Raw genomic sequence first — 115,343 nt, 5'->3', positions numbered from 1 at the left:
TCCTGTGTGTTCTTACACCCGTGATTTTTTAAGTTTGATCAAGGGAGGAGATCGAAATGCGTGTAGCAACAGATATCGGTGGAACCTTTACGGATCTTGTGCTGGTGGATGAAAAGGGGCGTACCACCATTGCCAAAGGAGATACGACCCCTCCCCATTTTGAAAAAGGTGTTTTAAACCTTCTGAACGGTCTGGAACGTCCGGTTGAAGAAATGGACGTATTTATTCACGGAACAACCGTGGTCATCAATGCTTTAACCGAGCGGACCGGGGTTAAGACCGGTCTGATTACGACCCGGGGCTTTCGGGATGTTCTGGAGATTGCCCGGGGGAATCGTCCGGACCTGTTTAACGTGCGATATCAAAAGCCGGCTCCGTTTGTTCCGCGTTACCTTCGGCGTGAAGTGGATGAACGCCTGAACTATAAGGGGGAAGTCCTGACGCCCCTGGATTTGGATCAATTGAAGAGACATCTGGATGATTTCAAGGAGCAGGGGGTGGAAGGGGTCGCGATTTGTTTCCTTCATGCTTACACCAACCCCTCTCATGAACAATCGGCTGTTCATTTTATCCGGGAGTATTGGCCGGAGGTCGCAGTCACCGCCTCCCATGAAATCACAAAGGAATGGCGAGAGTATGAACGGACCAACACGGCTGTACTGAATGCGTATGTAAAGCCGGTGGCTGCCCGTTATATTAACCAGCTGGAAAAGGGGTTGGAGGAAGCGGGAGCTGACGCTCAGACCTACATCATGCAATCCAACGGGGGGACTACCACGTTTACGCAATCCAAAAAAACTCCGATCCACATGGTGGAGTCCGGTCCGGTTGCGGGGGTGTACGGGACGGCGATTTTGGGAGAACTCATCGGGGAGAAAAACCTGATCGCGTTTGATGTTGGGGGAACGACGGCCAAATGCTCCCTGATCGACGAGGGGGAAGTAAGGATCACCACCGATTATCACATTGAGCGGACCGATCGCTCGGCCGGATATCCGATTAAAACCCCCGTTGTCGATATTGTGGAGATTGGAAATGGAGGCGGTTCCATTGCCTGGCTGGATGAGGCCGGATCGTTAAAGGTGGGGCCGAAATCTGCCGGTGCCGTTCCGGGTCCCATCGCTTATGGACAAGGGGGGACGGAGCCGACAACCACGGATGCCAACCTGGTGACGGGACGCCTGTCCCCGGAAAATTTTGATTACCCCGTTAACATGGAAGCCGTCAAAACCATCTTGGAAGAAAAAATCGGACGTCCGTTTTCGATGACGGCAGAGGATGCGGCTTTGGGTATTCTCCGAATCGCGAATTCCAACATGCTGAACGCGTTGAAGCTGATCTCCGTGCGGAAAGGGTACGATCCCCGGAAATTCGCGCTGGTTGCTTTTGGTGGCGGCGGTCCTCTCCATGCGACGGCACTGGCGAAAGCCCTGGGTGTGAAAAAAGTGATTGTCCCGGTTGCTTCATCAGTGTTTGCCGCATGGGGGATGTTGATGTCGGATCTTCGTCACGACTATATTCAGACCTACATTCACCGCCTTAATCAATTGGATTTGACCTCTTTTAACGAGGATTGGAACCAAATGGAACAGCAGGCGGTCGAGCAATTTGAAACCGAAGGGATTGCCGAGGATCGGGTTCATTTTGAACGTTTCCTCGATATGCGGTATCTGGGGCAGGAGCATACGGTTAAGGTTCCGATTCCCGAAGGGCGTCTGACTGCTGACCATCTTCAGGAGATCATCCGTCGGTTTCACGAAGCCCATGAACAACACTATACCTTCCGTTTGGAAGAAGCGGAAACGGAAATCGTCAACATGCACCTCACAGCCTTTGGCAAGGTCCGGAAACCGGCTCTTCCTCCTTTGGAAAGGACCGGAAAAGACGTGGACGTGGAAGAAGCCTTAAAGGAAAAAAGACAGGTGTTGTATGAAGAAGAAGGCTGGCTGGAGGTCCCCGTTTATGATCGGATTCAGATGGAGCCGGAGATGGAAGTGGTAGGTCCAGCCATCATTGAAGAAAAGACAGCAACTTGTGTCCTTTATCCCGAACAAAAGCTGACTGTGGATGCGTTTGGTAACCTCATTATTGAAACGGGAGTGTGAGAATCATGAATAAAACCCGTATCTCCGTTAACCCGTTTACGCTTGAAATTGTGAAAGATTCGCTGTTGGCCATTGGAGATGAAATGTTTTACGCCTTGGCCCGTACATCGATGAGCCCCATTATTTATGAGGTGCTCGACTATGCCAGCGGCCTCACCGACGCAAAAGGTCAGCTGTTGACCCAGGGAAATGGCGTTACCGGGTTTATCGGGATGCTGTCATCGATGGTGAAGGATGCGCTGGACAAGTTCGGGCCGGATCAATTGGAGCCGGGGGATATCCTGATCATGAATGATCCCTATGGGGGAGGGGGTTCCCACCTTTCCGATGTCGGGCTCCTGATGCCGATCTTTTATCAAGGGGAACTGGTGGCCTTTTCGGTGAATAAAGCCCACTGGACCGAAGTGGGAGGGAAGGATCCGGGTTCCTGGACGACGGATTCGACCGAGATCTACCAGGAAGGGTTGCAATTTCCCTGTGTGAAGCTGTATGAAGCCGGTGTTCTCAATCAGGCCTTGGTGGATCTCATCCGTGTCAACGTTCGTTTTCCGGAAAGTTCATTGGGAGATATGTGGGCGCAGGTGGCCGCACTGAAAACGGGAGAAAGACGGTTTACTGAGTTGTGTGAGCAGTATGGGATCGATGTCGTCAAAGCTTCCATTGAGCATTTGTTAAATCATGGGGAAGAGATCTCCCGACAACAGTTACGGCAGCTGCCCAAGGGTACGTTTGACGCGGTGGACTACATCGATGACGACGGATTGGGAAGCGGTCCTTTCAAGGTTCAGGTCAAAGTGACCATCACCGATGAGGAGTTTATTTGCGATTTCAGGGGGAGCCATCCGCAAGTCCTGGGGCCGGTTAATTGTTCCTATACCGGGCTGTTATCGGCTGTCCGTGCCATCTTCCTGGCAGTGACCAACCCCTCGCAGGATGTCAATGACGGGGTATTCCGTCCTCTGAAGGTGATCACCGACCCCCGTTCGATCTTCAGCGCCGAACGCCCCGCTGCCGTCTCGACCTATTGGGAAACCATGCTGTATGGTTGTGATCTCATCTGGAAAGCGCTGGCCCCGGTAGTTCCGCACCGTTTAACCGCCGGGCATCTGTTGTCTGTCTGCGGAGTGGTATTGGCGGGTCAGCATCCGGACACTGACGAACCCTTCCTGATTGTTGAGCCCCTGGTGGGCGGCTGGGGAGCGGCACAAGGAAAAGACGGAGAAAACGGGCAGTTCTGTATCGGGGACGGAGAGACCTATAATGTCCCGGTGGAAGTGGCGGAAACCCGTTACGGCGTGATGGTGGACGAATACAGTTTCCGTGCCGATGGAGCGGGAGCCGGGGAGTATCGGGGCGGATCAGGTGTCATTCGTTCCTACCGAGCACTGACCGACGGGCAGACATTCACCGGAACCTTCGGCCGACATAAATACCTTCCCTGGGGAGCCCATGGCGGCAAAGAGGGTTCGGAAAACGGGTTCGAAATCGTGAAAACGGATGGAACGGTGGAAGGTCCCTTCGGTAAATATGCCCGCCATCCATTAAACAAGGGGGATGTGGTTCGGCTGATCACCGCCACCGGAGGGGGGTATGGGGATCCGTTCCAACGCGATCCCGAAAAAGTAGCCCAGGATGTCCGCAATGGTTGGATCACAGTGGAACAGGCCGAGGCAGACTATGGTGTTCGGGTCGATCCCGTTCATTATGACATCATCGGGTTTACCCCGGAGCGCGAAAAACGACAGAAGTGAGTAAAAAATCCCCATCATCTTGATGATGGGGCTATCCATATCCGGAAGGGTTGAAAAAGAATGGAAAAACAAAACCTGGGACAGGCAGTCCGGAACGATGAGGCCCTGGCTGAAGTAACAGAGTCCCAACGGCAATCCTGGGTGACGCCGGCTATCATTTTTGGCGGATTGGAATTTACCATTCCCGTTCTGATGGTGGGAGCCACATTGGCGGGCAGTTTCGGAATGATACAAATTTTGGGATTGCTGGCCGTGGCTTTGATGGTGCAATGGGTGGGAAACAGCATTCAAGGTTATATGGGGGCCAAGTCCGGTCGGTCCTCCTCCGTGATCGCACGTTCCGGATTTGGTGCGACACAGGCACGGTGGATTATCGGGTTGACCATCTTTCTGATTTCCATGGGGTGGTGGGCGGTTCAAACGGCGGTTGCAGCCAATGCGATCTCAGTCATGATCGGCATTGATTATGAAAAGCAGTGGGTTGCATGGGCGGTAATTACAGTCATCACCGGGTTGCTTTTTGCGCTGCCGTCCATTATCGGTTATTCCACCATGAAGTGGACGGATTATCTGGCGGTGCCCGCCGGGCTTGTCTTGATTATCAGCGGGATCATTTTTGCTTTGCAGAACACAGGATGGGAAAAGATTGTCACCTGGTCACCGGAACCGAAGATGACGTGGTTGGCAGCCATCAGTCTGATCATTGGTGTCAATGTTTCACAATGGGTGATTGCATCGGATTACACCCGTTACAGTCGCCCGAAAATCAAGGATCAGTTACTCATTCCCATTGGAATCGTAGGGGTGGGCCTTCCGCTGTTCTGGGTGGGTGCCATGATGTCCGTGGGTGTGGGGGATGCGGATATCGTGAAAGTGATGCAGCAATTGGGTTTTTCCTTCTGGGGCTTTTTGATCCTGTGGCTGGCGACCTGGACCAGTCAGCTGGTCAATAACTACAGCATGGGACTGGCTCTGTCCAATCTTTTCAATGTGAACTCCGGTAAGGGGCGTGCCTGGCTCACATTCGGGGGAACCATTGCCGCCATCCTCGTGGCGTTGGCCGGTTTTTTAAATTACTTTATGGATTTCTTATATATGACGGCGTTGGTGTATCCGGCGATAGCAGGTGTCATGTTCGTCGATTTCTTCTGGCTTCGCCGACAGGACTGGGTGGACTTGAAGGGATGGAACGGAGTGGCCTCTCTCGCTTTGATATTGGGGACGATAGTGGGCTATTACACACAATATGTTAAGCCATTTGGCATCCCCAGCGTGTTGTCCCTTCTGGTTACCGGGTTGGCTTACTACTGTGGAATGCGACTAAAAGCCCGTCTACAGCCTGACGCATTTACACCCCGACATTGGATTCATCCAGAGAAGTCCAGAGATCATGTTTCGGCCGGATAGTCCTATCACTTGCATGAATCGGGGTGGCCACGAGTTTAATGGTCGGGAAATCACCCAATTAAATGAAGAGACATTAGAAGCGTTGTATTTATGGTTAGGCTCAGAAGAAGGGAAGCGTTTACCCGAAATAGCGACTTTGCTGTCCTGCCCAGCGGAGAATCAGCTTGCAAGGGCGTTCAGGGGCAAAAGCTTCCCTGTGTTGCATCCGAAGGCGTTTTGCCCCTGCCCGCAGCAGGATGATTCGGAGCGGACAGTGCAACCATCTCTGCAGGACAGCATAGCGAGACCGGGGAGTGAAGCGACCCCAGGCGAGACTTGTGCTCTGTGAGTGCAGCCGGAGCGGCTTCGGGTAAATGCCGCCGTTCACTTTTTCACAATACTAAGGGTTTTTTTATTTTTTTCTTACCATTAAGAAGGAATGAGTCTTTGCTTGTTGACCTCTCCAATCTTGGCTCCAGGATAATTCTTGGGTAAATAAGGGATCGTCTTTTGTTTGTGTGAAAGTGCATGGAAAAAAGGCAAGCACCTGGTTTTCGATGGTGAAAAACCCCATGAAAAAAACCAAACCTTTTATCATCACGGAACAAAGATTTTTCAGGAATAAAAATCGAAATTGCCAAAAAATATGGAGGGGAGGTCCATTCGTGACGATTTCCTTGCCCATGAACATATGGAAGCGTTTTGTCAGGGAAGGGACCCTGGACGAAAACCGGATCGAGAAGGTTATCCGGGAATCGTGGATCCGCAGTAAAGAATATGCCATCGATCCCCACCGGGACCGGGGGAATGTGCTTCTGACCAAAGGAGAGCTGTTTGAGAGAAGGGAACATTTGTCCTGGATGTGGGAGGAAGCCGAAAAATATGTGAAACAGTTGCAACAACTTTTGCATCAACATCGGATGATTGTTTTGTTGACCGATGAAGAAGGTCACCTTTTGGCCGGGGATGGTCACCCCGCAACAAAGGCAGCTGCCGAAAAGATCCGTTTTGTACCGGGGGCGCGGTGGTCTGAGAGAGATGTGGGAACCAATGCGATCGGGACGGCTCTGGAGACCCGGCAGCCTGTTTATGTGGAGGGATATCAGCATTATACGGTTGCTACCCACCCCTGGTGCTGTGCCGCTGCACCAGTCAGAACCAAAACGGGCAACGTGCTGTGTGTGCTCAATGTCTCCGGCCCGCTGGAACAGGCCCATCCCTATTTGTTGACGATCGTATCCACCATGGCTATGTCGCTGGAGGAGCGCATCCAGAGAATCGAACCCGGCACGGTGGCCGGTTTTCAGGGAGTGATCGGGAACAGCCGCGCCTTCCAGCAGACGATTGAAATGGCGGAACAGGCTGCCCTCGTCGATCATCCTGTATGTCTGACAGGAGAGAGCGGGACGGGGAAAGAGCTTTTGGCCCGCTATATCCATGACCGGAGCACCCGGGCCCGGGAGCCTTTCGTGGCACTGAATTGCGGGGCTCTATCCCCCCAGTTGCTGGAGAGCGAACTGTTTGGATATGCCCCGGGTGCTTTTACCGGGGCGCAACCCAAAGGAAACCCGGGGAAACTGCGTCTGGCCCACCGCGGCACCGTGTTTTTGGATGAAGTCGGCGAGATGAACGAAAGAATGCAGGTGGCTCTTCTCCGGTTCCTTCAGGAAAAGACGATCCGCCCTCTCGGGAGCAGTCGGGAAATTCATATTGATGCCCGTGTGATCACGGCGACCCATCGGAGCTTGCCCGAACGGATCCGGGAAGGGAAATTTCGCGAAGATCTGTTCTATCGGCTGTATGTGCTTCCGATTGAGCTGCCGCCTTTGCGGGAGCGTTTGGAAGATCTGCCGGCACTGGTGGACCATCTGTCGAAGGAGCTGGACCTTCCCCGTCCGCTTTCGACGGCGGCTTTTCGAGTGCTTCAACGATACGGTTGGCCCGGTAATATCCGGGAGTTGAAAAACGTGTTGCTGTCCAGCAGCCTGTTCAGCAAACATGAAACGATCCAAGAGGAGGAGGTCCGGCGGATCCTTTCCAAGGGAGAGCTGAGAAAAACGGTGGAAACCGAACGGAGCCGGACCCAGGCGGTGAAAAGAGCTTTAAAGGAATCCTCGGGTAACATTTCGAAGGCCGCCCGGTTGTTGGGGGTATCCCGGAGCACATTGTACCGGTGGATGAAACAGAGTGAGACAAGTTTCCGCGACACTGTGAAACAGTGAAGAGGTGGAAATCACCCGTCCATCCAATTGGCATTCTTTTTGCTTTGAGAGGGGAATGACCCATTTCAAAGGAGGGCGTCAGATGTCAGAGCATTCGGTACCTTTGGAAAGGCAAAAGTGGATGTATGAAACCATGGTCAAGATCCGCCATTACGAAGAGACCATGGTCCAGGTGTACACGGAAGGGAAAACTCCGGTGTTCAATATCGGTGCCGGAACGGTTCCCGGAGAGATGCATCTGGCTTCGGGACAGGAACCGGCGGCAGTGGGAATATGTGCCCACCTGACCCCGGAGGACACGGTCACCGCCCCTCATCGTCCCCATCATATTGCGATTGCCAAAGGGGTTCATCTGGATCGGATGACGGCGGAAATCTTCGGTAAAGTCTCCGGATTGGGTAAAGGAAAAGGAGGGCACATGCACCTCTTTGATCCCGGTGTCAAGTTTTCCTGCAGCGGGATCGTGGGAGCAGGGATCCCCCAGGCGGCCGGTGCCGCCTTGGCCTGTAAAATGAAAAAGCAAAATCAAGTGGCGGTGGCATTTGCCGGGGAAGGGGCAGCCAATTCGGGAGCGTTTCATGAAGCGTTGAACCTGGCGGCACTGTGGAAATTACCGCTGATCCTTGTGATTGAGGACAATCGCTATGGTATTTCGGTGCCAAAAGAGGTCTCCACTGCTGTCAAAAGCAACGCCGTTCGCGGAAGCGCCTACGATATCCCGGGATATCACGTGGAAGAGAACGATCCGCTGGAAATGTACCGGGTGTCGGAGGAAGCGGTTGACCGGGCCCGGAAAGGGAAAGGCCCTTGTCTGATTGAGATCGAGACCTATCGTCTGTTGGGTCATTTCCAAGGGGATCCGGAGCTCTACCGGGAAAAGGATGAAGTTGCCGGGTTGAAGGAAAAGGATCCGATTATGCGGCTGAGACAGCATCTTCTGAATCAGGGGGTGCAATCCAACGTCCTCGATACGATGGAGACCCGGGTCCGGCAAGCAGTGGATCAGGCTTACGATTTTGCACGGGACAGCGAGTATCCCGACGCGGAAGCCGCCTTGGAGGATGTTTTTGCTCCGTCGATTCAATAACAGGAGGGTTTGCACATGGTAACCACGAAAGACCGCGTACTGACCGGGAACAAGGCGCTTTCCGAAGCCATTGCTCAGGAGATGGAGCGGGATTCCCGTGTTTTCTTGCTGGGGGAGGATGTGGGCAAGTACGGCGGGATCTTCGGTTCCGCAGAAAAATTGCTGGATCGTTTCGGGGCGGAACGGGTCATGGACACCCCCATTTCAGAAACCGGGTTCATCGGGGCTGCCATCGGTGCTGCAACAGAAGGGATGCGCCCCATTGCGGAATTAATGTTCGTCGATTTCTTCGGGGTCTGCATGGATCAGATTTACAACCACATGGCAAAGATTCATTATATGTCCGGCGGTGCCGTCAAGGTTCCGATGGTGCTGATGACCGCCGTGGGCGGCGGGTATAACGATGCCGCACAGCATTCGCAGACGCTCTACGCCACCTTTGCCCACCTGCCGGGCATGAAGGTGGTGGCGCCGTCCACTCCGTACGATATCAAGGGGATGATGATTTCCGCGATCCAAGATGACAACCCGGTGGTCTTCATGTTTCACAAATCCCTGCAAGGGCTGGGTTGGATGACGCCGATTGACGCCTCCCAGGGAGTGGTGCCTGAAGATCCCTACACCGTCCCCCTCGGTAAGGCGAAAGTGGTTCGCGAAGGACGGGACCTCACGATCGTAGGCATCCAGATGATGACGCATCATGCCTTGGAGGCCGCCGACCGGTTGGCAAAAGACGGGATCGAAGCCGAAGTGATCGACTTGCGCTCTCTCGTCCCCCTGGACCGGGAGACCATCATCCGGTCGGTGAAAAAGACCCATCGCCTGTTGGTGGTGGACGAGGATTACCGGTCCTGTGGGATGACGTCGGAAATCGCGGCCACGGTGGCGGAAGAGGCCCTTTATGATCTGGAATCACCCGTCCGGCGGCTGGCGGTCCCGGATGTTCCCATTCCCTACAGTCGCCCGCTGGAAAACCGTGTGATCCCCGGGGTGGAGTCGATTGAAAAAGCCGTTCAAACCATGATGAAGGAAGTCTAAACAGACATAAGGGATGATGGAGATTGGAAGTAAAAGTTCCCAAAACGACAGATGAAGGGTTGGACAGTGTCGTCGTCTTTTGGCACAAAAGGGAAGGGGACCCCATTGAAGCCGGGGAAGTGTTGTTGGAAATCCAGACGGAAAAAACGGAGTTTGAGGTGGAATCACCGGCGAGTGGACGGGTGAGTCGGATCCTGAAGGACCGGGGAGACGTGGTGTCGGTGGGGGAAGTGGTGGCGCTGATAGAAGACGTTTCTGATGCCTCAGAGTCCACGGGCGACGCGGTACAAGAAGTTGGCGCCACGGTGGAGACACCGGCTCCCAAACCTTTTGTGGCGGCTTCCCCCCGGGTTCGCAAGTTGGCGAAGGAGTTGGGTGTCGATCTGACCGACATCAAGGGAACGGGTCCGGGGGGAAGGCCGACCGAGGAAGATGTGCGAAAGGCGGTGCAGGCTGATCGATCGGAGACCGTTCGCTTCACCGGAATCCGGCGGACCATTGCGAACAGGATGATGAAAAGCCTGCGGGAATCCGCCCAACTCACCGAAACCGCCTGGGCCGACATCACATCACTCCAGCAAATCCGTAAATCAGAGCCGGAGATCTCTCTTAACACCTGGGTTCTGCTTGCGGTGGCCGATGCCCTGAAACATCATCCGGACATGAACGCCACCTGGACGGGGGACGGCGTCGTGCAACATGGGCAGGTTCACCTGGGCGTGGCTGTGGATACCGGTGAGGGGTTATGGGTGCCCGTGGTGAGGGAAGCCGATGCACGTTCTCCGAAAGAGCTGCAGGAAGAAGTGGACCGGCTTTCCCACAATGCCCGGGAGGGACGGTTGTCCCAGGAGGAGATGATGGGCGGAACCTTCACCGTCAGCAACCTGGGCGGTTACGGGATCCAGTTTTTCACCCCCATTCTCAACCCTCCGGAATCCGGAATTCTGGGGGTGGGAAAAGCCGAGCCCAAACTGGAACTCCACGATGGCGAGGTGGTGGAAAGGCTGCGGTTACCCCTGAGCCTCACCTTTGATCACCGGGTGGTGGACGGTGCGCCGGCAGCCCGGTTCCTGCAGCATGTAATCGGATTACTCGGTGACCCCGAGTCGTTGAAGCCCCTGTCATAATGGAATGGTGGCAATCCCCTTCCTGATGGAGGGGGGATCTTTTTTTACAGAAGACGTGATTTTCACGGGCGCATCGGCTTTACCGAATTCGTAGTGGGTGTGTCTGATTATGAACAGTCCGGAGCAGATTTGTCACGTGGTTTCCGTCTTCGCGCCTTTTGCCCTCCCAATGAAGAATCACTGTCCGCTCCGTTTCCGCCGGACCGAACCAGCATTTATATTTATAAGGCAAGGTCTCCGGTCGATCTTTTTCAGGAGCGCTTTTTTGGAAAAGGGTTGTGAACATTTGTTGTCGAAGCCTGTTTATCAAACTGCAGGGACGTCAGGGGGGTGAGAAGCATGTCCCGTGGTTTTATGGAGCAAGTGAAAACGGTTCAGGAGAAGGGGAGTGCTGAAGAGCGGGTCGGTGCCTGGATGACTGACGCCCCGCACGCGGTCACGCCGGAGGAGTCCCTGCGGGAAGCGGCCGAAATTTTGGTTGCTTGCGGGATCGACGGCTTGCCCGTCGTGGACGCGGACCGGCATGTCGTCGGTCTGATCACCCAATCCGATTTGACGAGGTGCTATGTTCGGGGAGTTTCCCCTGATTCCGCTGTCGGACAAGTGATGCGCCGCCCGGTGGACATGATCGGTGCCGACCGGTCGATCACCGAAGCTTTTCGGTTGAAAGTCAGCCCCCTGCCCGTCGTTGATAGTCGGGGAGTTCTCGTCGGCATGTTGACCCGGGCCCACATTCTTCAGGCTTACTCCCACAACCTGGTCCGGCTACGGAAGACGGAATACACCGCCGAAACATTGAGCGCGGTTCTCGAAAGCGCTTATGAAGGGGTCGTTGTCTGCGACGCGAAGGGGATTATCCGCGAATTCAACGATGCCTACAGCCGTTTTTTAGGAAAAAAGCGGGGGGATGTGCTTGGAAAGCATGTGACGAAGGTGATCGAGAACACGCGGCTGCACATTGTTGTCAAGACCGGCATCCCGGAAATCGGGTACATTCAACGCATCCAAGGCCAGGACATGGTCGTTCACCGCATCCCGATCTGGAAAGAAGGAGAAATCGTCGGCGCGGTGGGCATGCTCATCTTTGAGGGGGTGACCGAGCTTTACAGGATTCTCGAGCGGAAGCAGGAGTTGTCGCGGCAGGTGAATGAGAAAGCGGGATTCGTGCCTCAGCCGGGTGGTCGGCGCGAGGAGGGCACCTTCGAGCAGATTATCGGGCAGAGCGAAGAAATGGCTTCCGTCAAAAGGATGGCTCGCCGGGCGGCGGCCGTGCCCGCGACTGTGCTGATCACCGGGGAGAGCGGGACGGGTAAAGAGATGTTCGCCAAAGCCATCCACCATGCCAGCCCCTTTGCCGACGGGCCTTTTGTCAGCATCAATTGCGCCGCCATACCGGAACACCTTCTGGAAGCGGAATTGTTCGGCTATGAAGGGGGAGCGTTCACCGGAGCACGAAAAGGCGGAAAACCGGGCAAGTTCGAACTGGCGCACAAAGGCACGCTCTTTTTGGACGAGATCGGCGACATGCCCCTGCCGATGCAGGCGAAAATCCTGCGGGTCCTGCAGGATCGGGAAGTGGAGCGGGTGGGCGGCGTCTCCAAACACCGTGTCGATGTGCGGATCATCGCGGCGACCAATCAGGATTTGGAACAACTGTTCAAGCAGGGGCGGTTCCGCAAGGATCTATATTACCGGCTTAACATCATTCATCTTTACATTCCGCCGTTGCGGGAACGGAAAAAGGATATACCCTTCTTGTTGTCTCGCCACCTGCAGAGGTTTTGCCAACGCTACAACCTGCCGCCGAAGCAGCTGGCTCGGGAGACGATGACCGTCCTGATGGATTACGACTGGCCGGGAAATGTAAGGGAACTGGCCAATACCGTAGAAAGGCTGGTTTGCATGGCGGAAGGGGAAGAGATCCGTCCGCAGGACCTGCCTCCGAACTTTTGGGGAGGGGGGAACGCTTCCCGGCCCGATCAAGCGGCACCGCCTTCCCCGATGGACCTTGTGGACGACGGCTCCGACCTGTTGACCAAAGTGAAGCGGGTTGCCATGGAACGGGAACGGGCATCCATCTTGCGGACCCTCGCCGAGGTCGGAGGGAACAAAGCGGCAGCGGCGCGGCAACTGGGGATCCATCGCTCGACACTGTACGAAAAGTTGAAAAAATACGGGCTCGATTGAAGCGTATGTCTGGATAACCAGACACATACCCGACTTAGATCCGACGCATGTCGAATATAAAAGACAAATCCTTCGCATTTTTGGGACCCGTTCCGTGCAAATCCTTGGTACGGTTTTTGCTCTGTATACTGGCAGCGCGAAAAATGACGACCAGGGGGGATGAGGCATGAAGGGATCGGCCGAGTTACGTATGCCGCCTGCCGTGTTTTACGGACGCGGTTCCTTCGCGAAGGTCGGGGAGCAGGCGGTCTGCCTCGGCAAAAAAGCGCTTTTGATCAGTGACCGGGTCATGGAACGGAACGGACATGTCGCCCGTTGCCGGCAATACCTGGATCGAGCCGGGGTCTCCCACGTCTCGTATCTCGACATCCATTCGGAACCGACGGATCGATACGTCGGGGAAGCGCTGAAACGCCTTCAGGAGGAACAGTGCGATGTGATCGTCGCCCTCGGCGGCGGCAGCTGTCTCGACACCGCCAAAGCGGTGGCGGTCGTGGCCGCCAACGGCGGGTACATCGGTGATTACACAGGGGGCAAAAAACGGATCGAACGGGATCCGATCCCGCTGATCGCCGTCCCGACCACAGCGGGGACGGGTTCGGAAGTCACCAGTGTGACGGTGATCACCAACACGAAAGACGATGTAAAAATGATGATCAAGCATCCCGCATTCGTTCCGGCCGTCGCCATCGTCGATCCGGTGCTCACCGTCTCCTGCCCACCGAAAGTGACGGCCGCGACGGGGTTGGATGCGCTGTGTCACGCCGTCGAGGCTTACATCTCCCGCCGTTCTCATCCGTTGACGGACACGCTGGCTCTTTCTGCCGTGGAACGAATCGTTCCAAACATCCGCAAAGCTTATGAAAACAGGGAGAATCTCGACGCCCGGGAGAACATGGCGTTGGCCGCGATGCAGGCGGGGGTGGCTTTCTCCAACGCCTCCGTCTGTCTGGTGCACGGGATGTCCCGACCGATCGGTGCTCTTTTCCATGTCCCCCACGGGGTGTCCAACGCGATGCTGCTTCCGGCGGTACTGGAATTCACCCGACCGGCATGCGTGCCGCGGCTGGCCGTTATCGGCCGTATTATCGACAGGTGTCTGGAAGGGCGTTCTGACGAAGAGGCGGCGGAAGGAGCGATCTCCAAGATCAAAGGGCTCTGTTCAGCTCTGGACATCCCCAATATGAAGGCGTGGGGTATCAAGCGGGAGAAATTGGAGAATGCGTTGGATAAAATGGCTGCCGATGCTCTCGACAGCGGCAGTCCTGAAATGAATCCCCGCATTCCGACACACGGGGAGATCGTCGAGCTTTACCGTTACTGCTACGATTACTCTTTTTCCAATATGGAGTGTACCCATTAAAAACGAAATATTTATAAAACTGCAACTGATATTGAGCAGGGCTGAGACAACGATCACCCTTCTCAAGCTGCGTCGGTGGAGACCGGATTCCTGCCAACGGGAAAAGGGGCTTGAATTTTCACCCGGAGAAAGGTGGTGATGACCTGCTGGTTCAGACTTATGGAGGATCTCTATCAGACGATTTGAAAATCCACGGGGGGTGATTTGTGATGGCCCAAAAAAATCAGGTGTTCAAAGCTGCTTTCTCCAGTTTCATCGGGACGGCGATCGAATGGTATGATTTCTTCTTGTACGGAACGGCCGCCGCTTTGATTTTCCCGCAGTTGTTTTTCCCGGAATCAGAGCCTTTGATCGGGACGCTTCAGTCCTTCGGAACCTTTGCTCTCGGTTTTGTCGCCCGGCCGGTCGGCGGGATCATCTTCGGGAACTACGGCGACAAGATTGGGCGCAAGTCTATGCTCATCCTCACCCTGTCGATCATGGGTATCGCCACGTTCCTGATCGGTTTGTTGCCCACTTACGAATCAATTGGGATTTGGGCCCCCATCCTTCTGGTCGTCTTACGTCTACTGCAAGGGGTCGGCGTTGGAGGCGAATGGGGCGGAGCTGCGCTGATCGCCGTGGAACACGCTCCAAAAGGAAAACGCGGCTTTTACGGCAGTTGGACCCAGATGGGTGTGCCGGGAGGGCTGCTTCTGTCCACGGCCATTTTCGCCATCTTTTCGGCGCTGCCCAAGGAGCAGTTTATGACCTGGGGATGGCGCGTCCCCTTCTTATTCAGCATTGTCTTGATCGGAGTGGGGATGTTCATCCGCTTGCGCGTAATGGAAACCCCTGCGTTTGAAAAGGTGAAGGAGTCGAAGTCGGAATCTCGGCTTCCGATCTTGGAAGTGCTCCGCACCTATCCGAAACAGGTTCTGCTGGCGATGGGAGCACGCTTTGCCGAAAACGGTTCCTTCTATATCTTCAGTGTGTTCGTGCTCTCATATGCGACGGAGCAGCTGGGACTCCCGCGAAGCATGATCCTCAACGGGGTGTTGATCGCCACCGCAGTCGAGTTTTTCACCATTCCCGCTTTTGCCGCCCTCTCCGACCGCATTGGCCGGCGTCCTGTCTACATGGGCGGCGCGGCATTCTCGGCGCTGTTCGCCTTTCCCTTCTTTTGGATGGTCGATACGAAGCATACCATCCTGATTTGGCTGGGCATCGTCTTGTCGATGGCGATCGGACACGCCGCGATGTACGGGCCTCAGGCGGCTTTCTTCTCGGAACTCTTCGGGACGCGTGTCCGCTACAGCGGTGTTTCGATCGGTTATCAGCTGGCATCCGTCTTTGCGGGCGGTCTCTCACCGCTGATCGCGACCACGCTGCTCGCTTGGACGGGCGGGGATCCGTGGGCCGTCGCCTTGTATATGGCTGCTATGGCGATCCTGACGTTCGTTTCCGTCTACCTTGCCTCGGAAACCTTCCAAGGAGACGTCCTGGAGGAGAAACCCGGGACGACGGTGTCCGGAAGAGAGACGGTCTCTTCTTAAGGGGATGGGGTCGAAACGGCGGTCCCGGTTCCCCGGGCCTGTCCCGCGGCGCCCCGGTCGGATTCTTCGTCTCCTTCCAGTCAATGGAGGAGGCGTTGACCAACTCCGAAAAGAAGTGGTGCCTTGATCAGAAAACGCGTGCTTGCGGTATTGTATGAGATGGGGCCTCCTCGCTGTATTCCTGGACGGGGCTTCCCGCGGATCGGTTGTTGACGGACACCTTGGCTCCGGAAGAGATCAACATGGGGTTTGACCGACTGGATCGGCGAGAGGCGGTTCGTCTCGTCGTCATTCCGTCGTCCGATAAGGAACGTGAAAAGAGAGATCCTTCCTCCGGAGGACCTCTTTTCTTATTCTTCAGGGATCCGTGCCGTTTTGATCGTACACAGGCGTAACCTGAATCCCCGTGGAAAACGGAAGCAACCTCAAGAGCCGGAAGTTTTTTATCCATAGCTGGAACCATCCCAACGATAAGCTTCCAAAAGCTGCGGGTCCGGTTCCATCCCGATTCCGACCCCCTCGGGGATTGTGACGGAACCGCCCGACGGTCGAATCGGAAGGAGCGAGGTGAAGGGATTCTCCATTGCATCCCATTCCACCGGCTCAATCTCTTCCCCGTCCATCTTGCTCCAGGAGGAGAGACAGCTTTGGGCCAACAGGGCATAGCAGCGGGACAAAATCCCGTCAAAGGCATGGGGGGAAACCCGCAGCCCGAAGTGGCGGGCCAACTGCAGGGTGTCGCGGAAGTCGTCCACGCCGTTCACATGCATGACATCCGGTTGCATGATATCGACCGCATTCTCCTGCAGCAGGGGGAGGAACTGCTTGGGTCCCGGGAGATTTTCTCCCCCGGCAACGGGGATCGGGCAACGGGACCGGAGAAGCCGGTATGAGTCGGCACGGTCCAGCGGAATGGGTTCCTCAAACCAGAGCCAATCACCCCCGCTTTCGAACAGCCGGTTCCATCTCAGCGCAGTTGCCACATCATAGCTCTGGTTGGCGTCCACTGCCGCCTGAGCCTGTCCTCCCAGCATCGCCTTCAAGGATGAAATATGCTGCTGATCTTCCCGCAAGGACTTTCCACCGACTTTCACTTTGAGTTGCCGAAAACCGTCAGCGACCGCCTGTTCCACCATCCGCAAGGAATGGCCGGCCCAGTCCGGCCGATCCGTGTAAGATTGGAAAGAGGCGTAGACCGGGACTTTGGGCCATCGTTTTCCTCCCCACAGGTCACAGACGGACATACCCGCTTTTTTGGCCGCGATCTCCGTCAGTGCCATGCTGACACCTGCCGCAATGCGGGGATGCCACTTTTTAATGGTGGAAACCAACTGCAACCGCTTCGTACTCGGTTGCCCCAGTAAAAAGGGGATGACCCGCTCCTGGAATCCTTTTTCCAGTACGGGCAGCCAATCGACACATTCCCCCCATCCCTCGATCCCGGATTGGGTTCGGATCCGGAACCAAAAGGCGCTCCGGTAGAATTTGTACCCGTTGGCGTCACCGTATGGCTCTTTCAATCGAAAAAACAAGGGGTATGTATCCACCTGGTGAATTTTCATTGCCGTCCCACCCTTATTATTTCTAGGTTTTCCATATCATTTCTCAGACTCGTTTGAGTTCCGCATTTTTATGTTCCACCCGGGATCGTGCCCGGATTCCTTTGGCGGTACACAAAGGAGGGTATATCTTTACCAGAATAAGGAGACCCCAAATAAAGAATAAACCGCTGTTTTAAACGGGGGGAAGAAGATGGGAAACGATCGTTTTATTCGAATCAACAATCAGACATACCCGCTCAAAGAGGGTCAAACCATTCTGGAAGCCGCTGAACCCGGGGATATCTACATCCCGAGCATTTGCTATCATCCCCAATTGGGTGGATTGCAAACGTGCGATACGTGTTTGGTGGACGTCAACGGGGAGCTTCGACGGGCCTGTGCCACGGAGGCCCAACCCGATATGCGGGTCGAAACCTTGACCGACCGGGTGAAGGAAGCGCAGTATGAAGCGATGTCCCGTATTTTGAAAAACCACGAACTTTACTGCACGGTCTGTGACAATAACAATGGGAACTGCGAGGTCCACAATACGGCAGCCTATTTGCAGTTGGACCACCAAAAATACGATTTTCAACCCAAGCCGGATCCGCCGGATAACTCGCATCCCTTTTACCGTTACGAGCCGGACCAGTGCATCCTCTGCGGCCGGTGTGTCGAGGCGTGCCAAGATCTGCAGGTCAATGAAACCCTCACCATCGACTGGAACCGTGAAGTACCCCGCGTGATCTGGGACGACGATGTCCCCATCGACCAGTCGTCCTGCGTTTCCTGCGGTCATTGCGTATCCGTTTGCCCCTGCAACGCTCTGATGGAAAAGTCGATGCTCGGGGAAGCGGGGTATCTGACCGGGATACCGGCAAACATCCTGGAACCGATGATCGACCTGACGAAGGAAGTGGAACCGGGGTACAAAGAGATTTTCGCCATATCGGAAATGGAGGAGAGCATGCGAAAGTCCCGGATCAAACGGACCAAAACGGTCTGCACCTATTGCGGTGTCGGGTGCAGCTTTGAGATCTGGAGCAAAGGACGCGAGATTCTCAAAGTGGAGCCACAGGTCGAAGCCCCGGTCAACGGTGTTTCCACCTGCGTGAAAGGCAAATGGGGATGGGATTTCGTCAACAGTGAAGAGCGTCTGACCAAGCCGTTAATCCGCAAGGGAGACCGGTTTGTGGAAGCCACTTGGGACGAAGCCCTGGATCTCGTCGCTGAAAATTTGAAGGGGATGAAAAGGACCCACGGTCCGGACGCCCTCGGTTACATCGCCTCTTCCAAATGCAGCAACGAAGAAAATTACGTGTTTCAAAAGTTTGCGCGGGCCGTTATGGGTACCAACAATGTCGACAACTGTTCGCGCTATTGCCAGTCTCCGGCGACTGCCGGTCTGATGCGGACGGTCGGCATCGGGGGGGACGCGGGAACCATCCGGGATATCGCCGGTGCCGATTTGGTCATCGTAGTCGGAGCCAACCCCGCCGAATCCCATCCCGTTTTGGCCACCCGGGTGAAACGGGCCCACAAACTCCATGGTCAGAAGCTGATCGTCGCCGACTTGCGGGAAAACGAGTTGGCCCAGCGGGCGGACCTGCACCTTCATCCCAATCCGGGGACCGACCTGGTTTGGATCTCGGCGGTCACCAAGTACATTGTGGACCGGGGATGGGCGGATCAGGAATTTTTGAACAACCGAGTGAACGGTGTGGACGAATACATTGAGTCCCTCGAAAAATTCACCTTGGCGGATGCGGAAGACGTGACCGGGATCAGCCGGGAGGAACTCATCCGTGTGGCCACCCTGATCCATGAAGCAGAAAACGTCTGCATCCTGTGGGCGATGGGGGTAACACAACATATGGGGGGAACAGAGACCAGCACCAGTATTTCCAACTTATTATTGGTTACCGGTAACTACGGCCGTCCCAACACCGGAGCTTATCCCCTCCGGGGACATAACAACGTTCAAGGGGCCAGCGATTTCGGGACGATGCCGGCCTGGTTCCCGGGGTACGAACCGGTTCAGGATGACAAGGTGCGCGCTCGCTATGAGAAGGCCTGGGGAGTCTCCCTGCCGAAACAACCGGGTTTAAACAACCACCAAATTGTCGAAGCGATCCATGACGGAAAAATCAAAGGGATGTATCTGTTCGGCGAAGAGATGGGACTGGTCGATTCGAATATCAACCATGTCCATGCTGCCTTTGAGAAGTTGGATTTCTTTGTCGTACAGGATATTTTTTTCTCCAAGACCGCCCAATTTGCAGATGTGGTTCTTCCGGCAGCGCCCAGTCTGGAGAAAGAAGGAACATTCACCAATACCGAGCGGAGGATCCAGCGTTTCTACCGGGTATTTGAACCCCTCGGCGATTCCAAACCGGATTGGGAGATTATTCAATTGATAGCCAACCGCCTGGGTGCGAACTGGAACTATCACCATCCGAGTGACATTATGGATGAAGCATCCGGCTTAGCCCCTGTTTTTGCCGGCGTCAGCTACAAACGCCTGGAAGGATGGAACAGCCTGCTGTGGCCGGTGAACGCCGACGGTCAGGACACCCCCGTTTTGTACACGGACCGGTTCAGGTTCAAGGATGGAAGGGCCCGTTTGGTTCCTGTCGATTGGACCCCGCCTTATGATCCGGGGGAAGAATACGATCTTCACCTGAATAACGGACGCTTGTTGGAACACTTCCACGAAGGGAATATGACCTACAAATCGAGAGGGATCACTCATAAAGTTCCGAACCCTTGGCTGGAGGTTTCTCATCAACTGGCCGAGGAACGCGGAATCAAAGACGGCGCACTGGTTCGGCTTAATTCTCCCTATGGGACCGTCAAGGTTCGGGTGCTGGTGACGGACCACGTGAAAGGGAATGAATTGTATCTCCCGATGAATTCCACGGAGGAAGAGAAGGCGGTTAACCGATTAACCAGCAGTTACCACGACAAGGTGACACACACCCCCAACTTTAAGGAGATGCATGTAAAGATGGAGGTGCTTGAACCGGAAGGGGAATCACCGTTGCCGCGGGCCAACCACCGCTTTGGAAACCGGGTGCCGCAACTCGGCGTCAAAGTGGAGGAGAAGTGGCAGCGTCCCGACTACGAACCCGTGATCGAAACCATCGATGAAGGTGAAGGAGGGGGTTAACATGGCAAAAGCCATCACACACATTGAAAAACATCGCCATGATGCCAGCCAGGAACGGGCCCAGACGCTGGATCAACTGTTGAATGTTGTGACCGAGCATAAAGAGGCGCTGTTGGCGGCATTGGATATCTTAAGCGAACTCCACCGGGCGGGGGTATTGGATATACTGCGGGGGTTATTGGAAAACCGGCATGAAGTCGGTGCAATCGCCATCAACCAATTCAATCGGCCGGATACTCACCGGATGATTAAAAACGCGATCGGGGGGGTGGAATTTTTAAGCCGGCTTGACCCCGAAGAGATTCAAACCGTGTTAAAAGCCACAGGGAACGGCATTCGGCGAGCCAACCAAGCCGTGCAAGAAAACGAACGAACCGGTTTCTGGGATCTGGTCAAAACCATCCGTGATCCCGATGTCCGTTCGTCATTCAGCATGCTGACCGGTTTTGTTCAAGGGATGGGCGAAGCGGTTCGGCCAAAACCATAACCGCTTTATGATCACTTCGGCTGGGAGGGAATGGGATGGTCACCAAAACGATCCGCGTTCAGGGGATGGTCGATCCGAACGACACCGATAAAGTAAGCCATGCGTTGCACGAGGTTTGGGGAGTGAGAAAGGTGGACGTCAGCCTGAACCGGGGAGAGGCCACCGTTTCATACGATGAACACGCGGCTTCCTTTGCCGATTTCCAACAGGCCCTCCTCGATCAAGGGTTTGAGATTTTTACGGAGGACGGGACAGAGGAAGAAAAAAAGGTGTAAGGAGGATCAGGGAGCTAAAAAAGGCAGGGGAGGTGGAAATCCATGGCTCCGTTTATATGTGAGGTTTGCGGCCGGACCGAAACTCCTTCGGATCACGAATTATCCGCCGAGGATCGAATCAAGGAGGAAATCCTTCACATCTGTGAAAGCTGTATAGAGGATCGAAGCAGGGGAGACGCGTAACGGCCTTCGCCGTTCCGGAGCTTGCCCGGATGCTCAGTATAGTTGGAAACGAGCGATTCCTTCCATCGGTTCGGGATGGCCCGGGCGATGATCCAAAAACCACGGGATCCATGAGAAAAGCCTCCCGTAAGAAGAGGGCATAATTTGTACAACCGACCCAAACTCATCATGATTCTGAAAAGGGGAGCAGGTGATTGGGGCGATGGTGGAATCAGGAGAGGCTTTGGAAACGGTTGATGGCTCTAAAGCGTTGTGATTTCATGTTCGTTTCGAGAAAAGGGGAAGCGTTTACCCAAAATAGCGACTTTGCTGTCCTGTCCAGCGGAGCGGTGCAACCATCTCTGCAGGACAGCATAGCGCGACCGGGAGCAAAGCGACCCAGGCGAGACTTGTGCTCGGTGAGTGCACCCGGAGCGGCGGCAGATGACCGACCTGGCAACGATGGGATTATTGCGCCGGTTTGTGGGAACGGACGGATTCCCGCAGTTTCATGTCATACCCTCGTCATGCATCCTTTCACCGCATTCTTTGTGAACGGATCAGCAGTTGGCCTGGGATATGGAACTCCTTGGACCCATGGTCCAAAGGAATTTGTTACATCAAGGCCAAACGTTACTTTGCACTTGGTGGGGGAGGGAACGCAATGAAATTAACTTTTCGTTGGTTCGGAGCGGATGACCCCGTCCGTCTGGAATTCATTCGTCAAATCCCCGGTATGACCGGAATTGTCACCAGCATCTATGAGATCCCGGTCGGGGAAGCCTGGCCGTTGGATCAGATTCTGGCGCTGAAGGAAGCAGTCGAGCGAGCCGGTCTATCGTTGGAAGTCATCGAGAGTGTGCCGGTACATGAGGATATCAAGCTGGGGAAACCCAGCCGGGATCGGTATATTCAGAACTATAAAACGACACTGAAACATTTGGCCATCGTGACCGGTGGGAGCGCGTGCTGGGGCGAGCCTTCTGTCAGGCGTTGGCCGTATGCGGGGCGTCCGTGGCTGTCATCGGACGTAACCGGGAAAAGTTGGATCAGGTGGTCCGGTCGATCAAGGACTTGGGCGGGACCGCCATGGGCGTGGCGGCGAATGTCCTGAAATCGGGAGAGTTGCGGGCGGCCCGGGACACCATTGAGAGGGAATGGGGTCCGTGCCGCATTCTCGTTAACGGAGCCGGTGGAAACCGTCCCGACGCCACGACCACCCTCGAGTACCATCAACCCGGTGAAGCTGAAGAACGGGAACGGGTGACGTTCTTCAATCTGGATCCCGAGGCCGTCGCTTCGGTTTTTAACTTGAATTTCCTCGGTACGTTGCTTCCCACCCAAATTTTTGGGGAGTCCATGGTACGGACAGGGAAAGGCGTGATCATCAACATTTCTTCCATGAACGCATACACCCCCTTGACCAAGATCCCGGCATACAGCGGGGCCAAGGCAGCGGTAAGCAATTTCACCCAGTGGCTGGCCGTCCATTTTTCCCGGTCAGGCATTCGGGTCAATGCCATCGCTCCCGGCTTTTTCTTAACGGAACAAAATCAGCCGCTGTTACTGCGGGATGACGGCACCTATAATGAACGGGCCAACAAAATCCTGGGTCAAACCCCGATGAACCGGTTCGGCCAGCCGGATGAACTGATCGGCACCTTGTTGTGGATGGTGGATGAAAAAGCCTCCGGATTTGTCACCGGGATCGTGGTTCCGGTCGACGGCGGATTCTCCGCATACTCCGGGGTCTAGAATCAGGAGGGATACCGATGAAGCAATGGAGGGTACTCAGTCAACTGGTCAAGGAGCGGGTGGTGGCCGTCATTCGGGGAGAGACCCCGGAACAGGCGGAAGCCGCGGCAGCTGCCTGTTATCGCGGGGGAATCCGGAATTTGGAAGTGACTTTCACCGTGCCGGAAGCGGAACGGGTCATCGGCAACCTTCGTCGGCGGTTTCCCGAAGCCCTGATCGGCGCCGGGACGGTGTTGGATGCTGAAACGGCGCGGGGCTTCCTTCGTGGTGAGTCCTCATCCGGAGGAGACCCTGGCCCGGATGTGCCATCGTTATCAAGTGCCTTATCTCCCCGGATGCATGACCGTGAAAGAGATGGTGGAGGCGTTGGGATGGGGTTCTCCATCCTGAAGTTGTTTCCCGGAAACGCCTTCGGTCCGGCATTCCTGAAATCCTTAAAGGGACCGTTACCACAAGCGGAATTTATACCGACCGGGGGCGTAAACCTCAATAACGTCACCGATTGGTTACAGAGTGGAGGTGGCGGTCGGGATCGGGGGAGAACTGATCCGCCCGGCTGAAAATGGGGATTTCGAGGAAGTGGAGCGAAGGGCGCGGGAATTAATGGCGAGAGTGAAGACGGATCGGGAGGAAGTCGGAGATGTCTGAGGGGGCCGTCGTGATATTGGGCGAGATCATGCTTCGGTTGTCTCCTCCAGGGGCAAAGAGAATCGTCCAGGCGGAGAACTTTGACCTCGTTTACGGTGGAGTGGAAGCCAATGTCGCCGTCTCCCTGTCTTGTTCGGTTTATGTCCCCCGATTGCCGGAAAATAGGGATGCCGTGGGTCAGTCCCTCCGTCCCGCACAGGTCATTTACGACCGCGAAACTTCCGCCATGGCGGAAGCCACACCGGAAGATTTCGACTGAGAAGCCCTTTTTCAAGGAGCCGCCCTTTTCCCCATTTGGGGGATTTATTATTTGAAGATTTAAATTTAACTATTTATTGCGACGTATGATAAAGTAAACGGAACAAAATTAGTCCTAAACTATGACTAATGAGGAGCGAAATGGAGACGGCAGATTGGGGTGGTCTCGCCTTTGATTTTCTGTATCCACACGATGGAGCGAGTCGGCCGGGAAAGGGGGCGTCGGTCAAATGAAACCGCATTTATCTTTGGGGGCCGTCAAGGTGGATATTACCCCGGAACAACCTGTTCCGTTAGCGGGCTTTCAAGAGAGGAGAGGGAGTTTTCAAGGGGTGGCCCACCCGTTGCAGGCACGGATCCTGGCTTTTGAATACCGGTCGCTGGATCGACGGACGGAAAGGGGACTCCTCCTGTCAGCTGATCTCATTTGGTGGGATACGAAGCATGTGCAGCGATTGCGGAAGCGCTTGTCGCAACAATGGAAGATTCCTGAATCTTCCCAGATTCTCCACGCGACACACACCCATTGCAGCCCCCAAACCAGCGATGGGTTTACGCCGTCGCTGGGAGAATTCCACCCCGCTACCCTTTCTCACTTGGAAGAAAAGATCTTTGACGGGATTGAAGAAGCTTTTGGGGAAATGGAAGCCGTCTGCATTTACCGGGGGTTCGGAGAGTGTGGAATCGGGATTCATCGGCGGAAACTCGTCGATGGGAAAGTAAGGATGGTTCCTCATCCGGAAGGACCGGCCGATCCGGAGGTCAATGTGATTCGTTTCTGTACCGAAGGTGGAAAACCGAAAGCCCTGTTAATTCACTATACATGCCACCCCACCACGACGGATGAGAATGTGGTTTCGTCTGAATTTCCCGGGGCAGCGATGAATGAGATTGAAGAACGGGTCGGGGATGGAGTGGTGGCGGCCTTCTTACAAGGATGCTGCGGGGATATCCGTCCGGCCTTGTTCCGAGACGGTACCTTCCATCGAGGAACGGTGCAAGACGTCGACAGTCTGGGGCAAGCGCTGGCGGAGGAAGTGATGAAGGTGTTCGCTCAACCCATGAAGGAGTTGTCCCCGGTGCCGTTACGGAGTCGGACCTTGCGACTGAACCTTCCGTTCGGAAGGTTGCCGTCTCTGGAGGAATTAAAGGAGAAAAGCCGCCGTCCAGGGATGGAAGGAGAGTGGAGCCGGCATCTCTTGGCTCACCCGGAGCGGATTCGCCCGCATCTTCCATTCGAGTTGACCCATATGGAAATGGCCGAGGGGTTTTCATTGCTTGCGATGAATGGCGAAGTGGTAGTGGAGTACGGCCTCATGATCAAAGAACGGTTTCAGGGGAGGGTGCTCCCCGTCCCATACAGCAACGGGATGATCGGATATATTCCAACGGCAGCCCAAACGGAAGAAGGGGGATATGAAGCGGAAGAATCCACGTTCTACTTCGGGTTGCCTGCCTCTTTTTCGCAATTGTTGGAAGAGAGGATCGAGGAAGCTCTTTTGAAATGGATCGATGGGGGACAGGGGGGAGGACATTGATTCCGGAGCCGATGCAAACCAGGAAGGTGGATCAATTAGAGGTCTGTATCTATGCTGATCGAAAAGCGATGGGAGAGGCTGCCGGGCGGGAGGTGGCCCAAAAAATAAAGGAGTTGTTGTCAAAGCAGGATCGGGTGCGTATGATCTTTGCTTCCGCACCGTCCCAAAACGAGTTCTTGGATCACCTGGGCCGGGAGCCCGACATCGACTGGTCCCGGATCACGGCCTTCCACATGGATGAATACCTCGGTTTGCCGGAAGAGGCGCCACAACGGTTCAGCCGATATCTGGAGGAGCACCTTTTTTCGGCCGTTCGCCCGGGACGAGTGCATTTCATGGCCCCCACCCGTTCCGTTGCGAAAGAATGCGAGCGATACGCGGCGTTAATCCGTCAAGCTCCGATCGATCTCGTTTGTCTGGGGATCGGTGAGAACGGGCATCTTGGATTTAATGATCCGCCGGTTGCCGATTTTCATGACCCGGACATCATCAAACCCGTCGAGTTGGATGAGCGCTGTCGTCAACAACAGGTCAACGACGGTTGTTTTCCCGAAATCGACGCGGTTCCTTCTCATGCCCTCACACTTACGATTCCCGCCTTGATGTCGGGACGCTTTGTATATGGGGGGGTCCCCGGTCCATCCAAAAGGGAAGCGGTTCGGTCCGCCCTATTCGGTCCGATCACCACGGCCTGTCCCGCTTCGGCCCTGCGCCGCCATCCCCATGCCGTTTTATATGTCGATTCCGATGCGTATGGAGTTGTCAAACGATGAAAGAATGCATAGGCATCCATTACCGGACGGGTAGACCGATCCGTCTCAAATGGCATCGTGGAAACATCGAGGAAATCCAGGAGCTTTCGGACGGGATCGGAGACGACCTGCCTTATCTTGCACCGGGCCTGGTTGATTTACAAGTGAACGGATACGGCGGTTATGATCTCAACGCATGGCCGATGGAGGAAGAGCATGTGCGCCATGTGACCCGGGGTCTTTGGAAAGAAGGGGTGACGTCTTATTTTCCGACGATCATCACGAACAGCAACGAAGCGATCGAGCGTGCCGTCGGCGTCATTTCCGCCGTGTGTGACAAGGAGAAGGGGATGGATCGGTGCATTGCCGGCATTCATTTGGAGGGGCCTTTTATTTCACCGGAAGAGGGTCCCAGGGGGGCGCATCACCGGGAGTATGTGAAAGGACCGGACTGGTCGCTGTTTCAACGATGGCAGGAGGCGGCCGGGGGAAGAATCAAGGTGGTGACGTTATCCCCGGAATGGCCGGGAGCCGGTGAATTTATCCAAAGGTGTGCAGCACAGGGGGTGATCGTCTCCATCGGCCACACGGCCGCGACCCCTGAACAGATTCGGGAAGCGGTGAATGCCGGAGCCTCCATGTCGACCCACTTGGGCAACGGTGCTCATCTGTTGCTGCCCCGTCATCCCAATTACCTGTGGGAACAGTTGGCCCAGGAGGATTTATGGTCCTGTATGATCGCGGATGGATTTCACTTGCCGGAGTCGGTACTGAAAGTGATTCTGCGGGTGAAAGGGGAAAAGGCCCTGTTGGTGAGCGATTCGGTTTCCTTTTGCGGGATGGAGCCCGGGGAGTATACCACGCATATCGGCGGGAAGGTGGTATTGACCCCGGAGGGGAAGCTGCATCTGGCGGAAAACCCGAATCTGCTCGCCGGATCCGCACAGACGCTGAAGTGGGGAGTGGAGCACTTGAAGAATACGGGATGGTGTCCGTTGTCCGAAGCATGGGAAATGGCCTCCACTCGCCCCTCCCGGGCAGCCAATCTGCCGGGTCGGGAGGGGTTGGCGGAGGGCGCACCGGCCGACTTTCTCCTCTTTCAGCGGAAAAAGTCGGCCCTTCATCTGCTGAAAACCTACAAACACGGGGATTGTGTCTATCATGCAAGAAACGTGAAGGGGGACGGTTCATGAGGACTTCGGTGATCACTCAATATTGGAACAAAGTGGTGGCTCATTTGCGCTGGCTGCATGATGAGGAGGAGGAATCGATCCGGAAAGCGGCTCGGGCCATCGCCGATCAGATCAAACAGGATCGGATTGTGTATGCTTATGGACCCGGGGGCCACTCCAACTTGGGGCCTCAGGAGATTTTTTTTCGAGCCGGGGGATTGATGCACATCAGCGCCATTTTGGACGAAGGAACCCTCCTGAATAACGGGGCCCTTCGCTCCATGGCCATTGAGCGAACCCCGGGATACGGAAAAATCGTCATCCAAGACCATGGATTGCAAAAGGGCGATTTGTTGATCCTCATCAATGCTTATGGCATTAACTCGGCAGCCATAGATGCCGCGATGGAAGCGAAACGATTGGGAGTCCAAACGATCGGCGTCACCTCGGTGCAACATGCCTCCTCCACTCCCGATCACCATCCTGCCCGTCACCCTTCAAAGAAAAATTTACATGAGTTGGTGGATATCGTGGTGGACTCGAAAGTGGAGGTGGGGGACGCCGCGGTCGAGATTGAAGGATTGAACCAGCGTGTGGCGGCCATGTCCACCTTTGCCAATGCCTTTTGTTTAAATGCCATGGTTGCCGCAACCGTGGAGATTCTGGTGAAAGAAGGACTCCATCCCCCCATTTGGACGAGCGGCAACGCCCCGGGAGGGGATGAAGCCAATGCCCGATTCATTCAGCGATTCAAGGGTCGAATCAAGAATTTGTAAGCTGCTTCTCTGTGTTGCATCCGCAGGCGTTTGCCCCTGCCCGCAGCAGGAAGATTCGGAGCGGACAGTGCCTGCATCCCTGCAGGACAGCATAGCGAGACCGGGGAGAGAAGCGACCCAGGCGAGACTTGTGCTCTGTGAGTGCAGCCGGAGCGGCTTCGGGTAAATGCCGCCGCTCACTTTTTCACAATACTTCTGGGGTTTCCGTAAACAGAAGGAGGTGTGGGGATGAAAACCCCGTTTTGGGCGCAATGTTTGTTGAGAATCGTGGACTTTATTGGTTTAATGCGGAACACGTGGAGGTACACGATATCAGTCTGGGTGAATCTGGGATTACTTTCTATCAATCGGAGTATGCGGTGGAAGCGCGTTCCGATCTTCTTACCCCGATTTGCCGCGCTCACAATGCCGCGGGAATCCACCCGATCGTTTATTTCAACGTCCATTGGTTATCTCCCGGGTTAAGCCGCCGGTATCCGCAATGGTTGCAACGGGGGGAAGGGGGAGAAGTGCTTCCGAGTGCATACGGAGCGGGCGGGTATTCCTGTGTAAACTCTTCTTTCCGGAAATACGCCTTTGGAACCATTCGGACCCTCGCCCGCTTTCCCATCAAGGGCATTTTTCTGGACGGTCCCTTATTCCGGCCGGACGGTTGCTTTTGTGAAGCCTGCAAAACGGCGTTTCGACAGGAATACGGCTACCCGGTGTCCCGAGAACGGGACTCGGATCAGAACAGGGATTGGTTCCGGTTTAAAAAAGAATCGATTGCGCGGTTTATGAAAGACTGCAACCAGTGGTTGAAGGCGGAGCGTCCCGGTACGATGATTTACATGAACAGCCCTCAATTGACCCCGACCCAATACTGCAGTCGGGACAACCGCCTGACGGTGAAACACCAGGATATGCTGTTGGCGGAAGGCGGGTTTTTAAGCGGAGATCTGAGACGGAGCGTGGAAGCCGGCAGCGACGGCTCAGCTGCTGGAAACCCAGTCCTAGGGGAAACCATACTGTGTCGCCATTGCCGGGCGTTTGGCTCCTTGGTCCCGCTATCTTCTGACGGGGGCGGAAACCTGGATTGCACATGCGATGGCCGTCGCTCACGGAGCCAATACCTGGTACGGCATTTATCAGGACAACAATACCGATGCACGGATGAACACGGTGAAAGCCGTCAATCAGTTTCTGGAACAAAATGAGGAGGATCTGACGGGAACGCGGTCCGCTGCACGGGTGGCATTGCTTTGGTCGGATTCAACGGCGAACCATTACCAATCCACTTCGGAAGAGACGGATTTCACCCGGGGTGAGGACCGTTTGACAGAATGGCAGCAAGGAGATGCCCGGGGATCCTTCATGGGGTGGTATGACGCCCTCTCCCGAAGCCGCATCCTGTTCGATGTCATTGACGAGGCATCCATTGGGGATGGAAGCTTTCAAAGGTACGATCTGGTCATCTTGCCGGAGAGCAGTTGCATGTCGGAAGAGGAAGCCGGTCATTTGGAGGCGTATGTTCGCCGGGGAGGTAAACTGATTGCTTCTTTCGACACGGCCTTCTATGATGAAGAAGGGACCCGTCGGCCTCAGCCTTTATTGGCGGACGTGCTGGGGTTGAAAGAAGTGGTGGGCATTCTGCCCAGCCGCTTTGATCATATGGAGACGGAATGGGGAGATCCGTTATTGAAGGGAATGGATCAATCTTTGATCCCCGCCCCTTCGTTGAGTGTGAGGGGAAAACCCTCCCCGGGTGTTCATACCGTGATGCGGTATCGGAGAAAACAGGAATCCCGCTATGAAGAACTGCCGGATGCGACGGACTTTCCCTTTATCCTGCGCAATCGACACGGAGCGGGAGAGGCGATTTATCTTACCGGAAACGTCGGGAAATTTTATGAATGTTATGCATTGCCGGAGTATCGAACCTTAATGACGAACGCCGTCCGGGAATTGTGCGAAGATTGGGTGATCGTTGAGACGGAAGCGGAATCTCTGCACCTTTCATTGCGCAAAAAGAAGAACCGGTGGATGTTGCATCTCATTAACTATACCGGCTCGATGACCCGGCCGATCGGTTCGGTGCTTCCGTTAAGAATGTTGCCGATCCGGCTGAGAATTCCCGGGTTTCAGGCCACACGAATTTGGAGTTCCGCACTACAACGGACGCTTCCCTTTCAAGAAGCCAATGGGGAAGTGATCACGGAGTTACCGGAGCTTTCGATTTACGATATTCTCGTCGTGGAACACGGATCGGCTTCGGGTAAATGCCGCCGATCCCTTTTTCACAATACTACCAGGGGAAAAGGACGGGACGCGCATCATGAAAAAAGGAACCTCCCTACTTCGGACACAAAACGAAAAACGAGTGTTGAAATATTTGAGACAACATCCGGGAAGTTCCCGTCAGCAAATTGCCAAGGCGCTGGGTGTCAGTAAAAACACGGTTTCTTTGATTATCGACCGTTATATTCAATCCGGAATAGTCAGGGAAACGGGGACGGTGGAGGCGGGGAATGTGGGTCGTCCCCGAATTCGGTTGACCATCGATTCCCAATCCATGACCGCAGCCGGGATTCTCATCGGAAAGAAGACCGCGCAATATCGGGTGATGGATTATGCCTCCAACGTTTTGGAAACGGGAGAAATGGCGCTCCACGGTGAGAACCCCGACACGTGCCTGGAGGAAATCAAACGTTTGTGCCGCTCCCTTCATCGCCAATACCCGACGCTCTTGGGAATCGGAATTGGAATCCCGGGTTTGGTCGACCCCGTCGCCGGTGTGGTTCATTACTCGGCTCACTTGGGGTGGGATCGAACGGAAGTGAAAAAGACGATCGAATCTTGCTTGGCTCTGCCGGTCTATGTGCTCAACAATGTAAAAGCCGCTTCATTGGCTTGGTTGCAACCGGCTCAACCCGCTTCATCCGATCTGTTTTACATCCGTTTGGGGGAGGGGGTGGGGGGCGCCTACATTCATGAATCCGGGGTGTTCCATGGTTCCAGTTGGACCGCGGGTGAAATCGGCCATTTGTCGGTCCGGGAAAACGGGCCTGTCTGCCGATGTGGAAAAAAGGGATGCCTGGAAACCCTGGTGGGTGTACCGGCCATCCTTCAGGTGATGGCGGAAAGGGCGAAACGGAAGTTCAGCGGACCAAAGGAACTTCGCCGGTTTCTGGATGAGCCTGAGAACCGGGACCGGGTGAAGGAGGTGATGTGCAGGCTCGGTTATGACCTGGGACAGGTGCTTCCCTCCGTGATCCATTTGTTCAATCCCCGACAAATTATTATTGACAGCCCCCTGGATCGAAGCTCAGACTTCCAGCAAGCGATCATCGACGAAACCTGCCGGAAAACATTGAGTTATTCCTTTCATCAGGTAGAGATCCGGTTTGTGTACACCCCCCATGCCATTCTCAGCGGTGCGGCACAAGCAGTCATTTTGGAGTATGAAAACGAACAGATTTTCGTAAATTGACAAAAAAAGGAGTTTGATGATATATTTGGATTATCTCTTAATAGTCCTAAAGTATGACTAATTAAAAGGATCGTCTCTGCTGTTGAATAGAGGTGTTCAGATGTTCGATCTTTCGTGTCATAGGGTACTCTTTTCGGGAATAAAATTTTAGAATTTTCTTACATAAAACTTGATTACAACCGGAAAACGTTCCTGAAGTCAGTACCGTCAGGGTTTTATCAGAGGGGAGTCGGTGGTTGATTTCCCTATCCTTCTCGGTCAGGATATCGGTCAAAAGTTGCTGACAGCCCTGGCTGCAGGGACCCTATATTGGCATGGTGAATTCGAAACTGTATAAAAAAGCCGGTTTGAATCCCGATCACCCCCCCCAAGACCTTCGAAGAAGCACTGCAACATGGAAAAACCATCCATGACAAACTGCCGAATGTCTATGGAATGAACGCTTTCCCCAACATCATGGCGTTTGTAGCCGCAGATCTTCCCGTTTTGAATAAAGACAAAACAAAAGCGGTGTTCAATTCACCGAAACATGTGGAATTCGTCCAGCAATATGTGGAGGGTTACAAAAACGGAGCCATTGCAACCGGTGTGATCGGCAAAGAGGAGCGGGAGCTGCCCCAGAACATGAAAAATGAACAGATTGCCATTTCGACGATGGTGGGCGCTTTTCATCTGACCGACTATGAAAAAAATGCCCCCGACGTCTACAAAGAGGTGAAAGTCATTCCGGCCGTGCAGTATGAGGGGGGCGTCAACCCCATCAAAGGGATTCAAACCTTTGTGGTTCCCAAAGGAAGCGAGCACCCGAAGGAAGCGGCCGATTTAGCCCTGTTTGTGACCAATCCGGAAAATCAGTTGGAATTCTGCAAAAAAGTGCCGATCTTTCCTTCCACTGTCGAGACGATGAAGGATCCTTTCTTTACGGATTTTCAAGTGAAAACGAAGGGAGATCAAGCCCGCAAAATTATGATTGAATCCATGGAGGATCTGGTTCTCGACAACCTCGGGATCCCGCAGTCCGTTCCCCAGGAGCTGATTGAAGCCGCGCGAATCGATGGTGCCGGCCGCATCCGGATTGTCTGGAACGTCATTGTCCCTCTGTTACGTCCCTTCATTGCCGTCTGTCTGATCCTGTCCAGCATGGGGGCCATGCAGGTCTTCGCCAGCATCTATATGATGACGGACGGCGGTCCTCTGAACAGCACGATCAACCTGACATACTACGTCTATGAAGAAGCTTTCACCCGTCTGGATATGGGCTACGCGACGGCGATGGGTATGGTGCTTTGGCTGATTATGGTGGTTCTTTCAGCGATCCACTATCGTTTGACCAAAGGAGGGGAAGCCATCCAATGAACCGCAGAAAAACTCCGCCGGTTCGCTATCGGCGCTGGTTGAAAACGATCGCCATGTATCTGTTATTAATGTTAATGGCCTGCTTGTTCATCGGACCCTTTATCTTGCTATTGTCCACGGCATTTAAATCGGATGCTCAGGCCGCCTTTGGATTTCCGCCGGAACTGGTGCCGCACCCACCGGTATGGGACAATTTCGATCAGGCATGGAATGATATCCCCTTCCCCCGATATTTGTTTAATTCGTTTTTTCTGGTTGCCGTGATGGTTCCAACCCATCTGTTCCTGGCTGCTATTACCGCTTATCCTCTGGCGCGGATGAAGTTTTTCGGTCGAAACTTCATTTTCTATGCGATTATAGCCACCATGTTTATTCCGGACGAAGTGATTCTGATTCCGCGGTTTTTGATCGTAAAAACCCTCGGTATGACGGATTCCTACTTGGGAATCATCGTTCCCGGGTTGATCGGTGCCTTTTCCGTCTTTTTAATGCGCCAGGCCTACTTGACCATTCCGAAAGAAATGGAAGAAGCGGCCATTATCGACGGGTGCGGCCCCTTCCGGCTGTGGTGGAACATTATGCTTCCCCTGACCGCACCGACGATGGCCGCTTTGGGAGTCTTTTCATTTATTTCGGTATGGAACTCCTTCATCTGGCCTTTGGTGGTTCTCAAATCTCCGGAGTTATATCCGCTTTCCCTTGGTTTGGCATACTTGGCCGGGATCTTCGGTACGGATGTTAAAGCGCTCGCCGCCGGGGCCATGATTTCTGTGACCCCGTGATTATGTTCTATCTTTTGATGCAGCGCTATTTCATCTACGGGATGCAAGGAGCTGTCAAGCGGTAGAGAAAGAATACGACGGACAGCTGGAGGAAGGACTGAACGTCATCGATGAAGTGGTTAACGAATGGTGTAAATAAGTCTGATGATGGAATCTCCAATGATCGACGGCTCCTCTTTATCGAGGTTCAGTACGTTTTGATTCATCACTTCCGATTCTTCACCCTGATTAAAACAACAGCGGGAGAAGCCCAACCTTCGAGGTTGGGCTTCTCCGCTTTCATCACAGAATCCCCGGCTGTGTCCAGCGAACTCAACCGCTCCAGATCGCGTTGGACAGATAACGGTACAGATAAGCGGTATGACCGCGGAAAGCGGGTTCCAATCCGATCAGTACCACAGGGTGATTCTTTTCCCGGACGATGACCGGTTTCCCCTGTGCCTCGTTCCGCCCTCTCCAGTGGCCGGATTGGAAGAAGTCGTTCCCGTTTCCGTAGGAGGCGGCCACGGTAACGCTGTCGGTGTCGGTATACCAGCCCGGTCGATAGACAAAACCGAGATCCTCTTCTTCATAACCGGCCGTGAGGGGGTGGTCCGCATTGTCGACCTGGACGATGCCGTTGCTGTTGGAGCCCCCCGTTTGGACTTTCACTTGGCTCAGTTCCAGTGTTACCGTCGCTTCCGACGCGGCGGATCCGACGGCTACGTAGGTTCCGCCCGCTTGGACAAAGGCATGAAGCTGTTCTTTCAACCGCCGGTATTGTTCTTCATTCTCCAGTCCGAATTCCCGGTTGGCTTTACTGAGATCCCAGCGAATCAGCTTGGAGGTGCCGGCGTATACGAACACGTCATATCCCTCCAAGCCTTTTTCCGCCACCGTGCGGGGGTGTAACTCCGTCACCCGAAAACCCATCCGCTCCAACGCATGACGGGTCCCGGCGTGGGACTGGGACTTGTCCGTTCCGCCGTCTTTCAGGATGGCCACATTCATACTTTCCACCGGCTCGGTTTCTTTCGGAAGTTCCGCGGTGTTCAAAGTCAGGCCGGACTCCCGGACCGCCCGGAGGACTTTTGGACCGGAATCTCTCACATAGAAGTCTCCCTGTCGATCCCGGTAAACAGCCACGCCTTCCTGCAACAGTCGGTTCACCATCGTTACGGCTTCCACGGATTGGTTGGGAATCCGATACGGTCCGTTGCCCTGGAGGGAACCGGTGTTTTCCGCCCGTTTCACCGGCGTGGTTGTCACATCCAGCTCCGCATTGATGGGGTCGGCCTGGAATCCCCAAAGTTGCGGCAAGCTCCATGCGGATATGTCGTACATGGCGGGGGTCTTTTCCGAGATGTCTTCCCCTTCCCATAACATGGTGTTGGCCAACCCCGCTTTGGCCTGATCCATCGGCACGATATAGGTGCCGGAAGGATAGTCGACTCCGCCTGCGGAAAAACCGGTCCGGGCTTTTTCCACCCGGATGTCGTTATCGATCAGATGGTTGACGGCCCGACGGGTGGCACCGGGGTTTTCCGGGTCCACCGGGAGGATGTAGGCCTGGGGAAAGAACTCTTCCGGGTGATGGGGGTGGTTAAAACGGATTCCCCGGCGGAACATCTCCAACTGGTCTTCCAGCATCTCATTCTTGTTTTGGACGGTGAATTTGAGCGCTCCCATCACCGCATCCACGTGCCAACGGACCCCGTCCCAATCGTTGGTCGGCGCTTCCAGGGTATAGGCGTAGGACCCGTGATACATCGCGTACATCGGGGTGAAGATGGGGGGATAGTCGTCCCATCCGGCCGTGTCGTCCCGGGCCGGGATGTACGTGCCGGTCATGTTCCGGTACAGATCGGATTCGTACAGGGACCGGTTTTTCACCACTTCCCCTTCCATCGCTTCGGCCTGGTCGAGTGCCCACTTCGAAAACAGGTCGTATTCGTAGTTCGGATTGTGCGGCGGGGTGCAGGGCTCCATCAGACCCGGTTTCGTCTTTCCGCCGAATTTCACGTATCCGTGCAGGTCGAGGAGGACAAGGGGGTGCCAACGGGTGATCAAATCGACCATCTGTTGGGTCTCCGGCTGGGACTGGGTGATGAAATCCCGGTTCAGGTCAAAGCCTTCGGCGTTGAACCGGGTGGCGGAGATCCGGCCGTCGGGGTTGGCGATCAGGTTGAACACCAGCACGCTTTCCTTCAGGATGGTGCGGGTGGTGTCATCCTCCCCGTTGGCAAAGCGGTCCAACAGTTTGAGCACGGCGTCGCTTCCCACGAACTCCGTTCCGTGAATCGAACCGTTGATCATGATGGGGACTTTGAATTCGGTGTTCTGTTCCTTCCATGCGTCGGCCTTCAGGTGGTTGTTGAGCATTTGCTTCCGAATTCTTTGATAGCGGGCAAAATTTTTTTCAGCCCCCGGTTCGGACACCGTCACCACATACATCGGGTGCCCCCCGGCTGAGGTTCCCTGCTGCCGGACGGTGACCCGCGGGTTCTGCTTGAGATCCTTCAGGATCTCATCAAAACGGGAATATTTTACGAAATCGTAGTGTTCGCTGTTGAACAAACTCCGGTCCGCTTCCCCGTCCGCATGATGAGACCAAACTCCCATCGGGGCAAGCGCGGTCAAGGTGAGCAAAAGGATCAGTGCCCATTTCCATCGAGATGGACGCAATGAACCGATACCTCCTTTTCTTTTTTTTATGGGGCTGGACTCTTCTCTTTTTCTCTCTGATTCGTTGAAAATCCTTTATCATTCGAAATTTTTCATGCCGTAAAGGGATGGTTTGGATGGGGGAGCACCAAGGGGAACAGCGTACCCCAAAAAATGATTGAACCAAAAAATATTTCGAAATCGGAAGGACTTTGATTCGATTTTTACGAATGTACAAAAAAGAAAACTCCCCTTTCCGGAGGTGTATGGAATGAAGAAAACCCTTCTGTTGCTTTTGGCCTTGCTGCTGATGGCGGCACCGGTTTATGCCGGCCCTTCTTCCGTCCCCAACGGCCCGTGGCTGAAGGACACCCAGAACATGAAGCTGGAGAGGCTTCACAACTATGAGGAATTGGTGAAGAGATTGCAACAGATCGAGCAGAATTCCCACGGGAATCTCGAATTGGAAACGATAGGTAAAAGCAACGAACAACGGGACATCTACCTGGCCAAGGTGGGTTCCGGCAGTAAAAAGGTGATGTATATAACTCAACAGCATGGAAACGAACCTCTGACCACGGAAGCGGCCCTCCAAATGCTGGATCGACTGAGTTCCAGCAATCATCCCGACATCGAGAAAATCCGGCAGGAAGTCACGCTCTCTGTGATTGTCCGTGCCAACCCTGACGGAACGGAGCGTTTTTGGCGTTATAACTATGACCCGGACGCCAACCCGGAATACGGATCGGCCGGGAAGGGGTATGACATTAACCGATATCACGATCCTGCCCTTTCCCCCGGGGAGAACCCCGTACCGGAATCGGCAGCCATCCGTCGGGCCTATGACAAGTACCAACCGGATCTCGTGGTGGACTATCACCATCAGGGAACTTATGTGGATGAGGACGGGAAGATGATCAAAACCTCCGTTTTCTGGCCCAGTCATCCGGATGTCTCCCGGGATGCAATCAAACTGTCCAAACAGACCAGCGTCCTGATCTACGATACCTTGGAGCATTACGGATTTGCCAATGTGAGTCAGTATCCCGGAGGGAATTACCAGGCAATTGCCCGAAATGCTTATGGTCTTCTGGGAAGCGGCAGCGTGTTGGTGGAACTGAGAGGGGGCATCGGCCAAAAGAGCAGTGGGATGCTCATTCGGACCGCTTATGCCTCCATGTTCTCCGTGCTGGAGTCAGTCGCGGAGGAGACCTTGAAGGAAGTCGATCCGTCCCGGGCTGACGCCATCCCGGAACGGGGCGAATATATTGATGGTTCCGAGTAAAAGAGAACAAGAGGGGAAAAGCAGAAGATGGGCAGGGGCCCCATCTTCTGGTTTTGATCTGATAAGGTGGAAGAAAGATGGCAGCGTTTTGCTGGCGAGACTTGTGCTCTGTGAGTGCAACCGGAGCGGCTTCGGGCAAATGCCGCCGCCCGCTTATTCAAGATACCTCCAATTTATTGGACATATATTTTTGTACAGTCAACAGCCATTGACAGGCTGTTTTTTTTCAGCATTCGTTTTTGATTCACTTGATAGATACTGAAATGTTTGGTAAACAGTAACCGATACCGTTTTCTCTGATTCCCATTGGAGATCCGGTATTATTTCGCGTTGGCGCATCGAAACGGAGGGAGAAAATTTGCTGGAAGTCCGGAATCTCTCGAAACGTTATCCCGGAAGAGGGGGGATCGAGAATATCCGATTCTCCGTGGATCGCGGAGAGATCGTCGGCTTTCTCGGTCCCAACGGAGCCGGAAAAACGACAACCATGCGTATGATTACCGGTTATCTCTCACCCACGGAGGGGGAGGTGCGGGTAGACGGGCAGTTAATGACGGAGCATTCATCCAAGACCAAGACCCAAATCGGGTATTTGCCCGAGAGTCCCCCCTTGTATCCGGAAATGACGGTCGAAGATTACCTTCGGTTTGTCGCCGATTTGCGGGAGGTGCCGGTTCGGGAGCAGAAGCATCGCATTGCCGATGTGCTGGAACGGACCGGGATCACCGGGAGAGAGCGTCAACTGATCCGCCGTTTGTCCAAGGGTTACAAACAACGGCTGGGGCTGGCCCAGGCGATTTTGCATCGTCCCGATCTGTTGATCCTCGATGAGCCGACGACAGGGTTGGATCCCAAGCAGATTACCGAGATTCGTGAGCTGATCCGCGAGCTGGGAGAAAAGCACACGGTTTTGCTCAGTACGCATATTCTTCCCGAGGTGGAGATGATTTGCAAAAGGGTCTTGATCATCGATCGCGGACGCCTGGTGGAGGATGACCGTCCGGAACGGCTGGCCCGACGTCTGGAACAAGGGTCCACCCTCTCCCTCGAAGTGAAAGGGAAGCCGGAGGCGGTACAGGAGAAATTGCTGTCCATTTCCGGGGTGAAAAGAGTGGACGTGACGGACAGCCCATCGAAAGAACGGGTCAAACTTCTGGTGACGGTGCAGAATGAGACCGATCTTCGCGAACGAATTTTTTACACGCTGGCCGAGGAAAAGATGCCGATCCTGGAAATGCAGCGGCGTGATCTGTCTTTGGAGGATGTCTTCCTCAAGTTGACCACCTCGGAAGGAGGATCTCAAGCCGATGCGTAAGATTTGGTCGCTGTTCCGGAAGGAATTGCAGCTTTATCTCTTCTCCCCCACGTCTTATGTGGCATTTGCCTTTTTCTTTCTCGTCCTGGGATACCTTTTTTCCACCGCCTTTCTGGGGGCCCAGAGGGTGGAGGAAAGCATGGTGTACAACCCCATGTCCCTGTTGTTTCTGTTTGTCACCCCCATGTTGACCATGCGCCTGTTATCCGAAGAATTCCGACAGGGGACCGATGAATTACTATTCACTTCCCCGATCAATGTCTTTCAATTGGTGGCGGGGAAATATTTGGCTTCGGTGACGGTGGTGGTGTTCCTCCTGGCCGTAAGCCTCATCTACCCTTTCATTCTGTTCTCTTACGGGTCGGTGGACTGGGGGAAACTGTCGGCCGCGTACCTGGGTGTGTTTTTGCTGGCGTCTGCCATGATGGCGGTGGGCGTTTTCGCCTCCAGTCTGAGTGCTTCCCAGATGGTGGCCGGCATCACCTCTTTTGCCATCCTCCTGGCCTTCTGGCTGATCGAAAGTGTGAGTGACGCCCTGTATGGGGGATCCCGGGAGCTGTTTCAAAAATTCTCCCCGATCTTCCATCTGAATGATTTTGAACAGGGGATCGTGGATGTGTCCCACGTTCTCTATTATTTGGTCTTTGTCCTCCTGTTTTTGGGGCTGAGTGTCCAATCTCTTGAAAAACGGCGTTGGAGATAGGAGGTCAAAAAATGAAGTTCGGTTGGCGAAGTCTCAATTCGGGTGTATTGATTGCAGCCTTGATCGGAATTTTTGTGTTGACGGTGCTGGCGGCAGATACCTTGCCCTGGCGGTGGGATTGGACCGAGGACGCCATCCACTCGCTGTCTGAGCAAACGGAACAGGCCTTAAACGGGTTGGATGAAGAAGTCCAGGTTTACGCCTTTACCGATCAGTCCGATGCGGGGAAACAGGTCGAACGTCTCCTTCGCGCCTACCAGAAGGAGACGGATCGGTTGAAGGTGACGATGGTCGATCCCGTGAAAAAACCTTCCGTGGCCAAAAAATACGGAGTAACCGGGATGAATACCGTCATTTTCGTAAAAGGGAACAAAGAGGAAAAAGTGGAGCCGATGGACCTGTTTGTCCCCGGAACCCAGGGAGGGTCATACGGATTTAAAGGGGAAGAGGCATTCACGCAGGCCATTCTCAACCTGACCGCCCATGAAAAGCCCGTGGTGTACATCCTGCAAGGACACGGGGAACTCCCTTCGGACAAGCTGAACGGCTTACGGGATTCCCTGGAAGGGGAAGGGAACCAGGTGAAGGAACTGAACCTGGCGGAGGAAAACGGCATCCCCGATGATGCCGACATCCTTTTGATGGCCGGGCCGACATCGGATTTGCCCAAAAAGGAAGCGGAGATGATCCAATCGTTCATCAAGGATGGCGGGAAATTTTTCGCCGCCTTTGAACCCGCCGAGGGGATGGAGGACTGGAAACAAATCCCCAATGTGTTGAAAAACTTGGGCGTTCGTCTCGGAAACGACGTGGTGATCGATCCGGAACGGGCCTACTACGGGGATCCCTTGACCCCCATCCCGGAATACAACGGGCACAAGATCACTTCGGAGCTGAAGGAACGCAACATGGTCGCGGTGATGCCCCGCGCCACCAGCTTCAAGGTGAAAAGTGAGGAAGGGGTTCAAAAACTCCTGGAAACCTCGGGTCCATCTTTCGGGGAGACGGATTGGGAATCCGGTGATCTGACAACCGAACCGGACAAGAAAGACCATAAAGGACCGCTCACGTTGGGAGCGGCCATCCAGGAAGAGGAGAAAAAACACGGACGGGCCGTGGTCTTCGGGAGCGCTGCCATGCTGTCGGGGAATACCTTCCAGGCACAGGGAAACCGCGATCTGATCCTGAACTCCATCGGATGGCTGAACGGTGATGCGAAACATGTGACGATCCGGCCCGTGGAGAAAAAAGTGAAGCAGGTTTATGTGTCCGCCGGTGAAGCGCGCACCATTTTCTTCGGAACGGTCGTCGTGTTGCCCCTTCTGTTTTTGATCAGCGGTTTGACGATCTGGTGGAGGAGGAGCCGTGCATGAATATCAAACGAATTCTTCCCACCCTGATGGTCCTGGCCGTTTTTCTTGCTCTGTGGGGATATGCTTCGAGTGAGGATTACTTTCAGGAAAAGCCCGAAAAAAAAGAGGGAACCCCCTTGTTCAAGGGTCTGAAGCCGGGCGAAATCACCTCCATCGCCATGGAGGAAAAAGGGAAAGTCCGTTGGAAACTCGATCGGGAAGAAGGAAAGTGGATGTTCAAGGAACCGCGACCCCTGCCGGTGGATCCCGTGATGGTCGAGTCATGGGTTCAGTCTTTCACTGAACTGAAGGGTGTGGAAGTGGTGCAAAAACACCCCGATGCCCCCGGGAAGTACGGCTTGGATCAGCCCCAAAAAAGGTACCGGGTCACGCTGGAAAACGGGAAGAACATCCTGTTGGCCGTCGGGGATTCGCTTCCGGTGGAGGACGGGCGGTACATTCGGAAGGATGGAAAAGGGCCGATCTTGCGGATCGGGACGGGGGAGATCGGGTTTCTTGATAAAAAGCCCCTCCATCTGATGAAAAAAGAGGTCGTTCAGGTTCAAGAGGACCTGATCAAGGTGTTTTCGGTCCGTTGGGAAGAAAGCACCCTGAAAGCGAAGAAGAAAAAGGACGACTGGAAATTGGAAAATGGGAAGGATGCCCACGATCCGGACAAACTGGACGGTCTTTTCACCGACCTCACCATGCTGAAGGCGGAAAACCTGGCCCGCCCCGCCGACGATTTTAAGAACGGCGATCCTGAACTGGAAATGGAATTCACCTCCGAAAAAGGGAAGAAGGTTCTCTTCTACGGGAATCGAAAAGACGATCAAGTGTGGATCTGGAAAAAAGAAGGAAAATGGGCCTATCCAGTGGCCGTTTCTTCCGTGGAAGACGCAATCAAAGAAGTGAAGAAGAAAAAAGAAGAAAAATAGGATTTCTCATGGTGAATGATGCTTCCGACTTGCAGGGCAACCGATATCATCGCCTGCTTGCCTGTTGCCTCCTCTGCGCAGAGGGGGCTTTTTTGATGCAGATCCGCTGAAACCTGTGCTTGGCCCCAGAAACGTTATCAAACTGAAACTGATCCCGGACTCCCCCTCATGGATCTGCAGAACAGCATAGCGAGACCGGGGAGCGCAAGCGACCCAGGCGAGACTTGTGCTCTGTGAGTGCAGCCGGAGTGGCTTTGGGGCACTTTTTCACAACGCTTCTAATACTCTTCCGTGATTCCCCACAGGTCGCATTGTCCGGGGATCATCTTTTTCTCCAGCTTTTTCATCTCACGTTCCATAGCCTGGATCTTGACCGGATCTTCACCGTTATCCTTCATGTGATCGATTTGCTTTTTTAAGCTGATGATTTCGATTTCCAATTGAGCGTTTTTCTTGGCGATGGACCGTTATTTTTCGATGAAGGTCTGACTCCCCTCTTGATCAACTGGATCTTGCGATTCTTCGAATGGTGGGGATTCCGTCGTGGACGCCGTTGTTACGGAGGACTTTTCTTCGGCGCGGGATCCTGTTGCCAACACGATGGCAAAAACCAATACCATCACCCCGGCAGCCATCCACACTTTTTGGGGCATATTTTCACCTCCGGTCGTTGTTCTGTATAAATCCTTCGTCACCGAAGGCCATTCTCCTTGAAGGAAATAAAGAAATATAAATTTTCGGTCAGTTGAATTCCCCTCCGGCACATCAGTGCTTCCGATGTGCCGTGAGGGGCTTTTCACTTGATGTGTTTAATGGCCTTCAGGATTCTCCACCTTGTGGCCGTAGTGTTGCTTGATGTTTTCCACGGAGTCCCCATCGATCAGATAATCACCGTTTGGCGTGCTCAGTCTGATGATTCGTTGCTCCGAATCAAAGGAAGTATCCCCCAGGTGGATCTCATACAATTCCCCGGAGGCCGTCGTGATAATCAATTCCCCCCATTGCTTCAATCGTTCTTGAACTGCTTCCATTTTCATGTGCTTTCACCCCTGACACGATTTTGGCTTACTATTTCCATCCAAACCTCCGATCATTCTTTTTTCATGGAAGATGTGGTGGATTTTTTCCGCCTGCCGGAACGAAAGCGGGATCCCGGAAAAAACACTCGACGGTTATGAATCGCATACGAAGGTGTGGTGTAACATTGTGGGGCCCGTCAAGGCTGTTTATAGGTCTTTTAGAAGAGAACCGTTTTTGTAACGGTTCCGCCCCAGATAACTGAATGCCGGACTTCCATCCGGTGTCTTCTCTCCCTAAGCGGAGCCTGTTAAATGATTGGGACCGATGTTGGATGATGAGCGACCATTGCATAGCTGAACATCCGATCGTAAAGAATAAAACTCATCGATTGTTCCCAACCAATGAAAAGAAGGAGGCAGGCTGTTGGCTGCATATTCGGATTTAAACCGACTGTTCATCGGCAAACAGTGGAGAGACGGATCCACAGGGGAAAAATACAACGTCACCAATCCCTTCAATCAAGAGACGATTGCCGAAATTACGATGGCAGACAAAGGGGATGTGGATGAGGCCTACCAAACCACCAAAGCCCTGCAGGAAGAGTGGGCGAAAACGCTTCCCCAGGAAAAAAGGGCCATTCTGGAAAAAGCCGCGCAGATTATGGAACATCGACGGGAGGAATTGGTCAGGTGGCTGGCCATGGAGTCAGGAAGCTCCCGGTTAAAAGCCAATGTGGAAGTCGACTTTTCCATCAATATTCTGAAAGAAGCAGCCACCTTTCCCTTTCGAATGAACGGCAGCATTGTGCCGTCCATCGTTCCGGGTAAAGAAAACAGGATATACAGAAAGCCGGTGGGAGTCGTAGGGGTGATCAGTCCATGGAATTTTCCGCTTTATTTATCGATGCGGTCGATCGGCCCCGCTTTAGGTTCCGGAAACAGCGTGGTGGTGAAGCCGCCCAGGTCGACGCCGGTGACCGGAGGCATTTTGATTGCAAAGATCTTTGAAGAGGCCGGATTGCCGGCCGGACTGCTTAATGTCATCATCGGGAAAGATGAAGAAGTCGGGGATCCCATGGTGACCCACCCGATTCCCGGCATCATTTCTTTTACCGGATCGACCAAGGTTGGCAGAATCATCGGTGCCAAGGCGGGGGAGAAATTGAAACGGGTGGCGCTGGAGCTGGGCGGAAACAATGTTTTTATCGTTCTGGACGATGCCGATCTCGACCGGGCGGTCAAGGCAGCGGCTTTCGGCAAGTTTATGCATCAAGGACAAATTTGCATGTCGATTAACCGAATGATCGTCGACCGTAACGTATACGAGCCGTTTCTCGAGAAACTGAAGGAACGGGTGTCCACATTAAAAGCCGGTGATCCCTTGGAGGAGGGGACGAATATCGGCCCGTTGATCCGACCATCGGAAGTGGAGAGAATACAGAACATGATCCAGGAGAGTAAACGGCAAGGAGCCCGAACCATTCTGGAAGGTGAGACCCGCGGGGCCCTGATGGAACCCGTGATTCTGGCGGATGTGCGTAACGAGATGCCCATCGCCAAGAATGAAGTGTTTGGACCGGTGGCGGCGGTGCTTCCCGTCGACGGAGAGGAGGAAGCCGTTCGCGTGGCCAATGACACTTCCTTCGGATTGAGCGGTTCCGTACACGCCGGGACCATTGAACGCGGGGTCCGCGTGGCCCATTTAATTGAAACCGGCATGATCCATGTCAATGACCAGCCAGTCAATGACGAACCGGTAATCGCATTTGGTGGAGAGAAAGATTCGGGCTTGGGTCGGTTCGGCGGAGAATGGGCGTTGGATGAGTTCACAACCGTAAAATGGATCTCCGTGCAGGAAAAAGAACGCGCCTATCCGTTTTTCGAGGATTAACCAGGAGTTGGGAGGATTTTTTGACATGGAAATCAAAGCGGCAGTGACCGCGGAAAAAGGAAAGCCTTTTTCCGTCGAGCAGGTGCAATTGGAGGATCCTAAAGAAGGGGAAGTATTGGTGAAAATTGTGGCCTCGGGGACCTGTCATACCGATATGATTGCCCGGGACCAGGAATACCCGGTGCCCCTGCCGGCGGTGCTCGGGCATGAAGGGGCCGGCGTGGTGAAAAAAGTGGGTGACGGAGTAAGGAGTGTGGCGGAAGGGGATCACGTGGTGCTTTCTTTCTCCTATTGCGGAGGTTGCAAAAGTTGCCTCACGGGTCATCCATATGCTTGTGAAAATTTTTTTGAATTGAATTTTGTCGGGGACAGTCCCAATCCTCCTCGCCGGATTCGCCGGAACGGAGAATATCTGACCACGTTTTTCGGACAATCTTCCTTTGGCACATATGCGTTAGCTGGTGAACGCAACGTTGTGAAAGTGGACCGGGAAGTGGATCTGAGTCTCCTCGGTCCTTTGGGTTGCGGCATCCAGACCGGGGCCGGTGCCGTACTGAACACCTTGAAACCGCAGGCAGGCTCCAGCTTTGCCTGTTTTGGCTGCGGCGCGGTCGGTTTAAGTGCACTGATGGCCGCCCGGGCGATTGGATGTACACCGATCATTGCGATCGATATACATGATAACCGTCTCCGACTCGCTGAGGAACTGGGAGCCAACCATACGGTGAATGGAAAAGATCAAGACGCGGTGAAGGTGATTCGGGAACTTACGGGCAAAGGAGTGGATCACTCCGTAGAGACCACCGGTGTGGCGTCTGTCCTGAAACAAGCCGTCGAATCCTTGACCTTCATGGGCAAGGCGGCCGTGATCGGAGCCCCGCCGATCGGGACGACAGTGGAACTGGATATCAACGATGTCCTGGTTCAAGAGAAAACGATCACGGGGGTTGTGGAAGGAGACAGCGTTCCGCAGATCTTTATCCCGCAATTGATTACCCTCTATAAGCAGGGGAAATTCCCCTTTGACCGGTTGATTCGATTCTACGGGTTGGATGACATCAATGAAGCGATCCGGGACTCCGAAAGCGGAGTCACGATCAAACCGGTGATTCGGATGCCTCACTGACCGGGGTTTTCGGCTCTTCAGGCTGGCGTCCCGTCCAGGGGCGGTCTGCTGGGCCTTCACCTTGTAACAGACATCCTAACCTTACCTTTCGATGGGATGGATTTCTTGAATACAACAAAAGGGTAATAAACGGAAACAAGGTTCGGATGGATCTTCCACCAGCAGATACCCCATTTGTGGGTTGAGGTGGACGAACGTCACTCCGGACAACGTTTTCACTCCTTCTTCATCTTCAAATACGATCTGTTGCGGAGTCTTGGAACGCAACAAGGATTGAACCTCAGAAACACTCAAATCTGCAATCATTGGCCTTGAAGGGGGAGGTCCCACAATGTTCAACTCCTTGTATATAGGTCTGAAATATGAGAATTATAAAAATATTATGACCTTTATGCCGGGAAAAATCAAGCGATGAGCGGATACGAATAAAAAAAGGCCGCCCGGGAATTTTCCGGGTGGCCGACATCATCATGCCTTGCCGGAGACACGCTTCGCTTTGGCTTCCAGGCGTCGGCGGTGAAGGATTGGTTCGGTGTAGCCGTTGGGCTGTTCACGACCTTTGAAAACGAGATCGCAGGCAGCCTGGAAGGCGACAGAATGATCCGGGTCCTCCGACATGGGGCGGTAATCGGGGTCGCCGGCGTTCTGCCCGTCCACCACCTTGGCCATGCGTTTCAACGTCTCCAGCACCTGTTCTTTCGTGCAGATGCCATGGTACAGCCAGTTCGCCATGTGTTGGCTGGAAATACGCAGCGTGGCCCGATCCTCCATCAGCCCCACGTTGTTAATATCGGGCACTTTGGAGCAACCCACTCCCTGCTCCACCCAGCGAACCACATAACCCAGGATCCCTTGAGCGTTGTTGTCCAGTTCTTGCTGGATCTCTTCCGGGCTCCAGTGGGGGGATTCGGCCACGGGGATCTCCAGGAGCTGATCCCGGATCTCTTTGGAATTTTTGGCCAATGATTCTTGAACCCGGTTCACGTCGACTTGGTGATAATGGAGCGCGTGCAGGGCGGCTGCCGTGGGGGACGGTACCCATGCGGTGTTGGCGCCCGCTTTCAATTGCCCCGTCTTTTGTTCCAACATATCCGCCATCCGGTCCGGCATGGGCCACATTCCTTTGCCGATCTGGGCGCGGCCCCGGAATCCGCTGGCCAGACCGATATCCACGTTGGATTTTTCATAGCCCTGCAGCCAATGGGAGGTTTTCATGCCATTCTTGCGGATCATCGGTCCGGCTTCCATGGACGTGTGGATCTCATCGCCGGTCCGGTCCAAAAACCCGGTATTGATGAACACGATGCGATCTTTCACCTGACGGATGCAGGCTTTCAGGTTCAAGGTGGTCCGGCGTTCCTCGTCCATCACTCCGATTTTCAACGTATTCCGTTTGAGGTCGAGCATGTCTTCAACACGGTCCAGCAGTTTATCGGCAAACGCCACTTCCTCCGAACCGTGCATTTTCGGTTTGACGATGTAGACGGATCCTTTGGAAGAGTTTTGATATCGGCCGTTGCCCAGGAGGTCGTGTTTGGCGATGAGGCTGGTGATCACTCCGTCCAAAATTCCTTCCGGAACCTCCCGTCCGTCCCGGTCGAGAACCGCGTTCGAGGTCATCAAGTGACCCACGTTGCGGATCAGCATCAGGGACCGCCCGGGCAGCGTTATTTCCGCTCCGTCGGGGGAGGTATACGTTCGGTCCGGGTTGAGTGTCCGGGTGACGGTTTGACCGCCTTTTTGGAAAGAGGCGGACAGATTTCCTTTGATCAGGCCCAGCCAGTTACGGTACACCAACACTTTGTCTTCCGCATCGACGGCAGCGACGGAGTCCTCGCAATCCATGATGGTCGTCACCGCCGCTTCGAGGTGGATGTCTTTCACCCCGGCGGCATCCGTTTTTCCGATGGGGTGGCCGGGGTCGATCTGGATTTCCACGTGCAACCCGTTGTTTTTCAAAAGGATCGCCGAAGGCTTGTCCGGGGATCCCTGATAACCCGCCAGCCTGGACTCATCTTGGAGGCCGGTGGTTTCTCCGTTGTTCAGCGTGACCGACAAGCGGCCGTCGGTGATCGCATAGCGTACCGCTTCTTGATGGGAGGCTTCTTTCAGGGGTGCCGCCTGATCGAGAAACTTCCTGGCATAGGCGATCACTTTCTCCCCGCGGGTGGGATTGTACGTTTCCCCGCGTTCGGCTCCTTCTTCTTCCGGAATGGCATCCGTCCCGTACAGGGCGTCGTAAAGGCTTTGCCAGCGGGCATTGGCGGCATTGAGGGCATAACGGGCATTGCTTAAGGGAACGACCAACTGGGGTCCGGCCTGAACCGCCATTTCGTCGTCCACACCCTCGGTGGTGATTTGGAAATCTTCCACTTCCGGTTCGAGATAGCCGATCTCTTTCAAAAAGGATGGATAGCTTTCCGGATCCCCTGTGCCTTTGTTTTTACGATGCCATTGATCGATTTTCTTTTGCAGCTCTTCCCGTCGGGCCAACAGTTTCCGGTTTTCCGGTGCCAAGTCGTCGATTAAGGTTTCCAAATCAGACCAGAACCGTTCCCGGCTCAATCCGCTTTCGGGAAGGGCTTCCGAATGGACAAACTGGTAGAGCTCCGGAGCCACTTGGAGCGTTCCGATTGGGATATAGTCTTTTTTGGGTTCTGTGGACATGTAATCCCTCCATTGTCGTCGGTTCAGATTTCTGTCCGCTTCCGTTGCTCATCTCTTTCTTCCCTTCGCCACACCGGCCGGGTTGAGGAAAGAGTTTGTCGGGGCTGAGAAATCCGCAATTGCGCTTTCTTTTCTTCATCGGTGATATTCTCGATCCCGACCCCGTATTTCATCGGGGATCGAATCCCCGACTCGGCACAAACCTTTAAACAACGGGAACCTGCTTCTTTTCCCCGGGTCACACTCCGGATCTTTGCCACTTCGGATTCCGTTCCGGATAAACCGTAAGTTGGCTCCGTTTTCCGGAGGATCGGACCCCATGCTCCTTTTAGCATAACATTCGTGAAATTGGGGGCAGTCATCTCCCCACTTCCCAAACCCCGGGCAAAAGCGCTTTCATTGAGCCGTTTATTTACCTCGACCGTCCAGACGGTCTCTTACCACCTCGTCGACAAAGGCCGGATGCTCCAGCATCCGGCGCCGGGCGTCAGCACAATATGACAATTCAGATATCATATAAGTTACACACCATTTAAACAACGGGACGGCATTTTGTCAATGTCTTAAAAGCAACGTCCCCGGCCGTTTTTCGGGATGAACCCGCATCCGAAAGGTAAGCAAGGTCGGTGGAGAGGGGGGCTCAAAGGATTCCGAAGCGGGGGCAATCTTTCAGATAGGGGATCTGTTCCCGGGCACTTTTCAATCCCTCTCTGTCCAATTCTCCGATGATGATTTCCTCCCTGTCCCGGGCAGCCTGTTCCTGAATGATCCCCCGGGGATTGATCCAGGTGCTTTTGCCGCAGATATTTTCGCCGATTGTATTGACACCCATCACAAAACAGGTATTGTCCAAAGCCCGTGCAGGCAATTGGATGTTCCACCGGTGTTCCGCTGTTGTACTCCAGACCGAAGGAACAAAGATCAGTTCGGCACCCTGCAGAGCCAACTTGCGGGCAGACTCGGGAAACTCCGCATCATAGCAGATCAATACCCCGAAAGAGATCCCATTGGTTTGCCAGACCCTGTACACAGGTTCCCCGGGAGTGAACACCGCTTGTTCATTGCCCCACAGAAGCGCTTTCCGATGCACTCCCATCACTTTTCCGCCCTTGGAGATGACAGCGGCGGAGATATAAAGCTCCTTTCCCTCCTTCTCAGGAAACGGCAAAATCAGGGTCACTTTCAATTTCTCCGCCAAAAAACGGAACTCGGCAACGGTGGGACCGTCCACCGTTTCAGCCAACCAAACGTACTCCTCTCTGGAAAGTCCATAACCGGTGCTCCATAGTTCAGGAAGGCAAATGATCTCCGCTCCCTTTTCAGCCGCTTCGCAAACTTTCTCTTTTGCTTTTCTTCGATTCGCTCCCACATCGGACGCAACCGAAGCCATTTGGACGGCAGCCACCTTCAATGGGGATCACTCCTGTCCATAGATAATTTTGAATATATTATCTCTTTTGATATAATCAAATGTATCTTTCTCAAGGAGGGTACTCATGAATAAAATCGTTCAAAAGCTTGGGATCGCCACGCTGGTTCTGGTACTCAGTCTCTCAGCCGTTGCCTGTTCATCCAGCTCCGGTGATCAGGCGAAAGAGAAAATCACGGTGGGCACCGACTCCAGCTTCGTTCCCTTTGAGTTTCTGAATGAGGAGACCAATGAATATGACGGATTCGACATCGATTTGGTAAAAGCCTTGTCCAAGGAAGTGGGCTTTGAATATGAACTGAAAACCATGGACTTCAACGGATTGATCCCCGCCCTCCAAACCAACAAGCTGGACATGGCCATCGCGGGGATGACCATTAAGGAAGAGCGGAAAAAAGTGGTTGACTTTTCCCAGCCCTATTATGATGCCGGGTTGTTGATCCTGGTTCAGAAAGATGAAAAAGAGATCAAGGGCCTCGAAGATCTCAAGGGTAAAAAAATCGCCACCAAACAGGGAACCACCAGCTATGATTTTGCAACAAATATTGACGGAGTGAAAGAAGTCGTCCCCTTCCCCAACATCGACCAGGCCTATCTGGAACTGGAAAAAGGAGCCGCGGACGCCGTCATTTTCGACTCCCCCAATGTCCTTTACTACAGCCAGAATAAAGGCAAAGGAAAAGTGAAGACCGTCGGCAAGCTGCTGCAGGGTCAACAATACGGCATCGCCTTCCCGAAAGGGAGCGAACTGCGGGACAAAGTGGATAAAGCCATGACCAAACTGAAGGAAGACGGCACCTATGACAAGCTGTACAAAAAGTGGTTTGGGGAAGCACCTCCACAGTAACGTTCAATCCCGCTCGTCTTCAAATTGATTTTTGCACGGGGAGGCGATGGAGTGGCACAAGGACTCGATATTGACTGGACATACGCGATCGATGCAATTCCTCTCCTGCTTGAGGGAGCAAAACTGACGGTTGTGATCACGTTTTTCGGGCTGATCATCGGGTTTGTGATCGGTGTGCTCACCGGGTTGGCCCGCGGGTCGGACAACAAATTGATCAAAGGGATCGCCACAGGCTATGTGGAGGTGATCCGGGGGACACCGATCATGGTCCAGGCGCTGTATATTTACTTTGCCATCCCCCAGCTTCTGGGGGTGGATATCCCGTCTTTGAACGCTTCCATTGCCGCCATCGCCATCAATTCCGGGGCCTATATCGCCGAAGTGGTGCGTGGTTCGGTGCAATCGATCGACCGGGGACAGGTGGAGGCGGGGCGTTCTCTGGGGCTCTCCAGGATTCAGACTTTTTATCATGTCGTCTGGCCCCAGGCCTTCAAACGGATGATCCCCCCTCTGGGCAACCAATTCATCATCAGTCTGAAAGATACTTCCCTGTTAGCTGTGATCGGGGTGGGGGAACTCACCCGTCAGGGACAAATCGCGGTTGCAAACAATTTCCGCGCCTTTGAAATCTGGACAGCCGTTGGCGTCATCTATCTCGCCATTACCCTGTCCCTCACCTTTGTTCTGAGGAGAATGGAACGGAGGCTGAATGTCCGGTGATCATCCAAGTGCGGAATCTGCATAAGTCGTTCGGGTCCCTCGAAGTCTTAAAGGAGATCAACTGCACCATCGAAGAAAGGGAAGTGGCCTGTGTCATCGGCCCATCCGGCTCCGGAAAAAGCACCTTTTTGCGGTGTCTCAACCTTCTGGAAGAGATCACCCGGGGAAACGTGATTGTCAATGGAAACGATCTGACCGACCCCCAAACGGATCTCAATCATGTACGTACAGAGGTGGGGATGGTCTTTCAGCAATTCAACCTCTTTCCCCACCGCACGGTCATGGAAAACCTGACACTGGCTCCGATGAAAGTGCGAAAGGAATCCAAAGAACAGGCCGGGGAAAAGGCGTTGCAACTGCTGGAAAAAGTGGGGTTGCAAGAGAAAGCCGATGTCTACCCGGACAAACTGTCCGGTGGCCAGAAACAGCGGGTGGCCATCGCCAGAGCCCTGGCCATGAACCCGAAAGTCATGTTGTTTGACGAACCCACTTCCGCGCTGGATCCGGAACTGGTGGGGGAAGTACTTGCGGTCATGAAAGATTTGGCCAAAGAGGGGATGACCATGGTGGTGGTGACCCACGAGATGGGGTTTGCCAGGGAAGTGGCGGACCGGGTCATCTTCATGGATCAGGGAAAATTCGTGGAAGAAAACACACCCGCTCAATTGTTTACCAACCCGGCCCATGAGCGGACCCGGTTGTTCCTGAATAAAATACTGTGAGTCAAAGATAAAAGAGCGAACCGTTTTTGATCCCATGAAAGTCCCTTGACCGGGCTGTATCAACGGGCTTGGTGCAGTATGGGCGGGGGCGGAGAGGATCAGTAACAATAAAAATCCACCGATATTATCTTAAATCCCCTGATTTTAACTGGAAATCAGGGGATTTTGGTATTTTAACGGAAAGATTCAGCGAAGTGTATATATTCAAGTAACGCACAGGAACGATAATAACTTCGGGTTTGTGACGGAAGCTGAACGGGAGGACTTACTCCGTTTCGGTCTCCGGTGGGTTGATCTGTTTGTTGCGGCCTGCGCTCAGCCCCGTCAACAGCATCAGGAGGCAAGCGGCCGACCACACCGTCGCCAAAGGGAAGGACAAGCTATTTTTTTGAGAATGGAAGCGCTCACCGGATGAACACCGCCGTTTTTCTCATTTTGGACAGAAAACCGTTTCAAGTTACGAATAACAAAGATGAAGCTCCTTCCATAAATATGCTGAACGAATGCCGGATTCCGTCCGGCCGCTGGGGAAAGAAGGTCCATTCATACCTGAAATGCATTGAGTATTTTCCTTCAGAGGGCCGATATGTGTCCCGGGAAATAAAAAATTGCGCAATGCATCAATAATCTGATCCGGGAAGTGTTAAGTGCAAGGCTGGATCAAAGGGGGATGATTTTAATGAATGTCGGCATCATTTTGGCTGCCGGAGCAGGCAGCAGGTTTGGAGCCGATAAGCCCAAACAGTTTACTCTCATCGATGGAAAACCGGTTGTGTATTACACCTTAAAATCGTTTGTGGATGCCGGACTGCTCGACAAGATTCTGGTGGTTCTCTCAACACCGTATATGGAATTGGGGGAAGAGATCTTAAACCGGTATTTTAGTCATTATTCCGAAGAAATTCATTTATGCGAAGGTGGAACCACCAGACAGGAATCCTTGTTCAACGGTGTGAAATATGCCATCGACATCTTTGAAAAAAAGGATCTTAAGGTTGTCAGTCATTGTGCGGCAAGGCCTCTGTTACCGAAACCGGTGATTCAAAAGAACCTGGAACTGCTCGAAAAAGGAAAAAGTGTGGATACGGTCAAACGGGTGTATGACACCATGCTTTATACAAACGATCGGGGGAAAACGGAGTTCATCGACAGGGACAGGCTGTTTACCGGACTTACTCCCCAGTCCTTTTACGCCTGTAATTATATGGAGGCTTTTCGTCGGGTGAAAGATCGGTTGAGTGAATTTACTTGTGCCTGTTCGTTGATGCTGGGCGCGGGTTATGAGACTGTCCTTTATGTTACGGACAGCCCGATCCATAAGATCACGGTAAAAGAGGATGTCAATATCATAAAACATCATCTGGGGGAGTGGGGAGCATGAAGAGCAGTAAAATCGCGCTTTATTTACCTGAAAAATTGAGAGTGGAGCAATATGACATCGAGAAAAAGGGCATTATTGTAAAGCCGACTTATTTATCCGTATGTAATGCGGATATTCGATATTATCTCGGTGAAAGACCCAGTGAAGTGTTAAAGAAAAAGCTCCCCCTCGTGCTCATTCATGAAGCAGTGGGAGAAGTCGTGTACAGTGATGATCAGGATTTCAAGGAAGGAGATCATGTAGCCATTGTTCCCATCAGCAAGGATGCCTCCGGCCTTGATGAAGAGTATAACTATGATTATCCAGGCAGCAAATTTATGTCAAGCTCAACGGATGGGTGTATGCAAACCTTGTTACAGCTTGGCAGAGAAAACGTGGTGAAGTTTTCGAAAATCGAACCAAGATATGGTACAGTGATTGAGGTCGCCAGTGTCGCGATGCAGGCAGTGAAAAGGCTCAAAAAATTTTATAACCGGAATGTGGGGAAGGTTGCCGTTTGGGGAACAGGTTCCGTGGGTTACTGGACCGCTTTGTTGCTGAAGGAAGAGATGCCCTATACCCATATCACCGTGATCGGAAGATCCCCGAAAAAGCTGGAAGCGTTTTCGTTCGCGGACGAAACGATTCTCCAGCAGGACCTGGAGTCAAAAGATGAGTTTGACCTGGTGGTTGAAGCTGTTGGAGGACATGGCACTGAAACGGTGATGACGAAAGCGATCGAAATTGTTAAGCCGGTGGGGTGTATCCTCATGCTGGGTGTAAGTGAGCAGAACATCAACATCAATACAAGAAAATGGATGGAAAAGGGGATCCTCATTCTCACAAGTCACCGTTCCACCTATAAAGACTTTGTGGATGTGGTCAAGATCATGGAGAACTCGGACCTGGTTCAGCGCCATATTAAAAAGAGTGTGTCGTTTATTAAGAAGGTGGAAGATCTTGACGATGTCCATGAGGCGATGACCCAGGCCAGGGAGCATCAGTTTAAAATGGTTATGAAATGGGATTTTATGAAATCAAATGAAATAAAAGTGATTCATGATCATGTTGACAAAAAAGAGCCTCAATTGATCTGAATCCCAAACCAAGGTACAGAAGCCTTCAGTGAACGAAAAAAGGGACTTCCATCTTTTTTTGGTCATGAGAAACCCCCTGAAAGTGATTTGCACACACTTTTAATGGTGTGTGCAAATCACTTTCAGGGGGCAGTTTGATTCAGAGATTTTTTATTCATCCGGAGGGTTTGTGTTCCTCATATTCCAAATCAGGATCGGAAGGAATTCTTTTCAGTTTTGCATGCTCCATACCGTCACGATTGATAAAACGTACGATAAAATCGGCAAACCTCTTGGCATTATCCTTCGGAACCTCTCCGAAGTACTCTGCCGCAAATTTCCTCACTCTTGCACCATTACCGATATTGGCCCTGATTTCTTCATATAGCGCCGCTTCGGTCATGCAAATGGGACCCGGTACAAACGTTTTAAAATCAAAGTAGAAACCACGGTCATCCAAATACTCATCCAGGTCTTTGGCCAGAAATACAACCGGCTTGCCAAGCAAGGCAAATTCAAAGAATGTGGATGAATAGTCATTAATGAGCAGATCGGAAATCAGCATCAGGTTATTTACATTCTCATTACTCAAATCCAGGAATTTGTCGGCATGTTGTTCGCTGGGCGGACGGTAGCTTGATTTTTTCATGGAGGGATGTTTCTTCAGGATCAGCATAAAGTGATCATCCAAGCGGCTCAACAGCTCATCAAAGTTCATAAAATGGTGGGCATCGGCCCTGTTCGAGAATCCTCTGTACGTAGGTGTATACAACAGAATTTTTTTATTCCGCAACTGCGGATATTTATCAAAAAGCTGTTCTTTTTTCTCCTCAATGTAATCCTCATCAAAAAGCAAATCCACCCTTGGGTTGAAAATGCCCTCCAATATTTTGCATCCAGGTGCAAAGGATTCCAAGTATTTCTCCCGAAACCTGATACCGGGGTCGAGGGTATAATCATACACATGGATGATTTTTAATTCCTCATTGTCTTCATGTTCAAGCCGCAGAAGGTTGTCTACATTGGCAAGGCCAAATTTTTTAAAGGCGCCAAGGGCGTGCCAGGTCTGGACGATCAGTTGGTTCCCGTTCCTTTTTAAATATTTGATCGGTCTGTAGACATCCTCGACGATAATCACCTCACTGGTGGCCAGATCATACGGAATTGTTATCAGTCGTGAAATGATACTTCGTCCGAAATAATTATGATATCTGCGGTTTTTTATGCCCTCATATTCACGGAGGTGTTTTTTCACCAGTTTATATTGGATCGGGCTGACACCACCGGAGCCGAAAGAGACAACCTTCCCTTTCTTTACTTTGAAGCATTTTTGCAGGACACGGGCCAGACGTGGCGTAAGTTCTCTCTGCATATATCGGCCCAGTGAGGTTGTTTGTTGAAGAAAGGAGGGTCTCAACAATATTTTAACAGGTTTTGTCTTTATTATCTTTATTAAGATTTTTTTCATTTCAGCGACACCTCGGTATAGTTTTTAAATTTGCCATCCTGATGATAGGAGCGCTCAGATTGTAAATCATTGAATAATATATATAGTAATTGTCGGTCAAAAATCCAATATATATTTTAAATGATACAGTTTATTGTGTATTTTATCAAGGTTTTCAACTTTGGAATAAGTCTTTCTGAGTATCGGGTAACACAATAAAACCCATGAGGATATAATCTTCAGGGGTGAAAAATCAGCCGGGACAGTAAAAACACCGGATTCTGAAGGGAAACAGGGCTGTATCCAGCTGATACAGGTATGGGAAGAAGTAATAAGGCTGCGTTCACGCTGCACTTTAAAGCAAGCGGCCCGTTGGGCGGGACTCTGCTCAGAATTTTCTTTGTTTGTCCTCCTTACAGGGGCGGCGAGCCGGGGGATCCATTTCATCCGCTTTCGGGCATGTCTTTCCGGAACTTTGGACCGCGGCATTCAGATCCTTCACAAGTTCCGCCAACGCATTCCCATAGGCGATCTTGTGAAGCGGATCATCGACATCCGATGGAATGCCCCTTTCCTCCAGAACCGGTACCGTTTCCGGCCAGATCTGAACAATCTCCGATACCGGCATGTTATGTTGGATTGCCATGTTAATCCTCCTTCGTTGCCCATGGGTCGCCCCTCTCCTTATTTTACACTTCCCTTCGGAGAAATTATCATGAACCTGGAATGAAACATTGGGAAGGGGTTCATTTTTGGTGTCTCAATGGGAAAACTGAATTCAGATTCAGTTTCAGGGGAGTGTGATCATCAGGCAGACTCTTTTCTCATGCGGGGGAAGAAAGCCATCTCCCTTGGCTTAAACGGCCTCGCATAATAGTCATATCGGTTTCTTGAATTTGGAAAATATTTTTCGGTATTCACTCGGTGTTTTGCCTTCCAGACGTTTAAATGTCGTGGAAAAGTATCCTGCGCTTGTAAAGCCCAAGTAATCCGAGATGACCTCGACTGGAAGGGAGGTCATTTTGAGCAACCCCTTCGATTTTTCTACTCGGTAACGTGTAAGGTACTCAATAAACGTTACACCCGTTTCCGATTTGAACAGGCGGCTGAAATGGGAAGGACTCAGATAGACATGATTTGCCACTTCCTTTAACGTGATCGGTTTTTGATACTTTGCCTGAATGTATCGAAGAGCTGTCTGAATGGGATTGGCAAAGTCGGTTTCCACTTCATCTGAAATATGGTTCTTTGGTATCCATTCATCGACTTCTTTGCTCATTTCGCGGATCATCCATCGATCAAAAACGGACAATAATTCGCTTTTTAAGACGGGTTTTAATAAATACGCGGAAAAGCCAATATTGATGCAAGTTTGTACCGTATGAAACAACTTTAACTGTGTTAAAACGATAATGGGTATTTGAGGATACAGATCAAGCGCCATTTTTCCGAGTACGAAACCATCTTGGTCGGGCAAAGACAGATCCATGATCACCACATTGGGTCGAACACGCTTTAGAATGGATATTCCCTGAGAAACCGTCTCCGCTTCATAAATCGTCAGGTAATGGTATTGGCTTCCTTCAACAATGGAACAAACAGCCTGGCGGCTCTCGATCTCGTTATCTACGACTAATAATTCGGCCAAGTGGATCCCTCCTCGTTGAGAAGATGGATCATCTCCCTGTTTCGCAGTTTTCGGCGAAGAATTTTCCCAGAGGGCATTCGGGGAATTTCGGAAACAAATACGTATTTTCTCGGTCGTTTATAGTTTGACAACTTTTGATGTTCTTTGCAGAAGAGATCCAAATCCTGTACCGTGACCGACCGGTCTTTGGGAACGATGAAAGCGGAAATAATCTGCCCCCATCGATCGTCTTGTTCTCCGATAACGACAGCCTCTTTCACGGCGGGATGTTCAGAGAGTACGGACTCGATCTCATGGGGGTGAATGTTTTCGCCCCCGGAAAGGATCATCTCGTCTAGCCGGCCGATGACATACAATTCCCCTTCATCGTCAAACACTCCCAGGTCTCCGGTAAAATACCATCCTTTCCGGATGGCTTTACGTGTTGCGTCCGGACGGTTCCAATACCCTTTAAAGGCTTCGACCGAGCGGGTATCGACAATAATTTCCCCCATCTCCCCCGGGGAGACGATATCCGACGGTTCTGAATTCCCCTCGGTGTCCGGAGAGACCAATCGAATATTCTGATGAATCCCCGGTTTTCCGGCGCAACCCGGTTTTTTTCGGACATCGGTACAGGTTGTAAACGTATAAACTTCCGTGCTTCCGTAATGATTGACAAACTTTTCCGGGCGGAAGAGTTGGTCGCATTTGGAAATCAACGTTTTAGACATCGGTGATCCGGCGTAGCCGATCGTCCGGAGTGAAGTAAAATCAAAATCCTCCATCCGGGTATCATTTACCATATCGTGGTACATGGTCGGTGTCAGGTAAAGGCAGCTGATTCCCTCTTCCGTTATTTTTTGAGCGGCCTCATAGCTGTCAAACTCCGGAACCACGACGAATTTCCCGTTCAACATCATAATGGACAGAAAGCAATGCAGACCCATCGTGTGATACAGCGGAATGGCACCCAATGTACTGTCAAATGGTTCATAACCTTGTTGGATGATGTGAGCTGTCACGGATGCGTATTCGTTGTTGTGACTGTGGGGAACTCCCTTTGGACGGTCCACCGTTCCCGAAGTATAGAGGATCACGGATAAATCGTCACCGCCGAGGTGAACCGCTTCAAATGTATCCTGGCCCTGTCGGATTAACTCCGGGTAAGATAAGTCGGCTCCTTCGTCATCCAAACCAATAAAGACGGGTCTTTCGTTTAATTGATCCCGGATGTCTTTAATGGCTGCATGGTAGCTGGTCCTTTCAAAAAACAAGGCCTTTGCTTCCAAATCATTCACACAATATTTTATATCTTCGGCCGAAAGCCGAATATTGATCGGAGCGAATACAGCTCCGATTTTTTGTGCGGCCCAAAACAGTACCATCATTTCCATTCGATTGTTCATCAAGACGGCTATTCGGTCGCCATTGCCGAGGCCTAATTTTTGCAGGGAAACAGCCATGCGATTTACTTCTTGGTTTAACTGTGCATAGGTCCAACGCCGCTTGTCCTGAACGAGAGCCACCCGTTCCGGATGCCGTTCAGCAGCGAATTCGAAAAGTCTTCCCAGATTCATCACACCGTCCCCTTCGATACAAATTAACGCTTTGATGGTTTTCTGCTTTGGCAAATCCTTATTTCGCCACACAGGAAACCGCTTTCAACATCATCAGGCTGGAGCAAAAAGTTGAAATGGGTGATGCGAAGATTTTAAAACAAGAATATTTAAATGTTTTCTATGATTATAAGCAAGCGGTGATTATCTGACAAATGGAAAGCATGGGCAAAATCAAGGCAGCCTGGTATAGATCGTACGACGGAATGGTGGTGGAAGATGGTGGACCTTTATAAAGAGTTGAAGCTGCACTGGGACAGCAAAACCCCGGCCGTTGTGGCGACGATTATTGACACCGGGGGCTCCACCTACCGACAGGTCGGGGCTAAAAGCTTGATCCTCAACTCCGGGAGAATCATTGGAACGTTAAGTGGAGGGTGTGTCGAAGAGGATATTTATGAACACGCTCAATCCGTCTTACAAGAGGGAGCTCCACGAACCATCAAGTATGATTTTCGGGGGGAAGGGGATCTGCTTTGGGGACTCGGTCTGGGATGCAATGGATCACTTTCAATCTGGCTTCAACCCTTTGACCCGGTTCGCAACCCTTCCATGGCGAAAGGGTTGTTGAATGTCTTCCGCAAGCAACTGACGGCAACGGCTCCTTTTTCCGTGATGACCGTGATCCAATCCGAAGGGGATCGGATCCCGCCTGGAACCCAACGGATATCAGACAGACAAAATGGAAGCGTTCACACAGAAGGTTGGGAGGAAGCGGCGCGAGTTGCCTCCTGTCTTCGGGAGGCGGACCGTTCGAAGCTGGTTCAGGTGACGATGAAGACGCATAAAGGAGAGCGGATCAACGTCGCATGTTATATCGAAACGATGAAACCGGTTCCCCGATTGTTGATATTCGGAGGGGGAGCGGATGCTCTGCCACTGGTGAAAAAAGCGAAACTGCTTGACTGGCATGTCACGGTTGTCGATCATCGCCCGGAATATGCCAATTCAAAGCGTTTTCCCCCGGCGGATCGCGTGGTGTTGCTTCCCAGGGGTGAATTCGTGGAAGGAGTCGCTCCGGATAAGGCCACAAGCGTTGTCATCATGACCCACCATTACCAGCAAGACCGCCTTTTTCTTGGTAAATTACTTCCTTATCCGTTTCCGTATTTGGGGGTATTGGGGCCCAGAAAACGAACCGAAAAGCTGTTACGCGACATCGAGTCACAGGGAGTGCCGCTTACCAAGGGGATGTTGGAAAAACTCCACGCTCCCGTGGGCTTGGATATCGGGGCCGAAACTCCGGAGGAGATCGCGCTCAGTATTTTATCGGAAGTGGTTGCATCCAGGAGCGGACGCAGCGGTCGGCCGCTCCGTCTGCGAAAAGGTCCCATTCATGAACGGGTACCGGATCCTGTGGGTGTAGAGGCCGGGATCTGACGTGCCGTTTCAAAGCATGCTCCGGCATGTCGAGAAAAAGGCGGTGGCCGTACGGTCAGCCGGTGTCTGTGTTGTCCTGAACACACAGTTTCCGGAGATGGAAAATGAATTGCGCGATCTCCCCGTACACATCTGCTGGAACGAAGAAGCCCATCTCGGAATGAGCTCCTCGATCCGGACAGGAGTGAAATATTTGCCCGAGACCGCTTCCGGAGCAGCGATTCTTCTCGCTGACCCACCTTGCCTGACCCTTTTGTGGTGGAGAGGGTGATCGAATCCGCCGGCAGAACCGATAACATCATTGTACGAACGGTATATCAAGGGCAACCGGGGCACCCGGTCCTGTTCGACCCATCCTGTTTTCCCGATTTGTTGCGGCTGACCGGGGATCAGGGCGCGAAATCGATCATCCATCAACATCCGGATCAGTGCGTACGGGTTCCTGCGGAAGTTCCTCCTTTGGAGGATGTGGATACGCTGGAAGATTATTTACGGGTCATCGTGAAAGGAGGACAAAGCGAATGAAAACGATTGGTCGACGGATCCGAAGGACGGAGGATGCCCGTTTGATGACGGGACGGGGGACCTATATGGAAGATTTACAACCCCTCCCAAATCTCCACCATGCAGCCATCCTCCGAAGTCCTTATCCCCATGCACGGATAAAGGGAATCCATACGGAACGGGCAGAACAAATGCCCGGGGTCAAAGGTGTGGTGACAGGGAGGGACGTCGCGCGGTGGACCCAACCGTTCCCCGTTGGGGTCACAGCACCGGTCGAATACTATTCGTTGGCTGTGGAGAAAGTTCGTTTTGCCGGGGAACCGGTTGCCGTCGTGGTGGCAAAAAACCGGTATTTGGCTGAAGACGCTCTGGATGCGATCGAGGTCGAATACGAACCGCTTCCGGCCGTGGTCGACATTGAAAAAGCCCTTGAGCCCGACGCTCCTGTTCTGCACGATCAAGTGGGGACGAATATCGCAAACGACCGCACGTTTGACTACGGCGACGTGGACGGTGCGTTTTCCGAGGCCGATCTGGTGGTCAGTCACAAATTCAACTTTCCGAAGTTCAGCGCCACTCCGGTTGAGACGTACGGTGTGATCGCCCACCATGACCCCAGCGAAAACCACTTTACCATTTGGTCCAACTTTCATGGTCCCTTTACTCTGCAATCGGTCATGGCCGCCGCTTTGCAGGTCCCCAGCAACCGGCTGCGGATTATCATTCCGAAAGACATCGGTGGAAGTTATGGCATTAAATCAGGCGTTTTTCCCTATATGGTCCTGATGGCCGTGGTCTCCAAAAAAGTAGGCCTTCCGGTGAAGTGGATCGAAGACCGGCAAGAACATCTGTTTGCCAGCTCCAGCGGGACCGACCGTGTCACCTGGATTGAAGCTGCTGTGAAGAGAGACGGTACCATTACCGGTTTAAAGATGAAAATCGTGGACAATGTCGGCGGGTATATCCGTGCTCCAGAACCGGCTTCTCTGTACCGGACGCATTCCAACACCACAGGGGCTTATAAAGTCAAAAACTTGCGTATGCACACCGTGGCTGTGATGACCAACAAGAGCCCCACGGGCTTGATTCGTGGCTACGGAGGACCGCAGCATTACTTCCCCCTGGAGAGGTTGATCCCGATGATCGCGAAACAATTGGGGATGGACCCGGCGGACGTCATACGGAAGAACTTGATCGCCAAAGACGACTTTCCCTATCGCACGGCTTCGGGAGGGATGTACGACAGCGGCGATTACCAAAAGGGCTTTGAGACGGTGCTTGAGTGTGCAAAATATGACGAATGGAAAAAGCGGCAGAAAGAAGCACGGGCGGAGGGACGGTACCTTGGAATTGGTTTGGCCTGCATTGTGGAGCCCTCGGGGTCCAACATGGGATATATCACAATGGCGCTGACCCCGGAGGAAAGGGCAAAATCCCTCCCGAAATCAGGTTGCGCGGAGGGGGCTACGGTTTCCATTGACCCGATGGGGGGGATCAGTGTTCGGATCAGTACGGTCCCGAGCGGTCAGGGACATGAGACGGTCGCTTCCCAGATTGTCGGGGAGGTATTGGGGGTCGATCCCCACTCCGTACGGGTGATCGCGGAGATGGATACGTCGACGAGTCCCTGGACGGTCGCCTCCGGGAGTTATTCCAGCCGTTTTGCCCCGGTCGGTTCGAGTGCTGTGTACCATGCCGCTCAAAAGGTAAGGAAAAAAATCCTGGAGATTGCCGGGAAACAACTGCAAGTGCCGTCCGAGGCGTTGGAGCTGAAAGATGGAAAGGCCATTGGCAAGGACGATCCGTCGAAGAGTGTTTCCTTGAGGCGCCTGATCGGATCGGCACACTGGAATCCGCAGGCATTGCCGGAGGGTGTGGAACCGGGGATTCATGAAACTGCGTTCTTCACGATTCCCACGGCGATGCCCCCGGATGAGAAGGATCTCGTCAACGGGTCCGTCACCTACGGATTTGTTGCCGATGCCGTCCTGGTCGAGGTGGATCCCGAAACTGGCCAAATCGATATTTTGGATTATGTGACGGTTCACGATGCCGGCAAGCTGTTGAATCCGTTGATCGTGGACGGACAGATCTTGGGCGGCTTGGTTCACGGGCTGGGCGGGGCGTTGTATGAAGAGCTGGCTTATGACGCGAACGGTCAGTTCCTGTCGGGAAGTTTCATGGATTACCTTTGCCCGACGGCGACGGAGATCCCACCGGTCACAGTGAAACACCTGGAGACCCCGTCCCCGCTCACCCCGCTGGGGGCGAAGGGGCTCGGGGAAGGGAACACCATGAGCGCGCCGGTGGTGATCGCCAACGCCGTTGCCGATGCGCTTCAACCCTTCGACCTCTCCATCGATACATTGCCGCTGACACCCGACCGTATCTGGTCCTTGATTCGGAAAGCCGAGAACAAACAGCCGATACTGGAGGGAGAGAAATGAACGGAAAAGGAAACATCCACCTGAACGGACCGGTCGAGGTGGTATTTGAAAAACTGCGCGATCCGGAAGTCTTGCAGGCGTGCATCATGGGATGCCAAAAGATGGAGCGTGTGGGGGAGAACCGCTACACCGCCGATCTCGCCATCGGGATCGCCTCCGTCAAAGGAAAATACAAGGCCGACATATCCCTGGAAGACATCGAAGCACCCCGACATTTCAAGCTGGTTTTGCACGGAAAGGGAGCCCCCGGTTTCGTCGATGCCGAAGGGGTGCTTGACCTGACGCCCCATGGGGAACAGACCACCGACTTGGCTTACACATACCAAGCGGAAGTTGGCGGAAAGATCGCCGCCGTCGGGCAAAGGATGCTCGGGGGTGTATCCAAACTGATTATTAAAGACTTTTTCAAGAAAATTAAAAAGGAAATGGAGAAATCGCAAAAATCCGCATGATCACCGGATGAAGAAAGGAAGGGGGGATGTCTGTGAAACCGGCATCTTTTGATTACTATCGTCCCGACACAGTCGATGAGGCGCTCCAACTTCTCGACGAAGCCGAAGATGAGGGGAAAATCCTGGCCGGGGGACAAAGCTTGGTACCCATTATGAACATGCGGCTGGCCACCCCTCAGTGCATCATCGATGTCAATGGCTTGAATGGATTGGACACCATTCGTTACGAAAGCGGCCTGATGAAGATCGGCGCATTGTCCCGCCAACGTTGCCTGGAACAGAACAATCTGGTCAAAGAAAAGGTCCCGCTGATCGCTGAGGCGGCTCCGTTTATCGGTCATACACAGACCCGGAATCGGGGAACGATCGGGGGAAGCCTCGTCCACGCGGACCCTTCCGCGGAAATCCCCCTTTCCTTACTCGTATTGGACGCGCAAGCGGTGATTCGGAGCTGTGACGAAGAGCGGACCGTCCCGGTCAGCGATTTCTTTGTCACGTATCTGACGACGGACATTATGCCCAATGAAATGTTGACCGAAATTCAGATCCCGACCGAAGGGATTCCGCAAGGATACGCCTTTGTAGAATTCAGTCGGAGACACGGGGATTTTGCACTGGTCGACGCGGCCTGTCTCATCGACACCGATGAACAGAGGCGGATCACATCTGTCCGTTTGGCGCTCGGGGGGGTGGACGCCATTCCGGTGCTCAGTGAGGATGCCACCGAGCTGTTGGTCGGGGAGAAACTCTCCTCCCGGCTGCTCGAAGAAGTGGGGCGGGCGGTACAGGCGGAAGTGGATCCCGATGAAGATCTTCATGCCTCACGGGAATACCGCAGGCACCTGGCAGGCGTTTTTGCCAAGCGAGCCGTCCGCCTGGCGTATCAACGTGCGATTCAAGGGGGCGGGACGGGATGAAGCTCAAAAAAAAGGAGCAGACGACCATCTGTCTTACAGTCAATGGTCGCCGATACGTGGAATCGGTTGAACCGAGAAAATTGTTAAGCGATTTTCTACGGGAAGACTGTGGTCTGACCGGAACCCACGTTGGCTGTGAGCATGGCGTTTGCGGTGCTTGCACGATCCTTCTGAACGGAAGTGCCGTTCGCAGTTGCCTGCTGTTTGCCGTCCAGGTGGACGGTGCGGAAATCCGTACCGTCGAGGGCCTGGACACGGAGGGTCATCTCAATCCACTGCAAGAGGCTTTTTCCGAGCACCATGCTTTGCAGTGTGGATTCTGTACTCCCGGCATCCTTCTTTCGGCATCCGAACTGCTTGAGTACAATCCGCATCCGACCACGGAGGAAATTGAAGAGATGCTTTCCGGGCACTTGTGTCGGTGTACGGGGTACAAAGGGATCGTGAAAGCGATCGAAAAGGTTGCGAACCGCAATCCAAAATTCACCCACGAAAGTTGAGCGGAGGAGGGAGGACAACCGTTGGATTTGGCCACGCTTTTTGAGTTTGCTGTCACCCGCCATCCGGACAAAACGGCCCTTGTCGAAGGCGACCGAAGGCTTACTTACAGTGAGCTTGACCGTTTGGCCGGATGCGCCGCATCCGGGCTGTGTGCCTTCGGGATCCAGCAGGGAGATCGAGTGCTCCTTGTTACCAAAAACCGATTGGAAACGGTCATTCTCTATTGGGCCGTGCAAAAGATCGGGGCTGTTTTCACGCCGATCAATTTCCGTCTCTCCACCGAAGAAGTCGCATATTGCCTGCGGGATTCCGGGGCCAAAGCAGTCGTATATGAACCGGCAAGTGCGCAGGCGGTATTGGAGGCGACCAAGGAGCATCAACCGCTCCGGATCGGGCTGGCAGGAGTGGATGGCTCAGATATCACCTTTGAACACCTCCTTACCCAAGGAAATCAAGATTTTGCACGTCCAAAGATTTCCGACAGCGATTATTGTCTGATGCTCTACACCTCCGGAACAACCGGTCGGCCCAAAGGCGTACCGCGCACTCATAAAAACGAGTACGGTGCGGCCATCGCCCACATCATCCAAAACCGATACGTTTATCATGAAAGCACGCTGGGCGTCATGCCTCTCTATCACACCATGGGCATGCGTTCCCTGTTGTCCATGGCTTTTCTGAACGGGAAACTGGTCGTGGTCCCTGACTATGATCCAAAAACGTTGCTTCACATTCTTGAGAAAGAACAAATTACCTGTGTTTACCTTGTACCCACCATCGTACACGGCATCCTCCACCATCCCGATTTTGAACGGCACGATTTGTCGTCACTCCGCAAACTCGGATATGCCGGGGCCGCGATGACGACGGCGTTGATTGAAGAATGCTTTGAAAAATTGAAGCCCGAGGTCTTCATCAATCACTTCGGAAGCACAGAGGTGTACACGTATTCCATCTGCGATTATCTCGATAAAAAACCGGGTTGTGCCGGAAAAGCCGGTTTTCACCAGCAAATCCGGGTGGTTGTCCCCGACCCGGAAGGAAAGGCCACGCCGGCGGATCAAGTCCCGGTCGGCGAGCCCGGTGAGGTCATCATCAATATTCGATCTGACGAGGCTTTTCAGGGGTATTGGAATCGTCCCGATGCCACAGAGAAAGCCATTCGGGACGGGTGGTACTTTACCGGTGATATGGGGGTGATCGACGAGGAAGGGGATCTTTATGTCGTAGGACGCGTGGATGACATGATCATCTCCGGGGGTGAAAACATCCACCCGCTCGAAGTGGAGGACGTTCTCGCCAAACATCCGAAAGTCTCCGAAGTGGCCGTCGCCGGTTTGCCGGACGACCAATGGGGAGAGGTGGTTACGGCGTATGTCGTACCGAAGGATGAGACGGTTACGGAGGAGGAAATGGATCGTTACTGCAAAGAGAATTCCGCCTTGGCAAACTTTAAACGCCCCCGGAAATATGTATGGGTGGCGGAGATTCCGAAAAGCCCGGTCGGTAAGATTCTGCGCCGCAAGTTGCGCAACGGTGAGTATGAAGAAAAAGAACTCAAACGAGAGGGTGTATCTTAAATGGCAATGAACCAATCCAGTGTCGTAACCGAAAAGTGGGACCATATCCGGGTGGAAAAAAATCCTGAAAAAGAAACCGCAACCATTACGTTGGATCGTCCCGAAAAAATGAATACCCTCAGCTATATCGGACGTTCCCACCTCCACCGGATTTTCGAACAATTAAACCAGGATGATGAAGTACGGGTGATTGTGATCAAAGGGGCGGGTGAAAAAGCATTCACGTCCGGGGGAACCATCGCAGAATTTTTGGAGCGCCACCCGGAGGAACTCTCCGTCCTGCATAAAAATGTGGCTGCTCCGGAACGTTCCCCGAAACCGGTGATCGCCCAACTTCAGGGCTTCACCTTCGGTGTTGGTTTGGAAATCGCGATGGCCTGTGATTTCCGGGTGGCTTCGGAAACGACCCAATTGGCACTTCCGGAGCTAAATCTGGGTATGATTCCGGGGAGCGGCGGCACCCAACGCATCGCCCGGATCGCGGGTCTTGGCCGGGCAAAAGACATGATCATGCGTGCGCGTCGAATCCCGGCCGAAGAGGCGCACCAGTGGGGCCTTCTGACCACGGTTGTTCCCCAAGCGGATCTGGAGAACGAGGTGCAAAGTCTGGCTGAGGAATTGAACCGTTTTTCTCCTCTGGCTCTCCGCGTGTTGAAGAGAGTGTTGAACTCTTCCCAGGAAGGACCGCTCAGCGCCGGTTTGGAAATTGAGGGGTACGCTTACGGAATGCTTCGCAGTACGGAAGATTTTCATGAAGGGGTTCATGCCTTTGTTGAAAAAAGAAAACCCCATTTCAAGGGGAAATAATCGGTGAATTGAGATTCGGGGATGGAGTCGGTCCATCCCCGATCTGCAATCACCAATTCCATGGAAGGCAGAGAGGTGAATGGCAGTGAAGCCGAATAAAAGGCCGTTTATGGAAGGGTTGAAGGAGATTCCGCGCCACCTCACTATCAAAACGGTTTCAGCCGGTACATTGGCCGCGGTTTTCGGCTGTACGGGGCCCGCGTTGATTATTATCGGCGGTGCCCAAAATGGAAGCCTGACAAACGTGCAAACCGCCTCTTGGTTGTTTTCCGTTTATTTTTTCGGGGCTGTATTGGGAATCTTTCTTTCCGTAAAGTATCGACAGCCCATCGCCGGGGCCTGGTCGATTCCCGGAGCCGTATTGGTGGCGGCGGCCCTGAAGAACTACCCTTTCAGCGAAGCGGTGGGTGCGTTTTTCGTCGCGGGAATCATCGTCTTTATTCTCGGGATATCAGGCCTGATCGGAAAGGTGATGGAGTGGATCCCCGTTCCGATCGTCATGGGGATGATTGCCGGTGCGATGATCAAATTCGGGGTCGGAATCGTGACCTCGTTGGAGTCTGCTCCAATCATCGCCGGATCAGCCCTTGCCGCCTACTTGTTGTCCTCGAGAATGACGGCTAAAATTCCTCCCATTCTGTCAGCGTTACTCGCTTCGAGTCTGATTGCCGCCCTGGTGGGCCAATTTCAAACCAAGGAGCTCAGTATCGGGGGAGTCGTTCCCCAATTGGCCGGTCCATCATTCAGCCTTGATGCCATCATTTCGATCAGCATCCCGTTGGCCCTTTTGGTCATCGGTGCTGAAAACGCACAAGCGACCGGCGTTTTGATGGCTCAGGGATACCGACCTCCCGTCAATGAAATGACGGTGATCAGCGGGGTTGGGGGAATGGTGGCCTCCTTGTTCGGAGGGCACAATGCAAATATCGCCGGACCGATGACGGCGATCTGTGCCTCCGATGAAGCGGGAGACAAAAAAGAAAGCCGGTATGCAGCGGTGTTTGTCAATGGAATCCTTTTCGGCCTCTTTGGACTGTCAGCGGGGATTGCGGTCTCCTTTGTCGCCGCGATGCCCGAGGCTCTCATCGGAACGGTTGCGGGTTTGGCCATGATCGGGGTGTTGGTGAATACCTTCCAAGCAGCGTTTCAGGACCGTCGCTTTCAGGTGGGTACCTTTTTCGCATTGGTCATTGCGATGTCCGGTGTAAATTTTCTGAAAATAAGTTCACCGTTCTGGGCACTTGTCGGCGGCGTCATCGTTTCCTATATTCTTGAAAAAAACGATTTTAACGCATCCAAATCGGGTCGGGGGGAAGAAAGCGGGGATGCGCTGGAAGCGGTGGGTTGATCGTTGTCAGGAATCCACCGGAGTCATGGTTGTTCCCGGATGTGATGATGGAGAACGGTGTCTCCCCTTGATAAAAAAAAACCTGCTCTTGAACTGGGCGGGAATAACGCGTTTATTGTACTTGATGACGCCAATGTAGATCAGGCTGTGTCTGCTTCTTGTTTCGGTAAATTTATGCACCAAGGTCAGATCTGTATTGCGATTAACCGGATTATCGTCGATAAAACAATCTATGAACCCTTTATTGAAAGGTTTAAAGAAAAGGCATCCCAGATCAAGGTGGGAAATCCGGCCGAAAGTGATACCGTTATAGGCCCCCTTATCAATCAAAAGCAGGTGGATCGAATCCTGAGCTTAATCGATCAGAGTGTAAGTGAAGGTGCCAACCTGATTCAAAAGGGGAAAGTAAACGGTAAAGTAATGGAGCCCCATATTCTTACGGATGTTTCCAATGATATGGCCATCGCACAAAACGAGGTTTTTGGACCCGTCGCTGTGATTATCCCGGTTGACAGCGAAGAAGAAGCCATTCAAGTGGCGAATGATACACCCTTTGGTTTGAGCGGGGCCGTTCATTCGGGTTCCATTGAAAGAGGGATAAAAGTGGCAAAACAAATCCAAACCGGCATGATTCACGTTAACGACCAACCCATCAATGTAGAGCCCAATGTACCGTTTGGAGGAGAAAAATTCTCCGGCTTGGGCAGGTATTGCGGTGAATGGGCGCTGGATGAGTTTACAACCGTAAAATGGGTATCGGTTCAAAACAAACCCCGCCAATACCCATTCTCTTAATACCGGCACCACAACCTATAGAATATCCCTACTTGCACAACCTCTATTTACAGTCCCTTGCAAAATGTTAAAAGTCGGTTTATCAATATATTGAAGATGATTTGTGATATGGACACTGCAAAGAAAATGCTCCTTTCATTGAGTCCTCCCTTCTTAAAAAGGGAGGATTTTTTCCGGGGTGATGTCAAGTAAACAAGAAGATGACTAAGCGCTTTACCCCGCTTCGGTCTCCGGTGGGTCGACCTGTTTGTTGCGGCCTGCGCCCAGCCCCGTCAACAGCATCAGGAGGCAAGCGGCCGACAACACCGTCAGGGGAGGGGTCCACGAATGCGTCGCGTCGAACAGCCAACCGATCAGGGAGGGGCCTGCCGCGGCCAACAGGTACCCCGCGGACTGGGCCATGCCGGATAACTCCGCCGCTTGACGGGCGGTGGCCGTCCTCAAACCGAAGAAGGCGAAGGAAAGACTGACACAGGCGCCCTGGGCCAAGCCGATCAATACGGAACTGATGACGAACCCCCCATCATGTTCGCCGGCCAAAAGCCCCGCGAACCCGAGGAAATAGAGCAGACTGACCCCCGCGGCGAGGCCCCGCTGATCCGGCAGGCGCTCAGCCAGAACCGGCGCGACGAAGGTGGCCGGAACACCGACAAACAGTGCCAGAGAGAGAAGCCAGCCCGCATCCGTCACGCTCATCCCCCGGTTCTGCAGGATGATCGGCAGCCACGCCACCGTGGTGTAAAAAGCGAAGGATTGCAGTCCCATGAAGCCCGTGACTTGCCAGGCCAAGGAAGAGTGCCAAAGCCGCCGGCCCGGCGAACCGGTTTCCCGGGGGGACAAAGCCGCAGACCGGCCGGGGACGTGAAGCTGGGGCCACCACAGAATGGCCGCGATTCCCGCGGGGATCACCCAAAACCCCAAGGCTCCCCGCCACCCGAGCTCCAATCCTTCTGCAACCGGGATGCTGAGCCCTGATCCCAAGGCGGCAAAGGTGGTCATGGCCGTGGAGTACACACTGGTCATCAGTCCCACCTTTCCGGGGAAGCGCTCCTTGATCACCCCCGGCAACAACACATTGCAAATCGCGATTCCCACTCCCACCCAAAGGGTTCCCAGGAACAAGCCGGAGGTTTGGGAAACGGAACGGATCACGATGCCGGCGATCAGCACGATCAGACCGATCAAGATGGTCCGCTCGTTTCCGAAACGGCGACCGATTTTCGGCGCCAAAGGGGACAGGAGACCGAAAACGATCAACGGAAGGGTGGTGAGCATCCCGATCGCAAGGTTGGGCAACCCCAACTCCCCGCGGATGGATCCGGCCAAGGGACCGACGGAAGTGAGGGCGGGTCGCAGGTTGAAGGCGACGAACACCACGCCCGAAACGAGAATGCCCGCAGTTGTGCCCCCCTTTTCTTGATTTGCCATCGGGGAATGTCTCCTTCTGTATTAAACTCACACTTTACCGTTTCAAGGACGCGGAGTTGAAATCCATTACACAGGGCCGAATTTACCCGATCGGTAATCTTCAAAGGCTTGCTTGATTTCTTCTTCTGTATTCATCACGAAAGGACCACCGGCGACTACCGGTTCACCGATCGGTTCTCCGGCAACAAGGAGGGCTCGCAACGGTTGATCCGCACGGATGGTGATTTTGCTTTCAGCATCTGCATGAGAGGACTCCAACCACAGGACCTGACGTTGTCCACCACGCGTTTCATTTATACCGAAATGGCCGTTTCCCTCAAGTACATAAATAAATCCGTTATAGCTGCCGGGCAGGTCTTGGGTGACCGTTGCACCTGCTTCCAGCACCATTTCCACATAAGTGACAGGCACATGATTGAGAGTTTTGGCTGAGATACCGTCTGACGACCCGGAAAAAACCCGGATCAGAGCCCCCGGTTCGTGTCGTACGGGCATTTTGGAAGACCGAAGATCCTGATATCGGGGTTCTGTCATTTTTTTGGACCGGGGAAGATTCACCCAGAGCTGTAAGCTATGTACGGTTTCCCCGGGCAGAGGATCTTCCGAATGGATGATCCCCTTACCTGCTGTCATCCACTGCACATCCCCGGGCTCCAGTATTCCGACGCCGCCATGGTTGTCTTCATGTCGCAGCCTGCCTTCAATGATAAAAGTGACGGTCTCGATGCCGCGATGAGGATGAAAAGGGAACGTTCCCTGTTGAAACCAATCTTCTGCCATCATCAAGAAAGGATCGAACTCTTTCCAATGTCCCGGTTTCAATACCTGTCCGACACGGATATGAGGCCCTTCTCCGGGTCTCGTTACTACATCCCAGACACGGCTGATCCCCCGATGTGTCGTCGGTCCGTTTTTCATCTGACTCCCTCCCCGCCGGTTATTAAATGATATGATCTGATTATGGTTTGTACCCCTTGACAGAGTTCGCCGGCAACCTCCGACTTCCCTTTGAACATATTGTCATGGTTTTTTATGTAAAAAGGCTGCCGATCGGGTCTCGACAGCCTTGATTGCCTGCAATCAGAGAGTTTTCAGCGCCTCTTCGATGGGGACGTCCCCTGTTAACAGATCGAAGGAACGCCGGTATGTATTTTCTGATTGAAGGGATTCCACAATCGTTGCGGCCACGTCTGCACGGGGAATTTCTCCGAAGGTTTCATGATTCTCTTGGATCGAAACCGTTCCCTTCGCCGGTTCATCCGTCAATCTCCCCGGACGAACGATGGTGTAATTCAGTCCGCTGTCCCTCAGCCGTTCGTCCGCCCGACCCTTGGCCACAAAATAGTGCCGGATTCGCTCCGTACCTTGCTCCGGTCGGTCGGCCATCATCGAGCTGACCATGAGGAAACGTTCAACGCCGTGGGCCACTCCGGCATCAATCGTTTTGAAAGCCCCGTCCAAGTCAACCAGCATGGTTTTATCCGCCCCGGTATGGCTTCCGGAACCGGCAGTAAAGACGATGGCATCGCATCCTGCTACGGCATGGTCGATTTTTTTCTCCAAATCGGCCACCACCACCTCATCGGCACCCAATTCTTCCATTTTCGGCTTCTGCGCGTCATCGCGGATCACGGCCCTCACTTGGTGATCGCGTTGACTCAACAACTGAACAAGGTGTCTTCCGATTTTTCCGTTTGCACCGATCACGACAACTTTCACATCGCACACCCCTTTTCATATTGTGCAACCCTAACCACTCAAAGCGGTCCGGAAACTAGAAGCGTTGTGAATTAATGTTGGTTTCGAGAAAGGGGAAGCGTTTACCCAACACAGCGACTTTGCTGTCCTGCCCAGCGGAGCGGCTTTGGGTGAATGCTGCCGCTAGTCCACCCATCCCTCGGTCAGCGGTTTTCTTTGATGATCTCAGACACGAGTTCAAAAGAGCGGAGACGTGCCTGGTGGTCGTAAATCTGGGCATTGATCATGATTTCATCCGCCCGGGTTTCAGTCAAGAATAGTTGCAGTCCTTCTCGGACCGTCTCGGGATCCCCGATAATGGAGGAGGCCGTTTGCCTTTGAACGGCTGCTTTTTCGTACTCATTCCAGAGTTCATCCATGTTTTCCACCGGTGGTTGCAACTGATCAGGCTGATTACGGACCAGGCCTAAAAACAGCTGCTGCATCGAGGTTGCCAGCCAGCGGGCTTCTTCCTCCTGATCCGCTGCAATGACGTTGACTCCGACCATTGCATACGGCTGATCCAAAACGTCGGAAGGACGGAAGTGGCCGCGGTATGCTTCCAGGGCCTGAAGTGTGTATTCAGGTGAGAAATGGCTGGCGAAGGCAAATGGCAGTCCAAGTTGGCCGGCCAACCTGGCGCTGAAGTCGCTTGAGCCCAATAACCAGATGGGAATTCTCAGCCCCTCGCCGGGGATCGCCCGAACACGGTTTTTCCCCGTTGGAGACGGATTAAAATAGCTCTGAAGCTCCGCCAATTGCTCGGGGAAATTCTGTCCGCTGCTTCGGCTTTCCCGTCGCAGGGCCCGTGCGGTGAGCTGATCCGTTCCCGGGGCGCGGCCAAGACCGAGATCGATCCGGCCGGGAAACAGCGATTCCAATGTCCCAAACTGTTCGGCTATTACCAGGGGGGCATGATTGGGGAGCATGATTCCGCCGGAGCCCACCCGGATTTTTGAAGTCGCTGCCGCCACACGGCCGATCACAACCGAAGTCGCTGAACTGGCGATGCCCGGCATATTATGGTGTTCGGCCAGCCAATAGCGGGCATAACCCCAGTTTTCGGCATGTCGGGCCAGATCCAGCGTGTTTCGCAAGGAATCAGCGGGAGTGCCGCCTTTGACAATCGGGGAAAGATCAAGAACTGAATATGGAATGTCACTGATTGATTTAGCATTAGGATTTACGGATGTTTCTTTGGGCATACTTTCATCTTCTTTCTTCCGATAATGAAAAAGAATTGCGACCAGTTGACAGGGCCTAATGGCTGCAAGCCCTCACAAGTGCTATTATGATTCATAGATACCTGGAATGAAAGTACGTACTTTTCAGTACTGTAGTAACCAAAAAGTAACCGGAATAATGAGAGGGAGAGTTCATCAACATGAAACAATATAATTGTGAGATTGAAGCCGCCCTTGAAGTCATTGGAGGAAAATGGAAGGCGATCCTTTTGTACCATCTGACCAAGGGACCCAAGCGAACGAGCGAATTGAAGCGACTGGTGCCTGGCATTACGCAAAAGATGTTGACCCAGCAACTGAGGGAACTTGAAAAAGACAGCGTGATCCTCAGGAAAGTCCACAGCCAAATACCGCCAAAAGTGGAGTATTCCCTGACTGAATACGGACGAACCCTGGAACCGGTTTTAAATTCGCTTTGTCATTGGGGGAAACGACATATTCAATATGTTTACGCGGATGAAGAAGTGATGGTTGTAAATAAGGAAGTTGAAAAAACAACCTGAACTCACTTCAGCGTATGGTTTCTTGACCCGGAAAAGTTTTCACTCTTAATGGACAAAATATACATCGATCAGTGGGAGGATCTTTCGAAGTAGACGATTTAAGAAGAAAGAGATATAATCAAACCAATATTTCGATCGTCGAAATAAGGAGTGAATGAGAAATGAGCCCGCATTTGTTTTCCACCCTCTCGATGAAAGGAATTACGCTGCGCAACCGGATCGGGGTTTCGCCGATGTGTCAGTACAGTGCCGAGGACGGAACCCCCAATGATTGGCACCTGGTGCACCTGGGTTCCCGGGCCGTCGGCGGGGCCGGTCTGGTGATCGCCGAAGCGACGGCCGTGGAGGCTCGGGGACGGATATCTCCCGAAGATTTGGGGATCTACAAGGAAGAACATATCCCGCCCTTCCGCCGGATCACCGACTTTATTCGGAAACAGGGGGCCGTACCCGGGATCCAGCTGGCCCATGCCGGACGGAAAGCTTCTACATACAGCCCCTGGAAACAAAAGGTGTCCGGGATTGCGGTTTCCGACGAGGACGGGGGATGGGAAGTAGTCGGGCCAAGCAGCACGCCCTTTTCTGAGGATCACCGCACCCCCAGGGAGCTGAGTTCCGGGGAGATTGCGGAAATCCAGGAAGCCTTCCGGTTGGCCACGGCAAGGGCCCGGGAAGCGGGGTTTGAATGGATGGAGCTTCACGGAGCCCATGGTTACCTGGCTCACAGTTTCTACTCACCGCTGTCCAACCAACGAACCGACCGTTATGGAGGCAATTTTGAGAACCGGATTCGCTTTTTGGTCGAAACGGCCCGGCTCATGCGGAAAGAATGGCCGGAAGAGCTGCCCTTCACTGTCCGACTTTCCTGTTCCGACTGGGTGAAAGGGGGGTGGACCCTCGAAGATTCCGTTGACCTGGCCAAACGACTGAAGGAAGAGGGGGTTGATCTGATCGACTGCAGTTCCGGAGGAAACACCCTCAAGGCCCCCATTCCGGTGGGAGCGGGCTACCAGGTTCCCTTTGCGGAAACCATCCGTTGCTCGGCCGGGATTGCCACGGCTGCCGTGGGTCTGATCACTCAGGGAATGCAGGCCGACGAGATCATCCGAAACGGGAGGGCGGATCTCGTGCTGCTGGCCCGGGAGATGTTGCGGGATCCCTACTGGCCCCTTCGGGCATCCCGTCAGGTTCACCAGGAGGCGGCTCTTCCCGTCCCGCCGCAATATGAGAGGGGATGGAATTAAAGTTTCCATGGTCAAACCGAAACGGGAGGAATCATTCCTCCCGTTTCTCTTTCGAATGATGTCTCTCTCCCTTACCGGCTTTCGGCTGCCGTCCGTTTTTTTTCCCACTGCTCCGGTTATCCCACTGTGCCGTAGAGGGTAAGAACCATGATAAAGGTTGTTTCATTGGGAGGGGATTTCTTGAACCGGTGGAAAAAGAAAACCGGCTTCCTTCTGATTTTGATTTCTTTGTCTGTTCTCATCGGGGGGTGTGTCGACGCCGATATGCATGTCATTGTCCACTGGGACGGTTCCGGGGAGTATCGGCTGAAGATGCTGACGCACCCGTTGTTGGGAAGGGAGCTGGGACCGCTCCAACAGCGCATTGAGAATGCCGGGTATCGGGTGAAGAAAATCCGGGAGGGCAGCCGAAGGGGTTGGTTGGCGGTCAAAAAGGTGGAGAACATTGCCGAAGATCCTCCGGGCCAGGATCTGAAGAGGGAATTCACGCCGAAGGATCCATCCGCGTCCATCGGCCCTCTCCCCGGAGATCAAGAACAGGGTCCGGTGAAAGTGGACGCCCGGACGTTTACCTGCCTCATCCGTTTCCGCACAAATGTGGATCTGCGATCCATCCAAACCGCCAACCAGTTGGAGCAGGCCTTTCTCGATGCGGCCGAGCTGAATCTGAAACTGACCCTGCCCCTGAAGGCGGAGAAACACAATGCCGACTCCGTGTCCGGGGATGGGAGAACCATGACCTGGCACCTGAAACCGGGTCAGAACAATCCGGTTTTCTTCCAACTGAAGGTACCCAACCCCGTCACCTGGGCCCTCATCGGTCTGGGGGTGATCCTTCTCCTGATCATCCTCACGGTGGGGCTGATCCGACGCAGGCGGAGACGAAAAACAGCGGCTTGAAATGACTCAGACGTGATGAAGGAAAAGGGACCCTCTGAGGTGATCACGGATGATATTCCCCGTCCGGTCAAACATCATCACCCGGACGGGAGAACCCAGTGAACGGGCGGTCAGGAAGAAAAGACCACTGATGGCCATAATGGCCACCTCCGGTTCGAATGGTCTGAAATAAAAGAAGGATTATCTATATTATTCGTTATCAGCAACCTTCTTTTGTCCACTTTTGATCAACAAAATTTCTGAAACCGTTCACACGATCTGATGACAATGCACGATGATCGGTTTGGAGGTGATTCGATTGATCGATTGTGTCATCATCGGGGGAGGAATCGTCGGTCTCTCTGTGGCGATGCACCTGATGGAAAAACGGCCTTCAGCTCAAATCCTCGTGCTGGAAAAAGAGGCGGAATTGGCCCGGCATCAGACCGGGAGGAACAGTGGGGTCATTCACTCCGGAATCTATTATCGGCCCGGAAGTTTGAAGGCCCGCTTCGCCCGACGGGGAAAAGAACGGTTGGTTCGCTACTGTATGGAACACGGGATTCCATATGAGATCTGCGGGAAATTGATTGTGGCGGTGGAGGAAGAGGAACTTCCCCGGTTGGAGGCCCTTTATCGGAGAGGGTTGGAAAACGGGCTGGCGCCGGAAATGTGGGAACCGGAGCAAATCCGGGAGGTGGAGCCCCATGTTCGGGCAGTGGCGGGGATCCGGGTTCCGGACACGGGGATTGTCGATTTCAGGCGGGTGGCCGACTCCTTGGCCGACCGCATTCGGGAAAGGGGCGGGGAAGTTCGTCTCGGAACCCGCGTGACGGAGTTACACGAATACCCGGACCGGGTGGACTTGAAGACCTCAACAGGGAAAATTTCCGCCCGTTGGTTGGTCAACTGTGCCGGCTTGTTCAGCGATCGGGTGGCGGCCAAGGCGGGGGTGAAAACAGACCTCAAAATCGTTCCCTTCCGGGGGGAGTACTATCACTTGAAACAGGAGAAAAAGCATTTGGTCCAACATCTCATCTATCCCGTCCCTGATCCGGCCTTTCCTTTTCTCGGTGTTCACTTCACCCGGATGATGGATGGGGACATTCATGTGGGTCCCAATGCGGTTCTCAGTCTGAAGCGGGAGGGTTACCGGAAATCGGACGTCTCTTTGAAAGATGCCTGGGATATCTTTACCCATCCTGCTTTCTGGAAAATAGCCAGGGCTCACTTGGGTGAAGGGATGAAGGAAATGGCCCGTTCCTGGTCAAAAAGATTTTTCTTGCATCACGTGCAAAAGTACATTCCGGAGATCGAATCCGGGGATTTGGAACCCGCTCCGGCCGGAGTTCGGGCACAAGCCCTGTGGAAGAACGGCAAACTGCTGGACGACTTCCGAATCGAGCGGGGCATCCGTTCCGTTCACGTTCTGAATGCCCCGTCCCCTGCCGCAACCGCCTCACTGGAAATCGGACGTCATGTGGTGGAGAAGTTGTTGAAGGAGAGGGAATGGATGTCTCCTCGGACATTTAACCGTTCTCTTTAGAAAGCGTTGTGATGGATGATCAGGCTCAGAAGAAGGGAAGCGTTGATAAACCGGAGCGGCCGCTCACTTTTTCACAACGCTTTTAGGGCTGCTGAGCAGCCCTGTTTATTTATATCAAGCCGAAGTTTCATCGCCGTTCTTCAGCAGCCACTTCTCCAGAAAGGTTGCGATTTCGCCGTAAGCATGGACCCGGTTTTCCAGTTTGGACAGTCCGTGGCCTTCGTCCTCGAAGCGAAGGTATTCCACCGGACGGTTTCGCTTGCGAAGGGCGTCGACGATCTGTTCCGCCTCCGTCACGGGGACGCGGGGATCGTTAGCCCCGTGGACGACGAAAAGGGGCGCCCGGATCCGGTCCACATGGTGGATGGGGGAGATTTGATCGAAAAACTCGCCGTCTTCCCCGATCGTCCCGTACTCCGATTCCCTGAGATGGCGGCGGTAGGAACCGGTGTTCCGGATGAAGGTCCGCAGGTTGGCAATCCCCACGATGTCCACCCCCGCCGCCCAGAGGTCGGGATAGTGGGTGAGGCCCGCCAGCACCATGAAGCCGCCGTAACTTCCCCCCATCACGGCGATGGCGTCCTCCTGTACATCCCCCTGCTTCTTCAGCCATTCGACGCACCAAGCCAGATCCGCCACGGAATCCATCCGTTTGCGAACGTCATCCAGGTGCACATACGTCCGCCCGTATCCGGAGCTTCCCCGGACATTGGGGACGAAGACGGCCATCCCCCGGTGAAGGAAATACTGGATCAACGGGTTGAAGCCGTTCCGGCTTTGGGACTCCGGGCCTCCGTGCACCCATATGAGGACGGGATGGGAACCCTGCCTCCCGGAGGGACGGTAATAAAAAGCCGGAATCTTCAAGCCGTCAAAAGACGGACAGGTGACCGGCTCCGGTGAGACAAAGGTTTCCTGTGGAACGCCGGAGATGGACGCGTAGGTGAGTCGCTTTCGTTTTCGCCCCCCTTCGCTAAGTTGCCAGATTTCCGTTCCGTGACGGGGGCTGGTCAGGGTGAAGGCCAATGCGGTGCCCCGGCGGTTCCAAGTTGCATCCAGGATCACTCCTTCCGGGAGGTTGGGAAGGTCCAGGAACTCCGACCGTTCGCAGTGAAGGATGCGCAGCCGGGAGATGCCCCCTTCATTCAGACTGAAGGCGAGATACCGCCCGTCCGGGGAGAGGGTCAGGGTTTCCGCATCCCACCGGTCTTCCGTCAGCCACTTCCAGCTCCCGGTTTGCAGATTCACCCGCGCCACCCGGGTAAATTCACTCTCTTTGTTGGAGAGGAGGTACAACGAGCCGCCATCGGGGGAAAAGCGGGCCGAGGTGAAGCGGGCCTCTCCCATGTGGGGGGTGAGGAGCCTCGCTTTTTTGGTGTTGAGGTCCAGGAGGTACAGGTCATTGTCCATGTTGGTGTGGACACGGGAGAAGAGAATCATTCTTCCGTCCGGGCTGAACCGGCCGGCGTAATGGGTGTGATCGCTCTGATGCAGGAGCCGGTGACTTCCCGTCTCCAGATCGTGAAGATAGACGTCGAAGTCTTTCCCGTTCCTTCGGTTGGAAGCGTATGTAAAGCATGTTCCATCCGGGGACCAGGCGCCGAAGGTATAGATGTGTTCCGGGTCCCGGGAGACATCCTTCATATCCAGGCCTTCTCCGTCCATCAGGAGGAGCTGGGACCGCTCGTTTCCTCCCCGGTCCGTGCTGACCAGAATACGGTCTCCCGCAGGGGAGGCGGAATTTCCCATCACCCGGTCGGGGAAAAAGGTCACCTGCCTTGGCCAGGAGGTGTCCGGATCCAACCTCCAAACCTGGGCCGTGCCGGTGATCGTGGACAGAAAGAACATCCCCCGATCGTCGTGGGCAAAGGACGGGCCGTAAGCCGAGCGGATCTCCATATACCGCCGGATGTCGATCGGTCTTCTATCGGTGGTCATGTCGGGTGTTTTTCCTCCGTTTCCATTTTATGGATTCATTCCCGCGGAAAAGGAACATATGTAAGGTTTATCCTTTCCAAGTCCGAATCCCTGCTGGAATTTGGATTTCCATCCGGAACGGCATCCGAGTGTCAGCTCCCGGTTCTGTCCGACAAGAAGAGGGCCCATCTGCCGGGTCAGTCGGGTGTCAAACGGTGTGACCGGACATAGGATATGGCAGGCGATTTACCCAAAATCCCCGGGAAGGTGTTTTCCTTGTTAAGTCAAAACAATAGGTGGTATTTCGTGACGGTGGAGCTCAACCGGAGTTTGTACGGTGAACAGATGGTTTGTTCCATGAGCACGCAGTTGTTTCACATTCCCGAAACGAGAGAATTAAAAGGAAACCCGGAGATGCATTCCCATCTTGTTCCGGCTTCCTACCACCGCGTGACGGCAGTCGGATCCGCGCAAAGATTGCTCCATGGGGAGCGTGCAACCTCCATCGTGCAAACGTTGGTCGCCTGCATCCAAAAGGCCGGACAGCAGGACCGCGGTGTTCGTTCCGGTTTGTCTGTGATGAGGGAGGCGGCTCCCGCTTCGTACAAACCCTTTATTGAAACCATCATCCGTTGGCAGGATGACGCCGAATCGCATTTGCGAAGGGCGAAACAAGGGACGATGGGGATGACGGGACCGGGTCCGTGGCAAGAACCGCCACGGGAAGAGGCGTCGCAGGGTTAACGGTTGGATGCCACCGCCCCTTCACATTGCTTCCTGAACAAAGCCGAAAGCGATATAAACCGCGACGCCCCATATGATCAACGCGGACAGACGGTTCACTGCCTGAAGCACGTTCCCCTTGGTATCCGTCCGTCCGATCACTCTTCCCGTCACCGCCAGACCCAAAAACCACAGCCAGGAGACGGCCGCACAGGCGCCGGTGAACACCCATTTTTCGGGGGAGTCGTATTGAAGGGAATTGGTGCCGATCACGCCGACCGTATCCAAAATCGCATGAGGGTTCAGCAAGGAGACCGACAGGGCGAATGCGATCTGACGTTTGGCGGTCAAGGGTCCGCCATCCTGGCTCGGGGAGGGAGAGGCGGCACTTTTCCAGACCGTCCACCCCATGTACAAAAGAAACAGGAACCCTGCCCCGAACAGGGTCAACTTCAGCCATGGGAAGGTAAGGAGGACCAGAGACACGCCCAAAACCGCCAGGACGATCAGCAGAGTGTCACACAGCGCGGCGGTCAGGATGACAGGGACCGCACGAAGGAGTGTGGGTTGGGAAGCGCCCTGGTTAAATACAAAAACATTCTGGGCCCCCAGAGGAAGGATGAGTCCGAAGGCAAGAAGGATTCCATGAACCGCGGCTTCCGTCATGAGTCATTCTCCCTTGTTTGTTGTGGAAATGGAAGGCTGGATGATAGTTCCTCTTTGGCACTGGAAGCACTGTCTTGGGGAAGGCAGTGCTTTTTTGCTTTTCAGTCCCCGTTTCATCATACAACAAAATATTTAATATTAGAAGGTTTTTATGGGTTGATCGCAAAATAATAAACAGACAAAAAGAGTTTTCTGGCTGGAGTGAGTGATTTGTGAAAATCTATATTTCCGCGGATATGGAAGGCATTTCCGGAGTGGCGACCAACATGCAACTGAAGAAGGACAGCGAGTACCAGCGTTTCCGGCGGCTGATGACGGCCGATGTCAATGCGGCGGTGGAAGGGGCTTTTGCCGGCGGCGCGACGGAGGTCGTGGTTTGCGACGGGCACGGCAACATGTCCAATATCCTGATCGAGGAACTGGATTCCCGGGCGGAGCTGATCTCCGGGAACAACCGGATCATGTGCCAGATGGAAGGAATCGACGGATCCTTTGACGGGGTTTTTCTCGTGGGGTACCACGGACGGGAAGGGGGAAATGAGCGGGCAGTGATCAATCACACCCTGGCCGGAGGATGCGTGGCCGAGATCCGTGTGAACGGACGGGCCGTGGGGGAGGCGGAGCTGAACGCCGGAGTGGTCGGGTTCTACAACGTTCCCGTCCTCCTCGTCACCGGGGATGAAGCCCTCGTGGAGGAAGTCCGGGAATGGTCCCCCGACATACATACCGTTCAGGTCAAAAGGGGCGTGGACCGGTTGGCCGCCCGCCTTCTCCCGCCGGTGAAAGCGCGGGAGCAGATCCGGCGGAAGGCGGAAGAGGCCGTAAGGGGGCGGGGGCGGATCCGACCCCATATCCTGGAAGGAGCGGTCACTTACGAGATCGATTTTCACGGGACCAACCAGGCCCTGATGACCACCACGATCCCGGGAGTGGAGCGGGTCGGGCCCAAAACGGTCCGGTTCACCGCTGAGGATAGCGTTACCGCCTACAAAGAAATGTGGGCCTGCCTCATCATCGGGATGGCGGCCACCCGTGGCGTGCTCGGTGATGTGAATGCCTGATCCCAAAAGGGTGACAGGACGAAAAAACCATTGAGAGGAGAAAGGATATGAGACGAAACCTCCTGATGATGGTGGCAACGTTACTGATCCTGCTGCCGATTCTTTCTGCCTGCGGAAGGGAATCGTCGGCGGATGGACAGCAGGAAATCACCCTGAACGCACAGACGGAACCCCCCTCCCTGGATCCGGCCCTGGCCACGGACACCACCTCGGGCTGGGTGCTGGAACATCTCTTTGAAGGGCTCTACACGAAGGACCAAAAGGGGAACGTGGTAAAAGGGATGGCGTCGGAGGTGGAAGTTTCCGGGGACAAAAAGACGTATACCTTCACCTTGAGGAAAGACGCCAAGTGGTCCGACGGCAGTCCGGTTACGGCAGAGGACTTCGAGTATGCCTGGAAACGCGTTCTCAGCCCGGAGACCGGCAGCCAGTTCGCCTTCTACCTTTACTATTTGAAGGGGGCGGAAGCGTATAACAAAGGAGAAGGTTCCGCCGGTGATGTGGGGGTGGAGGCCAAGGACGACCGCACACTGGTCGTCACTCTGGAAAAGCCGGTCGCTTATTTTAAAGAGTTGCTTACCTTCTGGGTGTATTTTCCTGTTCCCGTCGACCAAGTGAAGAAACATCCCGAAAAATGGGCCGGCAACCCGGACACCCTCCTCAGCAACGGCGCTTACCGGTTGACGGAGTGGAAGCACGACGAAGAGTTGACGGCGGTGAAAAACCCTCGCTACCACGGGAAGAACGAGATCACCATGGACCGGATCCGGTGGAAGATGGTGGACAGTTCCGAAACCGCGTACCAAATGTTTCAAGCAAAAGAACTGGACATCGTCACTGATCTGCCAGCGGAACTCCTGGAAAAGGAGAAGGGGAAGGGGAATCTGAAGACGACCCCTTACTTCGGCACCTATATGTTCATGCTGAATGTGGACAAAAAGCCCTTCAACAATAAAAAGATCCGCAAGGCATTCAACCTGGCCATCGACCGGCAATCCATCGTGAAAAATGTTTCCCGCGGCGGGGAAAAACCGGCGGGCGCCTTTGTTCCCCACGGCTATGAAACCCCCGGCGGGGAAGATTTCCGGGAGGAAAAAACCACTTCCTATGTGAAACAGGATGTGGCCGAAGCCCGGAAGCTGCTGAAAGAAGGGATGAAAGAGGAAGGGTGGAAGGAGCTCCCCAAGGTCACCCTGAGTTATAATACCGATGAGAACCACAAGGCCATCGCCCAAGCCGTCCAGGCCATGTTGAAGAAGAATTTGAATGTGGACGTGAAACTGTCCAACCGGGAATGGAAGGTCTATCTCGACACCGTTTCCCAGCGGGATTACCAGATGGCCCGGATGGGCTGGATCGGGATTTTCGTCGACCCGGTGGTGATCCTGGACTATTACCTGGGCGATTCCCCCAATAACCAGACCGGGTGGGTGAACCAGGAGTACGACCGCCTGATGGCGAAAGCCAAAGGGGAGCAAAACGAAGAAAAGCGCATGAATCTCCTCCACCGGGCCGAGGACATCCTGATGGAAGAACTCCCCTTCATTCCGGTCTACTACTACACCCAGAACAACCTCATCCAACCGGAGCTGAAAGGGGGGGTGGTTCGCATCAACCGCTATCCCGACGTGCGGTGGACCCGGTGGGCGGAGTGATGAAGATCCCCTTCGGATAACCGGAGGGGTTTCTTCTTTCGAGGTTCCTTCCCGGTTTTCTCATGCCCAGCCGATGTCCCCTCTTCATGGAAGAATGGATTAAGCCTGAAACGGACTGCGGTTTTCCATTTTCGCCCTGTCGATTCGTTCCGTCAGGGAAGAGAGAGGAATGTCAAAATAGTTTTCACTGGTGTAATGGAGTTGGGCAACAAAACCCGCCGCCGACCGGGAATGGATCAGCGGTTGAATCTCCAACCTCCACCCCGGCAATTCCGCAGCGTTCTTCACCTTTTTTTCCTGTTCCTCACGACTCACCTCGAAAAACGCCACCCCACCCGGTTGATGGAGGAAATGATCGTGAAAAACGCAATGACCACGCTCCCGGTTGGCAATGTATTGATTAAAGAGCGCATTGGCCTCCTTCAGTTTCAGGTCTGTCGGAGCATAAGCCGTTACCATCATACAGCGTCGTTTATATCGCATGATATCTCCCCTTCGTTCTTTCTTTTTATTGTAATGGAGACCGCTTTTTTTGACTTCGGTAAGAGGTCCGACCTTTGTCTCGGCCCATCGTCTCAGACTGAGGCGAACCGGGGTGTCGGCCCTCTGCCCTGATCCATGGAACCGATGAATCGATTGCCCATCAGACTGGGAGACTTCGGTTTTTGAGATGAAGGTGTGGTACCTCCCGGGACTTTTGTATTGCTCCCGGTCCGACAAAACGTATATACTGCAGATAAGGTAGATTTTTCTTCCGATGGGATCATCGTTTGATTCCGATCGGCAACAAGGCGGTGACTTTCAAGTTACCGCCTGAATTCGCAGGAGTTGATAAAATGGCGGATACGGTGGAAAACCGGTTTCGGAAGATGGAGCAGTATGTAACGGGTTTGTTGCAGGAGCTTGAGGCGTTACAAATGGAGTTGCCGGCTTACAGCTACGAGATCCGAAACATCCAGATGAAGACCAATGAAGTGAACCGGAATATGCATTCCCTGTACCGGAGAGTCGGCCCCCCGAACGGCGGCAGTCCGGAGAGGGGGCAGGGACGGGAGGCCCGTCCTTCCCGGGAAGTGACGGAAATGGCGCGGGAGATCCACCGGGTGTTGACCCAGTGCAAGGAATATATGGAGGAGATGGAACAGGCGGACCCGGCTTTTGCTTCCTGCCGGAATGACCTCCACCACCTCTTCAACCAGGCACAGGACCGGTTGCAGCGTTATTGGGAACAGGGTGAGGAGGAGCGGAGGGAACATGAGATCCGGAGCTCCATTGTGAACCGGTTGAAACAGGACCGGGAGAAGGGGGAGACCAACCAAGCGGGGAAGGAAGGCTACAGGCTCCCCAGCTTTGTGCAGATGCAAAAGGGATTCGGGGAAACATAAACCGGGACCGTCCGAAGACGGTCCCGGTTTATGTATGGTGGTGCCAATCTCAATCTTCAACCGGAGGGTGCCTTCAGCCACGGAAAATCCTTCACACAACTTTTTGAACAGACCGGTCGGTGGCCGTTCAGCATTTCATGGGGTTTGTCTTTTATTTCCCGGCTGCATTCCTGGCAGATGAGTTTTCGGTCGGGATTGCCGTGCTGCACTTGGTTGAAAGCCCGCCAGGCCTGGATCCCCGCTTGACGGGTCAAGATCCGGAGCGGCCTTCCGTCTTTCTCAATCACCTGAGAGTTTTCCAGGCCCCATTGAATTCCCTCCTCCACACTCCAACCCTGGGCGGCGGTCATGTAAACGATGTCGTAGGCGATGATGTCGATGTTGGTCCCGTCGTCGTATTTTGTGTGCCAAACGGTAAGAAGCCGGGCAAAACGATCCAACTTCTCTTCCCGGGTCAGCATATTTACCCTCCTTTTATGGTATCGATGATTGTTGATGGGCCGCTCTTCTGTCTTCATTAACTCCTATTGTCCCGCATAAGTTGCATGTTTTCCCGGCGGTGAAGTCCATAAACAACCCGGGACGGTTCCGCGGGTGAATCCTTTTTCGCTCCTGTTATTATCAAAATATTGGCATCATTTAATGGGATTGGAATGAAAAACCGACCTCCTGAAAGGGGAGGTCGGTTTGTTCAGAAACCTTATACTGCCTCGTTCAGTTCCAATTCATCTGCCGCCTCGTCGCTGTTGAAGGAGTCGCGGTCGAATTCCCCTTCGGAGTCAGCAATGACGAGGGAGGCAACGGTGTCACCGGTTACGTTGACAGCCGTGCGGCCCATGTCGAGGAGGGCGTCAATCCCGAGGACCATCGCCATTCCTTCCAGGGGAAGCCCCATGCTGGTCAGAACCACCGTGGTCATGATGGAGGCGGTACCGGGGACGCCGGCGGTACCGATGGAAGCCAGAGCGGCGGTGGTGACCAGGAGCAGGTAATCGGTCGCACCTAAATCCAGGTTAAAGACGTTTGCCACGAAGACCGCCACGACTGCGGGATAAAGCCCGCCGCAGGCGTCCATGTTCATGGTGGCGCCCAGAGGGGCGACGAAGCTGGAAATCTTTTCGGACACCTTCACCCGGTTGGTCAGGGTCTTCAGGGTGACGGGGAGGGTGCCGTAGCTGCTCCGGGTGGAGAAGGCGACCACCATCACCGGCCAGATTTTTTTCAGGAACCGGACCGGGTTCACTTTGGCGACAAAGCTGACCAGGCTGCCGTAGGTGATGACCAGGTGGATCAGGCAGGCGAGATAAACGGCCACGACCACTTCCATCAGCGGAAGCAGAGTGGAGAGCCCGTGCTCGGCGGCCACCCGGACCATCAAGCCGTAAACGCCGTAAGGGGTCAGCTTCAGGATCATCTTGGTGACCCGGAACATCACCTTGGAAAAGGACTCGATCAACCGTTTCACCGGTTCGACGGATTCCGGATTGCGCCGGGATTCGATGGTGATGGCGATGCCGATCAGCATGGCGAAAAAGATCACGGGCAGAATCTGTCCTTCGGCGGCTTCGGCGACGGGGTTATCCGGGACCATGTTTAGTAAGACTTCGGTGACCGGGGGGATTTCCCGTGCCTCCCCGGGGTCTTTCACGTTGAAATCCATCCCGGCTCCCACATGGAAGGCATTCCCCACCAATATACCGATGGAACTGGCGATGACGGCGGTCAGGAGGAACAGACCGATCGTTTTCAGTCCGATCTTCCGGAGTTGAGCCGGGTCTTTGATGGTGGTGATGCTGGAGAGGATTGCCGTCACCACCAGTGGAATGACCAGCATTTTGATCAGGTTGACGAAGGCGTCTCCGAGGATGCCGACCACTTCGGCTTCTTTCCCCAGGGCCGCTCCGACGGCCACCCCCAGGAACATGGCGGTCATCACCCGGATGCCGAAGCTGACTTTTTTCCGCCTGAGGAAGAGGAGAAAGCTGATCAGAACAGCGGAAACGAGAAGACTGAGAGTCAACAGTAAAACCTCCTTTGATAAAACAGTCGAATCGGCGACACATCAACGTAAAGAACCGGTGAGGCCCGACCGGGGGACGGGTCTCACCGGGTAACATATAAATTCATATCGGGATGGTTGGTATTATATTACGTCCGGTGAAAGGATTTGTCAAATCTTTTTTCAAGGATGAAGAAAAGATCTTCGGCTGCGGGCTGGAGGAATGCGGGAAAGAGGGTGCGCGGTTTGAGGCGGAAGTGGAGAAGGATCTGCCGTGGATCGTGGATGTCTATACCGATCACCGCACCGGCTGCAAGTATCTGGTGACCGACACGGGGGTGAGTCCCCTGCTCACGGAAAAAGGGAAACCCGACTGCGATCCGAAACGGATCCGCAACAGCAAATGAGACCCAACGGGAACGGCGTTTTCTTGAACGTGTAATCTTGTTTCAATAACCTGGAGCCCCACATGCAGGAGTAAAGAGCGATTGCGATGTCCCGCGGATTCCGTTCTTTCTGCACCTGACGGAGAAGTGCCCGCTCTTTGCGGTCCAACCATCGGGGAGCCCGCCGCCCCTGTTTGACCGGCTGGACGGATTTCCAGGGGGACTCCTTGCATACCCCCTGCCGGAATGGATGAAGATGATGGCGCTAAAAGCATCCTGGAACACTCTGCTGATCAATATCGCAAAGTCCGGCATCCAGGTACGGGTTTTGCGACTTTTTTATCTTCGTAACGCCGATTCCCATTTCACCTATTCAGAATAGGGTATAATGCCCAGTTCATTTTCATGGAGGTTCATCATGAACTCTGATTATTATCCAGTTTACCCCTATTACGGTCGCAAGACGGAGTGCATGGAACGGCCGGTGGCCTTTCCGCCCCAAAGCCAGGACCGGCAGCCTGGCCTGGAATATCTGATGCATCCCCGGCCCATCAGCGAAAACCCCAGCTACAGGGGCAGCGGTAAGCTTCACGACCGGACGGCGGTCATCACCGGTGGGGACAGTGGTATTGGCCGGGCAGTGGCTTACGCCTTCGCCAAGGAGGGGGCGGATCTCGTCCTTTCTTATCTCGATGAACATCGGGATGCTAAGGAAACTCAGGAACGTATCCTCCAGTTGGGAAGGCGTTGCCTGTTGATCCCTGGTGACCTGAAACAAGAGTCGCACTCCGCTAAAATCGTCCAGCAGGCTCTGGACACCTTTGGTAAGATTGACATACTCGTCAATAATCACGCAGTTCAGATTGCCCAAAAGTCCATCCTGGACATCACGGCAGATCAGCTGGACCTCACTTTCCGTACCAATCTCTACTCTTTCGTTTACCTGACCAAAGCTGCCCTTCCCCATCTGAAACCCGGAAGCACCATCATCAACACCACTTCAGTAACCGCCTACGAGGGAAGTAGAGTTTTGATCGACTACTCTTCGACCAAAGGGGCGATCGTCACCCTCACCCGCTCTCTCGCCCTTTCCTTGGTGGAAAAGGGGATCCGGGTTAACGCCGTCGCCCCCGGTCCGATCTGGACGCCACTCACCGTCTCCACCTTCAGACCGGAAGAAGTAAGTGTCTTCGGCACGAATGTACCAATGAAGCGGGCGGGTCAGCCCTTTGAGATCGCACCCTCTTACGTCTACCTCGCTTCCGATGACTCGTGCTACATGACCGGCCAGGTTCTCCATCCCAACGGGGGAATCATCACTGGAAGCTGAACCACGTTGGGGTAATATTGTCGTGGAATATGGCTTCTACAATGAAAAATCGAGCCTAAACAAGTCAGAAAAAAATCCAGTCAAGGTGATTGTCCGGGATACGAAATAAGAGTGAATGGGGTGATTCGGGCACGAAAAAGCCGGGAGTGATTCTCCCGGCTTTTTCAGTGGGAATGTTCCTCTGCTTTTCCCTTACCGATGGCTTCCCATTTCTTGCCGCCGTCGGAACTGGTGAAGATGTGGCCCTTGAAGGTGGCGATGGCGAGGCGGTTTGGATCGGTGGAACTCTGGGCGATGAATTGGATCGCGTCATCGGTATCGGAAAAAGGAAGGGGGATTTCTTCTTTTTTTTTGGTTTTGGAATCCAGCTTGTAAAGAATCGGTTGACCGGTGTGGCCCCCCACCCAAAGGACCGACGGGTCTGTCCGATCGTGGAGCAGGGCGGTGGCTTGAAGGCCGCCCAGAATTTTTTCGAAGGCTTGATTCTTGCCCGGCTTCCGGTAAACTCCGTTGTCCGTGCCGACGGCCAAAGCTTCGGTCGCCGTCGGGTGGGCAGCCAGCGTGATCAGTTTTCCTTCCAACCCCCTGGAGGAGACCCGGAACCATTTCCCGCCCTGATCCCGCGAGACATACAGTCCGGTTTTCATTTCTTTGTTGGGATGCTCGTTCCAGACGTAGATCGCTCCGCTTTCAAAACCGGCGCTCATGTAGTGGAAATCCGATTCCCCCTGGAACTTGACCGGCTTCCAGGTGTTTCCGCCGTCGTCACTCCGGATCAGGCCGAGGGGGTCGGGCAGGTCGGAGCCTTCCGCCGGATGGCCGCTGGCGAAGATCCCTTTTTTGGTGTAGGAAAATCCCATCAGGTCATGGGGCTCCCCGACGGGGCCGGTCCATTTTCCGTTTTGGTATCGGTGAAGGCCGTCATGGGTGGCGGCGATCAGTTTTTTTCCGTCGGTGGAGTGGGACAGTCCGTGGATGTGTTGGGCATTCAACAGGCTGCCTTCCTTTTTTCCGTCCCCGCTTCCCGCGTTGCAGCCGGAAAACAGCAGGGAGGTTCCGATTGCCAGGGCCAGCGCCCCGAATTTCCAGCGTGTCATGGAACTCACCGTCCTTATCCAATACCTCGTTACTCCATTCTGGTCAGAAGCGGGATCAGGCATCCCTCTTCCGGGAAAGGTACCTTTACTTTACACCGTTGTCTCCGGGGAATATATGGAGAAAACGGGACAATTCTTCCCCGGATCCCGTTTCCTCCTGGATAAAACCCAACGTTCGAGCAAAGCATACGGATGATCACGGTGTGAGGAGTGAGGGAGATGCAACAACAGGAAAATCGCCGGCAATATCAGCTCACCAGTATCGACCAGGCGTTGATGGACGAACTGGTGGGTCGGGTGCGGGACTGTTACCGGCAGATGACAGAGATTGCCATGCGGGCGATGAATGAAGATCCGGGTGCCGACATGACGAAGGGGAACGCCGCCGGGTCCCCGGATGACGGAGCCGACCCCTTTCACGACGAAGAAGTCCGTTGGTGGATGGGGCCCGGACAAGAACTGTGCTACCGGAAAAACGGAGGCAAGGTGGAAGTCCGGCCCGCGCGATAGGAACAAAGAAAAGATAGCCGGCAAAAGAAACGCGCCCTCAGGGCGGGTTTCCTTTTGATGGGAACCGGCCGGGACCGATGGACGGAAAGGCATTTTTCCTTTAAACTAAACAAAAACAGATTCATTATTTTGCCTATTCCTTATAGGTGGAATGTAATCGGTTTCGTTCAAAAAAAGGGGGAGATACTCATGAGCCAACCGGTTCTGATGACACTCGGTTCGTTGATTTTGTTCTTTTTTGGTTACCGTCTTTATTCAAAATATTTAGCAGAAAGAGTATTCCGGCTTGACCCGAACTATCGGACACCGGCCCATGAATTCCGGGACGGGGTGGACCATCTGCCCACCAACAAGTTCGTTCTTTGGGGACACCACTTCAGCTCCGTGGCCGGAGCCGCCCCGATCGTCGGGCCGGCCATTGCGGTGATCTGGGGCTGGGGTCCGGCGCTGTTGTGGGTGGTTCTGGGAACCATCTTCTTCGCCGGTATGCACGATTTCGGGACCTTGTGGGCTTCCGTCCGGAATAAAGGAAAATCCGTCGGGGTGATCACCCACTCCGTGATCGGTCCCCGGGCCAAAGGTCTGTTCCTCTTGATCATCTTCTTCCTGTTGCTGTTGGTGAACGCGGTGTTCGCGGTTGTGATCGCCAACCTCTTCACCGGGTTCCCGGAAAGCGTGTTGCCGTACTGGCTGCAATTGCCGGTCGCCATGATCATCGGGTTCCTCGTGTACAAACGGGGGATGGGACTTTTCTGGCCGTCGATCATCGGCCTGTTGCTCCTGTTCGCTTTCATCTTTGTCGGCGCCGGCAATCCCGTTCAGCTGCCGGAGACCGTTGCCGGGATGCCTTTGACCGGCTTCTGGGTGATCGTGATGCTCTTGTACGGAGCCATCGCCTCCCGGCTGCCGGTGTGGCTCTTGCTTCAGCCCCGGGACTACATCAACTCCCACATGCTGTTTTTGGGGCTGGGGGTCCTTTATCTCGGCCTGTTCATCACCGGTCCGGAATTCAACGCCCCCTTCTTCAACAGCGAGGTTCCGGCAGGAACGCCCAACCTGGTGCCGCTGCTCTTCGTCACCATCGCCTGCGGGGCCATCTCCGGCTTCCACGGGCTGGTGAGTTCCGGGACTTCCTCCAAACAGCTGGATAAGGAGACGGACGCCCGGTTTGTCGGTTATTTTGGCGCCATGGGAGAAGGTTTGCTGGCCTTGATGGCCGTGATGGCCACCGCCGCCGGGTTTGCTTCCATCGACAAATGGTCCGAGCATTACGCTTCCTGGGAGTCCGCCAGCACCGGCGGGGTGGGGGCCTTCGTTACCGGGGCGGGAAATTTTCTCGCCAGTCTCGGGATTCCCGCCGTGGTCGGGACCACCTTCATCTCCATCATGATCGTCGCCTTCGCGGCCACCACGCTGGACACCTCCATGCGGCTGCAACGCTTCATCCTTTCGGAAATCGGGGAGCAGTATAACGTCGGTGCACTGAAGAACATCAACACCAGCACCGTGATTGCCTTTCTCTCCTGTGTGGCCCTGGCCTTCCTCGCCGATCCCGCCAACCCGGGCGCAGGCGGAATGGTCCTTTGGCCGCTGTTCGGAACGACCAACCAGCTGACCGCCGGCCTCTCTCTGATTGTCGTCACCCTGATGCTGTGGAAATGGGGACGCAACTACCTCGTCTCCCTGATCCCGTTGTTCTTCGTCGTGACCATGACCACTTGGAGCATGTTGGAGAGTATCATGGGATATGTGGATCAAGGCAAATTGCTGCTGGTGGTGGTGGGGATCCTGATCCTCGCTCTCAACGTCTGGCTGATCTTCGAGGGGGTCGCCGCCTACTTCCGGCAGCGCAGCCAGGGGATCCGTGGGCCCGGTGCCCAGGCGTGACCGGGTGAAGTGAAAACCCAGAGGAAACCGTCACACGCGGTTTCCTTTTCATTCACATTTGGAAGGAGGGGTCGCCATTGGCTTTGGACCGGGAGAAAGCCAGCGAACTGTGGGAAAAGATCAAACACTTCTATGAGGAAATGTATTTTGCCCCTTACCGCCGCACCATGCTGAAGGAGATCCGGAACGAGGAGGATGTTTTCAAACTCCTCGCTTTTTCGGAAATGCTGGGGATCCCCAACCCGGTCTCCTACTATACCCTGGAGCTGATGCCCTTCATGCTGGAAGACTTTCATGAATGGCATCAACGGATGGGGATGGAAAAATCGCCTCTGGACGGGTTCAAATGCTGCTGACGCTGTTTGGAAAGAAGAAAGAGATCAAACGGGGTGGATCCAAAGGGGAAAAGATCGCCTTTTTCGGCGGCAAAGGCGGGGTGGGCAAAACCACCTGTTCAGCTTCCTACGCGGTGGCTTTGGCCCGGCGGGGGCATAAAACACTGTTGGTTTCCACCGACCCGGCCCATTCGGTGGGGGATTTGCTCGAAGTGAAGGCCGGTTCGGATCCCGTCGGGGCAGCGGAGAACCTCTGGGTACGGGAGATCGACCCGGCGCAAGCCTCCCGGCGTTACTTGGAGGAAGTGAAGGGCAACCTGAAGGGGCTGGCTGCCCCGGGGCTGTGGCAGGAAGTGGAACGGCAGATGGATTTCGCCGCTGACTCCCCCGGAGCGGACGAGGCGGCTCTCTTCGATGACATGGTCTCCATCATCCTGTCGGCGGAGTCGGAGTATGACCGGATCGTCTTCGACACCGCACCGACGGGCCACACTCTCCGTCTCTTGTCCCTCCCCGAATTGATGGGGGTCTGGGTGGAGGGAATGCTCGCCCGTCGGGAGAAGACCCGGGAACTCCATCGGATGCTCCACAACGTGGCCGGGGTGTCGGAAGATCCCAAAGACCGGGTTCATGAACTGCTGGAGCGGCGAAAAAACCGGTTCGCCTCTGCCCGGGAGCGGCTTCTCAACCCCGATGTCACCTCCTTCCACTTCGTCCTCAACCCGGAGCGCCTCTCCATCCTGGAATCGGCCAAGGCGATGGACCTTCTGAAAAAATACGGCGTTCCGGTCGGGGGGGTGATCGTCAACCGCGTTCTGCCCGATGAGGCGGACGGAGCCTTTCTGGCCCGGCGGAAAGAGAGGGAGAAGGTCTACCTGGAGGAAATCGGGAAACGGTTTGCCGATCTCCCCAAGATCCGGATCCCCCTCCAGCCCGAGGACATCCGGGGACTTTCCGGCGTGGCGGCAGTCGCCGAACGGTTGGAGGCGGAGGGATTCGGATCATTGTGAAAGAGCCCCCTCTCGGGGGCTTTTCTCATGGGAATAATGAAAGGAGGGAAGAGGCTTAAAGAGACGCATGAAGCCCCCCGATATCAACGACGGGTACGTGTGGGGCAGGCAATAAGAGTCAGAAACTGTTCATGATCCCATCGTTTGTTGCTGGTAGGGATCGTTTTTTGCATAAGCGTCCATTGCCATCCCTCCCCAGTGGAGAAGCTGGAGGGAGGGCGTTCAGGGGCAATATGCTTCCTTGTGAAAGCTTCCAAACGGCTTTGCCCCCGCCCGACCGGGAAGACTCAGAGGGGACAGTCATTATTTCCTTGCCGGATGGCCAGCGAAGCGTGGCAAAGTACGATCCGCCAGCCTGGAATAAGAGAACCCCGGGCGGCGGCACCCGGGGTTCCCTTATTCCAGAGTGAGACGTTCTTCGGTTTTTCCGATCACGGCGGAAAAAAACCGGTGTTGATCCGCTTTTTTCGATCCGTCTTTCTCAACGGTAAATCCCAACTGCCTCAGGCTGTCGATCACCCTTTGCTCATTCAGGCCGGACACCGGGTGAGAGGATTTTTTCAAGCAGATCGGACTCCTTTTCATCTGGATCTGTTCATGATCTATTATATGACATTCCGAAGGCCCGTTGTATATGTTTTGCAAACTTTTGTTGAATGCGCTCCAGTTCGCCGAATTCATCCTCTTCACTCAGAAGATCGGGGTTGAGGGTCAAAAGAAAGATGTATGGGGTTCCTTTAATCTTCGTGGTTCGGGTGAGGTAGAGGCGTCCCCGTTTGCGGCTGGTTCCTTTGTGCTCAAAGGTGTAGATTTCTTCATCCAGCAGGATTCCCCGCAGGATCCCGGTCCGTTTCTGTTCGTTCACTTTCCTCTCCAGCGCTTCGTCCAGAGGGAAGGAGACGTCGATGTTCAGTTTGTTCTCCAGCAGGTTGACCCCCATCACCAGAAAAGCGTACCGGACGGCGAGGCGATCGTTGACTTCATCCCGCTCCCCCTGCTCTTTGATCTCGTGATAGATTTCCCCGATCAGGGAGAGAAGCGGCTCCGGCACATTCCGGTCCATCTCCCTTTTGGCCCGCACAAATCGGAGGTAGAGATCCTTTTCGATCTCGTAGATGATCTGGACCAGCGCGTTCAGTTCGAAGCCTTCCGAAACGTGGGCCGTGATATGGTTTGCCTGGACTTTCACGCGTTTATAGTAGTGCTTTACGTTGTATTTGTACAATTGGGACGCAAGCACATGGGGTTCGTTCAGGGTAAATTTGGCCAGCGCCTTTTCCATGGAGCTTCTCCATTGCAACTCGTTCAGGTCGTCGTACAGCTCCATGAACGTTCTCGCTTTGTCCGCCAGGATCGCCTTGTAAACTTCCCCCCGCAGCCGGGCGATCAGGATGCAGAAAATCACGAGGAGAAAGGTGACGATCAGCGGAAAGTCGTATTCCAGTATCCGGTCCAGGTAATACCGGGAATATACGGCGCCGGAGCCGTTTTCCACCCACAGGTCCAGGATGAAGAGGGAAACCGCGGAGCCGGCCACCATCCAATGTGTGATTGTGAATTTGATCTTCAACGGCAGACCCTCCCATGACTACCCGGCTTTTGCATTTTATCACAGGAATCGTCCGTCTGTTTGAACTTTTGTGAACGAGCTGAACGGAACGGTTTGTTTTCTTCCTCTCTCTTTCCGTTTTCCTCCATCATTGAATCAGGATCACAATGAAAACACGAAGTGAATCCTTGAATGGATTTTTTTCCGGGCCATGTTTGTTTTCCGGAATGCCGGGGTAAAGCTCTCTTGGGGATCGATTTACGTTCTTCACTTCCGATTTCGCAGGATGGCCTTTTTTCCAAAACGCTTGAAGAAGGGGATCGAATGTTGCGCTGTCCACAATGTGGAAGCCGGAGGCTTCTGCACGCATATGATGAGCGCTATTATTGTTGCAGTTGCCATTGGCACACCATCCCCTCTCCGGTCCGAATCGTGTACACCTATTATCCGGACCGGGTCGAAAGGTGGATCGAATGGGAAAAAGGGTGATTCACACGTTAAAAGGAGCCCGTTTCGGGGCTCCTTTTCAGATGCGTTGGTAACAGCGGTCGTCCAGTTTTTCCAAGAGCGGGAACATCCCCTCCCGGGCGAAGAGCGCCAACCGGTGGAGCGGACGGGTCATCGCCACGTAGAGGAGTTTCAGATCCAGTTCGTCTTCGGTGTAGGGTTCTTCCAGATTGACCAGGATCACCTGGTCAAATTCCAGCCCTTTGGCCACGTGGGAGGGAAGGATCACCAGATTGGACTCTTGGAAAGTCTCTTCTTCCGTAAGGAGCTGGAGAGAGAGGTCGGTCTCCTTTCTCAGCAAGTCATGGAGTCTCTCGCATTCCGCCTGGGAGCGGCCGATGGCGGCGACGGTTCGTCGGTGGTGCTCCCGTGCGATATCCAGCTCTTGCAGTATCGGTCCCGTCATCTCCCGGGACTCTCTGAACAGACGGACGACGGGGGGATCCCCGGGCGGACCACCGGCCGGGCGGTGAAGATGTCCGGGGATTCCATCCGGCGGAGCACCTGATTGGCCAGAGTCATGATTTCCACCGTGGTCCGGTAGCTTTTCTCCAGGGTTCGAAACTGGCAGCCGTCTTCCGGGAAGACATGCTCCAAGATGTCGTGCCAGTTCCGGATGCCCCGGTATCCGTGGATCCCTTGGGCCAAGTCCCCGAGGATCGTGAAGATTCGGGTTCCGATCGCTTCTTTCAGGGCGTAAATCTGGAACACGCTGAAGTCCTGGGCTTCATCGATGACCACATGTTTCAGCTTCCGTTTGTTGGGGATGCCGTACAAGCGGTGTTTCAGATACAGGAGGGCGGCGGTGTCTTCAATTTCGATCCGCTTATGGATTAGAAGTTCCAAGGTGGATCGGCGCAGAAAGGTGTCTTTTTCCTTCGGCAGGTCCCGGAATCTTGCTTCGTCCCGCATGAAATCCCGGTAATGGCTGAAGACATCCTTCTTCTTGAATTGTTTCATGAAACGGGGCAGGAGTGCTTGGGACGACTGCCGGATCTTCTCCAGCATCGTTTCTTTTCGGTCCATCCAGTGGATCACCCGGGCCCGGCGCTTTTCGGGGTCCCGGATTTTGAGGAAGGCCCGGTCGATCTTCCCGTCGTAATATTGTTCGGCCTCCCGAAGCACCTCTTCCGTCTTCGCTTTCAGTTCTCTCCCCAGAATTTTTCGGATTTTATCCAGTCGTTTGTATACGGGGAGGTGGGCGTACTCCCGGCGGATCCAGTCTTTCATCTCCTCCCGCGTCCGGATGGTGTCTTTTTTTCCCAGAACCAGATCCTCCCGGGGCATCAGTTCCTCGATCACCTCATCCAGGTACGCGTCCACCTTCTCCTTGTACGCCATCGACCCTTTGTAGCCGGATGCCCATTTCCGTAAGCGGAGAGTGGGGTCAGACGGATCTCCTTGGATGAAGGCCCGCAGCTTTTCCGAGGGATCGGTCAGTTTCATTTTTCTGCCGACTTCTTCCATAAAAAAGTCGGGGAAGGTCGTCTGGTGGACATCCAGTACTCCCAGTTCCGGCAACACCCCGGCTACAAAACCGAGAAAGATTCGGTTGGGGGCCAGGATCATCATTTGTCCGGGGTCGAATTGGCCGGCCCGGTGATAGAGATAGTAGGCAATCCGGTGTGAGCCGTTTCACTTCAGCGGGGTAATCGGGATGGTCCTTTGCCGGCAAAGGACTTCACATCTCTTCTCATCATGCGGGATGGGGGGCGGTGGAGCGCAGAGACCTTCGGTGGGAGTGATATTATACTCCTTTTGGAGGCATAAGGGAAGGGGAGCAGCCGGCGGGGATTTCGGAGTGGAAAGGGCGGCGGGGGTTGTGTCATAGTAAGAGACGGAGTATTCATTCTTCATCTCTCAAATTCCGGCGGAGGTGTCCGGATGAAAGGGGGGAAGCCCATGGCAACGCAGGAAGACATCTCACCTTATCTCATCTTTGACCGGCAGCAATGGAAGAAGCTGAGGGCCTCGGTTCCGATGCCCTTGTCCGGAGAGGAGCTGGAAAGACTCAGAGGAATCAACGAAAATCTCTCCGTGGAAGAAGCTTCGGAGATTTATCTTCCCCTTTCCCGACTGTTGAACCTGGTGGTGACGGGCAACCGGAAGATGTCTGAAACCACCGGGTTGTTTCTGGGAGACCTGAATCCCAGTGTCCCCTTCGTCATTGGGATCGCCGGAAGCGTTGCGGTGGGGAAGAGCACCACCGCCCGCGTTCTGCAGGCTTTGTTGCGGAGGTGGCCCGGCCATCCCAGGGTGGACCTGGTGACCACGGACGGTTTCCTCTATCCCAATCGTGTGTTGGAAGAACGGGGGCTGATGAAGCGGAAAGGATTCCCCGAGAGCTATGACACCCGGCGGTTGATCCGGTTTCTGGCGGAACTGAAATCCGGACGGGAAGAAGTGACTGCGCCGGTCTATTCCCACCTCGCCTACGATATTCTCCCCGACCGAATGCAGAGGGTCCGTCGCCCCGATATCCTGATCGTCGAAGGATTGAACATTTTGCAGAGCAACCGCATGGACCGATTGTCTTCCCCCTGTCTCTTTGTCTCTGATTTCATCGATTTCTCCATCTTTGTGGACGCTCGGGAAGAAGACATTGCCCGCTGGTATGTGGAGCGCTTTCAGGTCCTCCGCCGCACCGCATTTCGCAATCCGGCCTCGTATTTCCACCGCTATGCCGGTCTGACCCGGGAGGAAGCGGAACGGACGGCGAAGGAAATCTGGCGGGAGATCAACCGGCCCAACCTGAAGGAAAACATCCTTCCCACCCGGGAGCGGGCCCGTCTGATTCTGACCAAAGGATCCGACCACTCGGTCCGGGAGGTGCGTCTTCGACGGATGTAATCCCTGAAGGGGAGCGAAGAGAGGGTCCTTGTCGGTTGGCTGTTTCAATCCGGTTAAAAAAGGGGAAAAGGAGATCGGAGCATTCAGCTGATGTCAGGTTTCATGGGTTGGGTTCCAGGGAACAGACGGGAATGCTCCTCACCCCAAATTCAGGCTCCGCCGTTTGAGCACCGGCGGGGCCGCTCTGTTTTTTGATCCACAAAAAACAGAACGGTTGATGATCCGGTGAGTGGGTGTTGGAGCAGGCTCTTGTAACCCCTCCTCATTGGTGTATATTTCCAAAAGAGAGGAGCAGACTAACGGAAAGATTGCGGGAAGGCCGACCGCAAGGATGGAGGGACTGTCCCATGCCGCGGATCGTGTCCGTAGGGACGGCGGTCCCGGAACACATCCTGGAACAGCAGGAAGCGAGAGCGTTTGCCACACGCCTGTTTAAGGATTCATTCCGGAATTTCGACCGCTATTTGCCTGTTTTTGACAATGCTGAAATTCAGACCCGGCGGTTGAGCCGGCCCCGGCAGTGGTTTGAACAGGACCGGGGGTTCTCCGAACGGAACCGGGCTTATACGGAAACGGCATGCCGGCTGGGGGAAGAAGCGGTGCGTCGATGTTTGGAACCTGTCAGTCTTTCGCCGGCGGAGGTGGACCATCTTTTTTTTGTTTCCACCTCCGGACTGGCCACCCCGAGTATCGATGCCCGGCTGGTCAACCGCCTCGGGTTGAACCGCCATGTCAAACGCACTCCCGTATGGGGACTGGGATGTGCGGGGGGAGCCTCTGGTTTGGCGCGGGCATATGAGTATACCCGGGCGTTTCCGGAAAGCCGGGTGGTCCTTTTGGCAGTGGAACTGTGCAGTTTGACCTTCCGTCCCAACGACCGTTCCAAAAGCAACTTGGTGGCCTCTTCGCTCTTTGCCGACGGGGCGGCCGCCGTTTTGCTGACAGGGGATGAAGTTTCCGTGGATCATCTGTCCGGTCCGCTGCCCCGTGTGTTGGACACGATGAGCACCACCTGGCCCGACTCGGAAGACGTGATGGGATGGGACGTGACCGACGACGGGTTAAAAGTGATTTTTTCCCGGGATATCCCCGCCATCGTCCGGAAGGGAATCCTGCCGGCGGTGGAAGAATTCCTGAGTCGGACCGGGATCTCCCTGGACCGGATCCGTCGTTTCATCGCGCATCCCGGCGGAGCCAAAGTGTTGGCGGCCTACGAGAAAGCCCTGGACCTTTCCGGGGAAGCCTTGACTCATTCCCGAAGGGTTCTCGGGGAGTACGGAAATATGTCTTCGGCGACGGTGTTGTTTGTCCTGGAAAGGGAACTGAAGGAACGGCATCAGCCGGGGGAATACGGCTTGTTGACGGCCTTGGGACCCGGGTTCAGTTCCGAATTGATCCTGATCGGGTGGTGAGAGAGTTGGTGGGATTGAACGGTTGGTTTGCAGCAGCTTTTGCCATCCTGATCCTCCAGCGGGGGGCGGAGCTTGCCATCGCACGGAGACATGCCCGCTGGATCCGGCGCCAGGGCGGGTATGAAGTGGGCCGGAAGCATTATCCTCTTCTGGTCGGGGTCCATCTCTTCTTCCTGGTCGGTCTCGCCCTGGAAGTAGCGGTATTTAAAGCGGTCCCTCCTTCTTGGTGGCCGGCTCCCTTCGCTCTGTTTCTCGCGGCCCAGGGTCTCAGGGTCTGGTGCATTCGCTCTCTCGGCCCCTACTGGAACACCCGGGTGATGGTGGCCCCCGGCCACCGGCCGGTGGTCCGCGGCCCTTACCGCTATCTGCGCCACCCCAATTATGTGGTAGTGGTCACCGAGCTTCTGACCCTTCCGCTGGTCTTCGGTGCCTTTGTCTCGGCGGCCGTTTTCACCGTCCTCAATTTGTGGATTCTTCTCAAGGTACGGATTCCGGCGGAGGAGCGGGTCTTGACCCAGGTGACCCCTTACCGGGAAGAGATGGAAAACCGGGGTCGCTTTCTCCCCCGGTGGATGAAAACCAATGAAAACTGAAACCGGTTGCCCGAGAAGCGTTGTGGTTTCATGTTCGTTTCGAGAAAAGGGGAAGCGTTTACCCAAAATAGCGACTTTGTTGTCCTGCCCAGCGGAGAATCAGCCGGCCAGGGCATTCAGGGGCAAAAGCTTCTCTGTGATGCATCCGCAGGCATTTGCCCCTGCCCGCAGCAGGAAGATACGGAGCGGACCGTGTATCCATCTCTGCAGGACAGCATAGCGAGACCGAGGAGCGCAAGCGACCCCGGCGCGACTTGTGCTCTGTGAGTGCATAGCGAGACCGGGGAGCGCAAGCGACCCCAGGCGAGACTTGTGCTCTGTGAGTGCATAGCGAGACCGGGGAGTGAAGCGACCCCCGGCGCGACTTGTGCTCTGTGAGTGCAGCCGGAGCGGCTTTGGGTAAATGCTGCCGTTCACTTTTTCACAACGCTGAGTGTCTTCGTGCGACGCCTCCAGACTTGAAGTGGTCATCAGTTTCACCGCCTGGATCCCTGTCCGGGCCATTTTTTCGACAGGGAGAACTTCTCTGACCGATGGGGTATCGTTCCTGCAAATAAAGCGGTATTTATCCGATTAAGCCTTGTCTTCCCGGCCAATATCCGTTTTAATGAAGAGGGATTTTCGGGTTTTGCAGTCGGGATTTCGGCCGTAACCCGGAAACATTACGGAAACAACCAGAAATCGACATGGGAGTGAGCGGATGTCACAGGAACCGGAAGAATTGGAGCTGCACGATCGTATCAAAGCCCATCTGTCCAAACGGGCTGCATCCATTTATTCTTCGGCTTATCAGATGATCTGGATTCATGTCACCGGGGAAAGGGACGAGCGGGAGGCGATTGCCCACCAGGTTGCCTGGGACCGTCTGAAAGACGAGTACATCAAGCGATCGGGGCGGATTCGGTTCGACCTGGACCTGAGTGGACGGACTCGGAATTGACGTGTGATATCAAATTCCCATCCTTTCCCGGCGGATGGCCTTTCGGCGGGAACTGGATGACGTACCGAGATCCTGCCCCACAAGGGGGCTTTTTTTTAAATACATCTCGACGGGAGGAAGAAACATGCAAGGGGAACAAAGACGGAGTTGGCTCGGAGGTCTTTCCGCCGCCGTGCCGATTATGGTCGGTTATCTGCCGATCGCGGTCACCTTCGGTGTGATCGCCCAGCAGACGGGGATCCCCGCATTACAAACCACCTTGATGTCCATGTTGGTGTTTGCCGGTGCGAGTCAGTTCATGGCCGCCAACATGCTGGCGGCCGGAGCGGGAGGAATGGAGGTGGTGTTGGCCACTCTGGTGCTCAATTTTCGCCATTTTGTAATGAGCCTGTCCCTGATGAACCGACTTCACACCCTTCCGGCCCGCTGGAAACTCGGGCTGGCATCCGGGATCACCGATGAAACCTTTGCCGTGGCTTCTCTTCGGATCCGGAACGGAAAAAGGACCTCCCGCTTTTTTGTGGCCGGTCTGATGCTGGGTGCCTGGTTGGCTTGGGTGATCGGAACGATGTTGGGCCATTCCCTTTCCCGGGTGATTCCCCCCGCCATCAGCGAAAGCATGTCCATCGCCCTGTACGCCATGTTCATCGGACTCCTGGTTCCGGCGGTTCGGGAGGAATGGCGGGCCGGAGGGACAGCGCTGGCCAGCATGTTCCTTTGCTGGGGATGGAATCAGGTGTTGGACAGCGGATGGGCCATTGTATTGGCCACCGTCTTCGGTGGAATAGTGGGAGCGTTTTGGATGAAGGAGGAGGAAGAATGACCCTTCTGTGGATCCTTCTCGGGATGTCTGCGGTGACGATGGTCCCCCGGTGGTTGCCCGTCTGGTTGGTCGGACGGTGGAAGATGCCCCGCTGGATTCGGCGCTGGCTGAACAGCATTCCGTTTGCCGCTCTGGGGGCTCTCATCTTTCCGGGCATCCTGTCGGTGGAACCGGATACCCCTTCCGTCGGACTGATCGGAGGATTGGTTGCCGCGATTCTGGCGTTTTTCCGTCTCCATGTCCTCTTTGTGATCGCCGGTGCGATCCTGACGGTGGTGGGAATGAAAGGATGGTGAAGACCCGTTTGCCGGGTCTTTTGTTGTTTGGGGGAAAATGACGAACCACCGGTGTCCGTGCAGGTTCGGTTTTTCCGAAAACCGTGTGGGGTATATTGGAAAAATAACGGCTGCGATGGTTTGATGCGAAGGAGATCCGGAGCCTTACGAGAAGCTGACTGGCAGGATCAGGTGCAAAACAACCTTCCGAAACATGCCCTGGAAGCGTTGTGATTGAATGTTCGTTACGAGAAAAGGGGAAGCGTTTACCCAAAATAGCGACTTTGCTGTCCTGCCAGCGGAGCGGACAGTGCAACCATCTCTGCAGGACGGCATAGCGAGACCGGGGAGAGAAGCGACCCAGGCGAGACTTGTGCTCTGTGAGTGCATAGCGAGACCGGGGAGAGAAGCGACCCAGGCGAGACTTGTACTCTGTGAGTGCAGCCGGAGCGGCTTTGGGTAAATGCTGCCGCTCACTTTTTCACAACGCTTCTAGATTGACCAAGAAAGCCTGCAATAGGGAACGCTTTCCGGGAAGAGATCTGGAATCGGGGGCAACGATGCGATTTTTACGGACGTCCCCGGGAGGAAAAAACAAAAAAATGGAGAAGGAAGCCGGGATGCGCTCCCGGCTTTCTCCCGAAATCATCCCGTCAGGGAGGGATTCGATGCGTTTTCAACATCAGGCGGTAGCGGTGACCGGCGGCGGTCAGGGGATCGGCCGTGCATTGGTTCAGTACTTTTCCCGGAAAGGAGCGGGAGTCCACTTTATCGATACGGATCCGGAAGCCGGTCGGGAATGGGAAGAGAAACTCCGTGCGGAAGGAGGTCGGGTGTGGTTCACCCGGGCGGATGTCTCGAAGGAAGAAGAGGTTCGCCGGTGGATGGAGGAAGTGGACGCAAGGGAGGGGAAGCTGGACCTCCTCTGCAACAATGCGGGCATTATGATTCGAAAAACGGTGGAAGAGCTGTCGCTGGAAGAATGGAACCGGGTGCTGGGGGTCAATCTGACCGGTGCTTTTCTCTGTGTCAAATATGCCGTCCCCCTTTTAAGAAAGACAGACCAAGGGGCGATCCTGAACATCGCGTCCACCCGGGGTCTGATGTCCGAACCGGACACTGAATCCTATTCCGCCTCCAAAGGCGGGATACTGGCGTTTACCCATGCGCTGGCGGTCTCCCTGGGTCCGGACATCCGGGTGAACGCCGTCAGCCCCGGATGGATTGATGTTACCCCGTGGCAGAAAACGTACGCACGGGAACCGGAAGAATTAAGGGAGGTGGACCACCGCCAACATCCCGCCGGAAGGGTCGGCCGGCCCGACGACATCGTCCGGGCGGCGGCGTTTCTGGCATCGAAGGAATCGGATTTCATCACCGGCGCCAACCTCATCATCGACGGGGGCATGACCGTGAAGATGATTTATGAAGAGTGAAGGGTTTCTCCCTTCCCCGCCGTTTTTCATGAGATCCGATGCCGGTAAAGAGGCCAAAGAGCCTATCAAATGCATGGGCGCCCCCCAGGAACACCACCTGTGTTAACACCCGCCTCCCGGAGCCAATCCGCGAGGAACCACGGGAGAATCCGGGAAATACACCGGAGGGATATCCGGTAATCAATCAGGAATATTGCCCATCGATGATCTCTCTTTCCTTCTGCTTGTAACAGACGGAATGTATCCTTGGCAGGAGGCCGGGGGGACTGGGTTCGAACAATTGGGAGAAAGGTTTGGAAAAATGAGGGAATTCCTTTGTCAAAAGGATCGGGAGGATCAGAAGTGTACTCAAGTGCCCCGATTTAACGTTTTCGATGATAGGGCGGGGATTTTGATTCGGTTCAAATGAACAGTACCAAAGAGGTGTTTTGTTTGTCTTGATGTAAAGAGCCCAGCAGGAACTCTCGCTGGGCCTTTCTTTTTTTGTTATATAAAAAACATTGATATTTAATTGAAAAATAAACCCAGGCAACTCGCGCGGGAATACCTGTAAGAGGATTGCCCCATATCTCAAAAAAGGATTTAGAAGGATTTTTATGACTGTTTATAGAAATTATAAATACGCCTTACGAAATACACGGTATACAAAGATTTTTGCCATCGCTACGGCCGGATCCCTCCCTACATTTTACTTGTATTGATCGATTCATTGAACTAAAGGGCGTTCTAGTTTAAAAATGAAAGGGGACATTCATTTGTGAAAAACAGAAAATGGTTTTCCATCCTGCTTACCTCCGTTATGGTGGTTACTTTGATCCCAGCAGTCGGTTTTGGAAAATCGGATCAATCGGTGGATCAAAATGAAAATCCTTCAAAAGCAGTGGGAATGTATAAAATTAAAAATGTCCGAACCAAGGAAGATCGGACATCCATCGTGCGCTCCGGAGCTTCAATTGATGAAGTGGCTGATGATTATGTGGTCATTACAGCGACCCCTGAAGAGTCGGAAAAGTTAAAAGAGAATGGTTTCCGATTGGAAACCGTCTCGAAACGTCCCCAGGATTTTCCCTCGGAAGATTCGCTTTATCATAATTACAAAGAGATGGTTCAAGAAATCAACCGGGTAGCCTCCAAGCATCCTCATATCGTAAAAAAGTTCAGCATCGGAAAGTCATACGAAGGGCGTCAGCTTTGGGCGGCCAAAATCAGCGATAATGTCAGAAAAGATGAGAATGAGCCGGAAGTGTTATATGTGGCCCAGCACCACGCCCGTGAACATTTGACCCCCGAGATGGCGCTTTATACTCTCAATCTCTTTACGGACGAGTACGAAAAAAATACTCGTGTGACCGACATTGTTAACAATCGTGAAATTTACATCGTGTTCAGCCTGAATCCGGATGGCAGTGAATATGATATATCTACTGGAAACTATCTATGGTGGCGAAAAAACCGCCAACCCAATGTAGATTCGAGTATCGGAACGGATTTGAACCGAAACTACGGCTACAAGTGGGGATGTTGCGGCGGTTCCAGCGACGATCCAACCAGCGGAACCTATCGGGGAGCAGAGCCTTTTTCAGCTCCGGAGACGGCACGTTTGCGCGATTTCATCAATAGCCGTGTCATCAATGGTAAACAGCAAATTAAAACAGCGATAACCTTCCACACCTACAGTGAGCTGATTCTCTGGCCATACGGTTATACTTATGAGGACACACCAAAGGATATGGATCCCGATGACTACAAAGTATTTGAAGCCATGGGGAAAGCGATGGCGGAATCGAACAACTATACGCCACAGCAATCCAGTGACTTGTATATCACAGATGGGGACTTCCTTGATTGGAGCTACGGTAAGCACAATATCTTCTCTTTCACCTTTGAAATGTACCCCAAAACCTCTGACCCCGGCTTCTATCCGCCGGATGAAAGGATCGCCGAGGAGACCAAACGAAATCGGGAAGCTGTTCTTTATCTGGCTGAACAAGCCGATTGTCCCTACCGTACTATTGGAAAAGAAGAACAATATTGCAGCGTTCGTTAATCGAAAGCGAAAGAGAATATATTTACCTTTGCTTACAAACCTAGCGGTCCATTTGCTGATTTCGCTAGGTTTGTATTTTTGGATGCCTTCCCCACCTCCACCCCTGATGGAGCTGTTAGGGGTAACTGAATGATCTGCATAAGGGATATATACCCAATAACTGGCTTTAGGCACTTATGCTTCAGTCCCCCTAATTAGTAATGAGATGCCATTATAGTAAAAATAGGCAAAATAATATGATATCTTTTAAGGAGGGAGGATGGGGAACCGACCAATCCCCCGATCAAGAAGGAGGGGAACGGTTTGAAGAACAAGGGATGGACAGTGATTTTGGCTTTTGTCCTTTCTCTTTCTCCGCTGATGGGAGCGAATACGTTCGTCACCGCCGAAGGAGAAACGAGGAGGGACATCGAGGTGGAGGACGGGATGACCCAGCCCGTTTTCTCCTACAAAGAGGCAGTCCGTGAGACCGTATATGTTGAGGCACCGATGGACAGTGACGGGGATGGGGAAAAAGACCGAATCGCCGCCGATATCATCCGTCCAAAGGAGACGGAAAACGGGTTGAAGGTACCGGTGATTTATGAGATGAGTCCTTACCGGGCGGGGTTGAATCAGATCGAATTTCACGATGTCGACGTGGAACTCAACCCCGTCGAAGGCAAGGGCGGGAGACCCCAGGTCGGGGCAACTGAAACGGGGAACACCGACAACGAGGGCCCCAAGCGTTTTCCGGGCTACTATGATAATTACTTCGTACCGCGCGGCTATGCGGTTGTTCTGGCCGAGGGACCGGGCACCGGCCGGTCCACGGGTTGTCCAACTTCCGGCGGCGAGAACGAAGTGACGGCCACCCGGGCGGTGATCGACTGGCTGAACGGTCGGGCCCGGGCGTTCACGGTCGACGGGGAATCAGTGACGGCGGACTGGTCGACGGGGGAGACCGGCATGATCGGGGTTTCCTATAACGGGACCTTGCCCAATGCAGTGGCTTCCACCGGTGTCGAAGGGCTGAAGACGATTGTGCCCATCGCCGCCATCAGCAGCTGGTACGATTATTACCGAGCCAACGGGGCAGTGGTGGCACCGGGGGGTTACCAAGGAGAGGATACCGATGCCTTGGCCAAAGTGGTCCTGACACGGGAAAAACCGGCAACCTGCGCCGACGTGATCGATGAGCTGACTCGGGAGCAGGATCGGGCCACCGGTGATTACAACGATTTCTGGGAAGAGCGGGATTACGTCAAGGATGCGAAGAATATCCGGGCCAGCGTCTTTGCCGTTCACGGGCTGAATGACTGGAACGTGAAAACCAAACATGTGGCCCGGTGGTGGGAGGCCTTGTCCAAATACGGGGTTTCCCGTAAAATTTGGCTCCATCGGGGGGCGCACCTAAACCCCTTTTATATGCGGCATGAAGCATGGATGATCACGTTGAACCGCTGGTTTGACCACTGGCTGTACGGAGTGGACAACGGGATCATGAACGAACCGATGGCTGATATCGAGCGGGCTCCCGGTGAATGGGAGCAGCACCGGAACTGGCCCGATCCAGCCGTCCGTTCCACTCGGCTCCATCTGGCAGCCGGTGACGGTGGGGAACCGGGTTCTCTTCGCCTCCATCCCGTTTCCGGCTCTCCCCTGGCAACGGAGAAATGGACGGATGAGGCCTCGATTACGGCGGAGCACCTGGCGGCAAACCCGATGTCGGAATCCCCGCACCGGCTCGTCTACCTGACGGAAGAATTGAACGAGGGGGTCCGGATCAGCGGAACCCCGGAGATCCGTATCCGGGCCAGCATCAATAAGCCGGCGGCCAATCTGACCGCCCTGCTGGTCGACTACGGCACCGACACCCGGGTCGATTATGAAGCGGGACTTGAAAAGACCGGTGAGCGGGTTTGTTACGGAGAGGGGATTCCAGAGGACGAAGGGTGTACGAACCTTTACCGGCATCAGACTCATACCCGACCCTTCGAGATTGTGACCCGGGGCTGGTTGGACCCGCAGAATCGTCATGACGCTTCCCGTTCGGAACCGGTGGTTCCGGGAAAAGAATACACTTTCCGCTGGGACCTTCAGCCGGAGGACTACGTGTTTAAACCCGGCCATCGGATCGGGGTCGTCCTGATCTCCTCCGATCATGACTACACCCTTCGTCCGTCGGAGAGCACCGGTATCACGATCACACCAGGGCGGAGCCAGATCACGCTCCCCATCGTCGGCGGTGCCAACCTGCTGAAAGGAGCCGCCACGGTCGGCCGAGCCGAATAAAGCTGATTAAAGACAGGTTGACTGCTGTGAACATCGGAACACCGCTTGATCCTTGGGACCAAGCGGTGTTTTTATGGTGGCATCCATCGCCCGCTGGCCTCCCCTCTGGCCTGCCCCTTTGGCTTCCGGCCGGGGTTCAAAAAAAAGCCCTATCTTAAAATTACATAGCAAAAAATGCAGACGATTTTCATGAGGATCAATGGTATACAAAAAATAAAATGAAATCAGTAGAAACGTTGTGAAAAAGTGAGCGGCAGCATTTCCTTTTCTCGAAACGAACATGAAATCACAACGCTTGTAGGGGGACTTATAAATGAGCCAATCGATGAATTTGCCTCAGGCGATTGCCTTATACATCGCGGCCATCCTGGGTTCCGGTATTTTGTTTTTGTCATCAAGCACGGCCTCTGTGGCAGGACCTGCATCCATTGTTTCCTGGGCGATCATGATCGCCTTCAGCTTTCCTTTAGCCTATACATTTGCAGTGTTGTCCCGCTCTTATCCAGATGCAGGGGGAGCCGCCGCTTTTGTTCGCATGGCTTTTGGTGAACATCCCGGAAACCTTGTCGGCTGGTTTTATTTCATCACAGCGGCGGTTGGCCAGATCATCGTATCATTAACGGGGGCCGGCTATATCGGGATTGCTTTTAAATGGTCTTCTTTTCAAATTGCGGGGATTGCGTGTGTGATTTTATTGATTGGCGGGGTATCCAATCACTACGGGATCAGAGTGAGTGGGAAACTTTCTCTCGTTCTGAGCACAATGCTGCTGGCTGTGTTATTTGTGGCGATGGTGGTTTCGTTGCCCTTTGTTCAATGGGGGAATTTCAAGCCTTTTGCACCCAAGGGTTGGTATCCGATTGGAACAGCAGTGATCATGATTTTTTGGTCGTTTTTTGGCTGGGAAGCAATATGCAGCTTATCACACCGGTTTAAGAATCCTGAAAAAAACGTGGTCCACAGCACTCTCATCAGTGCTTCAGTTATTGGGGTTGTCTTTCTGTTGCTCAGTTTTATCACCATCGGCAGCCGAACGTATGGCAACTTGGAAAGGGATTCTTCACCGATCGGGGTGATGGTGAACCGGTTATTAGGATTTGAGGCGCAGTTAATCACTGCCATATTGGCGTTTATCATATGTACAGGAACAGTCAATGCCTTTGTTGCCAGTTTGACGCAACTGGGCTATGCACTGAGCCGGGATCAAGCCTTTCCGTCTTTCTTTCATTACTTGAATCCGCACACAGAAACCCCCACTCGGGTCGTTTGGCTGGTGATCCTCTTTGCTTTTTCCGGGGTGATTATAACCACGGGGCTTGGGATCCATTTCACCCAATTGCTGTTTATTCCGAACTCCTTGGGCATAGTCGTTTATATACTTTCTATGATGGCAGCTCTTCAGCTTTACGAAAAGAGCTCTCCCGTTTGGCTGAGTGGTTTGATTTTCCCTGATCATCCTCAGTTTGTTTGTCCCTTTCCTCGGTCTGTACCTTAGCGTTCCGATTTTGGTCAGCGGTCTGTATTTCTTGTATAAAAAAACAACCAGGAGCAGAAAGGCCCTCAAACAAAGTAATATGTAATCCAGAAGCGTTGTGATGGATGGTCAGGCTCAGAAGAAGGGAAGCGTTTACCCGAAACATGTTGCTGTCCTGCCCGGCGGAGAATCAGCCAGCAAGGGCGTTCAGGGGCTTCTCTGTGTTGCATCCGCAGGCGTTGGCCCCTGCCCGCAGCAGGAAGATTCGGAGCGGACAAGTGCTATCCATCCCTGCGGGACAGCATAGCGAGACCGGGGAGCGTAAGCGACCCCAGGCGAGACTTGTGCTCTGTGAGTGCATAGCGAGACCGGGTAGAGAAGCGACCCCAGGCGAGACTTGTGCTCTGTGAGTGCATAGCGAGACCGGGTAGAGAAGCGACCCCAGGCGAGACTTGTGCTCTGTGAGTGCAACCGGAGCGGCTTTGGGTAAATGCTGCCGCTCACTTTTTCACAATACTTCCAGGAAGTGATCTGGATGAAAAAACCGGAAAAGTTATGGCAGGCAGTGGTTCAATGTGATCAAACGTATGACGGATCCTTTTATTATGCGGTGAAGACGACAGGAATCTTTTGCTGCCCTTCTTGCAAATCCAAAACCCCAAAGAAAGAAAATGTAACATTCTTTTTTCGGATAAAAGATGCCATTCGTTCCAATTACCGACCATGCAAAAGGTGCCGTCCAGATCTTCATCAACGCACGTACCATCCTCATGAGGAAGTCATCCGCGAAGTGAAGGGCCTGTTGGAAAGCGAATATGATCAAGCATGGACCCTGCAGAAACTCTCTGAGAGTGTGGGAATCAGTCCGGGTTACTTGCAACGATTGTTGCAAAATGCTCAATGACAAAGATGCCGGATAGGATCCGGCAGGAGGCTCAGGGTAGCAAGGGTTGTTCAATTTCGGATCGATTGTTTTTTTTGTTCAGTCATATTAACCCCGTCGGTGGCAGGCTGGAGGAATCTGTTGAAGGAAGATCTGGTTCAAGGCTGGGAAGTGACCCTTCTCGGTCTGTTCCGGGGAGTGGTGAGGTTGGCGGGCGGGGGCCCCTTCCGACGGAGGACCGGTCGATGGGCCACTGCCATCGGATACATAGACAAAGAGCTCCTGTGACAGGGCTTTGAGTGAATAAACATTCCAAAAATTCCGTTTGAGTATCTGGGTACCCGGGTAACGAGATGGGTAGACGAGCTAAAAAGGAGGAATGAAGCATGCCGGGAAACCGAGCCGTCGTGTACCTGGGACCGGGGGAAGTGGAAGTCCAATCCATGGAGTATCCGGAGTTGGTCCTGCCGGACGGTCCGGGAGTTCATCCGGACAATGCGGGCCGCAAGTGTGAACACGGGGTCATCCTGAAGGTGCTGGCGACCAACATCTGCGGCAGCGACCAGCATATGGTCCGGGGCCGGACGGAGGCGCCGGAAGGGTTGACGCTGGGCCATGAGATCACGGGAGAAGTGGTGGAGAAAGGCCGGGACGTGGAATTCATCCAGGTGGGGGACCTCGTCTCCGTTCCCTTCAACGTCGCCTGCGGAAGATGCCGCAACTGCAAGGAACGCCATACCGATGTCTGCCTCCATGTCAATCCGGAAAAACCGGGCGGTGCTTACGGTTATGTGGGGATGGGCGGTTGGCGGGGCGGTCAGGCGGACTATGTCATGGTTCCCTACGCCGATTTCAATCTGCTCCGATTTCCCGACCGGGATCAGGCCATGGAGAAACTCCTCGATCTGACCATGCTGTCCGACATCTTCCCGACGGGGTACCACGGAGTGGTGAGTGCCGGGGTGACCGTCGGTTCCACCGTGTATATCGCCGGGGCCGGGCCGGTCGGTCTGGCGGCGGCCCATTCAGCCCAACTTCTGGGGGCGGCGGCGGTGATTGTCGGCGATCTGAACGAAGAGCGGCTGGTCCAAGCCCGCAGTTTCGGATGCGAAACCGTGGACGTGAGCAAGGGGGACATCAAGGAGCAGATCCACGAGATTCTGGGAGTCCCCGAAGTGGATTGCGCCGTTGATTGCGTGGGTTTTGAAGCCCGGGGCCACGGGGCCGGATCCGTGGAAGAGGCCCCCGCCACCGTTCTTAATTCGATCATGGATGTGGCGCGTGCCGGAGGCTCTCTGGGCATTCCCGGTCTGTACGTGACCGGGGATCCCGGGGCGGTGGACGAGGAGGCCAAAGAAGGCACCCTCAAGATCCGTTTCGGGCTGGGGTGGTCCAAGTCCCAATCCATGGTTACGGGACAGTGTCCGGCCATGAAGTACCACCGGGAGTTGATGATGGCCATCCTGAACGAAAAGGCGGACATCGCCCGGGCGGTCAACGCCACGGTTCTCGGGTTGGAGGACGCTCCGGCAGGTTACAAGGACTTCGACCGGGGGGCCGCCAGAAAATTCGTCCTGGATCCCCATGGCGTGTTGAAGGACAAGCGTGTGGACACGGAAGCCACGTTGCGTGCCTGAAAGCCGAAAAGCCCATGGGGTCACGGTGCCCCGATGAACGGCGGGTGCCGTTTTTTTTTTTTTGGAGTCGTCAGTGATATGTTTTTCACAATCTTTTCAGTCCGTATAAAGTATACAGTTCCATCATGAGTGTACGGTGTCTGTTTTTTCCAAACGAAAACGTAAGACAGTAAAAGAATGATAGTGTTTAAACAAAATCCATTGGACTAAATGTTTTAAATGATCTGAATGGTTATTTGGAATTGAGCAAGTGATGGTGGATCTCCTTGGTGCCATGGGGTACGGTGAATCGGATCTGGATGCCGGTCAGGCCATTCGATTCACACACTATAGGTGATTGGAAGCCTTGGATTAACGAAAACGGCGATAGCAATGTCAAAGGAAAGAAGGTCTTTTCTCTTGGTAAAACGAAATAAAAAATAACCGATATTTCTTAAAAATCCAGGGAGGGTGTGCGATGAGAAAACGTTGGAATATGCTCTTGCTCGTTGGAGTGTTGGCCCTTTCTCTGATGGTCGTCGGAGCGAACCAAGGAATTTCTGACGTATCTGCCTCTAACGGAAAAGGCAAGTCCGATGTTATTTTCGCCATTCATGGTGGGGCGGGCGGCGGAACGGTTCCAGAGGAGTTGGAAGACGAATATCGAGAAACGATGAAATCCGCTTTAAAAGAAGGAAAAAAAGTGATCGACTCCGGCGGATCCAGTGTTCAGGCTGTCGAAGCGGCGGTGAAGGTCTTGGAGGATTCTCCTTTGTTTAATGCCGGAAAGGGAGCCGTCTTCAACACCGATGCCGAACATGAACTGGATGCCTCTATCATGAACGGAGAAAATCTTCAAGCAGGAGCGGTTGCCGGTTCTCGTCACGCCAAAAATCCCATTACCCTGGCTCGCATGATCATGGATGAATCTCCTCATGTCATGCTTGCCGGCGATGCCGCGGATCAGTTTGGAATGCAACATGGCGTCAAGATGGTCACTCAAGACTACTACTTCACGGAGAAGCGGTGGAAATCGCTAATGGAAGCGAAGAAAAAGAAGGCTGGAGCAACCGGTCACGGAACGGTCGGCGCCGTTGCTCTGGATCCGAAGGGGAACCTGGCAGCTGCCACTTCCACCGGAGGTTTGACCAACAAAGCCGTGGGTCGTGTGGGTGATTCTCCCATCATCGGAGCAGGAACCTATGCCAATAACGACGGTGTTGCCGTTTCTGCCACAGGAAAAGGGGAAGTGTTTATCCGCGGAACGGCGGCAGTGGATATTTCTGCTCTTGTTCAATATCAAAAGATGTCGGTTAAAGAAGCGGCAAGCAAAGTGGTGAAGGAGAAGCTTCCGCCGCTTGGAGGGACGGGAGGAGTCATCGCGTTGGATGGGAAAGGAAACTTTGCCGCCCCCTATTCCACACCGACTCTGTTTTATGGCTATGTAACGAAAAAAGGAGAGTTTAAAGTCGTCCTGTCTCCCGAGGATGAAAAATAACCAAAGAAGAAAACCGCCTTTAACCCTTGATAAAAAGGGAAGAAGGCGGTTTTTTGAATGGGATACATAACCAGGCCTGTTGATTAGGGAAAATCAACCAAAATCATCGGTATCTGTCTAATAACTCATAAACGGATAGTTCAACTTCTGTCGGTAATTGCCGCCA

Annotated in this window: 99 protein-coding genes and 4 pseudogenes (1 of these 103 running past the window's edge); 77 read left to right on the top strand and 26 right to left on the bottom strand. The window is 53.9% G+C overall.

The features are described from left to right. The 11 genes from C8P63_RS06200 to C8P63_RS06150 all read left to right on the top strand — a co-directional run. Positions 1-32: the final stretch of a helix-turn-helix domain-containing protein gene (locus C8P63_RS06200; RefSeq protein ID WP_342748058.1), read on the top strand. 517 nt of this gene lie to the left of the window's left edge; only the last 32 of its 549 coding nucleotides appear in the window; its start codon lies beyond the left edge, outside the window; the stop codon is at positions 30-32. A gap of 24 nt (positions 33-56) precedes the next feature. Further along, positions 57-2,105 carry a hydantoinase/oxoprolinase family protein gene (locus tag C8P63_RS06195; RefSeq protein ID WP_108022475.1) on the top strand — a complete coding sequence of 683 codons (2,049 nt, stop codon included), beginning with the start codon at positions 57-59 and terminating at the stop codon, positions 2,103-2,105. A 5-nt stretch (positions 2,106-2,110) separates the two neighbouring features. Continuing rightward, positions 2,111-3,856 carry a hydantoinase B/oxoprolinase family protein gene (locus C8P63_RS06190; RefSeq protein ID WP_108022474.1) on the top strand — a complete coding sequence of 582 codons (1,746 nt, stop codon included), beginning with the start codon at positions 2,111-2,113 and terminating at the stop codon, positions 3,854-3,856. Between the two features lie 60 nt (positions 3,857-3,916). Further along, positions 3,917-5,263, top strand: a complete 1,347-nt coding sequence (locus tag C8P63_RS06185) for a purine-cytosine permease family protein (RefSeq protein ID WP_108022473.1) — start codon at positions 3,917-3,919, stop codon at positions 5,261-5,263. Between the two features lie 644 nt (positions 5,264-5,907). Further along, positions 5,908-7,464, top strand: coding sequence for a sigma-54-dependent Fis family transcriptional regulator (locus C8P63_RS06180; protein WP_170109526.1), 1,557 nt, complete (start codon positions 5,908-5,910; stop codon positions 7,462-7,464). 82 nt (positions 7,465-7,546) lie between these two features. After that, positions 7,547-8,551: a thiamine pyrophosphate-dependent dehydrogenase E1 component subunit alpha gene (locus C8P63_RS06175; protein ID WP_108022471.1), complete on the top strand. Its 1,005-nt coding sequence runs from the start codon at positions 7,547-7,549 to the stop codon at positions 8,549-8,551. A 15-nt stretch (positions 8,552-8,566) separates the two neighbouring features. Continuing rightward, positions 8,567-9,589 carry an alpha-ketoacid dehydrogenase subunit beta gene (locus C8P63_RS06170; protein WP_108022470.1) on the top strand — a complete coding sequence of 341 codons (1,023 nt, stop codon included), beginning with the start codon at positions 8,567-8,569 and terminating at the stop codon, positions 9,587-9,589. Between the two features lie 23 nt (positions 9,590-9,612). Continuing rightward, a complete protein-coding gene (locus C8P63_RS06165; RefSeq protein WP_108022469.1) occupies positions 9,613-10,716 on the top strand; it encodes a dihydrolipoamide acetyltransferase family protein in 1,104 nt (367 codons plus the stop codon). A gap of 339 nt (positions 10,717-11,055) precedes the next feature. Beyond that, positions 11,056-12,903 (top strand): sigma-54-dependent Fis family transcriptional regulator, encoded by a 1,848-nt coding sequence (locus C8P63_RS06160; protein ID WP_245920730.1) that lies wholly within the window; start codon positions 11,056-11,058, stop codon positions 12,901-12,903. A 166-nt stretch (positions 12,904-13,069) separates the two neighbouring features. After that, the gene (locus tag C8P63_RS06155) at positions 13,070-14,266 is read left to right on the top strand and encodes an iron-containing alcohol dehydrogenase (RefSeq protein WP_108022468.1); all 1,197 of its coding nucleotides are present in this window, start codon (positions 13,070-13,072) and stop codon (positions 14,264-14,266) included. A gap of 209 nt (positions 14,267-14,475) precedes the next feature. Further along, positions 14,476-15,801, top strand: coding sequence for an MFS transporter (locus C8P63_RS06150; protein WP_108022467.1), 1,326 nt, complete (start codon positions 14,476-14,478; stop codon positions 15,799-15,801). Between the two features lie 443 nt (positions 15,802-16,244). On the opposite strand, the gene C8P63_RS06145 is transcribed toward C8P63_RS06150, so the two are convergent. Beyond that, positions 16,245-17,363, bottom strand: a complete 1,119-nt coding sequence (locus C8P63_RS06145; RefSeq protein ID WP_108022466.1) for a mandelate racemase/muconate lactonizing enzyme family protein — start codon at positions 17,361-17,363, stop codon at positions 16,245-16,247. A 190-nt stretch (positions 17,364-17,553) separates the two neighbouring features. Between C8P63_RS06145 and fdhF the strand changes: the two genes are divergently transcribed. The 16 genes and pseudogenes from fdhF to C8P63_RS06065 all read left to right on the top strand — a co-directional run bounded on the left by fdhF (position 17,554) and on the right by C8P63_RS06065 (position 33,941). Next, the gene (gene fdhF, locus C8P63_RS06140) at positions 17,554-20,511 is read left to right on the top strand and encodes a formate dehydrogenase subunit alpha (protein ID WP_108022465.1); all 2,958 of its coding nucleotides are present in this window, start codon (positions 17,554-17,556) and stop codon (positions 20,509-20,511) included. 1 nt (position 20,512) lies between these two features. Continuing rightward, positions 20,513-20,998, top strand: coding sequence for a helical membrane plugin domain-containing protein (locus C8P63_RS06135; RefSeq protein ID WP_170109525.1), 486 nt, complete (start codon positions 20,513-20,515; stop codon positions 20,996-20,998). A 35-nt stretch (positions 20,999-21,033) separates the two neighbouring features. Then, a complete protein-coding gene (locus C8P63_RS06130; protein WP_108022463.1) occupies positions 21,034-21,273 on the top strand; it encodes a heavy-metal-associated domain-containing protein in 240 nt (79 codons plus the stop codon). Positions 21,274-21,946: 673 nt separating this feature from the next. Next, positions 21,947-22,015 (top strand): annotated as a pseudogene (locus C8P63_RS19990) (hypothetical protein); the annotation flags it as partial. A gap of 84 nt (positions 22,016-22,099) precedes the next feature. Further along, positions 22,100-22,432 (top strand): annotated as a pseudogene (locus C8P63_RS19895) (mannonate dehydratase); the annotation flags it as partial. 17 nt (positions 22,433-22,449) lie between these two features. After that, a complete protein-coding gene (locus C8P63_RS06120; RefSeq protein WP_108022461.1) occupies positions 22,450-23,190 on the top strand; it encodes an SDR family NAD(P)-dependent oxidoreductase in 741 nt (246 codons plus the stop codon). A gap of 17 nt (positions 23,191-23,207) precedes the next feature. Continuing rightward, entirely contained in the window at positions 23,208-23,750 is a 543-nt protein-coding gene (locus C8P63_RS06115) for a bifunctional 4-hydroxy-2-oxoglutarate aldolase/2-dehydro-3-deoxy-phosphogluconate aldolase (RefSeq protein ID WP_245920728.1), read from the top strand. Between the two features lie 80 nt (positions 23,751-23,830). Beyond that, the gene (locus C8P63_RS06110; RefSeq protein ID WP_108022460.1) at positions 23,831-24,097 is read left to right on the top strand and encodes a carbohydrate kinase family protein; all 267 of its coding nucleotides are present in this window, start codon (positions 23,831-23,833) and stop codon (positions 24,095-24,097) included. A gap of 229 nt (positions 24,098-24,326) precedes the next feature. After that, positions 24,327-25,634, top strand: coding sequence for a neutral/alkaline non-lysosomal ceramidase N-terminal domain-containing protein (locus C8P63_RS06105; RefSeq protein WP_108022459.1), 1,308 nt, complete (start codon positions 24,327-24,329; stop codon positions 25,632-25,634). Then, on the top strand, positions 25,631-26,407 hold the full coding sequence (locus C8P63_RS06100; RefSeq protein ID WP_245920726.1) for a glucosamine-6-phosphate deaminase: 777 nt from the start codon (positions 25,631-25,633) through the stop codon (positions 26,405-26,407). The genes C8P63_RS06105 and C8P63_RS06100 overlap by 4 nt, the downstream gene beginning before the upstream one ends. After that, positions 26,404-27,579: an N-acetylglucosamine-6-phosphate deacetylase gene (locus C8P63_RS06095; RefSeq protein ID WP_108022458.1), complete on the top strand. Its 1,176-nt coding sequence runs from the start codon at positions 26,404-26,406 to the stop codon at positions 27,577-27,579. The genes C8P63_RS06100 and C8P63_RS06095 overlap by 4 nt, the downstream gene beginning before the upstream one ends. Next, a complete protein-coding gene (locus tag C8P63_RS06090; protein ID WP_108022457.1) occupies positions 27,576-28,334 on the top strand; it encodes a sugar isomerase domain-containing protein in 759 nt (252 codons plus the stop codon). The genes C8P63_RS06095 and C8P63_RS06090 overlap by 4 nt, the downstream gene beginning before the upstream one ends. Positions 28,335-29,363: 1,029 nt before the next feature. Then, a complete protein-coding gene (locus C8P63_RS06080) occupies positions 29,364-30,764 on the top strand; it encodes a beta-galactosidase trimerization domain-containing protein (protein ID WP_108022455.1) in 1,401 nt (466 codons plus the stop codon). After that, positions 30,706-31,803, top strand: a complete 1,098-nt coding sequence (locus C8P63_RS06075) for an ROK family protein (protein ID WP_170109524.1) — start codon at positions 30,706-30,708, stop codon at positions 31,801-31,803. The genes C8P63_RS06080 and C8P63_RS06075 overlap by 59 nt, the downstream gene beginning before the upstream one ends. A gap of 351 nt (positions 31,804-32,154) precedes the next feature. Next, positions 32,155-33,159 (top strand): extracellular solute-binding protein, encoded by a 1,005-nt coding sequence (locus tag C8P63_RS06070; protein WP_342748061.1) that lies wholly within the window; start codon positions 32,155-32,157, stop codon positions 33,157-33,159. Further along, on the top strand, positions 33,156-33,941 hold the full coding sequence (locus C8P63_RS06065) for a carbohydrate ABC transporter permease (RefSeq protein ID WP_211308250.1): 786 nt from the start codon (positions 33,156-33,158) through the stop codon (positions 33,939-33,941). Before C8P63_RS06070 ends, C8P63_RS06065 begins: the two co-directional genes overlap by 4 nt. Positions 33,942-34,253: 312 nt before the next feature. Here the strand turns inward: C8P63_RS06065 and C8P63_RS06060 are convergent, their stop codons facing one another. Beyond that, on the bottom strand, positions 34,254-36,605 hold the full coding sequence (locus C8P63_RS06060; RefSeq protein WP_108022452.1) for a M14 family zinc carboxypeptidase: 2,352 nt from the start codon (positions 36,603-36,605) through the stop codon (positions 34,254-34,256). A 250-nt stretch (positions 36,606-36,855) separates the two neighbouring features. On the opposite strand from C8P63_RS06060, the gene C8P63_RS06055 reads away from it, so the two are divergent. From C8P63_RS06055 to C8P63_RS06035, 5 genes are all read left to right on the top strand, one after another. Next, positions 36,856-37,869, top strand: coding sequence for a M14 family zinc carboxypeptidase (locus C8P63_RS06055; RefSeq protein WP_108022451.1), 1,014 nt, complete (start codon positions 36,856-36,858; stop codon positions 37,867-37,869). Positions 37,870-38,227: 358 nt separating this feature from the next. Further along, on the top strand, positions 38,228-39,184 hold the full coding sequence (locus tag C8P63_RS06050) for an ABC transporter ATP-binding protein (RefSeq protein ID WP_108022450.1): 957 nt from the start codon (positions 38,228-38,230) through the stop codon (positions 39,182-39,184). After that, positions 39,177-39,887, top strand: a complete 711-nt coding sequence (locus tag C8P63_RS06045; protein ID WP_108022449.1) for an ABC transporter permease — start codon at positions 39,177-39,179, stop codon at positions 39,885-39,887. Before C8P63_RS06050 ends, C8P63_RS06045 begins: the two co-directional genes overlap by 8 nt. 11 nt (positions 39,888-39,898) lie before the next feature. Next, positions 39,899-41,260, top strand: coding sequence for a GldG family protein (locus C8P63_RS06040; RefSeq protein WP_108022448.1), 1,362 nt, complete (start codon positions 39,899-39,901; stop codon positions 41,258-41,260). Continuing rightward, positions 41,257-42,177 carry a DUF4340 domain-containing protein gene (locus tag C8P63_RS06035; protein WP_108022447.1) on the top strand — a complete coding sequence of 307 codons (921 nt, stop codon included), beginning with the start codon at positions 41,257-41,259 and terminating at the stop codon, positions 42,175-42,177. Before C8P63_RS06040 ends, C8P63_RS06035 begins: the two co-directional genes overlap by 4 nt. Positions 42,178-42,455: 278 nt before the next feature. Here the strand turns inward: C8P63_RS06035 and C8P63_RS18990 are convergent, their stop codons facing one another. The 3 genes from C8P63_RS18990 to C8P63_RS06025 form a co-directional block, all read right to left on the bottom strand. After that, positions 42,456-42,617: a hypothetical protein gene (locus C8P63_RS18990; protein ID WP_170109523.1), complete on the bottom strand. Its 162-nt coding sequence runs from the start codon at positions 42,615-42,617 to the stop codon at positions 42,456-42,458. 27 nt (positions 42,618-42,644) lie between these two features. Next, a complete protein-coding gene (locus C8P63_RS06030) occupies positions 42,645-42,872 on the bottom strand; it encodes a hypothetical protein (RefSeq protein WP_146172123.1) in 228 nt (75 codons plus the stop codon). Positions 42,873-42,986: 114 nt separating this feature from the next. Beyond that, a complete protein-coding gene (locus tag C8P63_RS06025) occupies positions 42,987-43,214 on the bottom strand; it encodes a hypothetical protein (RefSeq protein WP_108022445.1) in 228 nt (75 codons plus the stop codon). 406 nt (positions 43,215-43,620) lie between these two features. On the opposite strand from C8P63_RS06025, the gene C8P63_RS06020 reads away from it, so the two are divergent. Continuing rightward, positions 43,621-45,087 (top strand): aldehyde dehydrogenase family protein, encoded by a 1,467-nt coding sequence (locus C8P63_RS06020; RefSeq protein WP_108022444.1) that lies wholly within the window; start codon positions 43,621-43,623, stop codon positions 45,085-45,087. 25 nt (positions 45,088-45,112) lie between these two features. Next, positions 45,113-46,213: an NAD(P)-dependent alcohol dehydrogenase gene (locus tag C8P63_RS06015; protein WP_108022443.1), complete on the top strand. Its 1,101-nt coding sequence runs from the start codon at positions 45,113-45,115 to the stop codon at positions 46,211-46,213. Between the two features lie 468 nt (positions 46,214-46,681). On the opposite strand, the gene C8P63_RS06005 is transcribed toward C8P63_RS06015, so the two are convergent. After that, positions 46,682-48,880, bottom strand: coding sequence for a malate synthase G (locus tag C8P63_RS06005; protein ID WP_108022441.1), 2,199 nt, complete (start codon positions 48,878-48,880; stop codon positions 46,682-46,684). A gap of 640 nt (positions 48,881-49,520) precedes the next feature. Next, on the bottom strand, positions 49,521-50,285 hold the full coding sequence (locus tag C8P63_RS05995; RefSeq protein WP_245920736.1) for a nitrilase-related carbon-nitrogen hydrolase: 765 nt from the start codon (positions 50,283-50,285) through the stop codon (positions 49,521-49,523). 91 nt (positions 50,286-50,376) lie between these two features. Here C8P63_RS05995 and glnH point away from each other — a divergent pair, with 91 nt between their 5' ends. From glnH to C8P63_RS05965, 5 genes are all read left to right on the top strand, one after another. Continuing rightward, positions 50,377-51,156 (top strand): glutamine ABC transporter substrate-binding protein GlnH, encoded by a 780-nt coding sequence (glnH, locus tag C8P63_RS05990; protein ID WP_108022438.1) that lies wholly within the window; start codon positions 50,377-50,379, stop codon positions 51,154-51,156. Between the two features lie 51 nt (positions 51,157-51,207). Beyond that, positions 51,208-51,876, top strand: a complete 669-nt coding sequence (locus C8P63_RS05985; protein ID WP_170109522.1) for an ABC transporter permease subunit — start codon at positions 51,208-51,210, stop codon at positions 51,874-51,876. Continuing rightward, positions 51,876-52,598 carry an amino acid ABC transporter ATP-binding protein gene (locus tag C8P63_RS05980; protein WP_108022506.1) on the top strand — a complete coding sequence of 241 codons (723 nt, stop codon included), beginning with the start codon at positions 51,876-51,878 and terminating at the stop codon, positions 52,596-52,598. Before C8P63_RS05985 ends, C8P63_RS05980 begins: the two co-directional genes overlap by 1 nt. A 679-nt stretch (positions 52,599-53,277) precedes the next feature. Continuing rightward, the gene (locus C8P63_RS05970; RefSeq protein WP_170109521.1) at positions 53,278-53,979 is read left to right on the top strand and encodes an IspD/TarI family cytidylyltransferase; all 702 of its coding nucleotides are present in this window, start codon (positions 53,278-53,280) and stop codon (positions 53,977-53,979) included. Beyond that, a complete protein-coding gene (locus tag C8P63_RS05965) occupies positions 53,976-55,055 on the top strand; it encodes an alcohol dehydrogenase catalytic domain-containing protein (protein WP_108022435.1) in 1,080 nt (359 codons plus the stop codon). The genes C8P63_RS05970 and C8P63_RS05965 overlap by 4 nt, the downstream gene beginning before the upstream one ends. Positions 55,056-55,209: 154 nt before the next feature. Here the strand turns inward: C8P63_RS05965 and C8P63_RS05960 are convergent, their stop codons facing one another. The 4 genes from C8P63_RS05960 to C8P63_RS05945 all read right to left on the bottom strand — a co-directional run bounded on the left by C8P63_RS05960 (position 55,210) and on the right by C8P63_RS05945 (position 59,688). Beyond that, complete coding sequence (locus C8P63_RS05960; protein WP_108022434.1) at positions 55,210-56,502, bottom strand: CDP-glycerol glycerophosphotransferase family protein; 1,293 nt, start codon at positions 56,500-56,502, stop codon at positions 55,210-55,212. A gap of 367 nt (positions 56,503-56,869) precedes the next feature. Continuing rightward, positions 56,870-57,127 carry a hypothetical protein gene (locus C8P63_RS05955; protein ID WP_108022433.1) on the bottom strand — a complete coding sequence of 86 codons (258 nt, stop codon included), beginning with the start codon at positions 57,125-57,127 and terminating at the stop codon, positions 56,870-56,872. Positions 57,128-57,358: 231 nt separating this feature from the next. Next, positions 57,359-58,129: a helix-turn-helix domain-containing protein gene (locus C8P63_RS05950; RefSeq protein ID WP_108022432.1), complete on the bottom strand. Its 771-nt coding sequence runs from the start codon at positions 58,127-58,129 to the stop codon at positions 57,359-57,361. Then, the gene (locus C8P63_RS05945) at positions 58,114-59,688 is read right to left on the bottom strand and encodes a class I adenylate-forming enzyme family protein (RefSeq protein ID WP_108022431.1); all 1,575 of its coding nucleotides are present in this window, start codon (positions 59,686-59,688) and stop codon (positions 58,114-58,116) included. The genes C8P63_RS05950 and C8P63_RS05945 overlap by 16 nt, the downstream gene beginning before the upstream one ends. 258 nt (positions 59,689-59,946) lie before the next feature. Here C8P63_RS05945 and C8P63_RS05940 point away from each other — a divergent pair, with 258 nt between their 5' ends. From C8P63_RS05940 to C8P63_RS05890, 10 genes and pseudogenes are all read left to right on the top strand, one after another. Beyond that, positions 59,947-61,107, top strand: coding sequence for an XdhC family protein (locus tag C8P63_RS05940; protein WP_108022430.1), 1,161 nt, complete (start codon positions 59,947-59,949; stop codon positions 61,105-61,107). A gap of 16 nt (positions 61,108-61,123) precedes the next feature. Then, a pseudogene (locus C8P63_RS19985) lies at positions 61,124-61,632 on the top strand (nucleotidyltransferase family protein). Continuing rightward, the gene (locus C8P63_RS05925) at positions 61,629-64,058 is read left to right on the top strand and encodes a xanthine dehydrogenase family protein molybdopterin-binding subunit (RefSeq protein WP_108022427.1); all 2,430 of its coding nucleotides are present in this window, start codon (positions 61,629-61,631) and stop codon (positions 64,056-64,058) included. Before C8P63_RS19985 ends, C8P63_RS05925 begins: the two are co-directional and overlap by 4 nt. After that, complete coding sequence (locus C8P63_RS05920; RefSeq protein ID WP_108022426.1) at positions 64,055-64,510, top strand: SRPBCC family protein; 456 nt, start codon at positions 64,055-64,057, stop codon at positions 64,508-64,510. The genes C8P63_RS05925 and C8P63_RS05920 overlap by 4 nt, the downstream gene beginning before the upstream one ends. A 32-nt stretch (positions 64,511-64,542) precedes the next feature. Next, positions 64,543-65,427: an FAD binding domain-containing protein gene (locus C8P63_RS05915; RefSeq protein ID WP_108022425.1), complete on the top strand. Its 885-nt coding sequence runs from the start codon at positions 64,543-64,545 to the stop codon at positions 65,425-65,427. Continuing rightward, entirely contained in the window at positions 65,424-65,927 is a 504-nt protein-coding gene (locus C8P63_RS05910) for a (2Fe-2S)-binding protein (protein WP_108022424.1), read from the top strand. The genes C8P63_RS05915 and C8P63_RS05910 overlap by 4 nt, the downstream gene beginning before the upstream one ends. A 21-nt stretch (positions 65,928-65,948) precedes the next feature. Further along, a complete protein-coding gene (locus C8P63_RS05905; RefSeq protein ID WP_108022423.1) occupies positions 65,949-67,508 on the top strand; it encodes a class I adenylate-forming enzyme family protein in 1,560 nt (519 codons plus the stop codon). Next, positions 67,509-68,315, top strand: coding sequence for an enoyl-CoA hydratase/isomerase family protein (locus C8P63_RS05900; protein WP_108022422.1), 807 nt, complete (start codon positions 67,509-67,511; stop codon positions 68,313-68,315). Positions 68,316-68,400: 85 nt separating this feature from the next. Continuing rightward, positions 68,401-69,663: a benzoate/H(+) symporter BenE family transporter gene (locus tag C8P63_RS05895; protein ID WP_245920724.1), complete on the top strand. Its 1,263-nt coding sequence runs from the start codon at positions 68,401-68,403 to the stop codon at positions 69,661-69,663. 75 nt (positions 69,664-69,738) lie between these two features. After that, positions 69,739-70,458 (top strand): annotated as a pseudogene (locus C8P63_RS05890) (aldehyde dehydrogenase family protein); the annotation flags it as partial. 213 nt (positions 70,459-70,671) lie between these two features. On the opposite strand, the gene C8P63_RS05885 reads toward C8P63_RS05890, so the two are convergent. The 4 genes from C8P63_RS05885 to C8P63_RS05870 all read right to left on the bottom strand — a co-directional run bounded on the left by C8P63_RS05885 (position 70,672) and on the right by C8P63_RS05870 (position 74,828). Continuing rightward, a complete protein-coding gene (locus C8P63_RS05885; protein WP_108022419.1) occupies positions 70,672-71,886 on the bottom strand; it encodes a CynX/NimT family MFS transporter in 1,215 nt (404 codons plus the stop codon). Positions 71,887-71,952: 66 nt separating this feature from the next. Then, complete coding sequence (locus C8P63_RS05880) at positions 71,953-72,804, bottom strand: pirin family protein (RefSeq protein ID WP_108022418.1); 852 nt, start codon at positions 72,802-72,804, stop codon at positions 71,953-71,955. Positions 72,805-72,966: 162 nt separating this feature from the next. Next, positions 72,967-73,605, bottom strand: a complete 639-nt coding sequence (locus C8P63_RS05875; protein ID WP_108022417.1) for an SDR family oxidoreductase — start codon at positions 73,603-73,605, stop codon at positions 72,967-72,969. Between the two features lie 182 nt (positions 73,606-73,787). Continuing rightward, a complete protein-coding gene (locus C8P63_RS05870) occupies positions 73,788-74,828 on the bottom strand; it encodes an LLM class flavin-dependent oxidoreductase (RefSeq protein ID WP_108022416.1) in 1,041 nt (346 codons plus the stop codon). A 179-nt stretch (positions 74,829-75,007) separates the two neighbouring features. Here C8P63_RS05870 and C8P63_RS05865 point away from each other — a divergent pair, with 179 nt between their 5' ends. The 3 genes from C8P63_RS05865 to C8P63_RS05855 all read left to right on the top strand — a co-directional run bounded on the left by C8P63_RS05865 (position 75,008) and on the right by C8P63_RS05855 (position 77,514). Next, on the top strand, positions 75,008-75,370 hold the full coding sequence (locus C8P63_RS05865) for a winged helix-turn-helix transcriptional regulator (protein WP_108022415.1): 363 nt from the start codon (positions 75,008-75,010) through the stop codon (positions 75,368-75,370). 161 nt (positions 75,371-75,531) lie between these two features. Next, the gene (locus C8P63_RS05860) at positions 75,532-76,614 is read left to right on the top strand and encodes an NADH:flavin oxidoreductase/NADH oxidase (RefSeq protein WP_108022414.1); all 1,083 of its coding nucleotides are present in this window, start codon (positions 75,532-75,534) and stop codon (positions 76,612-76,614) included. 180 nt (positions 76,615-76,794) lie between these two features. Next, on the top strand, positions 76,795-77,514 hold the full coding sequence (locus C8P63_RS05855; protein ID WP_245920721.1) for a DUF3153 domain-containing protein: 720 nt from the start codon (positions 76,795-76,797) through the stop codon (positions 77,512-77,514). 6 nt (positions 77,515-77,520) lie between these two features. Here C8P63_RS05855 and C8P63_RS19735 read toward each other — a convergent pair whose 3' ends face one another. After that, complete coding sequence (locus C8P63_RS19735; protein ID WP_281258686.1) at positions 77,521-77,652, bottom strand: hypothetical protein; 132 nt, start codon at positions 77,650-77,652, stop codon at positions 77,521-77,523. Positions 77,653-77,812: 160 nt separating this feature from the next. Between C8P63_RS19735 and lhgO the strand changes: the two genes are divergently transcribed. Then, a complete protein-coding gene (gene lhgO, locus C8P63_RS05850) occupies positions 77,813-79,039 on the top strand; it encodes an L-2-hydroxyglutarate oxidase (RefSeq protein WP_108022412.1) in 1,227 nt (408 codons plus the stop codon). A gap of 114 nt (positions 79,040-79,153) precedes the next feature. On the opposite strand, the gene C8P63_RS05845 is transcribed toward lhgO, so the two are convergent. Further along, the gene (locus C8P63_RS05845) at positions 79,154-80,977 is read right to left on the bottom strand and encodes a S9 family peptidase (RefSeq protein WP_211308249.1); all 1,824 of its coding nucleotides are present in this window, start codon (positions 80,975-80,977) and stop codon (positions 79,154-79,156) included. A 285-nt stretch (positions 80,978-81,262) separates the two neighbouring features. Here C8P63_RS05845 and C8P63_RS05840 point away from each other — a divergent pair, with 285 nt between their 5' ends. Then, entirely contained in the window at positions 81,263-81,700 is a 438-nt protein-coding gene (locus tag C8P63_RS05840; protein WP_108022411.1) for a hypothetical protein, read from the top strand. A 21-nt stretch (positions 81,701-81,721) separates the two neighbouring features. On the opposite strand, the gene C8P63_RS05835 is transcribed toward C8P63_RS05840, so the two are convergent. Further along, positions 81,722-82,345 (bottom strand): LysE/ArgO family amino acid transporter, encoded by a 624-nt coding sequence (locus tag C8P63_RS05835; protein ID WP_108022410.1) that lies wholly within the window; start codon positions 82,343-82,345, stop codon positions 81,722-81,724. Between the two features lie 212 nt (positions 82,346-82,557). On the opposite strand from C8P63_RS05835, the gene C8P63_RS05830 reads away from it, so the two are divergent. Further along, entirely contained in the window at positions 82,558-83,406 is an 849-nt protein-coding gene (locus C8P63_RS05830; RefSeq protein ID WP_108022409.1) for a M55 family metallopeptidase, read from the top strand. 47 nt (positions 83,407-83,453) lie between these two features. Then, entirely contained in the window at positions 83,454-85,061 is a 1,608-nt protein-coding gene (locus tag C8P63_RS05825; RefSeq protein WP_108022408.1) for a peptide ABC transporter substrate-binding protein, read from the top strand. A gap of 99 nt (positions 85,062-85,160) precedes the next feature. On the opposite strand, the gene C8P63_RS18755 is transcribed toward C8P63_RS05825, so the two are convergent. After that, positions 85,161-85,544 carry a hypothetical protein gene (locus tag C8P63_RS18755; protein ID WP_146172122.1) on the bottom strand — a complete coding sequence of 128 codons (384 nt, stop codon included), beginning with the start codon at positions 85,542-85,544 and terminating at the stop codon, positions 85,161-85,163. A gap of 353 nt (positions 85,545-85,897) precedes the next feature. Between C8P63_RS18755 and C8P63_RS05815 the strand changes: the two genes are divergently transcribed. Then, a complete protein-coding gene (locus C8P63_RS05815) occupies positions 85,898-86,446 on the top strand; it encodes a hypothetical protein (protein WP_108022406.1) in 549 nt (182 codons plus the stop codon). A gap of 56 nt (positions 86,447-86,502) precedes the next feature. Here the strand turns inward: C8P63_RS05815 and C8P63_RS05810 are convergent, their stop codons facing one another. Continuing rightward, a complete protein-coding gene (locus C8P63_RS05810; RefSeq protein WP_108022405.1) occupies positions 86,503-86,907 on the bottom strand; it encodes a hypothetical protein in 405 nt (134 codons plus the stop codon). Between the two features lie 239 nt (positions 86,908-87,146). Continuing rightward, on the bottom strand, positions 87,147-88,466 hold the full coding sequence (locus tag C8P63_RS05805) for a dicarboxylate/amino acid:cation symporter (RefSeq protein ID WP_108022404.1): 1,320 nt from the start codon (positions 88,464-88,466) through the stop codon (positions 87,147-87,149). A gap of 137 nt (positions 88,467-88,603) precedes the next feature. Between C8P63_RS05805 and C8P63_RS18750 the strand changes: the two genes are divergently transcribed. Both C8P63_RS18750 and C8P63_RS05795 read left to right on the top strand, forming a co-directional pair. Beyond that, positions 88,604-88,852 carry a DUF6440 family protein gene (locus tag C8P63_RS18750; RefSeq protein WP_146172121.1) on the top strand — a complete coding sequence of 83 codons (249 nt, stop codon included), beginning with the start codon at positions 88,604-88,606 and terminating at the stop codon, positions 88,850-88,852. Between the two features lie 397 nt (positions 88,853-89,249). After that, a complete protein-coding gene (locus C8P63_RS05795) occupies positions 89,250-90,161 on the top strand; it encodes an SDR family oxidoreductase (protein WP_108022403.1) in 912 nt (303 codons plus the stop codon). 164 nt (positions 90,162-90,325) lie between these two features. On the opposite strand, the gene C8P63_RS05790 is transcribed toward C8P63_RS05795, so the two are convergent. Beyond that, positions 90,326-91,258 (bottom strand): F510_1955 family glycosylhydrolase, encoded by a 933-nt coding sequence (locus C8P63_RS05790; protein ID WP_108022402.1) that lies wholly within the window; start codon positions 91,256-91,258, stop codon positions 90,326-90,328. Positions 91,259-91,477: 219 nt separating this feature from the next. Here C8P63_RS05790 and C8P63_RS05785 point away from each other — a divergent pair, with 219 nt between their 5' ends. The 4 genes from C8P63_RS05785 (at position 91,478) to C8P63_RS05770 (ending at position 95,000) form a co-directional block, all read left to right on the top strand. Next, positions 91,478-91,768: a hypothetical protein gene (locus C8P63_RS05785; protein ID WP_108022401.1), complete on the top strand. Its 291-nt coding sequence runs from the start codon at positions 91,478-91,480 to the stop codon at positions 91,766-91,768. 189 nt (positions 91,769-91,957) lie between these two features. After that, entirely contained in the window at positions 91,958-93,655 is a 1,698-nt protein-coding gene (locus C8P63_RS05780) for a carbon starvation CstA family protein (RefSeq protein WP_108022400.1), read from the top strand. A gap of 140 nt (positions 93,656-93,795) precedes the next feature. Continuing rightward, positions 93,796-94,011 (top strand): cory-CC-star protein, encoded by a 216-nt coding sequence (locus C8P63_RS05775; RefSeq protein WP_108022504.1) that lies wholly within the window; start codon positions 93,796-93,798, stop codon positions 94,009-94,011. After that, entirely contained in the window at positions 94,002-95,000 is a 999-nt protein-coding gene (locus C8P63_RS05770; protein ID WP_108022399.1) for an ArsA family ATPase, read from the top strand. Before C8P63_RS05775 ends, C8P63_RS05770 begins: the two co-directional genes overlap by 10 nt. A 396-nt stretch (positions 95,001-95,396) precedes the next feature. Here the strand turns inward: C8P63_RS05770 and C8P63_RS18980 are convergent, their stop codons facing one another. From C8P63_RS18980 to C8P63_RS05750, 4 genes are all read right to left on the bottom strand, one after another. Then, on the bottom strand, positions 95,397-95,564 hold the full coding sequence (locus C8P63_RS18980) for a hypothetical protein (RefSeq protein ID WP_170109517.1): 168 nt from the start codon (positions 95,562-95,564) through the stop codon (positions 95,397-95,399). Positions 95,565-95,595: 31 nt separating this feature from the next. Next, on the bottom strand, positions 95,596-96,570 hold the full coding sequence (locus C8P63_RS05765; protein WP_108022398.1) for a hypothetical protein: 975 nt from the start codon (positions 96,568-96,570) through the stop codon (positions 95,596-95,598). Positions 96,571-97,075: 505 nt separating this feature from the next. Then, positions 97,076-97,462 (bottom strand): 3'-5' exonuclease, encoded by a 387-nt coding sequence (locus C8P63_RS05755; protein WP_108022396.1) that lies wholly within the window; start codon positions 97,460-97,462, stop codon positions 97,076-97,078. Beyond that, positions 97,459-98,628, bottom strand: a complete 1,170-nt coding sequence (locus C8P63_RS05750) for a UvrD-helicase domain-containing protein (protein ID WP_108022395.1) — start codon at positions 98,626-98,628, stop codon at positions 97,459-97,461. The genes C8P63_RS05755 and C8P63_RS05750 overlap by 4 nt, the downstream gene beginning before the upstream one ends. Before the next feature lie 330 nt (positions 98,629-98,958). Between C8P63_RS05750 and coaA the strand changes: the two genes are divergently transcribed. The 14 genes from coaA (at position 98,959) to C8P63_RS05675 (ending at position 115,177) form a co-directional block, all read left to right on the top strand. Further along, positions 98,959-99,906 carry a type I pantothenate kinase gene (gene coaA / locus C8P63_RS05745; protein ID WP_108022503.1) on the top strand — a complete coding sequence of 316 codons (948 nt, stop codon included), beginning with the start codon at positions 98,959-98,961 and terminating at the stop codon, positions 99,904-99,906. A 347-nt stretch (positions 99,907-100,253) separates the two neighbouring features. Next, on the top strand, positions 100,254-101,318 hold the full coding sequence (locus C8P63_RS05740) for a type III polyketide synthase (protein WP_108022394.1): 1,065 nt from the start codon (positions 100,254-100,256) through the stop codon (positions 101,316-101,318). Positions 101,319-101,326: 8 nt separating this feature from the next. Next, the gene (locus C8P63_RS05735) at positions 101,327-101,911 is read left to right on the top strand and encodes an isoprenylcysteine carboxyl methyltransferase family protein (RefSeq protein WP_342748059.1); all 585 of its coding nucleotides are present in this window, start codon (positions 101,327-101,329) and stop codon (positions 101,909-101,911) included. A gap of 700 nt (positions 101,912-102,611) precedes the next feature. Then, complete coding sequence (locus C8P63_RS05730; protein WP_108022393.1) at positions 102,612-102,851, top strand: ChaB family protein; 240 nt, start codon at positions 102,612-102,614, stop codon at positions 102,849-102,851. 124 nt (positions 102,852-102,975) lie between these two features. Continuing rightward, entirely contained in the window at positions 102,976-103,674 is a 699-nt protein-coding gene (locus C8P63_RS05725; RefSeq protein WP_108022392.1) for an AzlC family ABC transporter permease, read from the top strand. After that, positions 103,671-103,970, top strand: a complete 300-nt coding sequence (locus C8P63_RS05720; protein ID WP_108022391.1) for an AzlD domain-containing protein — start codon at positions 103,671-103,673, stop codon at positions 103,968-103,970. Before C8P63_RS05725 ends, C8P63_RS05720 begins: the two co-directional genes overlap by 4 nt. Before the next feature lie 647 nt (positions 103,971-104,617). Next, the gene (locus C8P63_RS05710) at positions 104,618-105,385 is read left to right on the top strand and encodes a glucose 1-dehydrogenase (RefSeq protein WP_108022501.1); all 768 of its coding nucleotides are present in this window, start codon (positions 104,618-104,620) and stop codon (positions 105,383-105,385) included. Positions 105,386-106,142: 757 nt separating this feature from the next. Continuing rightward, positions 106,143-107,432 carry a M14 family metallopeptidase gene (locus C8P63_RS05700; RefSeq protein ID WP_211308248.1) on the top strand — a complete coding sequence of 430 codons (1,290 nt, stop codon included), beginning with the start codon at positions 106,143-106,145 and terminating at the stop codon, positions 107,430-107,432. Between the two features lie 303 nt (positions 107,433-107,735). Further along, positions 107,736-109,706 carry a Xaa-Pro dipeptidyl-peptidase gene (locus tag C8P63_RS05695; RefSeq protein WP_108022388.1) on the top strand — a complete coding sequence of 657 codons (1,971 nt, stop codon included), beginning with the start codon at positions 107,736-107,738 and terminating at the stop codon, positions 109,704-109,706. Positions 109,707-110,019: 313 nt separating this feature from the next. Continuing rightward, on the top strand, positions 110,020-111,201 hold the full coding sequence (locus C8P63_RS05690) for an APC family permease (protein ID WP_245920719.1): 1,182 nt from the start codon (positions 110,020-110,022) through the stop codon (positions 111,199-111,201). A 514-nt stretch (positions 111,202-111,715) separates the two neighbouring features. Continuing rightward, positions 111,716-112,084: an Ada metal-binding domain-containing protein gene (locus tag C8P63_RS19730; protein WP_281258685.1), complete on the top strand. Its 369-nt coding sequence runs from the start codon at positions 111,716-111,718 to the stop codon at positions 112,082-112,084. A gap of 120 nt (positions 112,085-112,204) precedes the next feature. Beyond that, the gene (locus tag C8P63_RS18975; RefSeq protein ID WP_170109516.1) at positions 112,205-112,351 is read left to right on the top strand and encodes a hypothetical protein; all 147 of its coding nucleotides are present in this window, start codon (positions 112,205-112,207) and stop codon (positions 112,349-112,351) included. Between the two features lie 98 nt (positions 112,352-112,449). After that, positions 112,450-113,700 carry a formaldehyde dehydrogenase, glutathione-independent gene (gene fdhA, locus C8P63_RS05680; RefSeq protein WP_108022386.1) on the top strand — a complete coding sequence of 417 codons (1,251 nt, stop codon included), beginning with the start codon at positions 112,450-112,452 and terminating at the stop codon, positions 113,698-113,700. Between the two features lie 457 nt (positions 113,701-114,157). Next, positions 114,158-115,177 carry an isoaspartyl peptidase/L-asparaginase family protein gene (locus C8P63_RS05675; protein WP_108022385.1) on the top strand — a complete coding sequence of 340 codons (1,020 nt, stop codon included), beginning with the start codon at positions 114,158-114,160 and terminating at the stop codon, positions 115,175-115,177. Positions 115,178-115,343: the final 166 nt, after the last annotated feature.

This window comes from Melghirimyces profundicolus, from assembly GCF_003054245.1.
Lineage (GTDB): Bacteria > Bacillota > Bacilli > Thermoactinomycetales > DSM-45169 > Melghirimyces > Melghirimyces profundicolus.
Note: the sequence above shows the minus strand (reverse complement) of the source record. Positions and strands in the feature narration are given on the sequence as shown.

Coding starts and splice junctions, on each gene's coding strand:
- C8P63_RS06195 (WP_108022475.1), top strand. CDS start 57: ATGCGTGTAGCAACAGATATCGGTGGAACCTTTACGGATCTTGTGCTG.
- C8P63_RS06190 (WP_108022474.1), top strand. CDS start 2,111: ATGAATAAAACCCGTATCTCCGTTAACCCGTTTACGCTTGAAATTGTG.
- C8P63_RS06185 (WP_108022473.1), top strand. CDS start 3,917: ATGGAAAAACAAAACCTGGGACAGGCAGTCCGGAACGATGAGGCCCTG.
- C8P63_RS06175 (WP_108022471.1), top strand. CDS start 7,547: ATGTCAGAGCATTCGGTACCTTTGGAAAGGCAAAAGTGGATGTATGAA.
- C8P63_RS06170 (WP_108022470.1), top strand. CDS start 8,567: ATGGTAACCACGAAAGACCGCGTACTGACCGGGAACAAGGCGCTTTCC.
- C8P63_RS06160 (WP_245920730.1), top strand. CDS start 11,056: ATGTCCCGTGGTTTTATGGAGCAAGTGAAAACGGTTCAGGAGAAGGGG.
- C8P63_RS06155 (WP_108022468.1), top strand. CDS start 13,070: ATGAAGGGATCGGCCGAGTTACGTATGCCGCCTGCCGTGTTTTACGGA.
- C8P63_RS06150 (WP_108022467.1), top strand. CDS start 14,476: ATGGCCCAAAAAAATCAGGTGTTCAAAGCTGCTTTCTCCAGTTTCATC.
- C8P63_RS06145 (WP_108022466.1), bottom strand. CDS start 17,363: ATGAAAATTCACCAGGTGGATACATACCCCTTGTTTTTTCGATTGAAA.
- fdhF (WP_108022465.1), top strand. CDS start 17,554: ATGGGAAACGATCGTTTTATTCGAATCAACAATCAGACATACCCGCTC.
- C8P63_RS06135 (WP_170109525.1), top strand. CDS start 20,513: ATGGCAAAAGCCATCACACACATTGAAAAACATCGCCATGATGCCAGC.
- C8P63_RS06130 (WP_108022463.1), top strand. CDS start 21,034: ATGGTCACCAAAACGATCCGCGTTCAGGGGATGGTCGATCCGAACGAC.
- C8P63_RS06115 (WP_245920728.1), top strand. CDS start 23,208: ATGAAGCAATGGAGGGTACTCAGTCAACTGGTCAAGGAGCGGGTGGTG.
- C8P63_RS06110 (WP_108022460.1), top strand. CDS start 23,831: ATGTCTGAGGGGGCCGTCGTGATATTGGGCGAGATCATGCTTCGGTTG.
- C8P63_RS06105 (WP_108022459.1), top strand. CDS start 24,327: ATGAAACCGCATTTATCTTTGGGGGCCGTCAAGGTGGATATTACCCCG.
- C8P63_RS06095 (WP_108022458.1), top strand. CDS start 26,404: ATGAAAGAATGCATAGGCATCCATTACCGGACGGGTAGACCGATCCGT.
- C8P63_RS06090 (WP_108022457.1), top strand. CDS start 27,576: ATGAGGACTTCGGTGATCACTCAATATTGGAACAAAGTGGTGGCTCAT.
- C8P63_RS06065 (WP_211308250.1), top strand. CDS start 33,156: ATGAACCGCAGAAAAACTCCGCCGGTTCGCTATCGGCGCTGGTTGAAA.
- C8P63_RS06055 (WP_108022451.1), top strand. CDS start 36,856: ATGAAGAAAACCCTTCTGTTGCTTTTGGCCTTGCTGCTGATGGCGGCA.
- C8P63_RS06045 (WP_108022449.1), top strand. CDS start 39,177: ATGCGTAAGATTTGGTCGCTGTTCCGGAAGGAATTGCAGCTTTATCTC.
- C8P63_RS06040 (WP_108022448.1), top strand. CDS start 39,899: ATGAAGTTCGGTTGGCGAAGTCTCAATTCGGGTGTATTGATTGCAGCC.
- C8P63_RS06035 (WP_108022447.1), top strand. CDS start 41,257: ATGAATATCAAACGAATTCTTCCCACCCTGATGGTCCTGGCCGTTTTT.
- C8P63_RS06025 (WP_108022445.1), bottom strand. CDS start 43,214: ATGAAAATGGAAGCAGTTCAAGAACGATTGAAGCAATGGGGGGAATTG.
- C8P63_RS06015 (WP_108022443.1), top strand. CDS start 45,113: ATGGAAATCAAAGCGGCAGTGACCGCGGAAAAAGGAAAGCCTTTTTCC.
- C8P63_RS06005 (WP_108022441.1), bottom strand. CDS start 48,880: ATGTCCACAGAACCCAAAAAAGACTATATCCCAATCGGAACGCTCCAA.
- glnH (WP_108022438.1), top strand. CDS start 50,377: ATGAATAAAATCGTTCAAAAGCTTGGGATCGCCACGCTGGTTCTGGTA.
- C8P63_RS05970 (WP_170109521.1), top strand. CDS start 53,278: ATGAATGTCGGCATCATTTTGGCTGCCGGAGCAGGCAGCAGGTTTGGA.
- C8P63_RS05965 (WP_108022435.1), top strand. CDS start 53,976: ATGAAGAGCAGTAAAATCGCGCTTTATTTACCTGAAAAATTGAGAGTG.
- C8P63_RS05960 (WP_108022434.1), bottom strand. CDS start 56,502: ATGAAAAAAATCTTAATAAAGATAATAAAGACAAAACCTGTTAAAATA.
- C8P63_RS05955 (WP_108022433.1), bottom strand. CDS start 57,127: ATGGCAATCCAACATAACATGCCGGTATCGGAGATTGTTCAGATCTGG.
- C8P63_RS05945 (WP_108022431.1), bottom strand. CDS start 59,688: ATGAATCTGGGAAGACTTTTCGAATTCGCTGCTGAACGGCATCCGGAA.
- C8P63_RS05940 (WP_108022430.1), top strand. CDS start 59,947: ATGGTGGACCTTTATAAAGAGTTGAAGCTGCACTGGGACAGCAAAACC.
- C8P63_RS05925 (WP_108022427.1), top strand. CDS start 61,629: ATGAAAACGATTGGTCGACGGATCCGAAGGACGGAGGATGCCCGTTTG.
- C8P63_RS05920 (WP_108022426.1), top strand. CDS start 64,055: ATGAACGGAAAAGGAAACATCCACCTGAACGGACCGGTCGAGGTGGTA.
- C8P63_RS05910 (WP_108022424.1), top strand. CDS start 65,424: ATGAAGCTCAAAAAAAAGGAGCAGACGACCATCTGTCTTACAGTCAAT.
- C8P63_RS05900 (WP_108022422.1), top strand. CDS start 67,509: ATGGCAATGAACCAATCCAGTGTCGTAACCGAAAAGTGGGACCATATC.
- C8P63_RS05885 (WP_108022419.1), bottom strand. CDS start 71,886: ATGGCAAATCAAGAAAAGGGGGGCACAACTGCGGGCATTCTCGTTTCG.
- C8P63_RS05880 (WP_108022418.1), bottom strand. CDS start 72,804: ATGAAAAACGGACCGACGACACATCGGGGGATCAGCCGTGTCTGGGAT.
- C8P63_RS05870 (WP_108022416.1), bottom strand. CDS start 74,828: ATGCCCAAAGAAACATCCGTAAATCCTAATGCTAAATCAATCAGTGAC.
- C8P63_RS05865 (WP_108022415.1), top strand. CDS start 75,008: ATGAAACAATATAATTGTGAGATTGAAGCCGCCCTTGAAGTCATTGGA.
- C8P63_RS05860 (WP_108022414.1), top strand. CDS start 75,532: ATGAGCCCGCATTTGTTTTCCACCCTCTCGATGAAAGGAATTACGCTG.
- C8P63_RS19735 (WP_281258686.1), bottom strand. CDS start 77,652: ATGGCCATCAGTGGTCTTTTCTTCCTGACCGCCCGTTCACTGGGTTCT.
- C8P63_RS05845 (WP_211308249.1), bottom strand. CDS start 80,977: ATGACCACCGATAGAAGACCGATCGACATCCGGCGGTATATGGAGATC.
- C8P63_RS05835 (WP_108022410.1), bottom strand. CDS start 82,345: ATGACGGAAGCCGCGGTTCATGGAATCCTTCTTGCCTTCGGACTCATC.
- C8P63_RS05825 (WP_108022408.1), top strand. CDS start 83,454: ATGAGACGAAACCTCCTGATGATGGTGGCAACGTTACTGATCCTGCTG.
- C8P63_RS18755 (WP_146172122.1), bottom strand. CDS start 85,544: ATGCGATATAAACGACGCTGTATGATGGTAACGGCTTATGCTCCGACA.
- C8P63_RS05815 (WP_108022406.1), top strand. CDS start 85,898: ATGGCGGATACGGTGGAAAACCGGTTTCGGAAGATGGAGCAGTATGTA.
- C8P63_RS05810 (WP_108022405.1), bottom strand. CDS start 86,907: ATGCTGACCCGGGAAGAGAAGTTGGATCGTTTTGCCCGGCTTCTTACC.
- C8P63_RS05795 (WP_108022403.1), top strand. CDS start 89,250: ATGAACTCTGATTATTATCCAGTTTACCCCTATTACGGTCGCAAGACG.
- C8P63_RS05790 (WP_108022402.1), bottom strand. CDS start 91,258: ATGACACGCTGGAAATTCGGGGCGCTGGCCCTGGCAATCGGAACCTCC.
- C8P63_RS05785 (WP_108022401.1), top strand. CDS start 91,478: ATGCAACAACAGGAAAATCGCCGGCAATATCAGCTCACCAGTATCGAC.
- C8P63_RS05780 (WP_108022400.1), top strand. CDS start 91,958: ATGAGCCAACCGGTTCTGATGACACTCGGTTCGTTGATTTTGTTCTTT.
- C8P63_RS05775 (WP_108022504.1), top strand. CDS start 93,796: ATGTATTTTGCCCCTTACCGCCGCACCATGCTGAAGGAGATCCGGAAC.
- C8P63_RS05770 (WP_108022399.1), top strand. CDS start 94,002: ATGCTGCTGACGCTGTTTGGAAAGAAGAAAGAGATCAAACGGGGTGGA.
- C8P63_RS05755 (WP_108022396.1), bottom strand. CDS start 97,462: ATGACGGGACCGATACTGCAAGAGCTGGATATCGCACGGGAGCACCAC.
- C8P63_RS05750 (WP_108022395.1), bottom strand. CDS start 98,628: ATGATGATCCTGGCCCCCAACCGAATCTTTCTCGGTTTTGTAGCCGGG.
- coaA (WP_108022503.1), top strand. CDS start 98,959: ATGGCAACGCAGGAAGACATCTCACCTTATCTCATCTTTGACCGGCAG.
- C8P63_RS05740 (WP_108022394.1), top strand. CDS start 100,254: ATGCCGCGGATCGTGTCCGTAGGGACGGCGGTCCCGGAACACATCCTG.
- C8P63_RS05730 (WP_108022393.1), top strand. CDS start 102,612: ATGTCACAGGAACCGGAAGAATTGGAGCTGCACGATCGTATCAAAGCC.
- C8P63_RS05725 (WP_108022392.1), top strand. CDS start 102,976: ATGCAAGGGGAACAAAGACGGAGTTGGCTCGGAGGTCTTTCCGCCGCC.
- C8P63_RS05720 (WP_108022391.1), top strand. CDS start 103,671: ATGACCCTTCTGTGGATCCTTCTCGGGATGTCTGCGGTGACGATGGTC.
- C8P63_RS05710 (WP_108022501.1), top strand. CDS start 104,618: ATGCGTTTTCAACATCAGGCGGTAGCGGTGACCGGCGGCGGTCAGGGG.
- C8P63_RS05690 (WP_245920719.1), top strand. CDS start 110,020: ATGAGCCAATCGATGAATTTGCCTCAGGCGATTGCCTTATACATCGCG.
- C8P63_RS19730 (WP_281258685.1), top strand. CDS start 111,716: ATGAAAAAACCGGAAAAGTTATGGCAGGCAGTGGTTCAATGTGATCAA.
- fdhA (WP_108022386.1), top strand. CDS start 112,450: ATGCCGGGAAACCGAGCCGTCGTGTACCTGGGACCGGGGGAAGTGGAA.
- C8P63_RS05675 (WP_108022385.1), top strand. CDS start 114,158: ATGAGAAAACGTTGGAATATGCTCTTGCTCGTTGGAGTGTTGGCCCTT.